Annotated in this window: 107 protein-coding genes, 1 tRNA gene and 2 rRNA genes (1 of these 110 running past the window's edge); 50 read left to right on the forward strand and 60 right to left on the reverse strand. The window is 64.7% G+C overall.

Annotated elements, in window-relative coordinates; genetic code table 11:
* Positions 1-393: 393 nt before the first annotated feature.
* The 10 genes from EJ067_RS22870 (at position 394) to EJ067_RS22915 (ending at position 11,388) form a co-directional block, all read left to right on the forward strand.
* Positions 394-3,217, forward strand: a 23S ribosomal RNA gene (locus EJ067_RS22870).
* Positions 3,218-3,467: 250 nt separating this feature from the next.
* Positions 3,468-3,582 (forward strand): 5S ribosomal RNA (rrf, locus tag EJ067_RS22875).
* A 217-nt stretch (positions 3,583-3,799) separates the two neighbouring features.
* Positions 3,800-3,876, forward strand: a tRNA-Met gene (locus EJ067_RS22880).
* A 252-nt stretch (positions 3,877-4,128) separates the two neighbouring features.
* The gene (locus tag EJ067_RS22885; protein ID WP_126087483.1) at positions 4,129-4,770 is read left to right on the forward strand and encodes a ThuA domain-containing protein; all 642 of its coding nucleotides are present in this window, start codon (positions 4,129-4,131) and stop codon (positions 4,768-4,770) included.
* 195 nt (positions 4,771-4,965) lie between these two features.
* Entirely contained in the window at positions 4,966-5,709 is a 744-nt protein-coding gene (locus tag EJ067_RS22890; RefSeq protein WP_126087484.1) for a FadR/GntR family transcriptional regulator, read from the forward strand.
* A gap of 89 nt (positions 5,710-5,798) precedes the next feature.
* Complete coding sequence (dgoD, locus tag EJ067_RS22895; RefSeq protein WP_245468333.1) at positions 5,799-6,962, forward strand: galactonate dehydratase; 1,164 nt, start codon at positions 5,799-5,801, stop codon at positions 6,960-6,962.
* A 2-nt stretch (positions 6,963-6,964) separates the two neighbouring features.
* Positions 6,965-7,741: an SDR family oxidoreductase gene (locus EJ067_RS22900; RefSeq protein WP_126087486.1), complete on the forward strand. Its 777-nt coding sequence runs from the start codon at positions 6,965-6,967 to the stop codon at positions 7,739-7,741.
* A gap of 83 nt (positions 7,742-7,824) precedes the next feature.
* A complete protein-coding gene (locus EJ067_RS22905) occupies positions 7,825-8,817 on the forward strand; it encodes a substrate-binding domain-containing protein (protein WP_245468023.1) in 993 nt (330 codons plus the stop codon).
* Between the two features lie 64 nt (positions 8,818-8,881).
* The gene (locus tag EJ067_RS22910; RefSeq protein ID WP_126087487.1) at positions 8,882-10,402 is read left to right on the forward strand and encodes a sugar ABC transporter ATP-binding protein; all 1,521 of its coding nucleotides are present in this window, start codon (positions 8,882-8,884) and stop codon (positions 10,400-10,402) included.
* A complete protein-coding gene (locus tag EJ067_RS22915) occupies positions 10,399-11,388 on the forward strand; it encodes an ABC transporter permease (protein WP_126087488.1) in 990 nt (329 codons plus the stop codon). Before EJ067_RS22910 ends, EJ067_RS22915 begins: the two co-directional genes overlap by 4 nt.
* Positions 11,389-11,399: 11 nt before the next feature.
* Here the strand turns inward: EJ067_RS22915 and EJ067_RS22920 are convergent, their stop codons facing one another.
* The 10 genes from EJ067_RS22920 to EJ067_RS22965 form a co-directional block, all read right to left on the reverse strand.
* The gene (locus EJ067_RS22920; RefSeq protein WP_126087489.1) at positions 11,400-12,755 is read right to left on the reverse strand and encodes a glutamine synthetase family protein; all 1,356 of its coding nucleotides are present in this window, start codon (positions 12,753-12,755) and stop codon (positions 11,400-11,402) included.
* Between the two features lie 282 nt (positions 12,756-13,037).
* A complete protein-coding gene (locus EJ067_RS22925; RefSeq protein WP_126087490.1) occupies positions 13,038-13,736 on the reverse strand; it encodes a GntR family transcriptional regulator in 699 nt (232 codons plus the stop codon).
* A 181-nt stretch (positions 13,737-13,917) separates the two neighbouring features.
* Entirely contained in the window at positions 13,918-15,750 is a 1,833-nt protein-coding gene (gene atzF, locus EJ067_RS22930) for an allophanate hydrolase (protein ID WP_126087491.1), read from the reverse strand.
* Positions 15,747-16,097 carry a cupin domain-containing protein gene (locus EJ067_RS22935; protein ID WP_126087492.1) on the reverse strand — a complete coding sequence of 117 codons (351 nt, stop codon included), beginning with the start codon at positions 16,095-16,097 and terminating at the stop codon, positions 15,747-15,749. Before EJ067_RS22935 ends, atzF begins: the two co-directional genes overlap by 4 nt.
* Entirely contained in the window at positions 16,090-16,758 is a 669-nt protein-coding gene (locus EJ067_RS22940; protein ID WP_126087493.1) for an isochorismatase family cysteine hydrolase, read from the reverse strand. Before EJ067_RS22940 ends, EJ067_RS22935 begins: the two co-directional genes overlap by 8 nt.
* Positions 16,758-18,290: an ABC transporter ATP-binding protein gene (locus EJ067_RS22945; RefSeq protein ID WP_126087494.1), complete on the reverse strand. Its 1,533-nt coding sequence runs from the start codon at positions 18,288-18,290 to the stop codon at positions 16,758-16,760. Before EJ067_RS22945 ends, EJ067_RS22940 begins: the two co-directional genes overlap by 1 nt.
* Positions 18,291-18,300: 10 nt before the next feature.
* The gene (locus EJ067_RS22950; RefSeq protein ID WP_126087495.1) at positions 18,301-19,002 is read right to left on the reverse strand and encodes an isochorismatase family cysteine hydrolase; all 702 of its coding nucleotides are present in this window, start codon (positions 19,000-19,002) and stop codon (positions 18,301-18,303) included.
* Between the two features lie 40 nt (positions 19,003-19,042).
* Positions 19,043-19,969, reverse strand: coding sequence for an ABC transporter permease (locus EJ067_RS22955; protein ID WP_126087496.1), 927 nt, complete (start codon positions 19,967-19,969; stop codon positions 19,043-19,045).
* Positions 19,969-21,111 (reverse strand): ABC transporter permease, encoded by a 1,143-nt coding sequence (locus tag EJ067_RS22960; RefSeq protein ID WP_126087497.1) that lies wholly within the window; start codon positions 21,109-21,111, stop codon positions 19,969-19,971. The genes EJ067_RS22955 and EJ067_RS22960 overlap by 1 nt, the downstream gene beginning before the upstream one ends.
* Positions 21,112-21,139: 28 nt before the next feature.
* Positions 21,140-22,264: a BMP family ABC transporter substrate-binding protein gene (locus EJ067_RS22965; RefSeq protein ID WP_126087498.1), complete on the reverse strand. Its 1,125-nt coding sequence runs from the start codon at positions 22,262-22,264 to the stop codon at positions 21,140-21,142.
* Between the two features lie 337 nt (positions 22,265-22,601).
* Here EJ067_RS22965 and EJ067_RS22970 point away from each other — a divergent pair, with 337 nt between their 5' ends.
* Positions 22,602-23,255 (forward strand): GntR family transcriptional regulator, encoded by a 654-nt coding sequence (locus tag EJ067_RS22970; RefSeq protein WP_168247487.1) that lies wholly within the window; start codon positions 22,602-22,604, stop codon positions 23,253-23,255.
* Here the strand turns inward: EJ067_RS22970 and EJ067_RS22975 are convergent.
* A complete protein-coding gene (locus EJ067_RS22975) occupies positions 23,233-24,042 on the reverse strand; it encodes a LuxR C-terminal-related transcriptional regulator (protein ID WP_126087500.1) in 810 nt (269 codons plus the stop codon). The two genes, EJ067_RS22970 and EJ067_RS22975, sit on opposite strands and share 23 nt — an antisense overlap.
* Before the next feature lie 118 nt (positions 24,043-24,160).
* Between EJ067_RS22975 and EJ067_RS22980 the strand changes: the two genes are divergently transcribed.
* The 8 genes from EJ067_RS22980 (at position 24,161) to EJ067_RS23015 (ending at position 32,932) form a co-directional block, all read left to right on the forward strand.
* Positions 24,161-25,297: an ABC transporter ATP-binding protein gene (locus EJ067_RS22980; protein WP_126087501.1), complete on the forward strand. Its 1,137-nt coding sequence runs from the start codon at positions 24,161-24,163 to the stop codon at positions 25,295-25,297.
* The gene (locus EJ067_RS22985; RefSeq protein ID WP_126087502.1) at positions 25,278-26,441 is read left to right on the forward strand and encodes a spermidine/putrescine ABC transporter substrate-binding protein; all 1,164 of its coding nucleotides are present in this window, start codon (positions 25,278-25,280) and stop codon (positions 26,439-26,441) included. Before EJ067_RS22980 ends, EJ067_RS22985 begins: the two co-directional genes overlap by 20 nt.
* Before the next feature lie 77 nt (positions 26,442-26,518).
* Positions 26,519-27,382, forward strand: coding sequence for an ABC transporter permease (locus EJ067_RS22990; RefSeq protein WP_126087503.1), 864 nt, complete (start codon positions 26,519-26,521; stop codon positions 27,380-27,382).
* Complete coding sequence (locus tag EJ067_RS22995; RefSeq protein WP_126087504.1) at positions 27,382-28,194, forward strand: ABC transporter permease; 813 nt, start codon at positions 27,382-27,384, stop codon at positions 28,192-28,194. Before EJ067_RS22990 ends, EJ067_RS22995 begins: the two co-directional genes overlap by 1 nt.
* A gap of 11 nt (positions 28,195-28,205) precedes the next feature.
* On the forward strand, positions 28,206-28,967 hold the full coding sequence (locus EJ067_RS23000) for a glucose 1-dehydrogenase (RefSeq protein ID WP_126087505.1): 762 nt from the start codon (positions 28,206-28,208) through the stop codon (positions 28,965-28,967).
* 387 nt (positions 28,968-29,354) lie between these two features.
* Complete coding sequence (locus tag EJ067_RS23005) at positions 29,355-30,725, forward strand: glutamine synthetase family protein (protein WP_126087506.1); 1,371 nt, start codon at positions 29,355-29,357, stop codon at positions 30,723-30,725.
* A 2-nt stretch (positions 30,726-30,727) separates the two neighbouring features.
* Positions 30,728-32,020 (forward strand): FAD-binding oxidoreductase, encoded by a 1,293-nt coding sequence (locus EJ067_RS23010; protein ID WP_189510079.1) that lies wholly within the window; start codon positions 30,728-30,730, stop codon positions 32,018-32,020.
* Between the two features lie 123 nt (positions 32,021-32,143).
* Positions 32,144-32,932: a DeoR/GlpR family DNA-binding transcription regulator gene (locus EJ067_RS23015; RefSeq protein ID WP_245468024.1), complete on the forward strand. Its 789-nt coding sequence runs from the start codon at positions 32,144-32,146 to the stop codon at positions 32,930-32,932.
* A 24-nt stretch (positions 32,933-32,956) separates the two neighbouring features.
* Here the strand turns inward: EJ067_RS23015 and EJ067_RS23020 are convergent, their stop codons facing one another.
* The 8 genes from EJ067_RS23020 to EJ067_RS23055 all read right to left on the reverse strand — a co-directional run bounded on the left by EJ067_RS23020 (position 32,957) and on the right by EJ067_RS23055 (position 41,730).
* Entirely contained in the window at positions 32,957-34,036 is a 1,080-nt protein-coding gene (locus tag EJ067_RS23020; RefSeq protein WP_126087508.1) for an ABC transporter ATP-binding protein, read from the reverse strand.
* Positions 34,033-34,833: an ABC transporter permease gene (locus EJ067_RS23025; RefSeq protein ID WP_126087509.1), complete on the reverse strand. Its 801-nt coding sequence runs from the start codon at positions 34,831-34,833 to the stop codon at positions 34,033-34,035. The genes EJ067_RS23020 and EJ067_RS23025 overlap by 4 nt, the downstream gene beginning before the upstream one ends.
* 1 nt (position 34,834) lies before the next feature.
* Complete coding sequence (locus EJ067_RS23030; protein WP_126087510.1) at positions 34,835-35,695, reverse strand: ABC transporter permease; 861 nt, start codon at positions 35,693-35,695, stop codon at positions 34,835-34,837.
* A 58-nt stretch (positions 35,696-35,753) separates the two neighbouring features.
* Positions 35,754-36,758, reverse strand: a complete 1,005-nt coding sequence (locus EJ067_RS23035; protein ID WP_126087511.1) for an ABC transporter substrate-binding protein — start codon at positions 36,756-36,758, stop codon at positions 35,754-35,756.
* A 66-nt stretch (positions 36,759-36,824) separates the two neighbouring features.
* Complete coding sequence (locus tag EJ067_RS23040) at positions 36,825-38,300, reverse strand: aldehyde dehydrogenase (RefSeq protein WP_126087512.1); 1,476 nt, start codon at positions 38,298-38,300, stop codon at positions 36,825-36,827.
* Positions 38,301-38,310: 10 nt separating this feature from the next.
* Positions 38,311-39,348, reverse strand: a complete 1,038-nt coding sequence (locus EJ067_RS23045) for an LLM class flavin-dependent oxidoreductase (RefSeq protein WP_126087513.1) — start codon at positions 39,346-39,348, stop codon at positions 38,311-38,313.
* Complete coding sequence (locus EJ067_RS23050) at positions 39,345-41,150, reverse strand: alpha/beta fold hydrolase (RefSeq protein ID WP_126087514.1); 1,806 nt, start codon at positions 41,148-41,150, stop codon at positions 39,345-39,347. Before EJ067_RS23050 ends, EJ067_RS23045 begins: the two co-directional genes overlap by 4 nt.
* Positions 41,143-41,730: an amino acid synthesis family protein gene (locus EJ067_RS23055; protein WP_126087515.1), complete on the reverse strand. Its 588-nt coding sequence runs from the start codon at positions 41,728-41,730 to the stop codon at positions 41,143-41,145. The genes EJ067_RS23050 and EJ067_RS23055 overlap by 8 nt, the downstream gene beginning before the upstream one ends.
* 136 nt (positions 41,731-41,866) lie before the next feature.
* Here EJ067_RS23055 and EJ067_RS23060 point away from each other — a divergent pair, with 136 nt between their 5' ends.
* The gene (locus EJ067_RS23060; protein ID WP_126087516.1) at positions 41,867-42,541 is read left to right on the forward strand and encodes a GntR family transcriptional regulator; all 675 of its coding nucleotides are present in this window, start codon (positions 41,867-41,869) and stop codon (positions 42,539-42,541) included.
* Here EJ067_RS23060 and EJ067_RS23065 read toward each other — a convergent pair.
* The 6 genes from EJ067_RS23065 to EJ067_RS23090 form a co-directional block, all read right to left on the reverse strand.
* Entirely contained in the window at positions 42,538-43,044 is a 507-nt protein-coding gene (locus EJ067_RS23065) for an L-2-amino-thiazoline-4-carboxylic acid hydrolase (protein ID WP_126087517.1), read from the reverse strand. The genes EJ067_RS23060 and EJ067_RS23065 overlap by 4 nt on opposite strands.
* A complete protein-coding gene (locus EJ067_RS23070; RefSeq protein ID WP_126087518.1) occupies positions 43,041-43,820 on the reverse strand; it encodes an ATP-binding cassette domain-containing protein in 780 nt (259 codons plus the stop codon). The genes EJ067_RS23065 and EJ067_RS23070 overlap by 4 nt, the downstream gene beginning before the upstream one ends.
* A complete protein-coding gene (locus EJ067_RS23075) occupies positions 43,817-44,821 on the reverse strand; it encodes an ABC transporter ATP-binding protein (protein ID WP_189510081.1) in 1,005 nt (334 codons plus the stop codon). Before EJ067_RS23075 ends, EJ067_RS23070 begins: the two co-directional genes overlap by 4 nt.
* Complete coding sequence (locus EJ067_RS23080) at positions 44,818-45,648, reverse strand: ABC transporter permease (protein ID WP_126087519.1); 831 nt, start codon at positions 45,646-45,648, stop codon at positions 44,818-44,820. The genes EJ067_RS23075 and EJ067_RS23080 overlap by 4 nt, the downstream gene beginning before the upstream one ends.
* Entirely contained in the window at positions 45,645-46,631 is a 987-nt protein-coding gene (locus EJ067_RS23085) for an ABC transporter permease (RefSeq protein WP_126087520.1), read from the reverse strand. The genes EJ067_RS23080 and EJ067_RS23085 overlap by 4 nt, the downstream gene beginning before the upstream one ends.
* Positions 46,632-46,781: 150 nt before the next feature.
* Complete coding sequence (locus EJ067_RS23090; RefSeq protein WP_126087521.1) at positions 46,782-48,392, reverse strand: ABC transporter substrate-binding protein; 1,611 nt, start codon at positions 48,390-48,392, stop codon at positions 46,782-46,784.
* A 342-nt stretch (positions 48,393-48,734) separates the two neighbouring features.
* On the opposite strand from EJ067_RS23090, the gene EJ067_RS23095 reads away from it, so the two are divergent.
* A complete protein-coding gene (locus tag EJ067_RS23095; protein ID WP_126087522.1) occupies positions 48,735-49,922 on the forward strand; it encodes a Xaa-Pro peptidase family protein in 1,188 nt (395 codons plus the stop codon).
* Between the two features lie 147 nt (positions 49,923-50,069).
* Here the strand turns inward: EJ067_RS23095 and EJ067_RS23100 are convergent, their stop codons facing one another.
* From EJ067_RS23100 to EJ067_RS23110, 3 genes are read right to left on the reverse strand one after another with little or no spacing between them, the layout of a single operon-like run.
* Positions 50,070-50,486, reverse strand: coding sequence for a cupin domain-containing protein (locus EJ067_RS23100; RefSeq protein ID WP_126087523.1), 417 nt, complete (start codon positions 50,484-50,486; stop codon positions 50,070-50,072).
* Between the two features lie 4 nt (positions 50,487-50,490).
* Entirely contained in the window at positions 50,491-51,330 is an 840-nt protein-coding gene (locus EJ067_RS23105; protein ID WP_126087524.1) for a phosphoenolpyruvate hydrolase family protein, read from the reverse strand.
* Between the two features lie 12 nt (positions 51,331-51,342).
* Entirely contained in the window at positions 51,343-52,539 is a 1,197-nt protein-coding gene (locus EJ067_RS23110; RefSeq protein ID WP_126087525.1) for a Tm-1-like ATP-binding domain-containing protein, read from the reverse strand.
* A 126-nt stretch (positions 52,540-52,665) separates the two neighbouring features.
* Between EJ067_RS23110 and EJ067_RS23115 the strand changes: the two genes are divergently transcribed.
* From EJ067_RS23115 to EJ067_RS23145, 7 genes are all read left to right on the forward strand, one after another.
* A complete protein-coding gene (locus EJ067_RS23115) occupies positions 52,666-53,361 on the forward strand; it encodes a TetR/AcrR family transcriptional regulator (RefSeq protein ID WP_126087526.1) in 696 nt (231 codons plus the stop codon).
* A gap of 353 nt (positions 53,362-53,714) precedes the next feature.
* Positions 53,715-55,031 (forward strand): extracellular solute-binding protein, encoded by a 1,317-nt coding sequence (locus EJ067_RS23120; RefSeq protein ID WP_126087527.1) that lies wholly within the window; start codon positions 53,715-53,717, stop codon positions 55,029-55,031.
* Positions 55,032-55,097: 66 nt separating this feature from the next.
* Positions 55,098-56,003 carry a sugar ABC transporter permease gene (locus tag EJ067_RS23125; RefSeq protein WP_126087528.1) on the forward strand — a complete coding sequence of 302 codons (906 nt, stop codon included), beginning with the start codon at positions 55,098-55,100 and terminating at the stop codon, positions 56,001-56,003.
* Position 56,004: 1 nt separating this feature from the next.
* Positions 56,005-56,961, forward strand: coding sequence for a carbohydrate ABC transporter permease (locus tag EJ067_RS23130; RefSeq protein WP_126087529.1), 957 nt, complete (start codon positions 56,005-56,007; stop codon positions 56,959-56,961).
* Positions 56,958-57,179: a hypothetical protein gene (locus tag EJ067_RS23135; protein ID WP_126087530.1), complete on the forward strand. Its 222-nt coding sequence runs from the start codon at positions 56,958-56,960 to the stop codon at positions 57,177-57,179. Before EJ067_RS23130 ends, EJ067_RS23135 begins: the two co-directional genes overlap by 4 nt.
* Positions 57,176-58,279: an ABC transporter ATP-binding protein gene (locus tag EJ067_RS23140; protein WP_126087531.1), complete on the forward strand. Its 1,104-nt coding sequence runs from the start codon at positions 57,176-57,178 to the stop codon at positions 58,277-58,279. The genes EJ067_RS23135 and EJ067_RS23140 overlap by 4 nt, the downstream gene beginning before the upstream one ends.
* Entirely contained in the window at positions 58,279-59,382 is a 1,104-nt protein-coding gene (locus tag EJ067_RS23145; protein WP_126087532.1) for an ABC transporter ATP-binding protein, read from the forward strand. The genes EJ067_RS23140 and EJ067_RS23145 overlap by 1 nt, the downstream gene beginning before the upstream one ends.
* 42 nt (positions 59,383-59,424) lie before the next feature.
* Here EJ067_RS23145 and EJ067_RS23150 read toward each other — a convergent pair whose 3' ends face one another.
* Positions 59,425-59,856: a DUF4437 domain-containing protein gene (locus EJ067_RS23150; RefSeq protein WP_126087533.1), complete on the reverse strand. Its 432-nt coding sequence runs from the start codon at positions 59,854-59,856 to the stop codon at positions 59,425-59,427.
* Positions 59,857-59,955: 99 nt separating this feature from the next.
* A complete protein-coding gene (locus EJ067_RS23155; protein WP_126087534.1) occupies positions 59,956-60,921 on the reverse strand; it encodes an AraC family transcriptional regulator in 966 nt (321 codons plus the stop codon).
* Between the two features lie 90 nt (positions 60,922-61,011).
* Here EJ067_RS23155 and EJ067_RS23160 point away from each other — a divergent pair, with 90 nt between their 5' ends.
* Positions 61,012-62,226 (forward strand): MFS transporter, encoded by a 1,215-nt coding sequence (locus EJ067_RS23160; RefSeq protein ID WP_126087535.1) that lies wholly within the window; start codon positions 61,012-61,014, stop codon positions 62,224-62,226.
* A 61-nt stretch (positions 62,227-62,287) separates the two neighbouring features.
* Here the strand turns inward: EJ067_RS23160 and EJ067_RS23165 are convergent, their stop codons facing one another.
* Positions 62,288-62,629: a GFA family protein gene (locus EJ067_RS23165; protein WP_126087536.1), complete on the reverse strand. Its 342-nt coding sequence runs from the start codon at positions 62,627-62,629 to the stop codon at positions 62,288-62,290.
* Positions 62,630-62,842: 213 nt separating this feature from the next.
* On the opposite strand from EJ067_RS23165, the gene EJ067_RS23170 reads away from it, so the two are divergent.
* The gene (locus EJ067_RS23170; protein ID WP_126087537.1) at positions 62,843-64,138 is read left to right on the forward strand and encodes an amidase; all 1,296 of its coding nucleotides are present in this window, start codon (positions 62,843-62,845) and stop codon (positions 64,136-64,138) included.
* 19 nt (positions 64,139-64,157) lie between these two features.
* Here EJ067_RS23170 and EJ067_RS23175 read toward each other — a convergent pair whose 3' ends face one another.
* The 5 genes from EJ067_RS23175 to EJ067_RS23200 all read right to left on the reverse strand — a co-directional run bounded on the left by EJ067_RS23175 (position 64,158) and on the right by EJ067_RS23200 (position 68,564).
* Complete coding sequence (locus tag EJ067_RS23175) at positions 64,158-64,544, reverse strand: hypothetical protein (protein WP_245468025.1); 387 nt, start codon at positions 64,542-64,544, stop codon at positions 64,158-64,160.
* 51 nt (positions 64,545-64,595) lie between these two features.
* Positions 64,596-65,573, reverse strand: coding sequence for a hydroxyacid dehydrogenase (locus EJ067_RS23180; RefSeq protein WP_126087538.1), 978 nt, complete (start codon positions 65,571-65,573; stop codon positions 64,596-64,598).
* 159 nt (positions 65,574-65,732) lie between these two features.
* Positions 65,733-66,449: a FadR/GntR family transcriptional regulator gene (locus EJ067_RS23190; protein ID WP_126087539.1), complete on the reverse strand. Its 717-nt coding sequence runs from the start codon at positions 66,447-66,449 to the stop codon at positions 65,733-65,735.
* A 2-nt stretch (positions 66,450-66,451) separates the two neighbouring features.
* Positions 66,452-67,621: a mandelate racemase/muconate lactonizing enzyme family protein gene (locus EJ067_RS23195; RefSeq protein ID WP_126087540.1), complete on the reverse strand. Its 1,170-nt coding sequence runs from the start codon at positions 67,619-67,621 to the stop codon at positions 66,452-66,454.
* Between the two features lie 55 nt (positions 67,622-67,676).
* Positions 67,677-68,564 carry a sugar phosphate isomerase/epimerase gene (locus EJ067_RS23200; RefSeq protein WP_126087541.1) on the reverse strand — a complete coding sequence of 296 codons (888 nt, stop codon included), beginning with the start codon at positions 68,562-68,564 and terminating at the stop codon, positions 67,677-67,679.
* A 402-nt stretch (positions 68,565-68,966) separates the two neighbouring features.
* On the opposite strand from EJ067_RS23200, the gene EJ067_RS23205 reads away from it, so the two are divergent.
* The 3 genes from EJ067_RS23205 (at position 68,967) to EJ067_RS23215 (ending at position 72,381) form a co-directional block, all read left to right on the forward strand.
* On the forward strand, positions 68,967-70,022 hold the full coding sequence (locus EJ067_RS23205; protein WP_126087542.1) for a sugar phosphate isomerase/epimerase: 1,056 nt from the start codon (positions 68,967-68,969) through the stop codon (positions 70,020-70,022).
* Between the two features lie 151 nt (positions 70,023-70,173).
* Entirely contained in the window at positions 70,174-71,361 is a 1,188-nt protein-coding gene (locus EJ067_RS23210) for a Gfo/Idh/MocA family oxidoreductase (RefSeq protein WP_126087543.1), read from the forward strand.
* Between the two features lie 168 nt (positions 71,362-71,529).
* Entirely contained in the window at positions 71,530-72,381 is an 852-nt protein-coding gene (locus EJ067_RS23215; RefSeq protein WP_126087544.1) for a sugar phosphate isomerase/epimerase, read from the forward strand.
* A 201-nt stretch (positions 72,382-72,582) separates the two neighbouring features.
* Here the strand turns inward: EJ067_RS23215 and phnE (EJ067_RS23220) are convergent, their stop codons facing one another.
* The 14 genes from phnE (EJ067_RS23220) to phnG form a co-directional block, all read right to left on the reverse strand.
* Positions 72,583-73,950: a phosphonate ABC transporter, permease protein PhnE gene (phnE, locus tag EJ067_RS23220; protein ID WP_126087545.1), complete on the reverse strand. Its 1,368-nt coding sequence runs from the start codon at positions 73,948-73,950 to the stop codon at positions 72,583-72,585.
* A gap of 1 nt (position 73,951) precedes the next feature.
* On the reverse strand, positions 73,952-74,908 hold the full coding sequence (gene phnE, locus EJ067_RS23225) for a phosphonate ABC transporter, permease protein PhnE (protein WP_126087546.1): 957 nt from the start codon (positions 74,906-74,908) through the stop codon (positions 73,952-73,954).
* A gap of 58 nt (positions 74,909-74,966) precedes the next feature.
* A complete protein-coding gene (phnD, locus tag EJ067_RS23230) occupies positions 74,967-75,875 on the reverse strand; it encodes a phosphonate ABC transporter substrate-binding protein (RefSeq protein ID WP_126087547.1) in 909 nt (302 codons plus the stop codon).
* A 141-nt stretch (positions 75,876-76,016) separates the two neighbouring features.
* Positions 76,017-76,874, reverse strand: a complete 858-nt coding sequence (gene phnC / locus EJ067_RS23235) for a phosphonate ABC transporter ATP-binding protein (protein WP_126087548.1) — start codon at positions 76,872-76,874, stop codon at positions 76,017-76,019.
* 172 nt (positions 76,875-77,046) lie between these two features.
* On the reverse strand, positions 77,047-77,757 hold the full coding sequence (locus EJ067_RS23240) for a DUF1868 domain-containing protein (RefSeq protein WP_126087549.1): 711 nt from the start codon (positions 77,755-77,757) through the stop codon (positions 77,047-77,049).
* A gap of 150 nt (positions 77,758-77,907) precedes the next feature.
* Positions 77,908-78,525 (reverse strand): DapH/DapD/GlmU-related protein, encoded by a 618-nt coding sequence (locus EJ067_RS23245; RefSeq protein WP_126087550.1) that lies wholly within the window; start codon positions 78,523-78,525, stop codon positions 77,908-77,910.
* The gene (gene phnL / locus EJ067_RS23250) at positions 78,522-79,229 is read right to left on the reverse strand and encodes a phosphonate C-P lyase system protein PhnL (RefSeq protein WP_126087551.1); all 708 of its coding nucleotides are present in this window, start codon (positions 79,227-79,229) and stop codon (positions 78,522-78,524) included. Before phnL ends, EJ067_RS23245 begins: the two co-directional genes overlap by 4 nt.
* 2 nt (positions 79,230-79,231) lie before the next feature.
* Positions 79,232-80,008: a phosphonate C-P lyase system protein PhnK gene (phnK, locus tag EJ067_RS23255; RefSeq protein ID WP_042640728.1), complete on the reverse strand. Its 777-nt coding sequence runs from the start codon at positions 80,006-80,008 to the stop codon at positions 79,232-79,234.
* The gene (locus tag EJ067_RS23260) at positions 80,005-80,904 is read right to left on the reverse strand and encodes an alpha-D-ribose 1-methylphosphonate 5-phosphate C-P-lyase PhnJ (RefSeq protein ID WP_126087552.1); all 900 of its coding nucleotides are present in this window, start codon (positions 80,902-80,904) and stop codon (positions 80,005-80,007) included. Before EJ067_RS23260 ends, phnK begins: the two co-directional genes overlap by 4 nt.
* A gap of 2 nt (positions 80,905-80,906) precedes the next feature.
* Complete coding sequence (locus EJ067_RS23265) at positions 80,907-81,182, reverse strand: hypothetical protein (protein WP_126087553.1); 276 nt, start codon at positions 81,180-81,182, stop codon at positions 80,907-80,909.
* Complete coding sequence (fosX, locus tag EJ067_RS23270) at positions 81,179-81,598, reverse strand: FosX/FosE/FosI family fosfomycin resistance hydrolase (RefSeq protein ID WP_126087554.1); 420 nt, start codon at positions 81,596-81,598, stop codon at positions 81,179-81,181. Before fosX ends, EJ067_RS23265 begins: the two co-directional genes overlap by 4 nt.
* Positions 81,595-82,707: a carbon-phosphorus lyase complex subunit PhnI gene (locus EJ067_RS23275; protein ID WP_126087555.1), complete on the reverse strand. Its 1,113-nt coding sequence runs from the start codon at positions 82,705-82,707 to the stop codon at positions 81,595-81,597. Before EJ067_RS23275 ends, fosX begins: the two co-directional genes overlap by 4 nt.
* Position 82,708: 1 nt before the next feature.
* Positions 82,709-83,320 (reverse strand): phosphonate C-P lyase system protein PhnH, encoded by a 612-nt coding sequence (gene phnH / locus EJ067_RS23280; protein WP_126087556.1) that lies wholly within the window; start codon positions 83,318-83,320, stop codon positions 82,709-82,711.
* The gene (gene phnG, locus EJ067_RS23285; protein ID WP_126087557.1) at positions 83,320-83,781 is read right to left on the reverse strand and encodes a phosphonate C-P lyase system protein PhnG; all 462 of its coding nucleotides are present in this window, start codon (positions 83,779-83,781) and stop codon (positions 83,320-83,322) included. Before phnG ends, phnH begins: the two co-directional genes overlap by 1 nt.
* Positions 83,782-83,920: 139 nt before the next feature.
* On the opposite strand from phnG, the gene phnF reads away from it, so the two are divergent.
* Positions 83,921-84,667, forward strand: a complete 747-nt coding sequence (gene phnF / locus EJ067_RS23290) for a phosphonate metabolism transcriptional regulator PhnF (RefSeq protein WP_126087558.1) — start codon at positions 83,921-83,923, stop codon at positions 84,665-84,667.
* 5 nt (positions 84,668-84,672) lie between these two features.
* On the opposite strand, the gene EJ067_RS23295 is transcribed toward phnF, so the two are convergent.
* The 6 genes from EJ067_RS23295 to EJ067_RS23320 form a co-directional block, all read right to left on the reverse strand.
* A complete protein-coding gene (locus EJ067_RS23295) occupies positions 84,673-85,689 on the reverse strand; it encodes a zinc-binding alcohol dehydrogenase family protein (RefSeq protein ID WP_126087559.1) in 1,017 nt (338 codons plus the stop codon).
* A 69-nt stretch (positions 85,690-85,758) separates the two neighbouring features.
* The gene (locus EJ067_RS23300) at positions 85,759-86,724 is read right to left on the reverse strand and encodes an ABC transporter permease (RefSeq protein ID WP_126087560.1); all 966 of its coding nucleotides are present in this window, start codon (positions 86,722-86,724) and stop codon (positions 85,759-85,761) included.
* Positions 86,721-88,274, reverse strand: a complete 1,554-nt coding sequence (locus tag EJ067_RS23305; protein ID WP_126087561.1) for a sugar ABC transporter ATP-binding protein — start codon at positions 88,272-88,274, stop codon at positions 86,721-86,723. The genes EJ067_RS23300 and EJ067_RS23305 overlap by 4 nt, the downstream gene beginning before the upstream one ends.
* Positions 88,275-88,433: 159 nt before the next feature.
* The gene (locus EJ067_RS23310) at positions 88,434-89,429 is read right to left on the reverse strand and encodes an ABC transporter substrate-binding protein (RefSeq protein ID WP_126087562.1); all 996 of its coding nucleotides are present in this window, start codon (positions 89,427-89,429) and stop codon (positions 88,434-88,436) included.
* A 181-nt stretch (positions 89,430-89,610) separates the two neighbouring features.
* Complete coding sequence (locus tag EJ067_RS23315; protein ID WP_126087563.1) at positions 89,611-90,609, reverse strand: aldo/keto reductase; 999 nt, start codon at positions 90,607-90,609, stop codon at positions 89,611-89,613.
* A gap of 58 nt (positions 90,610-90,667) precedes the next feature.
* Positions 90,668-92,173 carry an altronate dehydratase family protein gene (locus EJ067_RS23320; protein WP_126087564.1) on the reverse strand — a complete coding sequence of 502 codons (1,506 nt, stop codon included), beginning with the start codon at positions 92,171-92,173 and terminating at the stop codon, positions 90,668-90,670.
* Positions 92,174-92,425: 252 nt separating this feature from the next.
* Here EJ067_RS23320 and EJ067_RS23325 point away from each other — a divergent pair, with 252 nt between their 5' ends.
* The 7 genes from EJ067_RS23325 (at position 92,426) to gndA (ending at position 99,218) form a co-directional block, all read left to right on the forward strand.
* The gene (locus EJ067_RS23325) at positions 92,426-93,328 is read left to right on the forward strand and encodes a GntR family transcriptional regulator (RefSeq protein WP_126087565.1); all 903 of its coding nucleotides are present in this window, start codon (positions 92,426-92,428) and stop codon (positions 93,326-93,328) included.
* A 127-nt stretch (positions 93,329-93,455) separates the two neighbouring features.
* A complete protein-coding gene (locus EJ067_RS23330; RefSeq protein ID WP_126087566.1) occupies positions 93,456-93,803 on the forward strand; it encodes a hypothetical protein in 348 nt (115 codons plus the stop codon).
* A gap of 92 nt (positions 93,804-93,895) precedes the next feature.
* A complete protein-coding gene (locus EJ067_RS23335; protein WP_126087567.1) occupies positions 93,896-94,426 on the forward strand; it encodes a copper chaperone PCu(A)C in 531 nt (176 codons plus the stop codon).
* Between the two features lie 37 nt (positions 94,427-94,463).
* On the forward strand, positions 94,464-94,982 hold the full coding sequence (locus EJ067_RS23340) for a YcnI family protein (RefSeq protein WP_126087568.1): 519 nt from the start codon (positions 94,464-94,466) through the stop codon (positions 94,980-94,982).
* A gap of 136 nt (positions 94,983-95,118) precedes the next feature.
* Positions 95,119-96,675 (forward strand): CopD family protein, encoded by a 1,557-nt coding sequence (locus EJ067_RS23345; RefSeq protein ID WP_245468334.1) that lies wholly within the window; start codon positions 95,119-95,121, stop codon positions 96,673-96,675.
* A 48-nt stretch (positions 96,676-96,723) separates the two neighbouring features.
* On the forward strand, positions 96,724-97,476 hold the full coding sequence (locus tag EJ067_RS23350; protein WP_145965175.1) for a hypothetical protein: 753 nt from the start codon (positions 96,724-96,726) through the stop codon (positions 97,474-97,476).
* Positions 97,477-97,790: 314 nt separating this feature from the next.
* Positions 97,791-99,218, forward strand: coding sequence for an NADP-dependent phosphogluconate dehydrogenase (gene gndA, locus EJ067_RS23355; protein WP_126087571.1), 1,428 nt, complete (start codon positions 97,791-97,793; stop codon positions 99,216-99,218).
* Positions 99,219-99,235: 17 nt separating this feature from the next.
* Here the strand turns inward: gndA and EJ067_RS23360 are convergent, their stop codons facing one another.
* Positions 99,236-99,796 (reverse strand): TetR/AcrR family transcriptional regulator, encoded by a 561-nt coding sequence (locus EJ067_RS23360; RefSeq protein ID WP_245468026.1) that lies wholly within the window; start codon positions 99,794-99,796, stop codon positions 99,236-99,238.
* Between the two features lie 151 nt (positions 99,797-99,947).
* Between EJ067_RS23360 and EJ067_RS23365 the strand changes: the two genes are divergently transcribed.
* Positions 99,948-100,403: a DUF2269 family protein gene (locus tag EJ067_RS23365; protein WP_126087572.1), complete on the forward strand. Its 456-nt coding sequence runs from the start codon at positions 99,948-99,950 to the stop codon at positions 100,401-100,403.
* 27 nt (positions 100,404-100,430) lie between these two features.
* Here EJ067_RS23365 and EJ067_RS23370 read toward each other — a convergent pair whose 3' ends face one another.
* On the reverse strand, positions 100,431-101,486 hold the full coding sequence (locus tag EJ067_RS23370) for a LacI family transcriptional regulator (RefSeq protein WP_126087573.1): 1,056 nt from the start codon (positions 101,484-101,486) through the stop codon (positions 100,431-100,433).
* Positions 101,487-101,871: 385 nt separating this feature from the next.
* On the opposite strand from EJ067_RS23370, the gene EJ067_RS23375 reads away from it, so the two are divergent.
* The 8 genes from EJ067_RS23375 to EJ067_RS23410 all read left to right on the forward strand — a co-directional run bounded on the left by EJ067_RS23375 (position 101,872) and on the right by EJ067_RS23410 (position 109,757).
* On the forward strand, positions 101,872-103,110 hold the full coding sequence (locus tag EJ067_RS23375; protein WP_126087574.1) for an ABC transporter substrate-binding protein: 1,239 nt from the start codon (positions 101,872-101,874) through the stop codon (positions 103,108-103,110).
* Between the two features lie 87 nt (positions 103,111-103,197).
* Entirely contained in the window at positions 103,198-104,091 is an 894-nt protein-coding gene (locus tag EJ067_RS23380) for a sugar ABC transporter permease (protein WP_126087575.1), read from the forward strand.
* A complete protein-coding gene (locus EJ067_RS23385; protein ID WP_126087576.1) occupies positions 104,084-105,016 on the forward strand; it encodes a carbohydrate ABC transporter permease in 933 nt (310 codons plus the stop codon). Before EJ067_RS23380 ends, EJ067_RS23385 begins: the two co-directional genes overlap by 8 nt.
* Positions 105,016-106,125: an ABC transporter ATP-binding protein gene (locus EJ067_RS23390; RefSeq protein WP_189510796.1), complete on the forward strand. Its 1,110-nt coding sequence runs from the start codon at positions 105,016-105,018 to the stop codon at positions 106,123-106,125. Before EJ067_RS23385 ends, EJ067_RS23390 begins: the two co-directional genes overlap by 1 nt.
* Positions 106,126-106,165: 40 nt before the next feature.
* Positions 106,166-106,912 carry a sugar phosphate isomerase/epimerase gene (locus EJ067_RS23395; RefSeq protein ID WP_126087577.1) on the forward strand — a complete coding sequence of 249 codons (747 nt, stop codon included), beginning with the start codon at positions 106,166-106,168 and terminating at the stop codon, positions 106,910-106,912.
* A gap of 11 nt (positions 106,913-106,923) precedes the next feature.
* Positions 106,924-108,066 carry a Gfo/Idh/MocA family oxidoreductase gene (locus EJ067_RS23400; RefSeq protein WP_126087578.1) on the forward strand — a complete coding sequence of 381 codons (1,143 nt, stop codon included), beginning with the start codon at positions 106,924-106,926 and terminating at the stop codon, positions 108,064-108,066.
* A gap of 113 nt (positions 108,067-108,179) precedes the next feature.
* Positions 108,180-109,226 carry an L-glyceraldehyde 3-phosphate reductase gene (gene mgrA / locus EJ067_RS23405; RefSeq protein WP_126087579.1) on the forward strand — a complete coding sequence of 349 codons (1,047 nt, stop codon included), beginning with the start codon at positions 108,180-108,182 and terminating at the stop codon, positions 109,224-109,226.
* A gap of 126 nt (positions 109,227-109,352) precedes the next feature.
* Positions 109,353-109,757, forward strand: coding sequence for a Fur family transcriptional regulator (locus EJ067_RS23410; protein WP_126087580.1), 405 nt, complete (start codon positions 109,353-109,355; stop codon positions 109,755-109,757).
* Positions 109,758-109,927: 170 nt separating this feature from the next.
* Here EJ067_RS23410 and EJ067_RS23415 read toward each other — a convergent pair whose 3' ends face one another.
* The gene (locus EJ067_RS23415; protein WP_126087581.1) at positions 109,928-110,548 is read right to left on the reverse strand and encodes a LysE family translocator; all 621 of its coding nucleotides are present in this window, start codon (positions 110,546-110,548) and stop codon (positions 109,928-109,930) included.
* Positions 110,549-110,554: 6 nt separating this feature from the next.
* Positions 110,555-112,445, reverse strand: partial view of a DNA polymerase I gene (gene polA, locus EJ067_RS23420; protein WP_189510082.1) — the 3' portion only. The gene runs 1,076 nt beyond the window's last position; only the last 1,891 of its 2,967 coding nucleotides appear in the window; its start codon lies off the right edge, out of view; the stop codon is at positions 110,555-110,557.

Here is a 112,445-nt window from a genome sequence, read left to right on the forward strand (position 1 = left end):
TTGGTGTCGAGTAGAGATGGTGAGAAAAAAGTCATTCGTAAAAAAGTTTGCGGCGAGCCAAAGCTCTCCGCCTGTTCTGTTTGACATCGTAAAGAGAAGATTTGTTCGAACTTCATGATCCCGAAAGGCTCATGATTTGTCGCAAGGGACGCTCAATCCCTTGCATATGATGGGTTTGCCTAACCGCGCCCTCGAACCGATCTCGAGAAGCTGGTCTTTTTGTGCCAATTCCATTGAAGCGCAATCCCGCAAGGGATGTCGCTCAAGTGCGACGATCTCTGCGAGATCGCGCTTAGCTAATCTCGTAAGGGAGAGGCTGAAGCGACGATTTCTTCGAAATCGCGCGAATGACGATCCCTGCGGGATCGCGCGATGGGTATTGGCAATGAGAACGATCAAGTGTCTTAAGGGCAATTGGTGGATGCCTTGGCATGCACAGGCGATGAAGGACGTGATACGCTGCGATAAGCTACGGGGAGGTGCGAATACCCTTTGATCCGTAGATCTCCGAATGGGGAAACCCACCTAAGGTACTTGGAAAATCAGAGCTGCAGAGATGCGACAATCTCTTCGAGATTGCGCTGCTGCGGCTGTGGTTTCCAAGTATCGCTAATAGGTAACTTATCCTGAATACATAGGGATAAAGTGGCGAACGCGGGGAACTGAAACATCTAAGTACCCGTAGGAAAGGACATCAACCGAGACTCCGGAAGTAGTGGCGAGCGAACCCGGACCAGGCCAGCGGCGATTGAGAGACAAGCGGAACCTTCTGGAAAGCAGGGCCATAGCGGGTGACAGCCCCGTACGCGTAATGCGATCAATCGTCCTCGAGTAAGGCGGGACACGTGAAATCCTGTCTGAAATTGGGAGGACCACCTTCCAAGCCTAAGTACTCGTGCATGACCGATAGCGAACTAGTACCGTGAGGGAAAGGTGAAAAGCACCCCGACAAGGGGAGTGAAAGAGTACCTGAAACCGATTGCCTACAAACAGTGGGAGCCCGCAAGGGTGACCACGTACCTTTTGTATAATGGGTCAGCGACTTAGTGTGACGAGCAAGCTTAAACCGGTAGGTGTAGGCGCAGCGAAAGCGAGTCTGAACAGGGCGTTCAGTTCGTCGCATTAGACCCGAAACCGAGTGATCTAGCCATGAGCAGGCTGAAGGTAAGGTAACACTTACTGGAGGGCCGAACCCATAACTGTTGCAATAGTTCGGGATGACTTGTGGCTAGGGGTGAAAGGCCAATCAAACTCGGAAATAGCTGGTTCTCCGCGAAATCTATTTAGGTAGAGCGTCGACCGAATACCCCAGGGGGTAGAGCACTGGATGGGCTAGGGGTCCTCACCGGATTACCAAACCTAACCAAACTCCGAATACCTGGGAGTACTAGTCGGCAGACACACGGCGGGTGCTAACGTCCGTCGTGAAAAGGGAAACAACCCTGACCTACAGCTAAGGTCCCCAAGTTATGGCTAAGTGGGAAAGGATGTGAGGATCCCAAAACAACCAGGATGTTGGCTTAGAAGCAGCCATCATTTAAAGAAAGCGTAACAGCTCACTGGTCTAAATAAGGGTCTTTGCGCCGAAAATGTAACGGGGCTAAAGCCATACACCGAAGCTTAGGGTTCGTGAGCAATCACGAGCGGTAGCGGAGCGTTCTGTAAGCTGATGAAGCCGTACCCGTGAGGGGCGGTGGAGGTATCAGAAGTGCGAATGCTGACATGAGTAACGTAAGGGGAGTGAGAGACTCCCCCGCCGAAAGACCAAGGGTTCCTGCTTAAAGTTAATCTGAGCAGGGTTAGCCGGCCCCTAAGACGAGGCGGAAACGCGTAGTCGATGGGAACCACGTTAATATTCGTGGGCCTGGAGGTAGTGACGGATCACACAAGTTGTCCAATCTTATCGGATTGAAAGGGCAGCGGAGTGGTTCCAGGAAATAGCTCCTCCTTATAGACCGTACCCGAAACCGACACTGGTGGTCTGGTAGAGTATACCAAGGCGCTTGAGAGAACTATGCTGAAGGAACTCGGCAAATTGCACGCGTAACTTCGGAAGAAGCGTGACCCTTTTCTGCGCAAGCAGAGGAGGGTGGCACAGACCAGGGGGTAGCGACTGTTTATCAAAAACACAGGGCTCTGCGAAGCCGCAAGGCGACGTATAGGGTCTGACGCCTGCCCGGTGCTGGAAGGTTAAGAGGAGGGGTGCAAGCTCTGAATCGAAGCCCCAGTAAACGGCGGCCGTAACTATAACGGTCCTAAGGTAGCGAAATTCCTTGTCGGGTAAGTTCCGACCTGCACGAATGGCGTAACGACTTCCCCGCTGTCTCCAGCATAGACTCAGTGAAATTGAATTCCCCGTGAAGATGCGGGGTTCCTGCGGTTAGACGGAAAGACCCCGTGCACCTTTACTATAGCTTTACATTGGCATTCGTAGTGGCATGTGTAGGATAGGTGGTAGGCTTTGAAGCCTGGGCGCCAGCTCAGGTGGAGCCACCCTTGAAATACCACCCTTATTACTATGGATGTCTAACCGCGGCCCGTTATCCGGGTCCGGGACAATGTATGGTGGGTAGTTTGACTGGGGCGGTCGCCTCCTAAAGAGTAACGGAGGCGCGCGATGGTGGGCTCAGAACGGTCGGAAATCGTTCGCTGAGTGCAATGGCATAAGCCTGCCTGACTGCGAGACTGACAAGTCGAGCAGAGACGAAAGTCGGTCATAGTGATCCGGTGGTCCCGCGTGGAAGGGCCATCGCTCAACGGATAAAAGGTACGCCGGGGATAACAGGCTGATGACCCCCAAGAGTCCATATCGACGGGGTTGTTTGGCACCTCGATGTCGACTCATCGCATCCTGGGGCTGGAGCAGGTCCCAAGGGTATGGCTGTTCGCCATTTAAAGCGGTACGTGAGTTGGGTTCAGAACGTCGTGAGACAGTTCGGTCCCTATCTGCCGTGGGTGTAGGAATATTGAAAGGATCTGTCCCTAGTACGAGAGGACCGGGATGGACGGATCTCTGGTGGACCTGTTGTGGCGCCAGCCGCATTGCAGGGTAGCTATATCCGGACGGGATAACCGCTGAAGGCATCTAAGCGGGAAACCCACCTTGAAACGAGTATTCCCTGAGAACCGTGGAAGACGACCACGTTGATAGGCCGGGTGTGGAAGAGCGGCAACGCTTGAAGCTTACCGGTACTAATAGTTCGATCGGCTTGATCGTTCTCATTCCTAATATCCATCCGACAAAGTCGGATGGTCTGCCAGCGCTCACGCATGAGCGGCCCTTACGGGCCAAAGCTTAAGCGAGGGCGCCGGACGACCGGCGACGCGCAGTCGCGCTTGCGGGCTTCGCCCGTAGGCAAAACGCAGACGTCGCCTTGGCACAAAAACGACGATCCTTTGGATCGCGCTGCGACGATCCTTTGGATCGCGCTTGAACAGCTTCTCGATTTGAACGTGCGTTTTGCCGACCTGGTGGTTATGGCGGAGCGGCTGCACCCGATCCCATTCCGAACTCGGCCGTGAAACGCTCCAGCGCTGATGGTACTTCGTCTCAAGACGCGGGAGAGTAGGTCGCTGCCAGGTCTGCCAAGCGCACGTTCATCTCACATCCGGATCAAACAGATCCGGATGGAAATCTTCTCCTTACGACTGTTGTGATGCATGTCGTTGTCCCAAAACCGCCAGGCACTTTTGGGCGACATGCAGAAGGCCCGCCAAACGGGATCATGGGCCGCGCAAGCGGCCCTTTCATTTGGCGGTCTCTTGAATTCGGTAAGCTCACGCTTACCTCTATCGTTGACGCGGGGTGGAGCAGCCCGGTAGCTCGTCAGGCTCATAACCTGAAGGTCACAGGTTCAAATCCTGTCCCCGCAACCAGATACCAAAAACGGCCCGCATCCCGCGGGCCGTTTTCGTTTGGCGCCCGACGTTCTTTCAAGCTCGACTCGGCAGCACTTTGCAGCGATGGTCGCTCAACGCCGCGCTGCCGCAGGTCTGGCCGCTCGGCTAGAGCGCTTCAGCGATTCATAGAATCGCCGAACCGCCCTAAGTATTTGTTTTTACGCAATTCCTGACGGAAAACCGTTACACACTTTTCCTGGAATTGCTCTAACGCATAAGGAGCACAGAATGCGGCAGGCGCTGATCGTATGGGGTGGCTGGGAAGGACATGAACCCGAGGCCGGGGCGCGTGTCGTCAAGGCAATGCTCGAGGAGGAGGGCTTTGCCGTGCGTGTGGAGAACACGACCGCGGCGTTCGCCGATCCGGCGATCGCCGAGCTCAGCCTGATCGTGCCGATCTACACCATGTCCAAGCTCGCCAAGGCCGAAGAAGCCAACCTGACCAAGGCGGTCGAAAGCGGCGTCGGCCTCGGCGGCTACCATGGCGGCATGGGCGACGCGTTCCGCGAATCGACGGACTACCAGTTCATGTGCGGCGGGCAGTGGGTCGCGCATCCCGGCAACATCATCGACTATCGGGTCAACATCGTGCGGCGCGACGATCCGATCGTGCAGGGCATCGACGACTTCGCCTACCGCTCCGAGCAGTATTACATGCATGTCGATCCCTCGAACGAAGTGCTGGCGACCACCACCTTCTCGGGCGAACACGCTCCGTGGATCGACGGCGTGGTCATGCCGGTGGTCTGGACGCGCCGGCACGGGAAGGGACGAGTGTTCTATTCCTCGCTCGGCCATGTGGCCAAGGAATTCGAGGTGCCGCAAATGCGCACGATCCTGCGTCGCGGATTGGTGTGGGCGGCGCGCTGATCTCGTCGCCCCAGGCCGATCGCCGCGCGCCGATGCCAGCCGCGCCTACGGCCGGTCGCGGAACAAGAATGCCGGAAGGCATGCATCGTCCCACATTTTGGCGATCATAACAGATCATATCAATGAGAGATTTACATAAGACCTGGCCTTTCATACAACAGCCGATAGCAACGTGCTCTATCGGGAGAGGATTGCGTGGAAACCATCGTTCCTTCGGACGCAATCGGCTGGATGCCTTCGATCGACCAGGGCGGGGCAAGCGTGCACAACGCCGTCGTCAGCGTGCTGGGCAGCCGCATCTTGGGGGGCCACTATGCTCCCGGCGCCGCCCTGCCGCGCGAGGACGAACTGTGCGCCATGCTGGGCGTCAGCCGCACTTCGGTCCGGGAAGCGGTCAAGGTGCTGTCGGCGAAAGGCCTTGTCGAGGCCAGGCGGCGCGCCGGCGTGCGCGTGCTGCCGCGCGACAGCTGGCGGCTGCTCGACCCGGTTGTGCTCGGCTGGCACCCCTCCATCCAGGATGACGAGGAGCTCGTTTCCGGCCTGCTGGAAGCGCGCCGAATTTTCGAGCCCGCGGCGGCCGAACTTGCGGCCAGGCGCGCCAGCGCCGCCGACCTCGCCGAGATCGAACGCGCCGTGGTCGGCATGCGCGAAAACATCCCGGGCGACCTCAACGCCGTCTGCCAGGCGGATCTTGCCTTCCACAAGGGCGTCATCGCCGCCAGTCACAATGTCGTGCTCAAGGGACTGGTCGGCATGCTGGAGGCGGCCCTGCGCGCCACGTTCCTCGTCACCAACCCGCTGATGGAAGCGCAGTCGCGCGCGCTTTCCGCGCATGCCGCGGTGCTGGAGGCGATCCGAATCCGCGATACCGCCGGCGCCCGTGGCGCGATGAACAGGCTGCTCGACATCGCCGCCGACGATCTTCACGCCAAGGTCTGACGTTTCCGCCTTGACGCCATTTTTGATCGTATGATATTCGCATTTCATATGATCTAAATGCCGCTTGGGAGGAGTTGCGCTTGAGGATCGTGGCCATCACCACGCGCGTCGTGAACGCGGATATGCGCAACTGGGTATTCGTGCGCGTCGAGACCGACCAGCCGGGCCTCTACGGCTGGGGCGAGGCGACGCTGGAGTGGAAGACCCAAGCCGTCGTCGGCGCCATCAACGACCTGGCGCCGCTTCTGATCGGCCGCGATCCGCGCGATATCGAACAGGCGGTGCGCATCCTCAAGAAGCATTCGTTCTGGCGGCTCGGCGTCATCGGCATGTCGGCTGTTTCCGGCATCGAGCTGGCGCTCTGGGACATTTTCGGCAAATGGCTCGATCAGCCGGTCTGGCGGCTCACCGGCGGCAAGGTGCGCGACCGGGTCAAGGTCTATACCCATCTCGGCCTCGGCGACATGCGCGCTGTCTACGAAACCCTGGACGCCGAGCCGCTGGTGCAGCGCGCCTCCGAGGTGGTGGCGAGGGGCTATCGCGCGCTGAAGGCCGTCTTCATTCCCTACAGCCACTATCACGCGCCGCTCGTCGAGGTCGACAAGGTCGGCCGCCTCATGGAGGCGCTGCGCAAGACGGTCGGGCCGGAGGTCGAGATCATGGTCGACTTCCACGGTCGTCCCGCCTCGGCCTCAACCGCGCTCGCTTATATCGACGCGCTGGCGCCCTATCGGCCGATGTTCGTCGAGGAACCGCTGCCGCCGGGCGAAACCGGCGCACTGGCGCAGCTCGTCGCCAAGTCGCGCGTGCCGATCGCTACCGGCGAGCGGCTGATCGACCGTCCCGAGTTCGACGAGCTTTTCCGGGCAAGGGCGGTCGACATCGTTCAGCCCGACATCTGCCACTGCGGCGGCCTGCTCGAGGCCAAGAAGATCGCCGCGATGGCCGAGGCGGTCTCCGTCGGCGTCGCGCCGCACAATCCGCTCGGCCCGATCGCGGGCGCCGCCGCCCTGCATTTCGCCGTCTCCACGCCCAACCACCTGATCCAGGAGGAGATGGTCGGCGCCGTGCCCTGGTATTTCGAAGTGGTGAAGGGGCCGATCCGCATGGTCGACGGCTGCTGGCAGGTGCCGGACGCGCCGGGACTCGGCGTCGAGGTCGACGAGGCGCTCGCCGCCCGGCATCCGTACAAGCCCGAAGTCATGCACACCACCAACGCCGTGCTTGCCGACGGCACCATCGTGGACTGGTGACGATGGCCGGTCGTCTCAAGGAAAAGGTGGTCGTCATCACCGGTGCCGGGCGCGGCATCGGCGAGGCGACGGCGCGCGCGATGGCGGCGGAGGGTGCTGCGATCGTCGTGGCGGAAAAGGACGCGGCGACTGGAAGAAGCGTCGCCGCGTCCCTCGCCGAAAGCGGCGCGCGGTCGCTGTTCGTCGAGACCGACGTCGCGGACAGCAAGTCCTGTGAAGCGATGGCCGAGCAGGCGCTTGCCGCCTTCGGCCGGATCGACGTGCTCGTCGCCAATGCCGGCATCAACGTGTTCCACGAGCCGCTGGAAACCAGCGAGGAGGAATGGCGGCGCTGCTTTGCCGTCGATCTCGACGGTGTGTGGTATTCGGCGCGCGCGGTGCTGCCGGCGATGCGGGCCCGGAAGCAGGGCTCGATCGTCGCCATCGCCTCCTGCCATTCCTTCGCGATCATCCCGTCGACCTTTCCCTATCCTGTCGCCAAGCACGGCCTGCTCGGCCTGGTGCGCTCTCTCGGCATCCAGTACGCGCCCGAAGGCATTCGCGTGAACGCCATCGCGCCGGGCTACATCGAGACGCAGATCGCGGTCGACTACTGGAACACGTTTCCGGACCCGCAGGCAGAGCGCCAGCGCACCTACGACCTGCACCCGCCGCGCCGGATCGGCCGGCCGGAGGAGGTGGCGATGACCGCCGTCTTCCTCGGCTCCGACGAGGCGCCGTTCATCAACGCGGCCTGCATCGTCATCGATGGCGGGCGCTCGGTTCTCTATCACGAATGAGGTTTCGCGCCGGCGGCCGGTCGCCGGCAGATGTTTTCAAGCAGGTCAGGTCCCGCCGGCCGGGATCGATTGGGAGGAAGCCAATGAAAAGCATGATCAAGGTGTGCCTTGCGGTTGCGGCGACCGCCGCCGTCGCGTTGACGGTCCACGGCGCCGGCGCGCAGGACAAGATGAAGTTCGGCTACATCAACAAGATGGGCGACCATCCCTGGTTCGTGCGCGAGGTGAAGGGCGCCAAGGACAAGGCCGCCGAGCTCGGCGTCGACCTGCTTGTCCAGGACGTCCAGTTCGACGCCAACCTCGCCGTCACCACCTTCGACACCTATGTCGGCGACGGCGTCAAGGGCATCGCCGTGGTGGTGCCGGACCGCTCGCTCGGCCCGGTCGTCGCCGACAAGGCGAAGGCCGCCAAGATCGGCCTGATCGCGGTCGACGACGACATCGCTTTCGCCGACGGCACGCCGGTCGCCTATGTCGGCATGAACGCGCTCAACATCGGCAAGCAGGTTGGCACCGAGATCGCCCGGATCGCCAAGACCGAAGGCTGGGACAAGGACCTCTCCAAGGTGCGCGTCGGCTCGATCGAGGACCAGAAGGCCGACACCTGCATGCGACGCAACAAGGGCGCGGAGGAAGCGCTGGTGGCGGCGATTCCGGAGATCAAGTCGCGCATTGTCTCGATCCCCTACGACAACACGATGGTCAATTCGATCGACGTTGTCTCGACGACGCTGACCGCCAATCCCGACGCCGAGAAGTGGATCTTCTTCTCCTGCAACGACGACGGCGTGCTCGGCGGAGTGCGCGCCACCGAGAATGCCGGCATGAAGCCGGAGAACGTCATCGGCATCGGCATCGACGGCTCGCGCTCCTGCGAGGCTTTCGGCGCCGGCAAGCCTTCCGGCTTCCGCGGCACGATGTGGCTGGACAGCGCCAAGCACGGCGCGGCCGCCATCCAGGCGCTCTACGACCAGGCCACCGGCAAGGAGATGCAGAAGGACTATTTCCAGGACGCCACGCTGATCAGCGGCGAGAACTTCGCCAAGTTCAAGGACACGCTCGGTTGCAAGTCCTAGGCCTTCTTTCTGCCTCATGGTCGGCGGCCCGATGGCGCGCGGCTTCACACGGAGCCGCGCGCCAATGACCGCGCCCATCGTTTCCGTCGAAGGCGTCAGCAAGCGCTTCGGCGCCGTGCAGGCTTTGCGCGACGTGTCGGTCGCCTTCAACGCCGGCGAGATTACGGCGCTCATCGGCGAGAACGGCGCCGGCAAGTCGACGCTGATGCGGGTGCTGGAGGGCGAGCATCGCCCGGATGGCGGCCGGGTGCTGGTCGACGGCCAGCCGGTGCAGCTCAGCTCGCCGCGCGTCGCGCATAGTTCGGGCATCCGGGTCATCCACCAGGAGCCGGAAATCATCCCGGAACTGACGGTGGCGGAAAACATCTTCATCGGCGACATCAAGGCGCGTAGCGGGCTGTTCCTCGACCGCGCCGATCTGAAGCGGCGCAGCCTCGAGCTGCTCGGCACTTTCGGGGTGGTCGACGTGCTGTCGCCAGGGCAGCGCTGCCATGGCCTCAGTCCGGCGCTCAGGCAGCTCATCGAGATCATGCGGGCGCTGCGGCCGGGTGCGCGGCTGCTCGCCTTCGACGAACCGACCTCGTCGCTCACGGAGGACGAGGCGCAGCGGCTGTTCCGCGTCATCCGGCGGCTCAAGGCCGACGGCGTCGCGGTGATCTACATCTCGCACCGGCTGCGCGAGATCATCGAGCTTGCCGACCGCTGCGTGGTGATGCGCGACGGCAGCCGCGTCGCCGACGAGCCGATCGCCGCACTCGACGAGCAGCGCATGGTGCGGCTGATGGTCGGCCGGCCGGCGAGCGACCTGTTCAACCGAAAGGAACGCGCGCTGGGGCCGGTCCGGCTGGCGCTCGATGGCGTCACCACGCGCCGCGTCGAAGAGATCAGCTTCGAGGTGCGGGCGGGCGAGATCGTCGGGCTTGGCGGCCTGGTCGGCGCCGGGCGCACGGAAGTGGCCCGCGCCATCGTCGGCCTCGATCCGTTGCTGTCGGGACAGATGACCGTCGGCGGCCGGCCTTACAGGCCGCGCGAGCCAGCCGACGCGGTGGGCGCGGGCTTCGGCCTGGTGCCGGAGGACCGCAAGCAGGAAGCGCTGCTTCTCATGCAGGCGGTGCGCGACAATGTCAGCCTCGTGGTGCCCGACAAGGTGTCGCGCTACGGCTTCTTCAGCCGCAGGCGCGAACGCGCGCTGGTCGACCGTCATGTCACCGAGCTCAGGGTCAAGACGCCATCGATCGAGCAGGCGGTCGGCAAGCTTTCCGGCGGCAACCAGCAGAAGGTCGTCTTCGCGCGCTGGCAGGCGCGCGGGCCGGCGGTGCTCATCCTCGACGAGCCGACGCGCGGCATCGATGTCGGCGCCAAGGCGGAGATCTACAGGCTCATCGAAAGCCTCGCCGACCAGGGTCTCGCCATCCTGCTCATCTCCTCGGAGATGCCGGAGCTGCTCGGCCTCGCGGATCGCGTCCTGGTGATGCAGAGCGGACGCATCAGCGGCGAGCTGCCGTGGCGGGAGGCGAGCGAAGAGGCCGTGCTGGCGCTGGCGATGCGTTCGGGCAGAGAGACAATCGAAAGGAGGGTATCGTGACCGATACCGCGACCGCCGGCCGCGAGCGCGCGCCGGCAAGTCTGTTCGGCCGCATCGGCGCGCAGAACATCAGCCTGCTGATCGCGCTGGTCGTGCTGCTGGCGATCTTCGGCGCGCTGAGGCCCGACGTCTTCTTTACGCCGCGCAACCTCATCAATATCGGGCTCGCGGTCACCATCCTCGGCATCCTGGCGATGGCGCAGACCGTCGTCATCGTGTCGGGCGGGCTCGACATCTCGGTGGGGTCGATCGTGGGCCTGAGCACCATGGTGCTCGCTGTCGCCGCCCAGGAGACCGGCTCGATCCCGGCCGGCATCCTCGCCGGCCTGCTCGCCGGACTTGTCGCCGGCGCCGTCAACGGGCTGATCATCGTCTACGGGCCGGTCAACGCGGTGATCGCGACGCTTGGAACCATGTCCGCCTTCCGCGGCCTCGCCTATCTGATGAACAACGGCAACTCCATTCCAATCACCGGCGACAGCCTGCGCGCGCTCGGCATCGGCACGCTCTTCGGCCTGCCCTTCGCCATCTGGCTGCTGATCGCCGCGATGGCGGCCTTCATCGTCTTCACCCGCGAGACCGTCGTCGGCCGCAACATCTATGCGCTCGGCGGCAATCCGACCGTGGCGCGGCTCGCCGGCATCCCGATCCGTCGCTATCAGATTTCGATCTATGCGATGAGCGGCTTCGCCGCGGCGGTGGCCGGCCTCGTGCTCGCCAGCCGCACCATGTCCGGGCAACCGGCATCCGGCAGCCAGGGGCTGGAGCTCGAGGCCATCACCGCCGCGATCCTCGGCGGCTGCGCGCTGCAGGGCGGCAAGGGCACGATCGTGGGCGCCATGTTAGGGGTGCTGATCATTGGCGTCCTCAACAACGGCATGATCCTGACCAGCGTGCCGACCTTCTACCAGTTGCTCGCCAAGGGCGCGCTGCTGATCCTGGCGGTCATCGTCCAGGAGCGGCAGCGCGCAAGATCGGGCGAATAGCCGCAAACCAGCTAAACGCTTTCGAGATAGGTCTCGATCTCGAAGTCGCTGACGTTGAGCGCGAAGGTGTTGAGCTCCTGGCGCTTGCAGGCGATGAAGGCGTCGCGCAGCACGGCCGGGAAGATTTCGGCGACGCGCTCGCCGGTCTCGAAGGCGGCGATGGCCGAGGCCCAGTCGGGCGGCAGCTTGGCGAGTGTCAGTCCCTGTCCCTCGCCGCCGGTCGGCTCGCCGGGCGACAGCTTGTTCTCGATGCCGATCAGGGCCGCGCCGAGGATCGCCGCCAGCACCAGATAGGGGTTGGCGTCGGCGCCGGAGACGCGATGCTCGATGCGGCGCGCGGCCGACGGTCCGCCCGGAATGCGGATCGCCACCATACGGTTCTCATAGCCCCAGGCGACAGCGGTCGGCGCATAGGAGCGCGGCCGCAGCCGCCGGTAGGAATTGAAATGCGGCGCGAACACCAGCGTGCTTTCGGCCATGGCGGCAAGCAAGCCGCCGACCGCGTGGCGCATGGTGTCCGAGCCCTGGTCGCTGCCGTCATCGAAGATGTTGCGGCCTTCCTTGTCGACGACGCTGAAATGGACATGAAAACCGTTGCCGGCACGCTCGCCGTAGGGCTTGGCCATGAAGCAGGCGGCAAAGCCGTGCTTGCGGGCAATGCCTTTGACCGTGCGCTTGAAGAGCACGGCGTCGTCCGCGGCGCGCAAGGCATCCGGAACATGGTTGAGGTTGATCTCGAACTGGCCGACGCCGTTCTCGGCGATCGCCGTGTCGACGGGAATGCCCTGCATGCGGCAGGCTTCATAGACGTCGTGGATGAAGGCCTCGAAATCGTCGATCTCGTCGATCGACAGCGCTGCGTCGGAATCGAGGCGCCGGCCGGTGATCGGCGAGACGGGGCCGACGGGCCGATGCGACGTCGGGTCGACGAGGTAGAATTCGAGTTCGGTGGCGGTGACAGGCGTCAGGCCGAGCGCCGCGTAGCGGTCGAGGATGCGGGCCAGCGCGCGGCGCGGATCGCCGAGATAGGGCGCGCCGCTGTCATCCGCCAGCCAGACCGGCAGCAGCGCCGTCGGATGCGCCGTCCAGTCGACGGGCAGGATGCCGCGTCCCGTCCACTGGCAAAGTCCGTCGGCATCGCCGGTCGAGAACACCTGCGCGTTGCCTTCGATGTCCTCGCCCCAGATGTCGAGCCCGATAGCCGAATAGGGCATGCGCAGCTTGCCTTCGAGCGCCTTGCGCGCCTGCTCGACCGGGATGCGCTTGCCGCGCATGATGCCGTTGAGGTCGCACACCGCGGCCCGCAGGCTCTGGATATCGCTCCTGCTTTCAAGCCAGCTCAAAACGTCCGCAACTGCATCGCCCAATTTCCAGCCCCTGTTTTTTCGGTAGCCATTTCGGCTACGCTATCCGTTTTTCAGCTTGTGAGTTCGTGAAGGCCGCCCTGGAGATTTACGGGCTTGTTTCCTTCATTTTTTCAATTCACTAGCTGGGATATCGGGCGGCATTTCAGGTCCAAATTGTGCGATCTGCGATCGCAACATAGCGACAAGCATCACGAAAGCCAAGCGCATTCGATGCGCCTTCTTCTGAGCCACCCACGATGGCACGGGTGCGCCGGTAGCAGCGGCCCGCCGACTTGAATTGCTCTAATGCCGCAGTTCCGGGAATTTCACCTGGCCGAGGATGTGCCTCGCACCCTCGTCGATGTCGCGCACGATGGCGGCCCGGGCCCGCTCGCCGTCCTGGGCCTCGATCGCGGCCACGACCTCCTCGTGATAGTCGATTTCGAGAATGCCGGCGAGGTCGTCCTCGAAGCCGATGCGCAGATTCCTGAGGAAGGGACCTACCTGCATCCACACCGTCTCGATCAGGAAGATCATCTGCTCGTTGCCGCAATGGCGGTAGATCGAGAACTTGAAGTCGTGGTTCTTGCGCAGATAGTCGTCGATGTCGCCGCTGCGGGCGGCCCGGGTGAGCTCGGCGCAATGACGCCGGATGGCGCGCAGATTGTTGCCGTTGATGAGTCTTGTCGCGAGCTCGGTGGCCGAGCCTTCCAGGACCGTGCGCACATCGGTCAGCTGCTGGAAACGATCCGCCGAGATCATGGGCACCTCGACGCTGCCGTTCGGCATCGGGCTCAGCGCTCTCAGCGCCTGCAGCCGCATGAAGGCGCTGCGCACCGGCATGTCGCTGGTGCCGAGCTCCTTGGCGAGCTTGCGCGAGGTCAGCTTCTGGCCCGGCCGGAGCTGACCCGACATCAGCGCCCGCACCAGTTCCAGATAGACTTTCTCATGCAGGGGTACTGTGTCGAGGGCAGTCAGTCCGAATTGTGTTTTGTCGGCCATTGGCTATGCGCTGCTTCGTCCATCCCTGAGATCCGTTCCGTCACGCAATCTGCCGCAGGGATACTTGTCCGGCGATTTCGAGCCGCACGATAGACGGTTAACGCGCCGCCGCAAGGGCGGCCAGGGTTGCATCCCGGCCGGCAAGGCGCGCCGCGGCCTCCAAATCGGAGGGCTTTGTCGTTCAGCTGGACGAAAGGCTTCCCAGCTGTCGTTGCGCTTCGCGGGTGCTGGCGATGAAACTGCGCCAGCCGCCATAGGCCGAGATGTCCGTCGCCGCCGACAGGCCGGCGCTCTCGGCCAGGAAACCCTTCGCCGACGTGCCGTCGTCGAGTTCGATGGTGCCGATGCCGAGGGGCGGCGGGATGGCTGCGACGAAACGGCCGAAGGCGTCGGCGCAAAGGCGCCACACCTCGATCTCGATGGCCGTGCCGTCATTGCCGACCCGCACAAGACCCGGTTTGGGCGGGGTCTGGCCGGCGAGCTCATAGAGCTTGTAGCAAGGGGCCGTCCGCGCCGACCTGCAGAAGCGTGCGCCGGCCTCCTTCAATTGGCCGTTCAGCGGCATGCCCGAAAGATGCGCGCCGACCACCACCAGTTCGATCGTGCCATCCTCGGCCGGTGCGCCGACAGGCCGCGCGTTCGACTGCCGCCATCCGGTCGCCCCGAGGGTGAGGCCGCTCGCGGCATGGAGATCGCGCGCGAGGGACGCGACAAGGCCATCCCTGCCGGCGGGCGCGAGCAGGGTCACACTCATCGGCAGACCATCGTTGCGCGCACCGGCCGGCACGGCGATGCCGCACATGTCGAGCAGATTGACGAAATTGGTGTAGGTGCCCAGGCGGCTGTTGGTCACGATCGGATCGGCGAGCACGGCATCGACGCTGTAGTGGGTCGGCGCGGTCGGCACGCAGAAGAGATCGACGGAAGCGATAACCGGGGCGAGCCGCGCCTTGCAGGCCTGCAAGGCATAGAGCCCGCGGAAGGCGTCGGCGGCCGACAGGTTCCTGGCGCCGCCGATGATCTTGCGCGTCACCGGATGGAGGGCTGCTTCATTCGCCTCGAAGAAATCGCGGATCGCCGCATAGCGCTCCGCCACCCAGGCGCCTTCGTAGAGAAGATCGGCCGTGGCGTAGAAGTCGCCGAACGGGATCTCGACGAGCCTGGCGCCGAGCGCCTGCAGGGCGACAAGAGCGGCCTCGAAGCCGGCCTGCATCGAGGCGTCGCCGAAGAATTTCAGGTCGGCCTTTGCCGGGATGCCGACATTCAGCACCGGCGGGCGCGGCGCGAGCGGCTGGACGGCGATGTCGCGCGAATAGGGATCGGCCGCGTCGCGCGCGGCTGCCGCCGAGAACACCGCATAGGCATCGTCGACCGTCAGCGCGAAGACCGAGACGCAGTCGAGCGTGCGGCAGGCCGGCACCACGCCTGTCGCGGACAGCGCGCCGACGGTCGGCTTCAGTCCGACGATGTTGTTGAGGCCGGCCGGGATGCGTCCGGAGCCGGCGGTGTCGGTGCCGAGCGCGAAGGAGACGACGCCGCGCGCCGTCGCCACCGCCGAGCCGGAAGAGGAGCCGCCCGGCACCATTTTCGGATCGATCGCATTGCGCGGGATCGGCCAGGGCGTGCGCACGCCGACGAGGCCGGTGGCGAACTGGTCGAGATTGGTCTTGCCGACGACCAGGGCTCCCGCGGCCTTCAAGCGCGCCACGACCGTGGCGTCCTTGTCCGGCGTGTAGGCGTATTCGGCGCAGGCGGCCGTGGTCGGCATGCCGGCGACGTCGATATTGTCCTTGACGGCGAAGGGGATGCCCCACAGCGGTTTCGCATCCGGGTCGAACCGGCCGAGCGCCTCGGCCTCGGCCAGCATCTCGGCTCGCGCCGCAAGGTGGATGAAGATGCCGGGATCGCCAGCCGCCGCGATGCGGGCAAACACCGTATCGACCACCTCGGCAACGCCTGCGCCAGCCCGGTAGGCCGCGTGCAGGCTGCCGATGTCGAAATGGATGTCGCTCATTTCGTCTCTCCCAGGATGATCACCGGCAGGTCCCACTGGATCAGTACGACGCAGCCCTCCTTGGCCCATACCGAGTGCTCCGTGCCGACCGGATTGAGGATCACGCTGCCCGCCGGATAGTCGCCGTTCTCGTCGCTCTGGGTGCCTTCCAGCACGACGATGGTCTCCAGTCCGGCATGGCGGTGGCGCGGCACGCCGGCGCCGGGCTGATAGCGAAGCACCGCGACGGACGGTTCGGCCGGCCCGCCCTTGAGCAGCCAATGCGCCGCGACGCCGTCGCGGAAAGGTTCGAACGCCAGCTCGCGCCAGCCGCCGCCGATGAGGCCGGCAAAGGCAAGATTAGGCATTTGCAATTCCCTCGAGGACCTGATCGGTGGTCGCCGTCCAGCCGACAATTGCGCCCTGCGCCCTGATCATGGCGAGCGCGGCCGCCTTGAATTCGGGAAAATAGCTTTCCGTCGCATCTTCAGCGACCAGGCATTCAAAGCCGCGGTCGTTGGCCTCGCGCACCGTCGTCTGCACGCAGACTTCGGTCGTCACGCCGGCAAAGACCAGTTGCCTTGCGCCGAGCCGCTTCAGGTCGTCGCCGAGGCCGGTCGCGTAGAAGGCGCCCTTGCCGGGCTTTTCGATGACGATCTCGCCAGGCAAGGGCGCAAGGTCCTCGAGGATCGCGGTGCCGGGTTCGCCGGCGATCAGCACGCGTCCCATCGGGCCGACATCGCCGATGCGGATCGAGGGATTGCCGCGGTCGCGCTTGGTGGGCGGCAGGTCCGAAAAGTCGGGCCGGTGGCACTCCATGGTATGGATCACCGGCAGGCCTGCAGCGCGAAAACCTTCGATCAGCCGCCTCACCGTCGGCACGATCGCCGTGACCCGGCTGACATCGTTGCCGAGGCTGGCGCCGAAGCCGCCGGGCTCGGCGAAGTCGCGTTGCATGTCGATAACGATGAGCGCCGTCGTCTCGGGCCGGAAGGCAAAGGCGAAGGGCCGCGCTTCGATTTCGGCCATCAGTGATGTCCCGCCATGTGCTCGCCGATGGTCTGCACGCTCGCCTGCGCGATCGGCGTCTCGTAAACCAGCGCTCCGTCGGACATGACGAGGATGCGGTCGGAGAGCTCGAGGAGCTCGTCGAGGTCTTCGGACATCAGGAGCACCGCGGCCCCGGCATTGCGCGCCTTCATGATGCGGGCGCGGATCTCGGCGACGGCGGAGAAGTCGAGGCCGAAGCAGGGGTTCGACACGATGAGCAGGTCGACCTCGCCGGTGAGCTCGCGGGCGAGCACGGCGCGTTGCACGTTGCCGCCCGACAGCGAAGCGATCGGCGAGGAGAGCGATGCGGTCTTGACCTTGAACTGCTCGACCAGCCGGGCGCTGAAGGCCTTGATGGCGGCGGCGCTGATCCAGCTCACCGGCCTGCCGTTGCCGTCGATGTCGAAGGTGCGGAAGGCGATGTTCTCCGCGACCGTCATTCTCGGCGCGCAGGCATTCTTCAGCGGCTCCTCCGGGATCAGGCGGACATTGAGCGCGCGCGCCTCGGTGCGCGTTGCCGCATAGGCGGTGCCGCGAACCATGATTTCACCCCGGTCACGGGCGCGCTGGCCGGCCAGCACCTCCAGGAATTCCTTCTGGCCGTTGCCGGAGATGCCGGCGATGCCGACGATCTCGCCGGAGCGCACGCCGAGATCGGCGATGTCGATCGATTTGAGGCCCGTGCGATCCGGCGCCTTGAGCGCCTTCACCTTGAGCACGATCTCGGCGTCCGGCTTCGGTTCGGTGCGGCTGTCCAGTGCCGCGATCGGCTGGTCGCCGATCATCATCGCGGCCATGGCTTTGTGAGAGAGGTCCGAGACCTTCCCGGTTCCGGTGAGCCTGCCCTTGCGCAGCACCGTGATGTCGTCGGCGAATGCGGTGACCTCGTGGAACTTGTGCGAGATCATCAGCACAGTGAGGTCGCCGGCCTTCGTCATGCCGCGCACCAGGCCGAGCACTTCCTGCGCCTCGCCAGGGGTGAGCACGGATGTCGGCTCGTCCAGCACCAGGAAATTGCGGCCGAGATAAAGCTGCTTGATGATCTCCAGCTTCTGCTTCTCGCCGGCGGCGAGCTCGGCAACCTTGACGTCGAGCGGCACCTTGAACGGCATGCCGCTCATGAAGGCGGCCAGCGCGCGGCGCTCCTTGCGCCAGTCGATGACGCCCGGCACCTTCCCGCGCGAAATCACCAGGTTCTCGGCGCCGGTGAGCGAAGGCACGAGCGTGAAATGCTGATAGACCATGCCGAGGCCGAGCGCCGAGGCATCCCTGGGGCTGGCGATCGCGACCTCGCGGCCGTCGACCAGCATGTCGCCGGAGGTCGGGTGGTAGAATCCCATCATGCATTTGACCAGCGTCGACTTGCCGGCGCCGTTCTCGCCGAGCAGGGCATGAAACGAGCCTGCCGGCACCTTGATGGAGACGTCATCAAGCGCCGTGAAGGCGCCGAAGCGCATGGTCATGCCGATGGTCTCGACGCCGATCGCCCTGCCGTGGGGAGTTCCGCTCATCGCCGGTTCCTCACGGCAGCTGGGCGACGAGCGCGGCGGAGCTCGACACCGCGCCGAAAACGCCGCCCTGCATCTTGATCATCTTGATCGCCGCCAGATGGTTGCCGTAGTCGGTCGCTCCGCAGCAATCCTCCAGCATCACGCATTCGAAGCCGCGATCGTTGGCCTCGCGCATGGTGGTGTGCACGCAGACGTCGGTGGTGATGCCGGTGAGCACGATGTTTTCGATGCCGCGCTGGTTGAGGATCAGCTCGAGATCGGTGGCGCAGAACGAACCCTTGCCGGGCTTGTCGATGATCGGTTCGCCCTCGGCCGGGTAAAGGTCTGGGATGATGTCCCAGCCCGGCTCGCCGCGCACCAGGATGCGCCCGCAGGGGCCGGGATCGCCAATGCCTGCATTGATGCGGCGCGAGCGCCAGCGCTTGTTGGCCGGCAGGTCGGCGAGATCGGGGCGATGGCCCTCGCGCGTGTGGATGATGGTGTAGCCCTTGGCCCGCATGGCCGAGAGCACCGACTTGATCGGCTCGATCGGCGCCCTGACCAAAGACAGGTCGTAGCCCATATGGTCGACATAGCCGCCCGGCCCGCAGAAATCCGTCTGCATGTCGATGATGATCAACGCGGTGTTGTCCGGCCTCAGATCGCCATTGTAGGGCCAGGGATAGGGATCGGCTTCGATGTAGCGCTGGGTGATCTCGGCTCTGGCGTTCATGGCAAAAACTCCGGTCTCGCGAGCGGTTCGTGGTGCGCGGTCACTTGGTGATCGATAGTTCGCCGGGCGCGCCGGCGAGCGTGCGGCTCGGCGACGAGGTGGCGATCATGATGATGAGGGTGAGGATGTAGGGCGCGGCGTAGAAGAGGTAATAGCCCTGGGTGACGCCGACCGACTGCAGCGCCGGGCCAAGGGCGCCGGCCCCGCCGAACAAAAGCGCTGCGGCAAAGCAGCCGAGCGGGTTCCAGCGCGCGAAGATGACCAGCGCCACCGCCATCAGCCCCTGGCCCGACGAGATGCGCTCGGTCCAGCTGCCCGGATAGTAGAGCGACAGGTAGGCACCGCCGATGCCGGCGAGCGCGCCGCCGACTCCGGTGGCCATAAGCCGCACCGTGTTGGGATTGAGGCCCATGGCGCGCGCGGCATCGGCGCTGTCGCCGACGACGCGCACGATCAGGCCGATGCGGGTGTTGCGGAAGGCCCACCAGAGGAAGACAGCGAGCGCCGCGCCGATCAGGAACAGCACGTTGACGTTGAGCGCCGCCTGCACCTGCGGGACGTCGGACCAGGCGCCGAAGGAGATCGCCGGCAGGTCGGGCGCCGAGGGCTGGATGAAGGGCTTGCCGAAGAAGAAGGCGAGGCCGGTGCCGAACAGCATCAGGGCGATGCCGATGGCGATGTCGTTGACCTTCGGGAATTTGCAGATCCAGCCGTGGAAGAGGCCGAAGCAGAGGCCGGCGACCGCTGCAGCCAAAAGGCCGAGCCAGGGCGAGCCGGTCATCACCGCCACCGCGTAGGCGCTCATGGCGCCGAACACCAGCGTGCCTTCGAGGCCGAGATTGATGCGGCCGGAACGCTCGGTGATGGCTTCGCCGAGCGACACGAAGATGAAGGGGGTCGAGACGCGGATGGCGCCGCCAAGCATGGCGAGCGGAACACCCCAGAGGCCGATGTCGGTCGCCTCCATCAGACATTTCCCTTCAAGAAATCGGGCCTCTGCCAGAGATCGGGGTTGAAGAGCTTGAAGCGGCCGTAGAAGGTTTCGCTGAACAGGATGACGATGAAGAGCATGCCCTGCAGCACCAGAACGGTTGCGTCCGGCAGGTCCATGCGGCGCTGGATCAGGCCGCCGGACGCGTCGATGCCGCCAAGCAGAATGGCGACGGGGATGATGGCGAGCGGATTGTGGCGGGCGAGGAAGGCGACGAGGATGCCGGTGTAGCCGTAGCCCGCGGCAAGCGAGCCGTTGGCGCTGCCCTGCACGGCCGCGACTTCCAGCATGCCGGCAAGGCCGGCGAATCCGCCAGCAAGCGCGGTGAAGCCGACGATCAGCGGACCGACGGCCAACCCCTGCACCTGCGCGGCCCTGACATTGCCGCCGGCGATGCGGGCAGCAAAACCCCAGCGGGTCTTTTCGATCAGCAGCCAGGAGAGAACGCAGGCGAGCGTGCCGACGATGAGGCCCCAATGCACCTCCATGCCCGGTATGTTGCCGATGCGGTAGATGTCGGCCAGCGGCTGGGTCGAGGGCTTGTTGAGCGAGGCGGGATCGCGCAGCGGCCCTTCCACCAGATGGTTCATCAGCGCGATGGCGATGTAGGCCATCAGCAGGCTGGAGATGGTTTCGTTGACGGCGCGGTAATGGCGGAGCGCGCCGACGGCACCAATCCAGATGCCGCCGGCGGCTACGCCCCCCACGCCCATGAGAAGGATGACGAGAAAAGACGGCGCGCCGTTCAGCGCCACGCCGATGGCGGCCGCGGCGACGCCTCCCAGCACGATGGCGCCCTCGCCGCCGATGACCACCAGGCCAAGGCGTGCCGGCAGCGCCACGCAGAGCGCCGCAAGCAAGAGCGGCGCGCCGCGCGACAACGAATTCTGGATCGAGAACCAGGAGCCGAAACCACCCCGCCACATCGTCTCGTAGAGCTGGACCGGCGATTTGCCGACAGCCAGGATGAACAGGCTGAACAGCACCATGCCGACAACCAGCGCCGCGATCGGAATGACGAAGGCTTCCGCCCGCCTGGCGATCCATTCGAGCGCCGCCCGATATCCCCCGGCATCGAGGATGGTGCGCACGTCCGGGCCGCTCACGGTGTCCGCCATGTCCCGTCTCCCTCGGCTTGCGACTGACTCAAGCGGTCGAGCCGACGACGCCCTCGACGAGATAGTCCATGCTTTCGAGCTCGATGGCGGTCTCGACGAAGGCCTGGCCTTCGGTCGCGACGACGGCGCCCTTGTTGCTCTTCAGCGGTCCCTTGATGACCGAAAAGCCACCCTTCATCATTTCGGCCAGCGTGGCGTCGAACTGCTTGCGCGCGGGTTCGCCGACGGCGGGGCCGAGCGGGCTCATCTTGACGAAGCCGTCGGCCAGTCCGCCGCGCGTGAAATTGGGCAGCGGCTTGCCGGCGATGAGGTCGTCGACGAACATCTTGTAGACCTTGGCCCAGTTCCACTCCGCGCCGGTCAGGTATTTTTCCGGGGCCAGCGGGCTCTGGTTGGCGTGGTAGCCGCAGACGAAGGCGCCGCGGCCGGCGGCTGTTTCGACCACCACCTTGGGGCTGTCGACATGGCAGGTGACGACGTCGGCGCCCTGGTCGACCAGCGCGTTGGTGGCCTCGGCCTCCTTGACCGCCAGCGACCATTCGCCGGTGAAGATCACCTGGCAGGTGATCGCCGGATCGACCGAGCGCGCACCGAGCAGGAAGGAATTGATGTTGAGCAAAACCTGCGGGATCGGTTTGGCGGCGACGAAGCCGAGCTTCTTCGACTTGGTGGTGTGGCCGGCGACGACGCCGTTCAGATACTGGCCCATGCCGATATAGCCGAAATAGGAGCCGGCGTTCATCGGGTGCTTGTCCTTGTTCCACATGCCGCCGCAGTGGCGGAACTGCACGTCAGGGAACATGGCGCACATGGCGAGCATATGCGGGTCGAAATAGCCGAAGGAGGTCGGGAAGATCAGCGAGGCGCCGTCGAGATTGATCATCGATTCCATCGTCTTCTGGACGTCGACAGTCTCGGGAACGTTCTCTTCCTCGACGATGGAAATGCCCTCGACGCCCTTCAGCGACGCAGCGCCTTCGGCATGCGCCTGGTTGTAGCCATAGTCGTCCTTCGGGCCGACATAGATGAAGCCGACGGTCGCGGCCGCGGCGCGCGCCGCGCGGATCGGAAACGCCGCCGAGGCCAGACCGAGCGCCGCCCCGGCGGAGGACTTGAGCAGGTCGCGGCGGCTAAGCATGAATTTGTCGGTCATATCGAATGCTCCCCTTTCTTGGACCCTGACGGGGTCTGTTGTCGTGCTGTCGAGAAAGTGCATGCAATCGCTGTGCCAGTTCCTTGGCGCGATTTTCCGTAATAAAATCAATTGGCGACTTTACACGATCTGCATAAACCGGAGGCAAGTGCATGCACTTTTTGCCTGAAAAGCGACCAGTTTGACATTGAGGTCAAAATCTAGGCATACAGGGATGCGGCCTTGAGTCGAAACAGCCCGTGGGCCGTCCACCTTGCGGGCCGGCCGCAATAACTGGACGGGAGGAGACGTGCCGGGAAAGCGCAGCTTGGTCAGGTCGGGAACGACCGTGGATCAGATGGTGAGGGCGATCGCGGACCGCATCGTCACCGGCTATCTGCGTCCCGGCGAAAGGCTCGACGAGGTCTCGCTCGCCGCCCGCTTCGACGTTTCGCGCACGCCGGTCCGGGAGGCGCTCGGCCAGTTGAGCGCCATCGGCCTGGTCGAGAGGCGGCCCAACCGGGGCGCGATCGTTGCCGTGGTCACGCAGGAGCATCTCGCCTCGATGTTCGAGAGCATGGCCGAGCTGGAAGCGATCTGTGCCCGCTTTTCCGCCGAGCGCATGACCGGCGCCGAGCGCCGCGCGCTGGAGATGGAGCATCAGGCATCGGCGCGCCTCGTGCAGCTCGGCGCCGAGGAGGACTACGAGTATTTCAACACCGAGTTCCACAGCAGGCTCTATCGAGGCGCCCATAACACGCATATCCATGATTTGACCGTGGCGACCCGCAGCCGGCTGGCGCCGTTCCGGCGCGCGCAGTTCATGCTGCCGGGCCGGCTGGCCAAATCCTGGCAGGAACACGACCTGATCGTCACCGCCATCATGCGCGGTAACGCGGCTGCGGCGGGCAAGGCGGCCCGGGATCATGTTTCGATCGTCAGCGAGGCGAGCGCGGTGTTTGCGGCCGTCGACCCGGTGGAGCCGGAGCTCAGCCGGTCCGCGCGTCGATAATCTCGACGAAACGCGCGAAGAGGCCGGCCTGCGACTTGATCTTGAGCTTGCGATAGATGTTGCGGCGATGGACCTTCACGGTCCCGGGCACGATCCTGAGCGCCCTGGCGATCGATTCCGTCGAGTGCCCCTGGAGCACGAGGTCGACCACCTGTTTCTCGCGCGAGGTCAGCGACAGGCTCTTCCAGATATGCGCGCGATCCAATTCGTTGGCCGTTGCGACGGCCTCGCCCGGGGGCGGGGCCGCAACCTCTTCGGCGGGCAGAGCCCGCCAGCGCAGCCGGCAGAAGCCGACCACCGCCGGCGCCATGTCGCGCAGCAGCCTGGCATCGGCGGTTCCGAACGGCCCTGAAGCGCGCAGCCGCATCAGCGACAGCACCAGCGCATCCTTGCCGGCCAGCGGGACGAAGAAGCCGACCTCCTCGGCGAGCCGGGTCTGGCTGTAATAGGAGCGGTAGTATTCGCTGGCATAGAAGCGGTCGGGCGCAAGCTCGCGCATCCGCCAGAAACCCTCCTTGCGTTCGACCGCGGCGTGATGAAAGGGGTCGAGCAGGTAGGGGCCTTCCTGATAGAGCGCGACGAAGATGTGGCTCTCCGCCGGCGAAAAGGTCTCGAACAAGAGCGGTGGCCGCGCAGCGCCCCGATAGCCGAAGATCACGCAGTGATCGAAGCGGACATGTGCGCGCAGCCAGCCGACGATTGCCCTGCCGAAATGATCGCCGCCGGTCTCGCGTGTCGCGGCGATCACGGCGGCCAAGGCATTGTAGTCGTCACTGCGGGAGGCCAATTCATACCCCTCTAAACGATAAAATCAGCTAAATATACCACCCGCGAGGTATATACTAGCTGCTATTGGCTCTGCTAGCGTCACGACATTGCCTCACGCTGTCACTGGAGCCCGTGGCTTGACCGCAGTGCCCGATATCGAGTTTCGCGCGGTCACCAAGCGCTACGGCGCCGTCACGGCGGTCAGCGGCATCGACCTTGCCATCCCGCCCTCCGCCTTCGTCGCGCTGCTCGGACCGTCCGGCTGCGGCAAGACGACGTGCCTGCGCATGATCGGCGGCTTCGAGCAGCCGAGCGAAGGCCAGGTGCTGATCCGCGGCCGCGACATGGCCGGCACGCCGCCCTACCGGCGCCCGGTCAACATGGTCTTCCAGCAATATGCGCTCTTTCCGCATCTCGATGTCGAGGAGAACATCTCCTACGGGCTGCGCCAGGCGAGGCCGCGCCTGTCGTCGCGCGAGATCGCCTCACGGGCCGGCGAGGCGCTGGCGATGGTGCAGCTCGCCGGCTACGGACGCCGCAAGATCCACGAGCTTTCGGGCGGCCAGCAGCAGCGCGTGGCGCTCGCCCGCGCGCTGGTCAACAAGCCGGCGGTGCTGCTTCTCGACGAACCGCTGGCGGCGCTGGACAAGAAGCTGCGCACCGACATGCAGATCGAGTTGCAGAACCTGCAACGCGAGATCGGCATCACCTTCGTGCTGGTCACCCACGACCAGGAGGAAGCGCTGTCGATGAGCGACTTCGTCTGCGTCATGAATGGCGGCCGTGTCGTCCAGCTTGGACAGCCGAGCGAAATCTATGACGAGCCGGCGGACCTGTTCGTTGCCGACTTCGTCGGCAAGACCAATCTCTTGAGTGGCGAGGTCGCGGGCTTGTCAGGTGACCTGGTCGAGGTCGCGCTTGCCGACGGCACTGTCATCGCTGCACGCAAGCGGGTACCACTCAGCAGGGGCGAGGCGGTATCCGTCAGCCTGCGACCGGAATCGCTCAGTCTCTCGGCGCCGGGTGGCGGCAGCCTCAAGGGCATCGTGCGCAACCGGATTTTCCTCGGCTCGACGGCGGAATACGCGATCGAGGTCCAGGGCATCGGATCACTGCTCGCCAAGGCCGACCACCTGATCGGCCAGGGCAATCTTTTCAAGCCCGGCGAACCCGTCGCCATCGGCTTTGCCGCCGGAGCGCCGCTGGCGTTCCCGCACCCCAAGAACAACGGGACCAACCAGAGGGAAGACCAACATGCCGAAATCCTATCGTGACGGACTGCCGATAAGCCCCGAAAAATTCGTCGACCAGCTGATGCGCCTCAAGCGTGGCTCGATCAGCCGGCGCGACTTCCTCGGCATCACCGGCCTTGGTGTCGCTACGGCGGTCATGGCGCGCGAGCTCGGCATCATGCCGACGCCGGCGTTCGCCGCCGAGAGCCTCGGCGACCGCATGTCGATCGCCACCTGGCCGAACTACCACGACCCGCAGACCTTCGAGAATTTCAAGGCCGAGACGGGTGTGGCCGTCGAGGTCAACGTCTTCGGATCGAACGAGGAGATGCTTGCCAAGCTGCAGGCCGGCGGCTCGGGCTGGAGCCTGTTCGTGCCGACCAACTACACCATCTCGACCTACAAGAAGCTCGGCATCATCGAGGCGCTCGACATGGCCAAGCTCGACAATTTCGATGGCTCACAGGAAGATGCCCGTTTCACGGCGGAAGGCACGATCGACGGGACGATCTATGCCGTGCCGAAAAACTGGGGCACGACCGGTATTGCGATCAACACCAAGAAGCTCGCCAAGCCGATGACGAGCTGGAAGGAATTCTGGGACACGGCCATGGCGGAAGGTGACGGCCGCACCATGGTGCATGACTATCAGCTGACCACGATCGGCAATGCGCTGAAATATTACGGCTATTCCTTCAACTCGCTGAAGCAGGACGAGCTCGCCAAGGCCGAGGAGCTGCTGCTCAAGGTCAAGCCGCATCTGTTTGCGGTGTCGAGCGACTACCAGCCGGGAATGCGCGCCGGCGATGCGTGGATGACGATGTGCTGGACCAATGACGGCGCGCAGCTCTACCGCGACATCCCGGAGATCGCCTATGTGCTGGGCAAGGAGGGCGGCGAGATCTGGACCGACTTCTACGCCATCCCGAAGGATGCGCCGAACAAGCCGGCCGGCTACGCGCTGCTCAACTACCTGATGAACCCGAAGGTCGCAGTGAAGGAGCATCTTGCCAATGGCGCGCCCTCGACCGACGCGCGTGTCAACGCGCTGCTGCCGAAGGAGGTGCTGGACAATCCGATCCTCTATCCGGCCGCCGATCTTCTGAAGCCGCTCGAGTTCGGCGCCGCCGCGACGCTGACCGATCCGGGCCGCGCCGAATTGATGGCGCGCTTCAAGTCGGCTTGAACGGCGCCGGCCACAAACCCGATCCAGACAATGCGGCCGGCGGACGACTGTCCGCCGGCACTGAAGCGGCTTTCTCGATGCGCGGCAGTCTCGTTCACAAAAATCTCCTGACCGCGCTGCTGCTTGCCCCGGCGACGCTGTGGCTGGTCGTCTTCCTGGTTTTGCCCTTTGTCGCGATCGCCATCTTCAGCGTTGGCGAGCGGGCGCCCGAGGGCGGCTATCAGGCCGCGCTCACCTTCGCGCAATATGCCAACCTGCCGGCGCGCGCGACCGCATTCTGGAACACCATGGTGCTGGCGCCGATCGGGGCGCTCGCCTGCCTGCTCGTCGCCTATCCGGTTGCCTACTACCTTGCTTTGCGCGCCCCGCAGCGCTGGCGGCTGATCCTGCTCGCGCTGATCGTCATCCCGTTCTGGACCAGCCTTTTGATGCGCACCTATGCGTGGATGTATATCCTCGGCGGGCGCGGCATTCCGGCGCTGCTCGCCTATGTCGGCATCGAGGATCTCAGGCTGATCAACACGCCGGGCGCGGTGCTTCTCGGCATCGTCTACGGCTACCTGCCGCTGATGATCCTGCCGATCTATGTCAGCCTCGAGCGGCTCGACCGCCGGCTGCTGGAGGCGTCCGCCGATCTGGGTGCCGCTCCGCTGTCGACCTTCATCGGCGTGACGCTCAGGCTGTCGCTGCCCGGCGTGATGACCGGCTTCTCGCTGGTGATGATCCTGTTGCTCGGCGAATATCTGATCCCGACGCTGCTCGGCGGCGGCAAGGTGTTCTTCATCGGCAACGCGCTGGTCGACCTCTTCCTGCAGTCGCGCAACTGGCCGTTCGGATCGGCCATCGCCATCACGCTGGTGCTGGTCTCGGTGGTGGTGCTGATCGCGGCCAATCGCATCTCGACCCGGCTTTCCGGCGCACGCCGGGTGGACCTGATCTGATGCGCGCCTTCGTCGTTGCCGTCTTTGCCTTCCTTTATCTGCCGATCGCGCTGGTCGTGCTGTTCTCCTTCAATGCCGGCCACCATGCCAGCGAGTTCACCGGCTTTTCCGTGCAGTGGTACGGCAAGGCGCTGTCGAACCCGTTCCTGGTCGAGGCGCTCAAGAACAGCCTGTTCATCGCCACCACCAGCGCGCTGCTCGCGGCCTTCTGCGGCACGGCCGCGGCGCTCGGGCTGCAGCGCGTCGGCGTACGCACGCGGGCGCTCTTCGACGCGCTGCTGGGCGCCGCGATCGTGGTGCCTGGCGTGGTCATCGGCATCTCGACGCTGGTGGCGCTGGTGCAGCTTTTCGCCGTCGTCAATCCGTTCCTCGCCTCGCTGTGGCCGACCGACCAGCCGCCGCGGCTTGCGCTCGGCTATGGCTCGATCATCGCCGCGCACGGCCTGTTCTCGATGGCATTGGTGACGATGATCGTCGGCACGCGGCTCAGCAGCCTCGACCGCAACCTGGTCGAGGCTTCGAGCGATCTCTACGCCACGCCGCTGACGACGTTCCGCTCGATCGTGCTGCCGCAGATCATGCCGGCGGTGATCGCCGGCTTCCTGCTCGCCTTCACCTTCTCCTTCGACGATTTCATCATCGCCTTCTTCGTCGCCGGGGCGCAGACGACGTTGCCGATCTATGTCTTTGCCTCGATCCGGCGCGGCGTGACGCCGGAGATCAACGCCATCGCGACGATCGTGCTCGCCGCCTCGGTCCTGCTCGTCCTGCTCGCGCAATGGCAGCTCGGCCGACGAAAACCATCGCCTTGAAAGACAGATCCATGATTTTGAAAGATCGCATCGCCGTGGTGACGGGCGCCGGATCGGGCATCGGGCGCGCCGGCGCCATGATCATGGCGCGGGAAGGGGCTTTCGTGGTGATCGCCGACCGCGACCCGGCGGCAGGCGAGGCCACCGCGTCCGGCATCCGCGACGCCGGCGGCCGCGCCGAAGCGGTCGCCACCGATGTCGGCGACGACACGGCTGTCAAGGGCTTGATCGTGGGAACGCTCGGCAGGCATGGCCGAATCGACATCCTGCATAGCCATGCCGGCATCCAGATCGGCGGCACGCTGACCGAAGTCGGCGCGGACGGCATGGACGCCTCGTGGCGGATCAATGTGCGGGCCCAATTCCTCGCGGCGAAGACCGTCATGCCTACGATGATCGCGCAGGGCGGCGGCGTCATCCTCAACACCGCATCCAATTCCGGCGTCTTCTACGACCGCGAGATGATCGCCTATGCCACGTCCAAGCACGCCGTGGTGGCGATGACCAGGCAGATGTCGCTCGACTACGCAAAGCACAATGTGCGCATCAACGCGCTCTGTCCGGGCTGGGTGGACACGCCGTTCAACGAGCCGTTCATCGCCCAGATGGGCGGACGCGACGCAATCGAGAACTATGTCCGCACCAAGATCCCGATGGGGCGCTGGGCGAGCGCGCAGGAGATCGCCGAGGCGATTCTGTTCCTCGTCTCCGACCGCTCATCCTTCATAACCGGCCAGGCGCTGGTGATTGACGGCGGCGAGAGCATAGGCTGAGCTGTCCCAACGGAGCGGGCTTGCGCCGGCAGCCAGGATCGGTCAAACCATAGGCTCCACCTTGATGAGACCCGTCATGCAGGCTGCAAAACAGCGATACCGCGCGAGGCATTCGTTTGTTGCCGGCGGTACTTCGTTCGCGCGGGCCGGGCGCCACTGATCATGCGCTGCTGCCGCCACGAGAACCTGCAGCGCGCGGAGGAGACGAAGGTCGGCTCGCATGTCGTTCGCGACGGCTGGACCGAGGGGGTATGCGGCGCGCTCGATCCGGCCTCTGGGCCGGCCACCAGGCGGGCGTCCGTCATTCAGACAATTTAGCTTATTCAACGCTCAAACCGAAACGGACTTGCCCGCCGAAGCGATCTCTCCTTCGTACGGACATGACCGATGCCTGACAAACAAGACACTTCCCTTTCCGGCAACGCAGACACGCAAAGCTGGTTCAAAACGCATGGAATAAATGAGGTCGAGTGCCTCGTGCCCGACGTCAACGGTGTGCTGCGCGGCAAGGCCCTGCCGGCGGCGAAATTCCTCAAGTCGCTCGAAGACCGGGCGCTTTACCTGCCGAGCAGCGCCTTCCTGGTCGCCATCGACGGCCGCTATTCCGGCTCCATCGATGAGGGGTTCGCCTACCAGGACCCTGACATGCGCATGGTGCCCGACCTTTTGACGCTCAGCCTCGCGCCCGCCGCCGGCAGGGCCTATGTCTTCGCCGACGCCTTCCATATGGACGACCGGCCGTGGATGGCCTCGCCGCGCCATGTGCTGAGGACCGTGCTCGACCTCTATCGCCGGCGCGGCTGGCGCGCGGTGATGGCGCCGGAGATCGAATTCTATCTGACAGCGCCCAATCCCGACCCGGACCGGCCCGTGACCGCGCCTGTCGGGCGCAACGGCCGGCCGGAAAGCGTGCAGCATCCCTACGACATGCAGGCGCTGGAGGAGTTCGAAGAGGTGACGCGACGCCTCTACGACCACGCCGCGGCCGCCGGCCTGCCGCTCGACACGCTGATCCATGAATCCGGCACCGCGCAGCTCGAGATCAACTTCCTGCATGGCGATCCGCTGGCGGTGGCCGACAAGGTGCTTTTGTTCAAGCGCCTGGCGCGGCAAGGGGCACAGGCGAGCGGCATGCACGCCACCTTCATGGCCAAGCCGATCACCGCCCAGGCCGGCAGCTCGATGCACCTGCACATGTCGATCGTCGACGAGAGCGGCGACCCCCTGTTTGCCGGGAGCGACGGCGACGATACGCAGATGTTCAGCCAGTTCATCGGCGGCCTGCAGAAATATATTCCCGAGGTGATGCCGCTGTTCGCGCCCAACGTGAATTCATATCGCCGCATCCGGCCGGGCCACAGTGCGCCGGCCAATGTCGAGTGGTCGCACGACAACCGCTCCTGCGGCCTGCGCGTGCCGATCGGCGGGCGCGCGGCCCGGCGGGTGGAGAACCGGCTGCCCGGCGCAGACGCCAATCCGTATCTCGCCATGGCCGGCTCGCTGATCGCCGGCTATCTCGGCATCGAGGAGAAGCTTGCCCGCTCCGCCGAAGCCTTCGGCAACGCCTATCGCAGCAAGAGCACTCTGCCGAAAACCATGGAGGAAGCGCTCGACCGCTTCGCCGCCTGCGAACCGGTGCGGGCGCTGCTCGGCGAGGATTTCTTTCAGACCTATCTGCGGGTGAAGAGCGTCGAGCTCGACCTGTTCCAGACCGTGGTGACGTCGTGGGAACGCGACCATCTGCTGCTCAAGGTGTGACCATGACTTCCACGGGTTTCAATTCCGGTCTCGATATCGGCAAGTCCTACTATGTCGCCACCGCCAATCCGGCGCCGGACCATCCGGGGCTCATCGGCGATGTCGAGGCCGACCTTGTCGTCGTCGGCGGAGGCTGCACCGGCCTGTCGGCGGCGCTTCATGCCGCCGAGCGCGGCCTGAAGGTGGTGCTGCTCGAAGGCGGCAGGATCGGCTGGGGCGCATCCGGGCGCAATGGCGGCCAGATGATCCCCGGCCTGCGCAAGGGCGCCAGGGGACTGGTCAAGGCGTTCGGTCCGGAACGGGCGAAGGCGCTGTTCGACCTCGCCTTCGAGGCGCGCGGACTGGTGCTCGACATCATCGAGCGCCACGGCATCGAGTGCGATCTGCGGCTGACCGGCCATCTGGTCGGCGCAGTCAACGGCTCGGACATCCGCGACTTCGAGGAAGAGGCAGAATGCCTCGCCAATGTGATGAATTTTACGGATATCGAGATCCTCTCGGCGGCGCAGGCGCGGCAGAAGGTGGACACGCCTTACCAAGGAGCGGTCTTCGAGAGGCTCGGCGGCCATATGCATCCGCTGAACTACACGCTGGGGCTCGCGCGCGCCGCGTCCGCCGCCGGCGTCACCATTCACGAGAACTCGGTTGCGGTGCGTCTCGAACGCCAGCCGTCCATCCGCGTCTTCACCGACAAGGGCTCGGTCCGCGCCCGGCATTTGGTGCTGGCCGGCGATGCGCTGCTGACAGGGCTCGAGCCGCGCGTCAACAGCCGCATCATGCCGATCGGCAACTACATCGTCGCCACCGAGCCTTTGGGCGAGCGCAACGTCATCCCGTCCAATGTCGCGGTTTCGGACACGCTTTTCGTGGTCAACTACTACCGCATGTCGGCGGACGGCCGCCTGCTGTTCGGCGGCGGCGAACGCTACACGCCGTCGCCACCGGCCGACATCGCCGGCTTCGTGCGGCCGCATATGGAAAAGACCTTTCCGCAGCTCAGGGGCTGCCGCATCGATCACGCCTGGGGCGGGCTGGTGTCGGTGACGACGTCGCGCCTGCCGCATGTCGGGCACTACGGCGAGGTCTATTTCGCGCATGGCTATTCCGGCAAGGGCGTCATCCTGTCGACGCTGTCGGGCAAACTGCTGGCGGAAGCGATCACGGGCGATGCATCGCGGCTCGACCTGTTCTCGACGCTGACGCCGCTGCCGTTCCCCGGCGGCACGGCGCTGCGCGGGCCGCTCTATGTGCTCGGCATGCTGTGGTACGCGATGCGCGATCGCCTCAGGCATTAGGGTCTGTCGATATTCAGGCGAGGCCGGCCTGACCTGATTCTCAGCAGACCCTGGGCTGGCTTTCCCGGCCTCGGCGTGGCTAATGTCCTCACGCCGGGGACGCGATCCTGGTAGGGAAGAGCGATGAACATCGAGCCCGGACGGCTGACGAAGAAGGAGCGACATGAGCTGATCCTGTCGGAGGTCCGGCGCTCGGCATCGATCCGCATTTCGAAGCTCGCCAGCCGCATCGGCGTCGCCGGCGAGACCATCCGCCGCGATCTGATCGAGCTTGGTGAGGCAGGGCTGATCAACCGCACCTATGGCGGCGCGACGATTGCGCTGATGACGTCGGAACCCGTGATCGCCGAACGCGGCCTGATGCTGACCGAGGAGCGCGCCCGCATCGGACGCGGCGCGGCCGGCCTGATCGAGAACGGCCGCATCGTGATGATCGACGGCGGCTCGACCACCTACGAGGTTGCGCGCAACATCGCCCAATTGAGGCGGGACCTGACTGTCATCACCAACTCGGTCGGGATCGCCTCGGTCGCCGGCGCCAATCGGAGCTTCCGCGTCATCCTTTGCCCCGGCACCTATGACAGCCGCGAGGCCAGCGTGCTCGGCGAGGACACGGTCGAATTCGTGCGCCGCTACAATGCCGACGTCGCCATCATCGGCGCCTCGGCCGTCAATGCCGAGGGGCCGAGCGACATGGTCTCGGGCGCGGCGGCGGTGAAGCGCGCGATGATGGCGCGGTCGCTGTCGACGATGCTGGTCGTCACCAACGACAAGTTCGGCCGCAACAGCCTCGAACGCATCTGTGAATTGAGCGAGATTTCCGACGTCGTCACCGACAGCGAACCGGCGGTCGAAATGCGCGCCGCGATCGACGAGGCGGCCGCGGAATTGCACGTCTTCGCCGGCGACTGACGGAACTGCCGCCGGCAGGTGGTGTCAGGCCGGAAACAGGAATGCCGAAGCGGGATCGAAGAAGATTTGCCGGCTCGACGCGGCGTTGGCACCGTCTGACCCCGCACTGTCCGATGTCGGCCTGACATCGATCTCGTCCCCTGACGCAGTGCGCGCCACGACGCGCCGCCGGTCGCCAAAGAAGGCGGCATCGACGATCTCGACGGCAAGAGATGCGTTGCCCGGCACGGGCGTCAGGCGCAATGCTTCCGGCCGCACCATCAGCCTGGCCTTCTGGCCGCGATCGAGCTTGTGTGTCGCCTTAACGCCCTTGACGATCGAGCCGTCGGCCAGCCGCACGCTGGCCGTGCCATTCTCGGTTTCGAGATGCTCGGCCGGCAGGAAATTGGAGTTGCCGATGAAGCCGGCGACAAACTCGCTCGCGGGCCGCAAATACAGATCCTCGCCGGTGCCGATCTGCTCGATACGGCCGTCCTTGAACAGAGCGATGCGGTCGGAAAGATGCAGCGCCTCTTCCTGGTCGTGCGTGACATAGAGGATAGTGACGCCTGTCTCGCGGTGGATTCGTCGGATCTCGGCCTGGATTTCCTGGCGCAATTTCTTGTCGAGCGCCGACAGCGGCTCGTCCATCAACAGGATCGGCGGATCGTAGGCGAGCGCGCGGGCAAGCGCCACCCGCTGCTGCTGGCCGCCGGACAGCGCGCCCGGATGGCGGTCGGCGAATTTTTCCAGGCGCACCAGCGCCAGCATGTCGGCGACCTTGCGCTTCACTTCGGTATCCGGCCGGCGACGCACCCGCAGCGGAAAGGCTACGTTCTCGGCGACGCTGAGATGCGGGAACAGCGTGTAGCGCTGGAAGACCATGCCGATGTTGCGCTTGTGCGACGGCACCGAAAGCAGCGACTTGTCTTCCAGGAGCACATCGCCCGATGTCGGGTCCTGGAAGCCGGCGATCGCGTAGAGCGTCGTCGACTTGCCGGAGCCGGACGGTCCGAGAAAGGTCAGGAATTCGCCCTTGGGCATGTCGATGGTGACGTCATGGACGGCGACGAAGGCGCCAAACGCCTTCCTTACCGCGCGGATGGACAGGAATGGCCGGGTCATCTCGATAGTTTTCTGCGAAGGAGTGCGGTCACGATCATCAGGACGAGCGTCAGGCCGACGAGCAGGCTGGAGGCGGCGGCGACGACAGGGCTCAAATCAGCGCGCAGGCTGCCCCAGATCTTAACCGGCAAGGTCTGCAGGGTCGGGCTCGCCATGAAGATCGCCACCACCACCTCGTCCCAGGAGGCGAGGAAGGAAAAGATCGCCGCCGAGAAGATGCCGATGCGGATCGAGGGCAGGGTGATCCTGAGCCTTGCCTGCAGCGGGCTTGCCCCGCAGACGATCGCTGCGTCCTCGATGGATTTGTCGAAGCCTTCGAGCGCGGTGGCGATCGGAATGATGGCGAAGGGCAACGCCAGGATGGTGTGGGCGATGACGAAGCCGATCGTGGTGCCGGCGAGCCCGATGCGCAGGAAGAGGGCGTAGATGGCGATTGCGAAAACCACCACCGGCAGCACCATCGGGGTGAGCAGGAGGCCGCGCAGCAAATGCCGTCCGCGAAATTCACCCCTGACCAGGCTGAAGGAGGCGAGCAAGCCGATCAGCACCGACAGGATGGCGGCCATCGCCGCGATGCGGGCGCTCGTCAATGCCGCATCGATCCAGGCCGGATCGGCAAGCAATTCCCGATACCATTTCAACGTCCAGCCAGGTGGCGGAAAGGCGAGCCAACGCGACGAGCCGAACGACAGCAGGATGATGAAAATCACCGGCAGCAGGAGGAAGGCGGCGACCGATGCAGTGAAGCCGGCCAGTGCCGCGCGAAGCCAACCGAGCCGGTCGTAATCGAGAAGCATCTCAGAGCCCTCCGGCCGGACGCCTGGCGCCGACAATGCGAAGCTGGATCGCATAGAGCGCCATGGTGACGACAAGCAGCACGAAGGCGGCCGCGCTTCCGAGTCCCCAGTTGAGCAGTGACTGCACCGTCTGTGCGATCATTTCGGCGAGCATCATGTTGGAGGTGCCGCCAAGCAGGGCAGGCGTGACGAAATAGCCGAGCGACATGACGAAGACCATCAGCCCGCCGGCGGCGATGCCGGGCAGCGACAGCGGCAGCAGGATGCGGCGGAACGCCTGCAAAGGGCTCGCGCCGCAAAGGGAGGCGGCACGCAGCGTCATCGGGTCGATGGCGCGCAGCGTGCCGACCAGCGGCAGGATCATGAAAGGCAGCATGATGTAGACCATGCCGATGGTGACGCCGGTCAGATTGTTGATGAGCGGCAGCGGCTCGTGGATGATGCCGAGGCCCACCAAGGCCCGGTTGATCACTCCGGTGCGCTGCAGCAGCACCATCCAGGCATAGGTGCGAGTAAGCAGGTTGGTCCACATCGACAGGATGATGATGCCGAAGACGATCGAGCCGAGCGCCGGCGGCATGATCGCCAGCATCCATGCGACCGGAAACGCGACGACGATGGTCACGACGGTGACGACGGCGGCGACCAGGAAGGTGTTGAGGAACACCCGCACATAGGTGCCGCTGCCGAAAAGGGCGGCGTAGTTCTGCAGGCCCGGCTCGGGATCGGTGACGCTGCGCAGCAGCAACGCGACGACCGGCACGATGAAGAACAGGCCGACCAGGGTGAGCGCTGGCAGGGCGCCGGCGCTGCCGGCCGGCAAGCCGGCAAGAGACCGGCGTCTGAAAGCAGTTCCCGTCATGGAACGTCCCGTCCTTCAAACGGGGCGCGGTTGGCGCGCCCCGCTCCTGTCGTGGCGGCTATTTGGTCTGCCAGGCGTACCAGCGCGTGGCGATCTCGTCGCGATGCTCGGCCCAGTAGTGCATGTCGAGGTTGATCTGGCCGTCGACATGCGCGTCCGGCAGGCCCTTGACCACGTCCGCGGGCATCTCGGCCTTGGCCTTGGTGTTGATCGGCGCGTAGCCGCTTGCCTCGGCGAATTTCGCCTGGCCCGTCGGGCTGGTCGCGGCAGCGAGGAACTTCATCGCGCCGTCCTTGTTCTTGGCGCCCTTCGGCACGACGAGAACGTCGGCGGCGGTGAGGTTCTGGTTCCACGAGACGCCGACATCGGCGCCGTCCTTCTCCAGCGCGAAGACGCGGCCGTTCCAGAGCTGGCCGAAGGCGGCTTCGCCAGAGGCGATCAGCTGCTGCGATTCCGCGCCGCCGCCCCACCAGACGATGTCCGACTTGATCGTGTCGAGCTTCTTGAAGGCGCGCTCGAGGTCGAGCGGATAGAGCTTGTCGGCCGGCACGCCGTCAGCCAACAGGGCGATCTCGATCACGCCCGGCGCCGACCATTTGTAGAAGGTTCGTTTGCCGGGAAACTTCTTGGTGTCGAACATGTCGGCCCAGCTTGTCGGTTCGCCCGAAACGGCGCCTTTGTTCCAGGCAAGCACGAAGGAATAGTAAAAGCTGCCGACCGCATGTTCGTTGCTGAAGCGCGGGTCGAGGGCGTCCTTGGGCACGACGGCGAAGTCGATCGGCTCGAGCAGCCCGTCCTTGGCCGCCTTGATGGCGAAGTCCATCTCCACGTCGACGACATCCCAGGTGACGTTCTTGGCGTCGACCATGGCCTTCAGCTTGCCGTAATCGGTCGGGCCGTCCTGCAGCACCTTGATGCCGGAGCTCGCCGTGAATGGCTCCGCCCAGGACTTGGTCTGCGCTTCCTGCGTGGTGCCGCCCCAACTGGTGAACACCATTTCATCGGCCTTGGCGGCGGTCGCCGCCAGCAGCCCGGCGAGGACGCCGGCTAAGATCAGTTTCATGTCATTCTCCTCTGATTTCTCTGTTCCGTTTCTTGTTTTTGTCAGTGCACCCTCGTCATGGCGTTCTCAGCGCATGACGAAGGGATCGGGGATCGGCTCGTCCGAGGTCTTGATCCAGACGGATTTCGAGCGCGTGTAGTCTCTGATGGCGTCGAGCCCGCCCTCGCGGCCGAGGCCCGACAGGCCGTAGCCACCGAAGGGAACGAGCGGCGACACGGCACGGTAGGTGTTGACCCAGACGACGCCGGCATGGATGTCGCGCGCCATGCGGTGCGCCTTGCCGAGATTTGAGGTGAAGACGCCGGAGGCGAGGCCAAAGGGCGTGTCGTTGGCAAGCGCCAGCGCCTCGGCCTCGGTGTCGAAGGAAAGCACGCTCAGCACCGGGCCAAACAGTTCCTCGCGCACGCAGGGCAGGTCGGTGTTGCCGGCATCGATGATGGTCGGCGCGTAATAGAAGCCGGCGCCGCCGATGCCCGGCCGCGTCCCGCCGGTGACCAGCGTGCCGCCTGCAGCAAGGCTCTCGGCCACCACCTTCTCGATCCAGTCGCGCTGGCGCGGCGTGGCCAAAGGCCCCATTTCGGTGGCCGGATCCTGCGGGTCGCCGATGCGGATCGCTTCGGCCTTGCCCTTCAGGCGGCCAAGAAAATCATCCTTCACCGAACGCTCGATCAGCAGCCGCGAACCGGCGACGCAGCTCTGTCCCGTCGCAGCGAAGATGCCGGCGACGACGGCATTGGCGGCGCTGTCGAGATCGGCATCGGCGAAGACAACGACGGGGCTCTTTCCGCCCAGTTCAAGGGTTGTGTAGGCGAGGTTCTCCGACGTGTTCCTGACGATCGCGCGGGCCGTCGACGGGCCGCCGGTGAAGGCGACGCGCGAGACAAGCGGGTGGCTGGTCAGGCGCCGGCCGCAGTCCTGGCCGAAGCCGGTGAGGATGTTGACAGCGCCGGCTGGAAAGCCGGCTTCGCTGACCAGCTCGGCGAAGGCGAGCAGCGGCGCCGGACCGTCCTCGGAGGCCTTGAGCACCACCGTGCAGCCCGCCGCAAGCGCCGGGCCGAGCTTGACGGCCGATAGGAAGAGCTGCGAGTTCCATGGCACCACCGCGGTGACGACGCCGATCGGCTCGCGGCGGATGGTGACGTCGAGGTCTGCCTTGTCGATCGGCACATGCGCGCCTTCGTGCTTGTCGGCAAGGCCGCCATAGTAGCGGTAGTAGTCGCCGACATAGGCGATCTGGGCGCGGGTCTCGCGGATGATCTTGCCGGTGTCGCGCGTCTCCAGCTCGGCCAGGCGCCCGGCATTGGCGGCGACGAGGTCGCCGAGTTTCACCAGCAGCTTTCCGCGCGCGGTTGCCGTCATCGTCCGCCACGGACCCGAGCGCAACGCGCGGTGCGCCGCCTCAACGGCGCGGTCGACATCGGCTTCGGACGCCGCCGGCATCTTCGCCCATGGCGCGCCGGTCGACGGGTCGATGCTGTCGAAGGTCGCGGACGGCTCGTCGAAGCGGCCGTCGATGAAGTTCCTGAAGAGAGCGTCGGTCATGGGCTCGCGATCAGAGGAAGGCCGGCTTCACCCGGTCGATGAACAGTTGCAGCGATTTCTTCTTGCGTTCGTGCGAAAGGCCGCTGTCGATCCAGATCGAATACTGGTCGTAGCCGAGCGCTTCATAGGCTTTCAGCCGCGCGATCACTTCGTCCGCTTCGCCGATCACCAGGTTCTGGCGCATCTTGTCCGCCGCATATTGCGGCATGGCGGCAATCTCGTCGGCGGTCAGCGGCTCCAACACGCCCTGATGCACCGGCTTCTTGTTCTGGAACCAGGCGCCGAACTGGCAGTAGAAGCTCGACAGATCCTGGCTGAGGCGATCGGCATCGGCCGCGTCCTCGGCGACGAATGTGTGCATCAAAAGCATGATTTCCGGGCGCTGGATCTCCGGATGGGCGGCGCAAGCGGCGTTGAAGCGCTGCATGAGGCTGGTCACCTCGTCGTCGCCGGACGCCAGTGGCGTCACCTGAACCTTGCATCTGTTGGCGACCGCAAAGTCGTGCGAGTTCGGGTCGCGCGCCGCCACCCAGATCGGCGGGTAGGGTTTCTGCAGCGGCTTCGGCGACGATGTTGTCGAGGGAAACTGCCAGAACTCGCCCGAGAATTCTAAGTCGCCGTCCCAGAGGCCGCGGATCGCCGGAATGATCTCGCGCATGCGCTGGCCGGCGCCCCAGGCGTCGAGCCCTGGAAAGACGCGCTGATATTCGTAGCTGTAGGCGCCGCGCGCGATGCCGACATCCAGCCGGCCGCCGGTGATGATGTCGGTCATCGCCGCCTCGCCGGCAAGCTTGATCGGGTGCCAGAAGGGCGCGATGATTGTTCCGGTGCCGAGGCGGATGCGGGTCGTCTTTGCCGCCAGATAGGCGATGTTGATGAATGGATTGGGCGAGATGGTGAACTCCATCCCGTGATGCTCGCCGATCCACGCCGTCTCGAAGCCTGCCTCCTCGGCGAGCAGCACCAGCTCTCCCAGCTCGTCCAGAAGCTGCGACTGCGGCTTGTCGAGATCCGACCGTTCCATGTGCACGAAAAGCGAGAACTTCATCCCTGGTCACCTGTACGGAGCGAACCGGCATCGGATCGAGCGAGCGGCCGCACCTCGCCTTCGACCTCGTTGCCGACATAGACGCCGAACGCGTCCTCGGTGCATTCGCGCACGTAACGGGCGAGCATCGAGCGGATGGCCGGATCGGCGATCTTCAAGCCGTCGATCGTGTCGATGTCGATCAGCCGGATGCCGCGATCGCTGGAGGCCGGCACGTCGAACGTGCCGCGATAGTAGACATGCGTGCGCGATTGATTTCCAGCATCGTCCCAGACGGCGTAAAGGAAGCCGAGTTGCGCTTCGATGGCCTTTGCGGCCAGAAGCCCGTTGAGGCTCTTGCCGTCGCTTGCCGAGCCCAATCCCCGGCCGCGCGGCAGTTCGAGGAAGCCGTCCGGCGTTTCCAGGAACAGGATGCGCCCCCCGTTTTCGAGAATGGCGCCGACATCGGTGCCGGGTTGGACGGCGGCCAGCGCCTCCTGGCTCAGGCCGGGCGTGACGTAGGCGCCGCGGCAATAGCCGAGGGGTTGCGCGGAGTTTTGCTGGAAGGCGCGAACGCGGCCGATGAGGATCGAATGGTCGCCTGCCTCGACCAGCCGCTCCAAGTCGCAGTCGAAGAAGGCGACGGAGCCGTCGAGAACCGGACTGCCGGTCTGCCCCGGTTGCCACACGACGGAAGCGAACTTATCCGCCGCCTTCGATGCGAAGATGCCGGAGGCTGCCTTCTGGTCTTCGCTGAGCACATTGATGGCGAAGCTTTTCGATGTCGCGAACACCGGGTGGCCGAGCGCCTTGTGGGCGACGCAGACGAGCACCAGCGGCGGGTCGAGCGATACCGAGGTGAAGGAATTGGCGGTGAAGCCGCGCGGCTCGCCTTCCGGACCGATGGTGGTGACGATGGTGACGCCGGTCAGGAAGGAGCCCAGCGCGCGGCGGAACTCGCCGCTGTCGAAGCTGCCGTCTGCTGCCGGTTCATCGCTTTGACCCATGCTTTCACCTTCGCTGAGGAAGTCGACGATGTGGCGCGTGGTAAGATCGGGTGCTGCCACCGCCATCATGTGCCTTTGGCTGGAGAGGACGGTGCAGCGCCCTTGCGGCGCGAGTCTGGCCATGGCGGCCGACATTGCCGGCGAGGAGTTCCTGTCCTGCGAACCGGTCATGAACAAGGCGGGCACGGCCAGCGTGCGCAGGCGGTCGGCGTGGTCGCTGTCGGCGCGGGCAAACAGGCGGTAGGTGCGGGCATAGCCTTCGGGGTCGACCTCGCTCAAGGCAGCCGCCGTCTTCCCGGCCGCCACCATGAGCTCAGCCGGAACCGGATCGCCGAACCAGCGCGCGATGGTCTGCGCGGCACCTGCCGCGTCGCCGCGACCGGTGAGCGCCGCGGCGCGCTCGCGAACGGCTTCGGCGAGCTCAGGCGGGCGGCGAAACACGGCGTTGAGCGAGACGATGCGGCCGACGCGCTGCGGCGCAAGCAGCGCAAGCTCCTGCGCGACAAGCGCGCCCATCGAGTGGCCGACGACCGACACGCTTTCGAGACCGAGATGATCGAGCAGCCGGACCGCCTGCCAGGCATAGTCGGCCAACTCCGGAGCCTGCGGCGGCAGCGGCGACCCGCCGTGGCCAAGCATATCGATGGCGATAACATCGAAGCGGCCAACCATGCGCTCGAACTGCGGCTGCCAGATCGCCGCGTTCATGCCGACACCGTGAATGAAAAGCACCGGCGCGCCCGATCCGGCGCGAAGGAAGCTGGTGCCGTCGGGCGCGGTGGCCCGGATCCATTCTGGGGCGACGGTGTCAGCCATGCAGGTCCCCGAGCTCCTTGAGGTCCTGGTAGCGGTCGCCGATGCGGTGATGCGGGCGGCCGCCGATGGACGCGCCAAGCGCCACGACCAGCTCATCCGGCGCGGGCGCATCGCCTATCTGGAAATGCACGGTCAGGTAATGCGAGCGCCGCCCCTCGTCGTTCTTGTCCATCAGCGGGATCATGATCGGCGTGTTCGGCCCGCCGCGCAGGTTGGTGAAGGCAAGATAGGTCTTGGCGCCGACGGCGCGACGGTAGTGGTTGCCGAAATGCAGCGTGTGGATGAGGGCCGAGGCGTGCTCGATCTCGCCCGAGGTGCCGCAGATGGCGGCTTTGCCGTAACCTTCGATCGCCTCGCCCGAGCCGGCGGCTGCGATGATCTCGCGCGTCAGGGTCTCTCCGAGCACCGGCGCACAAGCGCGGATCTCGGGCGAAAGATCCTCGGTGAAACCCCGTCCCGCCCAAGGGTTCGCCAGCACGGCGGCGGCACCGATCAGGCGCAGCGGCCTTGGCGCTGCCTTGCCACCCTCGATTAGCGTGTTCTCGGTGTAGGTGACGATCTTGCGAATGGCCGGCTGCATGAAAACCTCTGTCGGGCGGCGCCTTGCGAGAAGCACCTTTCCTGCGTCGTCTTATGGTATACCATACTATGGAGCACCAAACACCTTGTCAATCGGCTATCGAATCTGTTTTCGTGGCGGCGCAGGGAGCAATGACATGCAGGACGATACGCTTCGCATCGATCGCAGCGCCAAGACCTTGAGAACATTGGCTCTCGAACGCATGCGCGAAGCCATCATGGATTTTCATTTCCAGCCCGGCGAAAGGCTGGTCGAGCGGCCGCTGTGCGATCAGCTCGGCGTCAGCCGCTCGGTTGTACGTGAGGTTTTGCGGCAGCTGGAGGCTGAGGGTCTCGTTCAGATGATCCCCGGTCACGGGCCGGCGGTGGCACGGCCGGATCCTGGCCGCACCGACGAGATCTATGAACTGAGGGCGCTACTCGAAGGGATCGCGGCCCGCGCTTGCGCGCTATCGGCAACCAATGGGCAGCTGGCGATACTGGAGCGTGCGCTCGGCGAGCTCTTCGAAGCCTGGGCCTCGGGCGAGCCGCCGGCGGTGATGCGCGCCACGACGAAGTTCTACGAAGCGCTGTTCGAGGCCGCCGACAAGCGTGTCGCTTGGGAGATCGTCAGCGGGCTCAACGTGCGCATCAACCAGTTGCGTTCGATGACAATCGCCTCGGCGAACCGGCGTGAGCCGGCGATCGCCGAGATGAACGCGATCATGGATGCGATCCGGGCGCGCAAGCCCGAAGAGGCGGAAGCGGCGGCGCGGCGGCATGTCGAATCCGCCTGGAAGATCGCCCGCACAGCCCTGCAGCCGCATGGTTAGGTCGCGTCTCTGTTGGTCAGCGCGATGTGGCAGCAGCCGGAGCCGTGACCGGGCGTCCAGGTGACGTTGGCGAAGCGCACGCCGGTCGCCTCGAACAGGCCGCGATCGAAGGCGCCGGCAATGCGGCAGAGCGTGGCGAGCTTTTCGTCACCGACGCCGGCCTCGATCCAGGCATCCTTCAACGGGCAGCGTTTCACCTTGAAAGCGATGCGGTCCGGTCCGCGCTCGACATGGGTCGGGTACATGCGGCCGTCGTCCGGGCTGACGGCGAGGAAGGCCTCGCCGATCGCCGGCGCATCATTGGGGCCGAAATCGGTGAAAGCTGCCGCCGCGACCTCCCGGCCGCGCTTTTCGATGGTGCGGATCATAACCGCTTCGGCCTTTTCGGCGCCCATCTCGGCGGTCAGCTCGTCGAGCAAGAGACGGTAGAGATCGGCCCGGTTGCGGAAGGCGGAGTCGAGCTCGCGCGACAGTTTTTCGGCTCGGGCTGTCGGATCGGTCATGGTGTTGTGTTCCTGGTCAATCTGGGCGTCGCTGCCACCAGCGCATTGCCAATCGCCGATTGCGGGTTGGCGATGACGGCGCGGGCATCGCCGCTTTCGGCGATCCGGCCGGCGTCGATGATGACGATGCGGTGCGCGACGGCGCGGATGACGCCGAGATCATGCGAAATGAAAAGATAGGCGATCCGTTCCTGTCTTTGCAGGTCGAGCAGCAATTCCAGGATCTGCCCGCGCACCGAGACGTCGAGCGCCGAGACGGCTTCGTCGAGCACGATCAGCGAGGGTTTCGTGGCGACGGCGCGGGCGATTGCCACGCGCTGGCGCTGACCGCCGGAAATCTCGTGGATGGCGCGCCCGGCAATGCCGGCATCGAGGCCGACACGCTCCAGCAGCGCCGCGATACGCCGTGGTCGCTCGGTGCGCGAGGCAAGCCCATGGATGCGCAACGGATCGTCCAGGATGCGCGCCACGGTGGCGCGCGGATTGAAGGCGGCGAGCGGATCCTGGAACACCATCTGGAGGCGGGCGCGGCGCGCGCGCAGCGCGGCGCCCGACAGCGCGAGGAAATCCGCGCCTTCGAATTCGATGTGGCCGGCGTCGGGCGCGATCAGCCGCAGCACCAGCCGCGCGATCGTCGACTTGCCGCTGCCCGACGGGCCGGCCAACGCCAGCGTCTCGGCCGGCCCGATCTCGAATGAGACATCGTCGACAGCGGGAAAAGGCTTGCCGCCGCGGCGGTAGCGCTTGGCGAGGCTGGAGACCGCGAGCAGGCTCATGCCGGGGCGCCTTGCTTATCGAGCAGCGGTTCAGCATCGAGGCCGAGATGGGCATCGAGGAGGGCGCGCGTATAGGCGTGGCGCGGCTCGTTGATGGTTTCTTCTGTCTCGCCAAGTTCGACCAGCTCGCCATGGCGCAGCACGGCGATGCGCTCGGCAAGCGTGGCGGCGAGCGCGATGTCGTGGCTGATGAACAGCAGCGTCATGCCGTCCTCGGCAACCAGCCGGCGGATCAGGGCGACGATCTCGGCCTGCACGATGGTGTCGAGCGCGCTGGTCGCTTCGTCGGCGATCAACAGCCTCGGCCCGGCGGCGATTGCCGCGGCGATCGCGACGCGTTGCTTCTGACCGCCGGAAAGCTGGTGCGGATAGGCATGCAGGGCGGCCTCCGGCAGGCGGACGCGGTCGAGCAGGGTCTTGGTCCTGGCGTAGGCTTGCGGCCAGGTCAGGCCGAGATGCGTGCGGGCGACCTCGGCGATCTGCTTGCCGACCGGCATGACCGGGTCAAGGCTGGAGGAGGGGTCCTGGAAGACGAAGCCGATGTCGCGGCCAAGGAGGGGAGCTTTCTCACGAACGAGGAGAGGTTGGCGCTCTACGGCGCCCCCCTCTGTCCTGCCGGACATCTCCCCCACTTGGGGGGAGATTGGCAGTGTCGCCGACGGCTCTCCTTCTCCAGGCTTGGAGATTGGCGAAAGCGGATATGAGGGCCTGATCTCCCCCCTTGTGGGGGAGATGTCCGGCAGGACAGAGGGGGGCGCGAAGGAATGAGACGGTCCAAATTCCGGCGTTTGCCACTCGATCTCTCCGTCAATCCTGGCAGTCACCGGCAGTAGTCCTGCAATGGCCAGCGCCAGCGTGCTCTTGCCGGAGCCGCTTTCGCCGATGATCGCGAGACGCTCGCCCGCCTCGATGTCCAGGCTGATGCCTTTCAGCGCCGCCACCTGCACGCCGTCGGAGCGATAGCGCACCGAAAGATCGCGGATCGAGAGCAGCGTCGTCACGACAGGCTCCTGCGCACTGCGGTGCTTTCGACCACGCCTTCGCCGGCGAGGTAGACGCCGAGCACGGTCAGCACCAGCGCGATGCCGGGAACAATCGACAGATATGGCGCTGTGCGCAGCACGGCGCGGCCTTCGGCGATCATGCCGCCCCAGGTGACGCGGTTGGGGTCGCCGAGGCCAAGGAAGGAAAGTGCCGCCTCGCTGAGGATCGCCGCCGCGACGATCACCGAGGACAGCGCCAGCACCGGCGGCAGAGCGTTTGGCAGCACCTCTCGGAAGGCAATTTCCAGCGGATGCATGCCGATGACGCGGGCGCCGGCGACATAATCGCGCTCGCGGATCGACAGCACTTCCGCGCGAGCAACGCGCGCAGGACCGGTCCATGCGCCCAGCGCTATTGCTCCGACGACGACGCCGAGCGAGGGGCCGACGATGCTGACGAAGGCCAGCGCCAGAAGGAAACTCGGCACGGTCTGGAAGGCATCGGTGATGCGCATCAGCACCTCGTCGATCAGGCCTCCCGCGAAGCCGGCCAGCGTGCCGACAACCGCGCCGATCAGAAGCGCCGCGGCCGCCACCGCCAGACCGACGGCCAGCGAGGTGCGGGCGCCATGGAAGAGCTCGGCCAGCACGTCGCGGCCGAGCCGGTCGGTGCCGAGCGGCAGCGACCATTCCTGGAATGGCGGCAGCAGCGCTGGGCCGGCAATCGCCTGCGGATCGCCCGGAAAAAGCAACGGCGCCGCCAGCGCCATGGCGATGAGCAAGGCGAGGATGAGCGCGCCGGCGATCGCCTCCGGCGTGCGGAAGAAACGAAGCAGCCGGTTCATGCGCCAGCCTCGCCTGCGCCGAGGCGCGGATCGAGGAAGGCGTAGGTGAGGTCGACCACGAGATTGATGACGATGACCAGAACCGCGCTCACCAGGATTATGCCGAGCAGCAGCGGCGTGTCGCGTCCGGCGACGGCTTCCTGCGCCAGCCGGCCGAGGCCTGGTACGGCAAAGACGCTTTCGATGACGACGCTGCCGCCGAGCATCTGCGCAGATTGCAGGCCGAGCATGGTGACCAGAGGCAGAAGCGCGTTGCGGGCAACATGCGCAAGCACGATGCGGCGGCGCGGCAGACCCCTGGCGCGGGCGGCAAGGATAAAATCCTGTCGCCAGGCCTCGGCCATGCCGGCGCGCATCATGCGCAGGTAAAGCGCCAGATAGATGAAGCCGAGTGCTGCGACAGGCAGCACGAGATGGCTGGCGATGTCGGCGGCCCGCGCCAGCCCGGTTTTGCCGGAAGCGATGGTCTCGATGCCGCCGATCGGCAGCCAGCGCAGGTCGACGGCAAAGACGACGATCAGCACGAGGCCAAGCCAGAAGCCGGGCACCGCGTAGAGCGCCAGCGAACCGATCGACAGCAAGCGATCACGAAAACTGCCGGGCGCAGCGCCTGCATAGATGCCGAGCGCCGAGCCGAGACCGAAGGACAGCGCTGTGGCGCTCCCCATCAGGATGAGCGTGGTCGGCAGGCGCTCCAGGATGACGTCGCGGATCGGCCGCGAGAAGGTGACGGACCGGCCGAGATCGAGATGCAACAGCGCCCAAAGGTAGTTGGCGAGCCGCGTCAGTTCGGATTGGTCGAGGCCCCAGTGGTGACGCAGCAGTTCGATCATGCCGGCATCGCCGCCGGTCGAGACGATGTAGGCGTCTACCGCGTCGCCGGGAGCGGCTTCAAGCAGCAGGAAGCTGCCGATGACGACGATGAGGAGCACGAAGACACTGCCGACGAGACGCCGGCGGAGGATAGTGAGGGTGCGGGTCATGGCGCCCTCGAAGGCTTGGCGATATTCTGGTTAGGACTGCGCCCAGGCACCCCCCTCTGTCCTGCCGGACAGAGGGGGGTATCGTAGAGCTCGACGTCTGCTCGTGCATCCACGATGATTTCGCCGCGAATTCTCATCCGCGTGAGTGTGTCACGATTGCAAATAGGTGTCCGCCCAGTTGGACACAGCCCAGCGCGGATTGTTGGCGATGTTGCCGACGGTGTCGCGAGCGACGGAAATGAAGCTCCATTCGGCGACGTTGATCAGCGGCAGATCCGCCGCCACCTTCTTCTGGAATTCCTTGTAAAGCTCGGTGCGGGCTGATGTGTCGAGCGTCTCCGATGCCTTGACGATCAGCGCGTCGAGGTCGGCATTCTTGTAGCCGCCCTGGTTGGAGAAGGGCACGCCGTCGGGAATGCCGCTCTGCACCAGGATGGTGGTCGAGATCGCGGGGTCGCCGCGGAACACCGGCGGGCCGACGGCGAGGTCGAAGGCATGGTCGGTGTAGACGGCCTTGATATGGGCGGCGGAATCGTTGTTGACGATCTCGGCGTCGATGCCGACAGCGGCCAGCGCCTGACGAAGATAATCGCCGAACTGTTTCGTCTCGTTGAAATAGGGCGCCGGCAAGAGTTTCAGCGCAAACCGCTTGCCGTCGTCGGCCCGCCTGTAGCCGGCCTCGTCGAGCAGGTCGTTGGCCTTGGCGACGTCGAACGGATAGGTCGGGACATCGGCGGTGTAGAATTGCGGATCGTTCTTCGGCACCGGGCCGGTCGCGGTCGCGGCGTAGCCGAGGAAGACCGTCTTGACGACGAAGTCCTTGTCGATGGCATGCGCGATCGCCTGGCGCACTTTCAGGTCGGCCAGTTCCTTGCGGCGGTGGTTGATCTCGACGACGAGCTGATAGGTCAGCCCCTCATAGCCCTTGGTGACGATCTTCAGGCCAGGCACCTTTGAGATGCGATCGAGGTCGGCGAGCGGCACGGCGGAGAAGGCGGCAAGCTGGATCTCTTCCGCTTCGAGCGCGGCCGCTGCCGAGGTGCGATCGGGGAGCACCTGGTAGACGATCTCGTCGAGATAGGGTTCGTCCTTGCCCCAATAGTCTGCGTTCCTCGCGAGCCGGTAGTACTGGCCGGCCTTGTATTCGACAAATTTGAACGGACCGGTGCCGACCGGCGCATTGTTGGCCGGGTTGTCCTCGATCTTGCCGCTCTCATAAACATGTTTCGGCACGACGCTCGACAGCGCGGGCATCGCGTTGCGGATCAGCTGGAACGGCGTCGGCTTGGCGAATTTGAAGACGGCGGTGAACTCGTCCGGCGTCTCGACCGTGCTGAGGTCCTTGAACACGGTGCGACCGAGATTCTGCAGCGGCTTCCAGACCTCAAGCGCCGAAAAGGCGACGTCGGCGGAGGTGAAGGGCTTGCCGTCATGCCACTTCACGCCGTCGCGCAGCTTGAAGGTCACCGACAATCCGTCGGCCGCACCTTCCCAGGAAAGCGCGAGGCGCGGCTGAAGCCCATCCCTGCCGTCGAAGGAGGCTTCGGCCAGCGTCTCGACGACCTTGCTGGAAATGAAGAAGACGCCGTTGGAGGCTACGATTGCCGGGTTGAGATTGCGAGGTTCGGAGTCGGCGGCGACGATCAATCGCCCGCCCTTCTTCGGCGCCTGCGCCCGGCCGATGGTCGGCAACGCCGTCGATGCCAAGAGCAACGCCGAGCCGGCCAGCAGGCCGCGGCGTGAAATCGTCAGTTCGGACATCGCTCAAACTCCCCTCTTCACCCGTGCCGGGCACGGGCAGCCTCGAATGGGCGGGATTATGGCCCTTGGCAAAGGTTTCGCCAGAGACGGTTTTGGCGCAGGATGGCTTGGCTTTGAAATTTTCGTCCGCTGGACCGGTTATGTTCGGGCTAACGTTACCACAATCTGGTAGGACCAGATAGGAGCTTAAGGCCACCAAGAGCCGCCATGGTGGGCGCTATCTGGCGGACGCTCTGGATTCTGGCTGGACCAGAGCAGGCAAAATGGTGCAGATTTGGCCGACAGCCAAAAAGTTCAAGAAGATCGGCCGCTTGAGCGGCCGGGAAAATCAGGGAGAGTTCGATGAACGTCGCTCCGGGCAAAACCGAGATCGGCAGCATTCCGTTCGACCAGACGCGGGTGGACCGGCTGATGGAGGAGGCCGGGATCGACGTGCTCTTCGCCACCTCCAAGCACAACACGCAATACCTGCTCGGCGGCTACAAGTTCATCTTCTTTTCCGCGATGGATGCGATCGGCCACAGCCGCTACCTGCCGATCGTGCTTTATGAGAAGGGCGGGCCGGAGCACGCGGCCTATATCGGCAACAAGATGGAAGGCGGCGAGCATCAGAACCATCCGTTCTGGACGCCGACCTTGCATGCCGCCTGCTGGGGCACGCTCGACGCCGCCAATCTTGCGGTCGAGCATCTGCAGAAGATCGGCAAGGGCGCGGCCCGTATCGGCATCGAGCCGGGCTTCCTGCCGTCGGATGCCTATACGCTGATCCGCAAGGCGCTGCCGGACGCCAAGCTGGTCGACGCGACCGGCATGCTGGAGACCATGCGCGCGATCAAGACCGAGGCCGAGCTCGAACAGTTGCGCATCGCCTCCGAGCTCATCACCGATTCCATGCTGGCGACGATCGCCTGGGCGCGCGAGGGCACGAGCAAGACCGACATCATCGAGCAGCTGCGGCGCGAAGAGACCAATCGCGGCGCGCATTTCGAATATTGCCTGCTGACGCTGGGATCGAGCCACAACCGCGCCGCTTCGAGCCAGGCGTGGAAGAAGGGCGAGGTGCTGTCGATCGATTCCGGCGGCAACTATCACGGCTATATCGGCGACCTCTGCCGCATGGGTGTGCTCGGCGAGCCGGATGCCGAGCTGGAGGATCTTTTGGCCGAAGTGGAAACGGTGCAGCAGGCGGCCTTTTCCAAAGTCAGGGCAGGCACGCTCGGCGGCGATGTGATCGCGCATGCCGGGGGCGTGCTGAAAGCCTCGAAGGTAGCGCCCTATACGGATTTCTTCGCCCACGGCATGGGGCTGATCACGCATGAGGCGCCGTTCCTGATGACCAACCACCCGGTCGCCTATGAAGGCACCTATGCGGCAAAGCCGCTGGAAAAGAACATGGTGCTTTCGGTCGAGACCACCATGCTCCACCCGACGCGCGGTTTCATCAAGCTGGAAGATACGGTCGCGGTGACCGACACGGGCTACGTCATGTTCGGCGATCGCGGGCGGGGGTGGAACAGAGGCGGCGCGTAAGCCCCGATGTCTCGGCGCCTAGTGCGTTTCACCGTTTCACGGAAACGGCGAAACGCCCTATCTCCTTGTTTTTACGCAATTCCGGACGGAAAGCCGCTCACACTTTTCCTGGAGTTGCTTTAGCGCCGAGACAGTACTTCGACAACCTCACTTGCCCGCCGGCAGCAGCCTGAAATCCGGCAGGTCGCGCAGCGCCAGTTCCGGTCCCGCCGGCGAATAGACGACGAAGAGCTGCATCGGCTGGTCGCCGGTGTTGAGCGTCGAATGGTAGCGGCTTTCCGGCACGTAGATGGTGCAGCCGGGACCGACTTTCGCCACCACCGGATTGCCCTTCTCGTCCTCGACCATCTGCTCGCCATTGCCGGAGATGACGAAGATGATCTCCTCGGCGCCGGGATGGTTGTGGCGGGTGTGGCCCTGGCCCGGCGGCAGGTCGACGACGCCGCCGGAAAAGCGTTCGGCTCCATTCACTTCCGGCGCGACGGTGAGCGACAGCTTGCCCCAGTCGAAGCGGAAGGCGCTGACATCCTTGGGGTAGACGAACACCTTGCTCCTGTCGGCCATTGCCTCATCCCTTCGTTTTCGCGGTTGCCTTGAAATCCGCAGTCTGCCTGGCGATCGCCGCTTCGGCCGGCAGCCGTTCCATCGAGCTTGCGCCGTAGAAGCCGTGCAGCTCCTTGCAGCGCTCAAGGATGTAGCGCGCGTCGTCTGGCATCGATATCGGCCCGCCATGGCAGAGCAGGATGACGTCCTTGCGCACCGAGCGCGCGGCGTCGGCGATGGCGTCGATCTCCTTCACGCAGGCGTCGAGCGACTTCGCAGACGTGGCGCCGATCGAGCCGCCGGTCGTCACACCCATATGGGCGACAATTATGTCGGCGCCGGCTCGTGCCATGGCGCGCGCCTCGTCGGGGTTGAAGACGTAAGGCGTGGTCAGCAGGTCGAGCTTGTGCGCCTCCGCGATCATATCGACCTCGAGGCCGAAACCCATGCCGGTCTCTTCAAAACTCTGGCGCATGGTGCCGTCGAACAGGCCGACGGTCGGAAAATTCTGCACGCCGGAAAAACCCATCGTCTTCAGCTCGGCGAGCAGCAGCGGCATGATGACGAAGGGGTCGGTGCCGTTGACGCCGGCCAGAACCGGCGTCTTCTTCACCACCGGCAGCACCTCATAGGCCATCTCCTTGACGATCTCATTGGCGTTACCATAGGCGAGCAGGCCGGCGGCCGAGCCGCGCCCGGCCATGCGGTAGCGGCCGGAGTTGTAGATGATGATGAGGTCGATGCCGCCGGCTTCCTCTGCCTTGGCCGACAGGCCGGTGCCGGCGCCGCCGCCGACGATCGGCACGCCGTCGGCGATCATCTTGCGGAATCTTTTCAGTATCGTTTTGCGCGGGATGGCGGCCATGCTTGTCAGGTCTCACTTCTTGGCAATGTCGAGGAAAGCCTCGGCTGCGGCCTTGGCGAATGTGGGATCGTTGATGTGCAGCGGCAGGCGCGTCACGGCGCGGTGCTTCGTCGGCTTGATCGTGCGCTCGATGGCCTCGAACAGGACAGCATCGGCTTCCGAGTCGAAGAAAGCGCCGCCCTCGATGTCGAGCGCCGAGACGCCCTTTTCCGGGATGAGGAAGCGGATCGGGCCTTCGCACGCGGCGAGGCGTGTGCCGATCCATTCGCCGATCCTGCGGCATTCATCGGTCGTTGTGCGCATCAGCGTGACGTTCGGATTGTGCTCGTAGAACAGGCGTCCCCGGTATTTTTCGGGAATGGTCGGCGGCGCCCAGAAGTTGACCATGTCGAGCGCGCCGACCGAGCCGACATAGGGCAGCTTCGTGCGGGCAATGGCGCCGAAGCGGTCCTCAGTCGCCGGTAGCACGCCGCCGAACAAAAGATCGCAGACTTCCGTTGTGGTGATGTCGAGGACGCCGGCGAGCAGGCCTGAATCGGCGAGCTTCTCCATCGATCGGCCGCCTGTGCCGGTGGCATGGAAGGCCATGCAGTCATAGTCGGCGCGCAGCCGTTCGACGATGGCCGTGACGCATGGCGTGGTGACGCCGAACATGGTCAAGCCCAGCGCCGGCTTGCCTGCGGCGGAGGGCGCCGGCTTCGCCGCCATGCCGGCGACCGCCTGGGCGGCATTGTGCAGCACGACGCGCGACAGGCGGTTGAGTCCGGCCATGTCGGTCACCGACGGCATCATGATGATGTCGGAGACGTCGACATAGGGCGCGGTGTCGCCGGAAGCGAGCGTCGAGACCATGATCTTCGGCAGGCCGAGCGGCAGCGCGCGCATGCCGGCGGTGACGATCGAGGTGCCGCCGCCGCCGCCGATGCCGATCACGCCGGCGACGTCGTCGCGAGCCTGGATGAAGCGGGCAAACGCGACGCCCATGCCGGCGACGGCCGTGCCGCGATCGTCGATGCCGAGCACCGCGCCGGCTCCGTCCGGATGATGCGCGGCGACCTCGCCTGCCTCGATGTCGACCGGCACGGTCGCGCCGCGCGTACCGATATCGACGCGGACGGCCATTCCGCCGGCGGCGGCCACGGCATCGGCCAAGAAGGCGAGCTCTTCACCCTTGGTGTCGGCGGTGCCGACCACATAGATGCGCTTCATCCGCGTTTCCCCGTCGTCTCTATCGTTGTCTTGCGCGCCTGGCGTTGCCGCTTGTCGCTTCTTGCCTGGCCCGGTCGCCAAGGCGTGGGCCATTGCAATTTTTTGAGACGCGCGTATCGTATTGATATGGATGTCTCACGTCAACAAGCTGCCGCCAACGACGACGCCGAGCAGACGCCGGCAGCCGAGAAGGGGCCGCGCGCCCGCACGAGGCGGCTGATGCTGGAGACGGCGACGCGGCTGATGCAGTCCGGCGTGACGCCTTCGGTCAGCGAAGTTGCGGAGGCTGCGGAGGTGTCGCGCGCGACCGCCTATCGCTATTTCCCGAGCCAGGCGGCGCTGGTGCAGGCGGTCGTCGATGAGGGGCTTGGCCCGATCCTGACGTGGAAATCCGCCTCGAACGATCCGGAGCGACGGGTGGCCGACCTGTTCGCCAGCGCCATGCCGCGCATCGAGGCTTTCGAGGCGACGTTCAAGGCGGCGCTCAAGCTTTCGCTCGACCAATGGGCGCGGCGGCAGGCGGGCACGCTGGGGACCGAGCCGGCTTTCACGCGCGGCCACCGCATCGATCTCCTGAAAGATGCGATCGCGCCGCTCAAGGGTCAGCTCAAGCCGCGTCAATTCAAGCGTCTTGCCCAGGCGCTGTCGCTGATGTTCGGCGTCGAAGTGCTGATCGTGCTGAAGGATATATGGGGCCTGGACAGCCGTGACATGATGTCGGTCGCCGAGTGGGCGGCGGCGGCACTGGTGCGCGCGGCGATGGCGGAATCGGAGGCGAAAGCGGGTGGGGTTTCAGCATCGCCCGGAATAGGGATGTCCTAGAATCTGGTTCGACCAGATTGAGGGGCCAGCTACCAGTAATAATTGTGATGCATCGCCGGAAACAAGGCCACCATGTATCAAGGAGTAGGAAAAATAAGGGAAAACAGACAGATACCGTCCCGATCCGCTTGCGGGGTCGCTTTTGAGCGTCCAAGAAAGAGCTTGACGGCCCTCTTGAATTGGTAATACCAGATCAGTACGCATAAAGCGGATCGAAAGTGAGGGCTGCGATCCATCTTTCCGGCAGGGCGAGAGGCTCGAAACCGGAACGTGCCATCACCGGAGGAACTACCAGGGCCGACCAAGCTGGCGGCTCGCATGACAAGGTAGAATGCGCACAAGGGAGGAAAACTATGCGCAAGATAGTGACCAGCGTGGTCGCTGGTATCGGCTTGGCGCTTGCCTGCGGAACATCCGTCCGCGCGCAAGACAAGGAACTCACCATCTTCTGGGCGGAATGGGATCCGGCGAACTATCTGCAGGAACTCGTCAACGACTACACGGCCGAGACCGGCGTGAAGGTCACGGTGCAGACCACGCCGTGGCCTGACTTCCAGACCAAGGCCTTCACCGAGTTCAACGCGCATGGCGACGCCTACGACATGGTGGTCGGCGACTCGCAATGGCTGGGCGCCGGTTCGACGCAGGGCCACTATGTCGACCTGACCGACTTCTTCAACCAGCACAAGCTCGGCGACGTGATGGCGCCCGCGACCATCAAGTACTACGCCGAATACCCCGGCGGGTCCGGCAAATACTGGGCGATCCCGCTGGAAGGCGACGCGATTGGCTGGTCCTACCGCAAGGACTGGTTCGAGGACCCGAAGGAGAAGGAAGCCTTCAAGGCGAAGTACGGCTACGACCTCGCCGTGCCGACGACCTATGCGCAGCTGCGCGACATCGCCGAGTTCTTCCACCGTCCGGACCAGAAGCGCTACGGCGTCGCCATCTATACCGACAATTCCTATGACGCGATGGCGATGGGCGTCGAAAGCGCCATCTTCAGCTACGGCGGCGACCTCGGCGACTATGCAACCTACAAGGTCGACGGCATCACCAATTCGAAAGAGGCCGCAGCCGGCCTCGACATGTACAAGGAGCTCTACAAGTTCACGCCTCCCGGCTGGGGCAAGACCTTCTTCGTGGAGGACAACCAGGCGATCACCGGCGGCCTCGCCGCGATGAGCATGAACTTCTTCGCCTTCTTCCCGCCGCTGGTGAACAAGGCCACCAACCCCTATGCCGACGCCACCGGCTTCTTCGCCAATCCGGCCGGCCCGGACGGCAAGCGCTTCGCCGCTCTCGGCGGCCAGGGAATTTCGATTGTCTCGTATTCGAAGAACAAGGACGAGGCGATGAAGTTCCTGGAGTGGTTCATCAAGGACGAGACCCAGAAGAAGTGGGCCGACCTCGGCGGCTACACCTGCAGCCAGGCCGTGCTGAAGTCGGAAGCCTTCCAGAACGCCACGCCCTACAACAAGGCGTTCTACGACACGATGTTCATGGTCAAGGACTTCTGGGCGACGCCTGAATATGCCGAGGTGCTCGATCAGCTGAACCAGAACATCTATCCGTTCGTGGTCGGCGGCAAGGGCACCGCCCAGGAAGCGCTCGACAAGACCGCCGCCGACTGGAAGGCGACGTTCACCAAGTACAATCGCTACAAGTAAGTATCACAGTCAGAATGCCGGAGGAGGGTTTCCCCTCCGGCATTCCTGTTTTCAGGGAGACATTCGTTGGCTTCGGTAGCCCTTGCCCATCTCGATCCTGCCTCAAGGGCCGCCGCGCGCGGCTGGTCGGATCTGACCATCCGCAACATGTTCATCGTCCCGACGCTGGTTTTCCTGATCGTCTTCAACATTTTCCCGCTGATCTATTCGCTGGGCTATTCCTTCACCAATTTCGCCGCGAACCGCAGCGAGCCCTGGCAGTTCGTCGGCTTGCAGAACTATCGCGAGCTGCTCAGCGACGACCACATCTGGTCGAATTTCATCATCACGGCGAAATACGTCATCGTATCGGTGGCCGGACAGATGATCGTCGGCTTCGGCCTCGCCCTGCTGCTCAACCGCAGCTTCCCGATGAAGGGCCTGATTACCACGCTGCTCCTGTTGCCGATGATGATGTCGGCGGCGGTGGTCGGCCTGTTCTGGCAGTTGCTCTACAGCCCGTCCTGGGGGCCGATCAACTACGTCTTCGGCCTGGGCGACTTCGCCTGGCTTTCCAATCCCGACAGCGCGCTCTACGCCGTCGCGATCACCGACGTCTGGATGTGGTCGCCATTCGTAATGCTGCTGTCGCTCGCCGGCCTGTCGGCCGTGCCGCAGCACCTCTACGAGGCCGCCGCGATCGACCGTGCGAGCTGGTGGTACACCTTCACCCGCATCACCTTGCCGCTGGTCTCGCCGATCCTTTTGATCGCGCTGATCTTCCGCACCATGGAAGCCTTCAAGACCTTCGACATCGCCTACACGATGACGACCCAGCCGACCGCCGAACTGATAGCGATCCGGCTCTACAAGCAGGCGTTCCAGCAGTGGGATACCGGCAAGTCCTGCGCGCTGGCCTACATCGTGCTGATCATGGTGCTGGCCATCACCAACCTCTACGTGAAGTACCTCAACAAGGTGAAGGAGCGCTGAGATGGCCGCCGTCCGCACTTCTTCCGAGGTCGCCCTCAACCGCGCGGCAATCGTCGCGGTGCTGGTCGCGACGCTGATCTTCCTCGCGCCGATCTACTGGATCGCCTCCACCGCGTTCAAGCCGAAGGAACTGGCGGTCAGCGTGCCGCCCACCGTCCTTTTCCAGCCGGAAGTCACGCCCTTCATCCGTCTGTTCACCAAGCGCGTGCAGATGCAGAAGCCGGTCGACCCGCAAGTCTACGAAGCCGCGCCCTGGTGGGAAAAGCGCATCTATGACGGCGGCGAGCGGGTGCTGAAGGTCGGCAAGGACGTGCAGCTGTCGCAATATCCCGACCGCTTCATGAACAGCCTGATCGTGGCGGTCATCAGCACGGTGCTTGCGGTGGGCATGGGGACCTTCACCGCCTACGGCTTCTCGCGCTTCAAGGTCGCGGGCGAGGCTGACCTTCTCTTCTTCATCCTGTCGACGCGCATGCTGCCGCCGGTCGTCGTGGCGATCCCGATGTTCCTGATGTACCGGATGGTCGGCCTCAACGATTCGCATATCGGCCTGATCATCCTCTACGTCGCCTTCAACCTGTCCTTCTCGGTCTGGCTGATGAAGGGCTTCATGGACGAGATCCCGAAGGAGTACGAGGAGGCTGCGCTGGTCGACGGCTACACACGCATGCAGGCGTTCTTCAAGATCGTGCTGCCGGAAGCGGCGACCGGCATTGCCGCCACCGCCGTGTTCTGCTTCATCACCGCCTGGAACGAGTACGCCTTCGCGCTGATCATGACCAACCGGCGCGCCCAGACCGCGCCGCCCTTCATTCCCAGCCAGATCGGTTCCGGCCTGCCGGACTGGACGACGATCGCGGCGGGCACCTTCCTGTTCCTGCTGCCGGTCGCGATCTTCACCTTCCTGCTGCGCAACCACCTGCTTCGCGGCGTGACCTTCGGAGCGATCCGCAAATGAGCTTTCGCGCAGTCAACGAGAAGTACCTTTTGCCGGCCTCGCAGATCCTCATGGTGCTGGGCATCATCGCGCTCTGCCAGCCATGGAGCCTCCGCCTGCATTCCTATGGCGTGACGATCATCCTGATCGGGCTGATCGGCTTCAACATCACGTCGAAGATAGCGCCGGAGCGCCCGGAGGAAACCGGCGCCGCGATGCACGAGGGGGCACGGCAGTGACGCAGATCGAACTTCGCGGCATCGAGAAATTCTTCGGTGCCGTTCAGGTCATCCACAATCTCAACCTCGCCATCGCCGACAACGAGTTCATCGTGCTGCTTGGCCAGTCGGGCTGCGGCAAGACGACGACGCTGCGCGCGATTGCGGGGCTGGAGACGATCGATCAGGGCGACATCCTGATCGACGGCAAGGCCGTGCAGCACCTCAAGGCCGCCGACCGCGATATCGCCATGGTGTTCCAGTCCTTCTCGCTCTACCCGCACATGACGGTGTTCGAGAACATCGCCTTTCCGCTCCGCGCAACACGCATGAGCAGCGGCGAGGTCGACAAGGCCGTGCGCGAGGTCGCCCGGGTCCTGCGCATCACCGACCTGCTCGCCAAGAAGCCGTCGGCGCTGTCCGGCGGCGACATGCAGCGCGTGGCGATCGGCCGGGCGCTGGTGCGGCGTCCGAAGGCGATGCTGATGGACGAGCCGATCGGCGCGCTGGACGCCAAGCTGCGCGAGGAGATGCGGGCCGAGATCAAACGGCTGCACATCAAGCAGGGTTCGACCACGATCTATGTCACCCACGACCAGATCGAGGCGATGAGTCTCGCCGACCGTATCGTCATCATGCATGAGGGCTTCATCCAGCAGGTCGGCACGCCGGACGACGTCTATTCGCACCCGGCCAACCTTTTCGTTGCCCAGTTCGTCGGCAGCCCGGTGATGAACATCGCGGAGGCCGGCGTCTCCGAGGAGGCCAGCGCCGCGCGCGTCACGATTGGCGAGGCGCAGACCGGTTTCGAGTTCCCGCGCGAGCTGCTGTCCAAGCTCAACGGGCATTCCAACGGCGGCTTGACGCTGGGCATCCGTCCGGAGGGTGTGCTGGTGCGGCACGATGCCTCGCCCGGTTACATACCGGTGGAGGCGCAGATCATCGAGCCGCTCGGTTCCTTCGATATCATCGATCTCAAGGTCGGCTCAAAGATGCTGCGCGCCCGCACCAAGGCCGGATATGTTTCGGGGCCGGGCGAGAAGGTCCATGCCCGCATCGATCCCGAGCAGGCGCATTTCTTCGACACGGCAAGCGGCAAGTCGCTAGGAGTAAGGCTGTAATGGCCCACATCGAACTCAAGAACATCACCAAGAAGTTCGGTGGCCACACCGCGCTGACGGGCCTCAACCTGGACATCGCCGACGGCGAATTCTTCGTGCTGCTCGGCGAGACCGGCGCCGGCAAGACGACGACACTGCGGCTGATCGCCGGGCTCGAGAAGCCGACCGAGGGCCAAGTCTTCATCGACGGCGTCGACGTTGCCGGATGGGGCGCCGCCGAGCGCGACGTGGCGCTGGTGCTGCAGCAATACTCGCTCTACCCGCGCTACACCGTGCGGCAGAATCTGGAGTTTCCGCTGAAGCCGAAAATCCGTCGCCTGCCCGATGCCGAGATCAAGGACCGCGTAGCGCGTGCCGCCCGCACGCTGCGCATCGAGCATCTGCTCGACCGCAAGACGGACCGGCTTTCGGGCGGCGAAATGCAGCGCGTCTCGATCGGCCGGGCGATCGTGCGCAAGCCGCGCGTGTTCCTGATGGACGAGCCGCTGTCGGCGCTCGACGCGAAGCTGCGCGAGGCGCTGCGGACGGAGCTGAAGAACCTGCAGATGCAGCTCGGCGCCACCTTCCTGTTCGTCACCCACGACCAGATCGAGGCGATGTCGATGGGCGACAAGGTCGGCGTGCTCAACCATGGTCGCATCGTCCAGACCGGCACGCCGCAGGATATCTACAACAATCCGCGCGACACCTATGTCGCAAGCTTCGTCGGTTCGCCGCCGATGAACCTCATCGACGGCAAACTGGTGGAAAACCGCGCGGTGATGGCGCCGATGAATTTCGAATTGCCGCTTTCAGGGGGAGCCAGGACTTTTCTGGGGGAGAAGGCGGGCGGTGCGGCCGACGGTCGCCCGCTCGTCTTCGGCATCCGTCCGGAGGATGTCTATCTGGAGAGCGGCGCCCCGGTCGAGGCACGCGTCCACGACGTCGAGAACCACGGCGTCGAGAAGATCGTGACGCTGAGGGTCGGCGACGCGATGCTGAGGGCCACAGTGCCGGCAAGGACCGCCGTCGAGATCGAGCAGCCCGTCCGCTTTGCCTGGAATCCGGACAAGGTGGTGATGTTCGACAAGGGCAGCGGGGTGAGCCTGCGGCACGCCGGCTGACGAGCCTGCCGTTCGCCCGGCGGGACTTTGGCCGGCGCTGTGCTATTGCGGCAGATAGGTCTCGTAGGGCGTGTCGTTGATCAGCAGGATCACGCATTCGGTGTCGGACAGGCAGGCATCGTCATGCATCTCGTCGGCCTTTTGCGTCCAGTAGGAGCCCGGCGGCAATTCGACCTTGGTCGCTTCGCCGCCTTGCATCTGCCAATGCGCCCACAGTCCCTTTATGACCACGGCGCGATAGTCGGCGGTGTGGGCATGGACCGGCGCGCGCCAGTTGCCGGGAACCTTGAGCAGCGTGCCGGCCGGACCCTTGGCCCTCGAGCCCCATAGCGGGCCGAGGCGCTGCGGCTGGTCGGGCGCTTCGACGACATAAGGGATCTTGTCGGCGGGCAGGTAGCTGTCTTCGAGCGCCAATGCCCGTCCCGGAAGGACGGCCAGCGCGGCAAGCGCAAGCGGTGCAAGGTGTTTGGCCATGGCGGTTTCCTCCGCCGGTCAGCTTATGCCGCCGCTATGGGAGAGGAATAGCGCTCCGTCCAAAAGACCTCGCAATTCCTCCAGCTTGACCGCCGGGTGTCAGGGTTGCTCGCCTGGGCCATTTCGCAGATGGCTCGGCGCGATGCCCATGACCCGCTTGAAGGCGCGGCTGAAGGACGCTTCCGAATCGTAGCCGAGCTTCGCGGCCGCCACCGACACCCGCATGCCGTCGCGGGCGAGCCATTGCCGTGCCTGGTGCATGCGCACGCGCAGCACATATTTGGCCGGCGTCTCGCCGACCACGGAGGCGAAGCGCTGCGCGAAGGCGGAGCGTGACGCTCCCATCATTCGCGCCAGGGATTCGACCGTCCAGTCGCGATCGGGCTGCAGATGAATGGCGGCGAGCACCTTGCCGACGTCCGGGTTGCGGACTGCGGCGATCCATCCGGTGGCGTCGCCGCAACCATTCTCCACCCAAGAGCGAATGATGGTGGCGGCGAGCACGTCAGCCAGACGCGCCAGAATGCCGCCGGAGCCGACCCGGTCCATCGTCACCTCGCCGGCCATGGCGTCGAGCAGATGCTGGATGCCCGGCGCGTTCGCCATCAGCTTATGCGCCTGCATCAGGTCGGGCATCATGTCGAGCAGCGGATGCGAGCCGTCGAGATTGAAATGCATGCTGCCGCAAAACAGCAGGGTCTTGCAGCCGTCGCAGCCGTTGGAGACGTCGAAGACGTTCTCGCAGACCGGCTCGATGGTGTAGCGGCCGATCGGCACCGGCGGCACGCCCGGCGCGCTGGCCAGCACATGCTCGTCGCCGCGCGGGATCAGAAGCGCGTCGCCCACCGACAGCTCGACCCATTCCCTGGCCGGCGAGAACAGCCAGCAGCCCTGCTGTCCGATGAAATGGAAGCGCGCCGCCTTCTGCGCGGGGAAGGAAACGGCCCACGGCTCGCCCAGCACGCAGCGGCCATAGTCGACGCCGTCGAGTCGCAGGCCGCGCAGCATGTCGGTCAGCGGGTCGCCGGATGCCAGCGGTGTCGTTTTGGACGAATTGTAATTCATTTCGGCGTTTCTAGCATGGAAACTCCAGCCAGTCACTCCCTATGTTGCACTGCAGCCAAATGTTGCGTTGCAACTTTCCGGAGATTTGCCATGACCGAACCCGCCACGGGCGTCATCGACGCCGCCGTTCTCGACAGGACCGAACCAGAGGAACGAACCGAGCCCGTATGGGGCGCGGTGGTGTCGCTAGCGCTCGGCGTGTTCGGCCTGGTGACCGCCGAATTCCTGCCCGCCAGCCTGCTGACGCGACTGGCGCAGGACCTCGGCGTCAGCGAAGGTTCCGCCGGCCAGGCGGTCACGGCGACAGCCGTCGTCGGCGCGATCGCAGCACCCACGATGGCCATCGTCACCAAGCGGCTCGACCGCAGGCTGGTGATGTGGATGCTCACCGTGCTTCTGATCGTCTCCAATCTGCTTGCCGCCTTCGCCTCCTCGCTCACGATGCTGCTTCTGGCTCGCGTGGTCCTGGGTGTCGCGCTCGGCGGCTTCTGGTCGATGTCGGCCGCCATGGCGATGCGTCTGGTGCCGATGCGATTGATGCCGCGCGCCATGTCGATCATCCTGACCGGCGTCTCGGTCGCCACTGTCACCGCGGCGCCTGTCGGCGCCTATGTCGGCGACATCTGGGGCTGGCGCACGGCCTTCATGATCGCAGCCGTCGTCGGTGCGCTGACCCTGCTGGTTCAGCTTGCAACCATTCCCAGCCTGCCGCCGACGGCCGTGGCAAGCTTCCGCACCCTGATCGAGGTGCTGAAAAGGCCGACGATCCGCGCGGCTCTCATGGTGGTGCTGCTCGTCGCCTCGGGACAGTTTGCCGGCTTCACTTATGTGCGGCCATTCCTGGAGACGGTGCCGGTGATGCCGATCGAGACCATCTCGCTGGTGCTGCTCGCCTATGGCGTCGGCGGCTTCTTCGGCAACTTCGCCGGCGCCTTCCTGGCCGAGCGCAACCTGAAGCTCGCGGTCGGGCTGGCCCCGCTGCTGATCGCGCTGTCGGCGCTGGCGCTGCTTACGCTTGGTGCCTCGCCGGTAACGGCAGCCGTCGCCGTCACGAGCTGGGGTTTTGCCTTCGGCGCCGTGCCGGTCGGGCTGCAGACCTGGCTGGTGCGTGCCGCTCCCGACCAGGCCGAGAGCGCCGGCGGGCTGATGGTCGCAACGTTCCAGGTGGCGATCGCGCTGGGCGCGGTCTTCGGCGGCCTGCTGGTCGACCATGCCGGCGTGGCGAGCGCCTTCGCCTACGGCGCCGTGGCGACGCTGCTCGCGGCGCTGGTGACTTTCGCCATCGGGCCCAAACAGGCCGAATAGTCCCGGATGCCGACAAGCCGGCCGATATGGCCGGCTTGTCGGCTGAGCGATGCGGTCCGGTCTAGGCAGAGCGGCCGTCGAATTCGAAGACCTGCACTGCGGTGAGGTCGACGTCCTCGAGGCAGTTGATGTTGATGTAGGCGCTGCGTTCGCTGCCCTGGCTGGCGTCGAAGGGATGGATGCCGCAGGTCCGGCAGAAGCGATGCGCAATGGCGCTCCTGCCAAAAGTGTATTTGCCGAGGTCGTTGCCGCAGGCGACCAGCCGCATGCTGCCATGCGGTACGGCCCAAAGCAGCGCGCCCTTGCGCGCGCAGATCGAGCAATTGCAGCGCACCGCGCCGCCGATCTCGCCTTCGACCTCGAAAGCCACCTTGCCGCAATGGCAGCTGCCTTTGTACAGCATCAGTCTGTTCCTATCGCTGGCAGGGTGCAAAGGCACGCTTGCCGGGTTATCCCTTTCGCCGGCCTTCCCAGCCGGCATTATTGCGGTTCAGCTTTCACAGAATCGCTGATCCGCTCCAAGCATTTGTTTTTGCGCAATTCCGGACCGAAGACCGCGACGCACGTGCTGGAATTGCTTTAAAGTCGTTGCATCCTTGCGGAGTCCGACGCCGACATGCAATCCGTCCGAGACCGTCTCGAAATCATCCTGTCACGTCTTGCCAGTCGCGCCGCCAGCGAGAAGGTCTATACGAGGCTCTACGCCGAGGCGGCGCGAGCCGCCGCCGACGCGTCCGATGCCCGCCGGAAGGCCGGCGTGAGCCTCGGGGCGCTCGACGGCGCGATCGTCTCGATCAAGGATCTGTTCGACGTCGCCGGCGAGCCGACCCGGGCGGGCTCGCTTATGCTCGCCAGCGCCCAGCCTGCCGCGCAGGACGCGGCGATCGTGCGCCGGCTGCGCCAGGCGGGCGCGCTCATCCTCGGCAAGACCAACATGACCGAATTCGCCTTCACCGCGATCGGCGACAATCTGCATTACGGCACGCCGGGCAATGCGGCCGATGCGAGCCTTATTCCGGGCGGCTCCTCATCCGGCGCCGGCGTCGCGGTGGGCGAGGGTACGAGCACGATCTCGATCGGCTCGGATACCGGCGGCTCGGTGCGCATCCCGGCCTCGCTCAACGGTGCCGCCGGTTTCAAACCGACGGCAAGGCGCGTGCCTCTGGCCGGCGCCTTTCCCTTGTCGGCGACGCTGGATTCGATCGGGCCGCTCGCCCGCAGCATTGCCGACTGCGCGGCGACCGACGCGATCATGGCCGGCGAGGAGCCGGTTGCGCTTCAGCCCGTCTCGCTAGCCGGGTTGCGCATCGGCATCCCCCGCGGCGTGCTCTTTGGCGAGACGCAGCCTGAGGTTCTCGATGCTTTCGACCGAAGTCTTCTGGGGATGGAGCAGGCGGGCGCGCGCATTGCCGACTTTCCGATCGACGACCTCATTGCCGAGATGCGCGCAGCGACCAAGCGCGCCTCGATCGCGTCGATGGAGGGTGCGGAGGTGCATGCCGAGTGGCTGGCAGCCGGCGCCTCCGTGCCGGTCGATCCGCATATCACGGGCCCGATGTCGCGTGCGCTGACGGTTCCCGCTTCCGCCTATATCAGGACGATCCGCCGCCGTGGGGAATTGGTCGCGGCCATGGAGGAGCGGCTGCAGGGGGTTGACGTGCTCGCGCTGCCGACCGTGCCGATGGTTGCGCCGTCGATCGCCGCCATGGCCGGCGATGAGGCGCTGCGCGACCGGACGGAAGGCCTGCTGCTGCGCAACACCCAGGTCGCCAACCAGTTCGACCTCTGCGCGGTCTCGCTGCCGATGCCCGGGATGAGGCTGCCGGCCGGGCTGATGCTGGTGGGGAGACACGGGCATGACCGGCATCTGCTTGCCGTTGCGGCGGCAGTGGAGGTTTTGCTGAAAGATTGAAGGCCGGAATTTGGGCGGCTTAGCGGGATGAGCAGTGGCTGCGTTCGCTGTCCTTTGCCGCGCGCTCGATTCCGGTGGCGACCAGCGTCGGCAGGCTGTAACGCTTGCCGTTGAAAATAAGCGGCCGGTTCTCGATCGTGCCGGCGACGACGAGCTTGCCGGCATAGAGCTTGTCGGCGAGGTCGAGCGCCTTGTCCTGTTGCGGCAGGCCGTCGATGTCGACCAAGATGCCCTTGACGATCTTGCCGGAGGCAAGGTCGAGCGCGCTGTTCGAAGGGCAGGGCGCCATCACGCAGCGCAGGCCGTTGTCGCAGGGCACGTAGCTGCCCTGCCCGGCGGCGCGAACCTCGGCCGCGGACAGGCAGAAACCGGCGATCAGAAGGGCACGCGCGACACTTTTGGTCATCGCAGGAAGGTCGTCGTCAAATCCGGGAAAATTGAGGCGGGCGGGGAAGCGTCAGTCCGCCGGGAAGCGCCGCCGGTAGTGGTCGATCACATCCGGATTGCGCAGATTGACCGGCAGCTTGTCGGCAAGCACCAGCAAGGCCTCGCCGGCCGCGCCCACACCCATGCGCATCATGGATTCCTCGGTGATGCCGGCCATATGCGGGGTGACGATGACGTTGTCGAAGCCGAAATAGGGATGGTTCGGCGGCAGCGGCTGGGTCGCGAAGACGTCGAGCGCCGCACCCCCGATGCGGCCCTTTCGCAGGGCTTCGATCAGCGCCTCGTCGTCGACCACAGGCCCACGCGAGACATTGATCAAAAGCGCATGGGGCTTCATGCGGGCGATGCGCTCGCGGCTGATCAGGCCGCGCGTCTCCTCGGTCAGCGGGCAGCAGAGCACGATGATGTCGCTCTGCTCGACCAGCGCGTCGATCGACAGGAAGCCGACACGCTCGGGCGCCGGGCGCAGGCTGCGCGTGGTCGCAACGACGTTGAGGTCAAAACCATGCGCCGCGATATGGCCGACCGCCTGGCCGACCGCGCCGAGGCCGACGATGCCGATGGTCTTGCCGGCAAGCTCGCTGCTCGAATTGGCGTGCTCGCGCCCGGCAAGCCAGCCCTTGGCCCGCAAGTCCCGGTCGACCACGCGAAATCGCCGAAGCAGGGCGAGCGTCACGAACATCACATGCTCGGCGACCGAGCGGGCGTTGACCGCCGGCACATTCGCCACCAGCACGCCGGCGGCGGTGGCCGCTTCGAGCGGGATCATGTCCAGCCCCGCGCCGTGGCGGATCGCGGCGCGCAGACTCTTGGCGCCGGCAAAGAGCTCCGGCGGCAGCGGCGCGCGCACGATGACGATGTCGGCATCACTGGCTTCGGCGATCAGCGTCCGGGCGTCGAGGGCGGGGGCGATCGCAAGCCTGCCGGCGCCCGCCAGCATGGCCGTGGCGCGTGGGTGCAGCGGGTGCGTCGACAGAATCTTGCGCATCGGGGTCCTGGTTGTTTCAGCCGCATTTCTGCGAAGCCAAGCAATAACGCAGCAAAATGCTCCAAAGCGGGTCGCGCTGAAAAGGGCTCAAGCGGCCGGGTTTGGTTCTTTTTTGTGCATGTCGCTTTCCGACCGCTGCGCGCTTTTGGGCGACTTGCGCTAGGCCTTTTCGAGCGTCGCGCTTTTCGGCTCCACCCAGCGACCTTCGATGATCCCCTTCCAGTAGCTCTCGGCGCCCTGCAGGTGCGCGCTCATCAGCGCCTGGGCCAAATTGCCGTCGCGACGCAGCAGCGCCTCGTAGATCTGGATGTGCTCGGCATGCGAGCGCACGCTGCGCTCGGGATCGTTGAAATAGATCGGCAGGCGCTGCTCGCCCATCAGGTAGTAGACACTGCAGATGTTGTGGAAGACGCCGTTCTTGGTCGCCCGCACGATCTCGAGGTGGAACTCGCGGTCCTCCTTGGCGAGGCCTTCGCCTGCGGCGATGCGTTCCTCGGAGGCTTTGAGGATCTCGCGCAGCCGCTCGAAATTCTCCTCGGTGGCGCGCGAGCAGGCAAGCTCGGCCGCCTTGATCTCATGGATCTTGCGCAGTTCGACCGTCTCGTAGATCTGCACCGGATCGAGCGGCAGGCCCGCGCGGGCGAAGAGCGCCAGCGCTTCCACGCTCGCCTGCTTGGTGTCGATATAGATGCCGGATTTGGCGCGGCGCTCGACGATGCGCATGGCTTCGAGGATCGCCAGCGCCTCGCGGATCTGGCCGCGGCTGACGCCGAAATGTTCCGCCAGCTCGCGCTCCGACGGCGTGCGGCCCGACTCCTTGTCCGAGTTGGAGAACAGATAGGCGGCGAGTTCCGCGAGAAGGTTCTTTTCTTTCATCGTCAAATGCGTTGCGCGTGCGCCTCCAGGAATCGCTCCGAAACGGTGAATCCCAATCCAGGCTTTTCAGGGATCGCTATCATACCGTCCTTTGCTTCGACAGTCTCCTCGACGAGGTCGTGGATCATCGGATTGGCGCCCAGCGAGTATTCGACGGTGAAGCTCGCGGGCGAGGCCGCGCAGACATGCAAGCCGGCGAAGAAGCAGGGCGCGCCGGCCCACAGATGCGGCGCGAAGCGCAAGTTGAAGGCGCTGGCGATGGTGCCGATCTTCATCGCCTCGCTGATGCCGCCGCAGAAGGCGGGATCGGGCTGGAAGATGTCGGCCGATTTCAACACCGCGAGATCGCGGAAGGCATAGCGCGTCGCCTCGCTCTCGCCGGTGGCGATCGGTGTTGAGCCCGAGGCGCGCACCTCGGCCATGCCTTGCTTGTCGTCGGCGATCACCGGTTCCTCGAACCAGGCGAGGTCGAGATCGGCGGTGAGGCCGATGAAGCGCTTGGCTTCGGCCACGGTGTAGGTGCCGTGCGCGTCGACCATCAGATCGATGCCGGGGCCGATCGCTTCCCTGGCGGCGCGCACGCGCGCGGCCGAGATATGCGGCGCGCCGTCCATCGCGCCGACGCGCATCTTCAGCGCCTTGAAGCCGCCTTTGTCGATGTAGGATTTGAGCTGCTCGCCGATGGCATCGGCCGAAGCCCAGCCGCCGGAGGCATAGGCCTGCATGCGCTCGACCTTGCGGCCGCCGAGCAGCCGCCAGACCGGCTGCCCCAGCGACTTGCCGAGGATGTCCCAGAGCGCGATGTCGACGGCACTGATCGCCGCCACGCTCATGCCGCGCCGCGCCAGTTGCGGCATGGCATGCCCGGCATGGGCTGCCGTGTTGTGGCGCACGCCGTTGTAGAGCATCTCCCAGATGATGCCGATATCGGCCGGGTCGCGGCCGATGAGCTGCGGCGCAATCTCGTGATTCAGCATGTGGACAAGCGCGCCGTAGCTGCCGGCGCTGCCGGCGGCATTCTTGCCCTCGCCCCAGCCGACCAGGCCGTCATCGGTTTCGATGCGCAAAATCGCGGCGTCGAACGTCGTCACCTGGCCGAAGTCGCTGCGATGCTGCTTCGCGACTTCGATCGGTATGCGGACCCACCAGGCCTGGACGCTTTTGATACGCATCTTCATCCCCGGCCCTGCCGCCCGGCGAGGGCGGAAGGGCTAAGCTTCGATCGAACTACTTGATCAGCGGCAGCAGCGTTTCGGCGGTGATGCGCATCTGGTCGGTGTAGAACTTCTCGGTGAGCAGGCTGGAGCCGTGGTCCTGGATGAATTTGAGCTGCTCGGGCGAGATGTCGACCGGGTTGCGCTCCACCATCTCCGGATAGGGCGCGGCCGGCGTGCGGTCGACGGGCGCGACGAACTCGTTGGTCAGCGCGCCGTCATAGCCGATCTCCTTCAGCGTGCCGACGATCTTCGGCCAGTCGATCTGGCCGAGGCCGGCGGCGAAGCGGTTGTTGTCGGCGACATGGAAGTCGAAAAGACGTTTTCCCACCTGACGGATGGCGTCGTAGACGTTAAATTCCTCCATGTGGATGTGGTAGGCGTCGAGGCAGACGCCGCATTCCGGGCTCACCGCATCGGCAAGCGCGAGCGCCTGGGCGCCGCGGTTGAACAGATAGGTCTCGAAGCGGTTGAGCGGCTCGACGGCGATCTTGACGCCGACCTTCTTGGCATGGGCGAAGCATTCGCGCGTGGCGTCCACCACCCAGCCCCACTCTTCCGCTTCGGTGCCGTCGGGCACCACCTTGCCGACGGTGGCCGGAACGAGCGTGATGATCTCGCCGTCGAGCTCGCTCACCATGGTGAGCACGTCCTTGACGTATTGCACCGAGCGCTCGCGCTGGCCCTGGTTCTTGGCGGCAAGGTTGCGTTCGCCCAGCATCAGCGTCACCGAGCCCCAGCAGCGGATGCCGTGTTCCTTCAAGAGCGCGCGCGTCTCCCTGGTCTTGTACTGCTCGGGCTCGCCGGAAATCTCGATCGACTCATAGCCGAGCTTCTTGATGCGCTTGAGCGTCACCTCCAGCGGCTCCGCCCGCATCCAGTTGTGCGTCGAAAGATGCATGGTCTATCCTTCCCAGAATTCGCCTGTCACGTTTTTTTGGCGGCGTTCTCCAACGAGCCCGCCGCATGATCTCCTCCCCACGGCGTTCCAGCGGTTTTTCTCGAAACTGGTTCGACCAATTGGGCCTGACAAGACCTCTACAGCAAATTCACATGAACGGCAAGGAGACCCGGAGACGGGCTCGGAGTGCCAAGTAATTAATTGATTTTTATCGACTAAATTCTTCAGGCGCGACCCTGCCGGGCGCTTTTGGCGCGTTTCCGGCCGCTTGACCAAACGGCCATATTTGGTAATACCAGAATGGCGCCGCGCTCTGGCGTCGATATCAAATGACCGAACAGGCTGGCCCTCACTTCAATCGGCGCTATGCTTGGTCGCGAAAATCAGAGAGGGAGGATGCCGATGCCGACGACGATGAAGGGTCCCGGCCTGTTTCTGGCGCAGTTCGCGGGCGACGCCGCTCCATTCAATTCGCTGGCCTCGATCACCAAATGGGCGGCCGGCCTCGGCTATAAAGGCGTGCAGATCCCGACCTGGGACGGCCGCCTGTTCGACCTTAAGAAGGCGGCCTCGTCGAAAGCCTATTGCGACGAGGTGAAGGGGATATGCGCCGACGCGGGCGTCGAGATCACCGAGCTGTCGACTCACCTGCAGGGTCAGCTGGTCGCAGTGCATCCGGCCTATGACGCGCAGTTCGACGGTTTCGCGCCGGCGGCGGTGCACAACAATCCGAAAGCCAGGCAGAAATGGGCCGTCGAGCAGATGGAGTTCGGCGCCAAGGCGTCGAAGAATCTCGGCCTCAAGGCGTCGGTTTCCTTCAGCGGCGCGCTCGCCTTCCCGTACCTCTATCCGTGGCCGCAGCGGCCGCCGGGGCTGATCGAGGAGGCATTCGCCGAGCTCGGCAAGCGCTGGAAGCCGATCCTCGACGTCTATGACGAGAACGGCGTCGATGTCGGCTACGAGATCCACCCGGGCGAGGACGTATTCGACGGCGCGACCTTCGAGATGTTCCTCGACGCGGTCGGCGGCCACAAGCGCTGCAACATCAACTACGATCCGTCGCACTTCCTGTTGCAGCAGCTCGACTATCTCGAATTCATCGACATCTACCACGAGCGGATCAAGGCCTTCCACGTCAAGGATGCCGAGTTCAACCCGACGGGGCGTCAGGGCGTCTATTCGGGCTATCAGGGCTGGGTCAACCGCGCGGGACGCTTCCGCTCGCTCGGCGACGGCCAGGTGGATTTCAGCGGCATCTTCTCAAAGCTCACCCAGTACAATTACGATTCCTGGGCGGTGCTGGAATGGGAATGCTGCCTGAAGCATCCGGAAGACGGCGCTGCCGAAGGCGCGCCCTTCATCCAGCACCACATCATCCGGGTCACGGAGAGGGCCTTCGACGATTTCGCCGGCGGCACCAGCGACAAGAAGCTCTTGCGCGCGATGATGGGGATCTAGCACCGCTTTCCCTCCCCCTTCAGGGAGGGTCGATCCGCAAAGTGGGTCGGGTGGGGTCGCCGGGCGTGGAGCCCGGCATGAACCCACCCTTCCCGGCCTTTCGGGCCACCCTCTCCTCGATGGAGGGTATTTCAGACAAGGGAGACAAAAAATGGTCGGCGCATCGAAGTCGGAAACGGGAGGCGGCCCGATCCGCTACGGCATGGTCGGCGGCGGGCAGGGCGCCTTTATCGGCGCGGTGCACCGGATCGCGGCGCGCATGGACAACGACTTCGTGCTGGTGGCCGGAGCGCTGTCGTCGAATCCGGAACGGGCAAAGGCTTCGGCCGACGAACTCGGGCTCGATCCGGCGCGCAGTTACGGCTCCTACGCCGAGATGGCCAAGGCCGAGGCGAAGCGTCCGGACGGCATCGAGGCGGTGGCGATCGTCACGCCCAACAATGTCCATGTGCCGGCGGCCAAGGCCTTTCTCGAGGCCGGCATCCATGTCATCTGCGACAAACCGCTGGCGACCACGCTGGCCGAGGCGAAGAAGCTTGCGGCCCTGGTCGAGAAGACCGGCAAGGTGTTCGTGCTCACGCACAACTACACCGCCTATCCGATGATCCGGCAGGCGCGCGATATGGTGGCCAAGGGCATGCTCGGCGACATCCGCATCGTGCAGTCGGAATATCCGCAGGACTGGCTGACCGAGGATCTTGCCGCCACCGGGCAGAAGCAGGCGTCGTGGCGCTCCGATCCCAAGCAGGCCGGCGCCGGCGGCGCGCTCGGCGACATCGGCACGCATGCCTACAACCTCGCCCGCTTCGTCTCCGGGCTCGAGCTCGATACGCTCTCGGCCGATCTCGACGCCTTCGTGCCGGGCCGCCAGCTCGACGACAACGTCAACGTCATGCTGCGCTTCAAGCCGGTCGGCAAGGCGCACCCGGCCAAGGGCATGATCTGGGCGAGCCAGGTGGCGCCCGGCCACGAGAACGGGCTGAAGCTGCGCATCTACGGCTCGAAGGGCGGGCTCGAATGGGTGCAGGCCGACCCGAACTATCTCTGGTATACGCCCTTCGGCCAGCCGAAGCAGTTGCTGACCCGCGCCGGCGCCGGCGCGATGCCGGTGGCTGGGCGCGTGACACGCGTGCCGTCCGGCCATCCGGAAGGCTATCTCGAAGGTTTCGCCAACATCTACCAGGAGGCGGCTCGCGCCATCCGCGCGGCGCGCAAGAGGGGCGGCAAGCTCGCCAAGGATGTCGTCTTCCCGACGATCGCGGACGGCGTCGAGGGCATGGCCTTCATCGAGGCCTGCGTGAAGTCGTCGAAGAAGAATGGGGCGTGGACGAAACTGTAGGGGCGACGATATTCAGGTGATGCCGGCCTGCAAACGGCGGCTTCCTGCGCTTCCGGTGCTCACGTACTTTAAGCACGCTCCGCTCCGGTTCTCGGAACCCACCGTTTTCGACTCGGCGTGACCTGAATCTCATCACCCCTTGGTCGAAGGTGATGGGGAGGAATGTCGATGAAAATCGGCATGTGCATGTTCTTGTGGACGACGAGCGTCTCGAAGAAGCACGAGGCGCTGCTCAAAGACATCAAGGCGACAGGCTTCGACGGCGTCGAGATCCCGGTCTTCGCGGGGCAACCGGACGACTACAGGAAGCTCGGCGAGATGCTCGACCGTATCGGCCTGGAGCGCACGGCAGTCTCGGCCATGGGCGATCCGGCGATGAACCTGATCTCGCCGGATGCCGGCACGCGCAGGGCCGGCATTGACTACATGAAATGGGCGATCGACTGCAGCTCCGCCCTTGGCGCCGACAGGCTGAGCGGGCCGCTGCATTCGACGCTCGGCGCCTTTTCCGGCAGCGGACCGACGGCGGCGGAGAAGAAGCGTTCGGTCGCCTCGCAGCGCGCCATCGGCGACCATGCCGGCAAGAAGGGCGTCACCATCGGGCTCGAAGCGCTGAACCGCTTCGAATGCTATCTGCTGAACACAATGGACGACCTGGCCGAGCATATCGATGCGATCGACCGGCCGCACATCAGGGCGATGTATGACACCTTCCATGCCAATATCGAGGAGGCCGACCCGATCGGCGCCTATACGCGCAACTGCAAGAATGTCGTCCATATCCATATTTCGGAGAACGACCGCGGCGTGCCGGGGCGCGGCAACATCCCGTGGAGGGAGACGTTTTCCGCCATCCGCAAGAGCGGCTATGACGACTGGCTGACCATCGAGTCCTTCGGCCGCTCGCTCAAGGACCTGGCGGCGGCGACCAAGGTGTGGCGGGATTTCGCGGAGAGTCCGGAGGCGGTGTATCGCGAGGGGTACAAGCATATCAGGGAGGGGTGGAAGGCTGCCGCGTAAGCCTCTCCCTTCGTCATCCACGGGCGGAGCGGCCGCGAAGCGGACGCGGAGACCCGAGGATCCATTCCGTGACGTCGACGCCCCGCAACGAAGCAGAATTCTGCACCGCTGCATGCTACGACCAAGGTAACGGAATGGATCCTCGGGTCTGCGCCGCGTCGCTTCGCTCCTTGCTCCGCCCTTGGATGACGAAGGCGTGAGCTACCCCTGCGCAGCCTGTAGCCTATTATAATCATGCAGCGTGCGGCTCAGCCTGCGGCGCAGGAAGTTCGAGATGTTGTCGAAGACGAAGACGACGAACAGCGTCAACAGCACCATGTAGAAGACGTTGGCCCAGTTCGAATTGGTGCGCATCGCTTCCCACAGCTTCAGGCCGATGCCGCCGGCGCCGACAGCGCCGATGATGGTCGCGCCGCGGGTGTTCGATTCCCACTGGTAGAGCGTCTGGCTGATGAAGATCGGCACCACTTCCGGCAGCACGCCGTAACGCTGCACGAGCAGGCCGTTGGCGCCGGTCGACAGCACGCCTTCGCGCGGCTTGTCGTCGATGTTCTCCAGCGCTTCGGAATAGGTTTTGCCGAGCGTGCCGATCTCCGTGAAGAAGATCGCGGCACTGCCGGCCAGCGGGCCGGGGCCGAAGGCGCGGGTGAAGAACAGCGCCCAGATCAGCATGTCGACCGAGCGCATGAAGTCGAAGAAGCGCTTCAGCACCTGGCTGAGCAGACCGCTCGGCGTGATGTTGCGGGCGGCGAAGAAGGCCAGCGGGAAGGCGACGATGCCGCCGAGCAGCGTGCCGAGGAAGGCCATGACGATGGTCTGCAAGAGCTTCGTCCAGACGTCGCCATGCTGCCACTGCGCGTTGTTCCAGATGTTGTCGGCGGCCAAGGCGAGGTTCGACGTGCCGGGCTGCAGCTCAGGGCCGGAGACGATCAGCGAGAACACTTCACGCGCCGACTTGCCGAAGAAGGGCGAGCGGGTGTCGAAGACGAAATTCGCCCAGCCGAGGAAGCGCTTGCGCACCTTGACGCGGTCGACGGTGACGCGCACTTCGCCGACGAAGCCCATCCTGGCGACGACCTCGTCGTCATGCACTGTCACCCAGTCCGGCACCGGCCCTTCCACCAGCGGTTTGCCGCCGGTGAGCGACACCGGCACCGTCTGGCCGTTGGCGACGATCGTCGCCCTTGTCTTGTCGAAGGTGACGGACTTTGCCTCGCCGTCGATCCGCACGGTGAAGCTGCCGTCCGGATTCCTGATCACCCAGTCCGGATTGGGGTTTTCGCCGAGCGCGGAGAAGCGCGGATATTTCGGCGTGATCTGAGGCTGGTCGAGGCGGAATTCCGGCTGCAGGTCGTAGCTGATCCATTGCGACAGGAAGAGCGGCAGGCGCTCCCAATGCGACTCCTTAAGCACCTGCGGCAGGCTGAAGAACCACAGGGCATAGGCGAGATAAAGCAGCGTGCCCGCGATCAGGAAAAGCGGCCAGAAGCGCTTGTAGGCGGGCCGGTGGAATATCTGCGGGTGCCGTTCCTCGATCGCACTGATTTCGTTGACAGTAAGGGCTGCCATATCAAGCGCTCATCAGAAATGCCTGCTCGCCAACGAGCTTGCGGCGCAGCCAGGCGGAGAACTGGTCGACGAGGAAGATGGTGACGAAGAGAAGCAGCACCAGCGCCAGCGTCTTGGCGCCGAAACCGCGCGAAATTGCAAGCTTCAGCTCCTCACCGATGCCGCCGCCGCCGACCGCGCCCATGATGGTCGAGATGCGCACATTGATCTCGATCCGAAGCAGCGTGTAGGACATGAAGTTGGGCAGCACCTGCGGCAGGTCGGCGAAGCGCACGCGCTCGAGCCAGTTGGCGCCGACCGCGCGCAGCCCCTCCTCGGGCCGCATGTCGATGTTCTCGTTGATCTCGTAGAACAGCTTGCCCAGCGCGCCGATCGAATGCAGGCCGATCGCAATGATGGCGGCGACCGGACCGATCGAGACGATGGCCGCGAACAGGCCGGCGATGACGATCTCCGGAAAGGCGCGCAGCAGTTCCATGAAGCGCTTGACGACGAGCCGCAGGATCGGGCTCGGCGTCAGGTTGCGTGCGGCGATGAAGGAGAAAGGCACGGCAAAGACGAAGCCGATGAAGGTCGAGACCAGCGCCACGTTGACGGTGGTCAGCATCAGCTCGAAATATTCGGGGATGTAGAAGCCGCCCCAGACATGGACGCGGCCGAGCGGGAAATTGAATTCCTGCGTGCCCTTGTCGTGCGGCGAGGCGATGTCGAACAGAGCCCGCCAGACGTCGTTCCAGTCCTTCGGGATCAGCCAGCTCAGGAAATCGAGAATATGCGGCAGCCGGTCGAAGAAGTGGCCGGCATTGGCCTCGTCGGCGAACCACATGGTCGCAAGCATGGCAACCAGCAGCAGACCGACCCCGAACGCCGTGTAGAAGCGGCGCAGCGATGTCTGACGCCGCCAGGCATCGGCCTGCTGCCTTGTCGCATCGGAATGGATCGTCGCTGAGGCTGTCATGATCGGAACATGCAAAAAGGGCGGCGCTTTGGAGTCGCCGCCCTTTTTCCTGATGCCGTCAGCCGCCGATCGCGGCTTTGCGGGCTTCGACGATGACGCTGTAGAAGTCCGGCTTCACCGGCACGTAGCCAGTGAAATCGCCGCCCTCGACGCCCTCGAAGCAGGCTTTGTCCTTGACCGGCAGGGCGGTGAAGAAATCGGTGAGCTTGGCGGTCATCTCAGCGCCGAGCGCGGTGCGCACGACCAGCGGACCGTTCGGGATCAGGCCCGAGCGCCACACTTCGACGAAGTCGTTCGGGTCGACGGCGCCCTTGGCGACTTCCTTGTGGAAGGTGCCGGAGGTGTAGCCGTTCTTGAAGTCGCCGATGCCGGAGGAATCGTCCACCGCCACGTCGACCTTGCCGTCGCGGACGGCAAGCACGTTGTTCTCATGGCCGCCGTTGAACTGCGTCGAGGCGAAGTAAGTCTCGTTGGAGGCGCCGGTGTCCTTCGGAATCTGGGTCAGCGGGATCAGGTAGCCCGAGGTCGAATCCGGGTCGGCATAGCCGAGCTTCTTGCCCTTGGCCGACTTGATGTCGGTGATGCCGGAGGTCTTCAGCGCCAGGCCGATCGAATAGTAGCCGGTCGAGCCGTCGGTCTGCTTGGTGGTGAGGATCGGGGTGACGGCCTTCGGGTCCTTGAGGTAGACGCTGGCGTAGCCGGACGCGCCGAGCTCGGCGAAGTCGAGCGTGCCACCGAGCAGGCCCTGGATGACGCCGTCATAGTCGGCGGCCGGGAACAGCGACACCTTCTCGAAGCCGAATTCGGCCTTCAGGTGGTCGGCAAGGCACTGGTAGTTGCGCAGGCGGTCGGTTTCGTTCTCGCCGCCGAGGATGCCGACGCGGAACTCCTTGACGTCTGCGGCGTGGGCAGCGCTTGCCGCCATGGCCAGTATCGATACGGCACTGAAAACCATTTTCCTGAACATTTTGACCTCTCTCCTGTTTTGCCGGCTTCGCGCCGGCAGCGTCCGAATTCTTGAATTCAGCCTTTGACGCGGGCGGGCGATCCGGGTTGCTCTTGTCGAAATCCACGATTTGCCCGGAACCGTTTCGGCTCCGGGGTGGACTCAGTAGCCAGGGAAGGCCGGTTCGAGCGGTCCGGCGGATGCGGTGATCTTCGGCTTGATGCTCACGCTGGTCGACGTGATGGCCTCGGAGATCTCGACGCCGTTGGCGTCGGCGCCATAGACCGTGCGCACGGCGTCGCGGTCGAGATCCTCGGGCGCGCCGTCGAACACGACCTTGCCGGCGGCCATGCCGATGATGCGGTTGCAATAGGCGCGGGCGGTGTCCAGCGTGTGCAGGTTGGTGACGACGGTGATGCCTTCGCGCAGATTGATGTCGCGCAGCGAGTCCATCACCACCTTGGCGTTGAGCGGGTCGAGCGAGGCGATCGGCTCGTCGGCCAGCAGCACCTTCGGCTGCTGCATCATGGCGCGCGCGATCGCCACGCGCTGCTGCTGGCCGCCGGACAGCGTGCCGGCCGGCTGCAGCGCGGTGCGGGCGATGTCGAGGCGCTCGAGCGCGGCCACCGCCTCGGCGCATTCGGTGCGCGAGAACATGCCGAGCAGATTGGAAATCGTGGAGCGATGATTGAGGCGGCCAAGCAGGACGTTGGTCAGCACGTCGAGGCGCGGCACAAGGTTGAACTGTTGGAAGATCATGGCGCAGTCGCGCTGCCAGCGGCGCAGCGGCGAGCCTTGCAGGCTGGAAACCTCGGCGCCGTCAAAAAAAATCGACCCCTGGCTGGGATCGATAAGACGGTTGATCATACGCAGCAACGTCGACTTACCGGCGCCGGAGCGGCCGATGATGCCGACCATCTGCCCCTGCGGGATCGAGATGTTGATGTCGCTGACAGCGGTGTTCTTGCCAAATCGTCGGGTTACGCCGCGGATTTCCAGCGTGGCCGATAGTGCTGACATGGCAGGGCTCCGGTACGTCGCGGTTTTGAAGGTCCGTTAACCTTCGCTAGCGCAGCCCGATGAAGCTGGGGTGTCGGATTGATGTCAGTTTTGTTACGTCCCACAGGCCATTCTTGTTTATGCATGTCGTCGTCCCAAAACCGCTGCGCAGTTTTGGGCGAAGTCCATGGGGTCAGCCGAGAACCAGCAATTCCTCGAAATGCTTCATATCCTTGAAGCTGCAGAAGGCCGGCGGGCGCAATTCGATCACCGGAGCCTCGCGGTCGAGGAACGACAGGCAATCGTCGAACAGGTCCTGCCAGGCGGACGCCCGCTCGTCGGCGAGGCGGCGGATCTGGTAGGCAAAAGTGATGTGGAAAACATAGGCGTCGTGATCAGGATGGCGATAGCCGAACGGCACCGACAGCGCATCGCGCCAGGCCTTGAGGACAAGCCGGTCCTCGTCCGTGGCGCCGGCTACCGTCAGGCCGTTCGGCGTGACGCCGATGGTCTTTATCCTGAAAGCGCCGTTGCCTTCGAACCCCTGGAGGCGCTCGAGATAGAGACGCGTCATGTCGTCGATGCTGGTGTCGAGCGGTATGTCGGCCGGCCAGTAGGGAAGGCGGCGGCGGTATTCGATGATGCCCTGGAAGAGCGTCATGTGCAGGCTGGAGATCGGCGTGAAGGCGAGGCGATCGGCGTCGGCCATGGCGCGCAGGCGCTCGCGCACTGCGATGACCGCGGCTTCTGAAGAAGAGCCGCGGACGAGGTGGCTGACCACTGTGTTGCCCTGTTCGAGGAGGAAGTTGCCCGATATGTCGTAGCGGGTGCCGAGATGCACCGGCGCCGCCGGGTTGCTGCCTTCGAAGAAGGCGGCGAGCAAAGGTCCGACTGTTGCGAGCATGGGCGATCTCCCTGCGGAGATGGCCTCGTGACCGACTCGTGTGTCAAGGATGTGAATGGTGAATGGTGAATGGTGAATGGTGAATGGTGAATGGTGAATGGTGAATGGTAATAAGAGGGCTCACTCCGTGCGGCCGACCATTCACCACATTCAGCCGCCGTGCTTCTCCAGGAAGGCCTCAGCCGAGAGTTCGCGAAAATCGTCGAGTGCTGCGCGCAGCCGGGCATGGTCCCAGTCCCACCAGGCGAGCGCCTGGTAGCGCTCGGCGGTGCGGCGGTCGAAGCGCTCGCGGATCGGTTTTGCCGGCACGCCGGCGACGATGGTGTAGGGCGCAACATCCTTGGATACTACTGCGCCCGCGCCGACCGCCGCGCCGTCGCCGACGGTCACGCCCGGCAGGATGGTCGAGCCATGGCCGAGCCAGGTGTCGTGGCCGATGGTAACGCGTTTGGCGCGACGCTGGGCGAAGAACTCGCTCTCATGCTCGGCGTCGTCCCAATAGTCGGAGGCGCGGTAGGTGAAGTGGTGCAGCGTCGGCCGCCAGGTCGGATGATTGGTGGCGTTGATGCGCACGCTTGCCGCGATGTTGGAGAATTTTCGAATGGTCGCGCACCAGACGGCGCAGTCCTGCATCATGTAGGAATAGTCGCCGAGCTCGCTTTCCGAGACGCGGCTGCGCTCGGCAATCTCGGTCCAGCGGCCGAGCTTGGAGTTTTCGACCTCGGCCGTTTCGTGCACCAGCGGCGCCTCGGAAAGCTTCCTCGTCATGCAGCGATCCTGCCTGCAGCGAAGGCGGTGACGTCGATGACGCGGTCGGCCACCCCGTCTCGCACATCCTGGTCGTGGAAGATGCCGAGGAGCGCAACGCCTGCCGCCTTCTTGGCGGCGATAAGCTCGACCACGAGATCGCGGTTCCTGGCGTCGAGCGAAGCGGTGGGCTCGTCGAGCAAAAGGATCGGATGTTCGGTGATGAAGCCGCGGGCGATGTTGACGCGCTGCTGCTCGCCGCCGGAGAAGGTCGCGGGCGGCAGGGTCCAGAGCTTTTCCGGCAGGTTGAGCTTAGCCAATAGCGAACGCGCCTTCGCCCGTGCCGCCTCTCTGTCCTCGCCGCGCTCGACAAGCGGCTCGGCGACCACGTCGAGCGCGGAGACGCGCGGCACGGTGCGCAGGAACTGGCTAACATAACCGATCGTATGGCGGCGCACGGAGAGCACGGTGCGCGGGCTGGCGGAGGCGAGGTCGATCAACGCGCCACCATGCTGGACGATGATCTGTCCCGCGTCGACGGCGTAATTGCCGTAGAGCATTTTGAGGATCGAGCTTTTTCCCGCGCCGGACGGGCCGCCGAGCACCGCGCATTCGCCGGAGCGGATCGAGAAGGAGACGCCCGTCACCACCGGCAGCGTGACACCGTCGCGCAGATGCATGGTGAAGCTTTTCGCGACCTCGGAAACGACAAGTGGAGTAGCCATGATCACACCTGCAGGATGGAAGAAACAAGCAACTGAGTGTAAGGCGCCCGCGGGTCGTCGAGGACGCGGTCAGTGAGGCCGCTTTCGACGACGCGGCCGTCCTTCATCACCATCATGCGCTGCGAGAGCAGCCGCGCCACGGCGAGGTCGTGGGTGACGACGATCGCGGCAAGGCCAAGATCGGTGACCAGGCCGCGCAAGAGGTCGAGCAGGCGCGCCTGCACCGAGACGTCGAGGCCGCCGGTCGGCTCGTCCATGAACACCAGGCGCGGGCCGGTCACCAGGTTGCGGGCGATCTGCAGGCGCTGGCGCATGCCGCCGGAAAAGGCGCGCGGCTCGTCGTCGATGCGATCCTCGTCGATCTCGACCCGCGACAGCCAGTCGACCGCGGTGGCGCGAATCCTGCCGTAGTGGCGGTCGCCGACCGCCATCAGCCGCTCACCGACATTGGCGCCGGCCGACACCGTCATGCGCAGGCCGTCGGCTGGGTTCTGGTGGACAAAACCCCAGTCGGTGCGCATCAGGAAGCGGCGCTCGGCCTCGCTCATGCGGTAAAGCTCGCGCCATTGGCCGTCGCGCATGCGGTAGCTGGCGGTGCCGGAGGAAGGCAGCAGCCGGGTCGACAGGCAGTTGAGCAGCGTCGTCTTGCCGGAGCCGGACTCACCGACCACCGCCAGCACCTCGCCCGGCCAGAGGTCGAAGGTGACGTTCTCGCAGCCGACGCGCGAGCCGTAGAATTTCGACAGCGCGGAGACGCGCAGCAGCGGTTCGTCGGTCATTGCGCCGGCTCCGTCTTTTCCAGGGCGGGATGGGTTTCAGGCGCAAGGTGGCCGCGATGGCCATCGGCGCGGCGCTTTTCGCAGTGGTCGGTGTCCGAGCAGACGAACATGTGGCCGCCATGGTCGTCGAGGATGACCTCGTCGAGATAGACATTCTCGGCAGCGCAGAGCGCGCATGGCTGGTCGAAGGTCTGCACCTCGAAGGGATGGTCCTCGAAATCGAGGCTGACGACGTCGGTGAAGGGCGGCACCGCATAGATGCGCTTCTCGCGGCCGGCGCCGAACAGCTGCAAAGCCGGCGAACGATGCATCTTCGGATTGTCGAATTTCGGCGTCGGCGAGGGATCCATCACATAGCGGCCCTCGACCTTGACCGGATAGGCGTAAGTGGTGGCGATGCGGCCGTGCCTGGCGATGTCCTCATAGAGCTTGACATGCATGAGGCCGTATTCCTCGAGCGCATGCATCTTGCGCGTTTCGGTCTCGCGCGGCTCGAGGAAGCGCAGCGGCTCGGGGATCGGCACCTGATAGACCAGAATTTGGCCGGCGGTGAGCGGATGCTCGGGGATGCGGTGGCGGGTCTGGACGATCGAGGCCTTGGCCGTCTCGGTGGTGACGGCGGCCTTGGCGACCTTCTTGAAGAAGGCGCGGATCGAGACGGCATTGGTGGTGTCGTCGGCGCCCTGGTCGATGACCTTCAGCACGTCATCGGGGCCGATGATCGAGGCGGTGACCTGGACGCCGCCGGTGCCCCAGCCATAGGGCATCGGCATCTCGCGCGAGGCGAAGGGCACCTGGTAGCCGGGGATGGCGATGCCCTTCAGGATGGCGCGGCGGATCATCCGCTTGGTCTGCTCGTCGAGATAGGCGAAGTTGTAGGTCGCGATGTCGCTCATGGCTATTCCATCCGCTCCGTGCTACCGAATTGACTTGCAAGGCGTGGAAACCGGACCGGATCGAAATGAACTCTGCCGGATGGATGCACCTCGGGATCGTGTTGCTGGCGTTCGCCGGCGCGGTCGTCTTTTTTCTTCGGCGCACGATTTTTCCGGCGCCAAGGGAAGGTTCCAGCAATTCCGAAAGTTGGTACGGCGGCGGCGGTGGCTACGAGGGCCACAGTGGACACGATGGCGGTGGGCACGCCGGCCACGGTGGCGGTGACAGCTGAGCTCATTGCACAATCTCCAAGTCCCTGGCGTAGCGCGTCAGCCGCTCGGCCAGCGTGCCGGTGTGCAGCTCGAACAGATGGTTGTCGTGGTCGTGGAAATAGATCGAGCGGCCTTCGCCCTCGACACGCGGGCGCGGCGGGCGCATGTCGAGCCCGAGCTTTCTGACACGGTCGACGTAGCGGTCGAAATGGCTCTCGTCGATCTTGAAGGCGACGTGGTTGTAGCTCCGATCGATGAGTGGCTCGCCTTGCATGATGGCGATCCAGAGATCGCCGATCAGGAAGAATTTCTCGCGCGATAGCGAGAACTGCCGGGCGCCGCTGTCATAGACCTCGCGCGCGCCGAAGACGCCGGCCAGGATCTCGCCCATGCGGTCGAGGTCGCGCACGACGAAGGTCATGTGGGAGAGGCCCTCGATCATTCGGCGGCCTCGCGCTTCTCCTCGCCAGTGCGGTGATTTTCACGCGCGTCGTATTCGGCACGCATGCGACGGACCAGGTCGAGCTCGGCCTGGAAGTCGACATAGTGCGGCAGCTTCAGATGCTCGACGAAGCCGGTCGCCTGCACATTGTCGGAATGCGAGATGACGAACTCCTCGTCCTGCGCCGCGGCGACGATATCCTCGCCGAGCTCGCTCGCGCGCAGCGCCCGGTCGCACAGCGCCACGGCCATCGCCTTGCGCTCGCTCTGGCCGAAGACCAGGCCGTAGCCGCGGGTGAATTGCGGCGCCGCCTTGGCCGAACCCTTGAACTGGTTGACCATCTGGCATTCGGTGACTCGGATGGATCCCAAAGGCGCGGCGAAGGGTAGCTCCGTCACATCCAGCTCAAGCTCGACCTCGCCGATGCGGATTTCACCAACAAAGGGGTGGTTGCGGGCGTAGCCGCGCTGGGTGGAATAGCCGAGCGCGAGCAGAAAACCCTCATCGCCGCGCGACAGCGCCTGCAGGCGGATGTCGCGCGCCATCGGGAACTGCAGCGGCTCGCGGGTGATGTCGCCGGGCACATGGTCAAGCGGCATGTCGTCGTCGGCCTCGATCAACCCTTCATGGGCGAGGATCGAGGAGACGCGCGGCATGGCCTCGGCTTCGGCCGGACGCTGCGCGGGCGCCTCGACATCTGTGCCGGCCGCAAGTTCGGGGTCGAGCAGGCGGTGGGTGTAGTCGAAGGTCGGGCCGAGCAGCTGGCCGCCGGGCAGGTCCTTGTAGGTCGCCGACACCCGCCGCTCGACCTGCATGGCGCCAGTGTCGACGGGTGAAGTGTAGCCGAAGCGCGGCAGGGTGGTGCGATAGGCGCGCAGCAGGAAGATCGCCTCGATCATGTCGCCGCGCGCCTGGACGACGGCCAAGGCGGCAAGCTCGCGATCGTAGAGAGAGCCTTCGCTCATCACCCGATCGACGCCGAGCGCCAATTGTTCGACGATCTGATCGAGGCGCAGCGCCGGCACCGAGCGGTCGCCGCGCCGGCGATCGGCAAGCAGGCGGTGCGCATTGGCGATTGCGGCTTCGCCGCCTTTCACCGCGACATACATGTCATGCCTCCATCGTATTGATGCGGGTGGTGCGCGGCAGGCAGGCGAGGCTGCCGGGCGCCGCCAGGACGATGTCGACGCCGCGCGGGAAACGCTGGTTATTCTGCTTCCACTGCTCGACGAAATGGCGCGGCATGCCTGACGGCGCGATCATCGCGGTCTTCTCGATGCCGGGGCCTTCGAGCAGCAGCGACTGACCGGAGGCGAGATCGTCGACCAAAAGGATCAGCGTCGTCGAGCGATCCGGGTATTCCTGCGTGCCTTGCGAAAAGCCGTCGAGCGCCGCCATTTCCGCAGGGTTGGCGATCAAGGCAAAATGCGCATCGGCCGGCGTGTTGGCCAAAGGCGCACCAGCGTGGAAGCCGAGCCACGCCTTTACGGAGGCTTCTGCCTGCAGCCGCAGGTCGAGCCAGATCGGCGTGTCGTTGTCGCAGAGGGCCAGCGCCACGGCGCCGGCGGTCGCCGACAGCGGCGCCGGCGGATGGGTAAGCGACGGCAGGGCCTGGACGCTGCCGGGGCGGGCCATCGCGTCCATGACGGCGCGGAACACGGCCTGGGCGTTGAAGACCGGATCGGCGAAGCCGCCTTCGATCGATTGCGTGGCGATATCCATCAGTCCTCTCCGCGCACCATGGTGAAGAAATCGACTTTCGTGGCCGCCGTCTCGACGCGGCGTTTGTCGCGCGATGCATCGAGCGCTGCCCGCAGCGGCGCGACGAGCTTGGTCTCGACCGCTTCGCGATGGGCCGGGTCCTGCCAGAGTGCGTCGGCGATCGCCGCGAGCTTTGCCTTGGCCTTGTCGCGGCCGAGCGCATAGGAATGGCCGACCTGTCCTGAGGGCAGCCGGACAGTGGCGCGGGTGACGGTCGCCTCGCCGACATTGAACGGCGCGCCGCCGCCGCCGATCCGTCCGCGCACCGTCACCAGTCCGGTTTCGGGGCCGCGCAGCAGTTCGGCTTCCGAGGGCAGGCCGGAGCCGTTCCAAAGACGCGCGATCTCATGGGGCGCCGCGTGCGCGAGCGTCGCCATCACGGCCTTCCGCTCGGCCTGCTCGCGCGCTTCCTGTCCTCGCATCGCTTTCACTCCTCGCATGGGATAATTTGTCTATTGATATAGACAACTATACAAATTATATTCATCTCGTAGCAAGAGTCCATGACGGGTGGATGACAAGAGGCGCAAAAGTTAGGGCGAAGACGTTGGGGGCGGAGAAATGACGGGGCTGGCAAGCAGCATCGAAAGGCGCAGCGGTGTCTCGCTGTGGCGGCAGATCGCCGACAAGATATTGCAGGGCATCGCGAGCGGCGATTTCGTCGAGAATGCGGCGCTGCCGCCCGAGGTCGTTCTGGCTGAGCGCTACGGTGTCAACCGTCACACGGTGCGCAGCGCCATTGCCGCGCTGGTGCAAGAAGGCGTGCTGAGGGCCGAGCAAGGACGCGGCACCTTCGTCCTGTCGCGCAAGCGGCTGTCCTATCCGATCGGCGCCCGCACGCGCTTCTCGACCGGGCTGCAGGGGCAGACGAGCGAGCGCCACATCGCGTTGCTGTCGTCATCGACCGAGCCGGCCAACCGGCGCATCGCCGAGGCGCTCGGCATCGCCAGGGGGGTAGCGGTTATCCGCCTGGAAACGCGCGGCGAGGCCGATGGGCATCCGGTGTCGCGGGCGACGACATGGTTCGACGCACAACGTTTTGCCGGCATCGAGGCGGCGATGGCGGAGACCGGATCGATCACTGCTTCGCTCAAGCGCTTCGGCATCAATGATTACCTGCGGCAATCAACCGTGCTCTCGGCGCGCCACGCCGACGCCGACGACCTCGCCGATCTCGACCTGCAGCCGGGCGCCATCGTGCTGGTCACGGTCGCCGTCAACGTCACGCTGGACGGCCGGCCGATCCAGTTCGCCGAATCGCGGTTTCCGGCGGAGCGGGTGGAACTCAGGCTTTCGGCCAACGACTAGTTGGTCTACCCAACTTCGATGACGGCCTTGATCAGGCCTGATTTCTCGTGCGCCCAGCGTGCGAGATCGCGCGGCGTGCCGGCAAGCGTCGTGCGGTGGGTGACGAGTTTGGCCAGCGGCACGGCGCCGTCGCGGATCGAGGCGGCGACGTGGTCGAAATCGGCTTTGAGCGCATTGCGGCTGCCGACCAGCGTCATCTCGCGCTTGTGGAACTCGGGATCGGAGAAGGTGATGTCGTCCTTGACGACGCTGACCAGCACCAGTGTGCCGCCATGCGCTACATGGGCGAAGGCCGACTGCACCGACTGGGTGTTGCCGGTGGCGTCGAAGACGAGGTCGAAGCCTTCCTCATCCGTTGCTTGCCTGACCAGTTCGGCCGCCGGGGCTTGCGAGGCGTCGAGCGCCGCAAAGCCGAGCGCGCCTTCAGCGAAGCCGAGCCGTTCGGTGCTCATGTCGAGCAGGCTGACGTCGAGCCCGGCAATGCGTGCAAACAGGGCGGTGCCGAGGCCGATCGGGCCGGCGCCGATGACCAGCGTGCGCTGGCCGGGCGCACCAAGCGAGCGCCGCACCGCGTGCGCGCCGATCGCCAGGAATTCGACCGCGGCCGCATCGGCCAGCGACAGGCCGTTTGCCGGGTAAAGGTTTTGCGCCGGCACGAGGACCTCGTCGCACATGGCGCCGTCGCGATGCACGCCGAGCACCTCGATCCGGACGCAGCAGTTCGGTTTGCCGTGCCGGCAGGCGATGCATTTGCCGCAAGCGAGATAGGGGTTGATGATCACCGGTTCGCCGATGGCGAGGTCGACGCCGTCACCTCTCTCCACGACCGTGCCCGAGACCTCGTGGCCCATGATGCGCGGATAGGCGAGGAACGGGTGCTTGCCTTCGAAGATATGATAGTCGGTGCCGCAGATGCCGACATGGCTGACCGCGACCCGCGCCCAACCGGGGGGCGGCGCGGCGGGCTCAGGGCGGTCTTCGAGGACAAGTTCGCCGGGCGAGCGGCAGACGACGGCTTTCATGCGCTGATCCAGTATTTTCGAGAACGCCGGCCTCGGTCGATCGAGGTCGGCGTTCTGGTTCAGGAACGACTATTTGCCGCGACGGCGCAGGCCGTCGAAGTAGACGATGACGATGATAAGGACGCCGGTGATGACGCGCTGCCAGAAGGTGTTGACGTTGAGCAGGTTGGCGCCGTTGTTGATCGTCGAAAGGATGAAGGAGCCGATCAGCGGTCCATGCACCGAGCCGATGGCGCCGAACAGCGAGGTGCCGCCGATCACCGAGGAGGCGATCGCCTGCAGCTCGTAGGTGTCGCCCTGCGTCGGGTTGCCGATGCCGATGCGCGATGCCAGCAGCACGCCGACGAAAGCGGCGAGCAGGCCGGACAGGATATAGGCCATGAAGATGGTGCGCGGCACGTTCACGCCCGACAGGCGAGCGGCCTCCGCGTTGGAGCCGACCGAGAACAGATAGCGGCCCCAGCGCGTGTGATGCAGGAAGACATAGGACGGTATGGCGACCAGGATCACCATCCAGAACAGATAGGGGATGCCGAGCAGCGAGCCACGCGAGAAAGCCTGGAACGGATCGCTGTTGATCGAGATCGAGTTGCCGTTGGTCATCAGCAAGCCGATGCCGCGCAGCGAGGTCATGGTGGCCAGCGTGATGATGAAGGGCGGCAGGCCCATCTTGACGATGCCGAAGCCATGGAACAGGCCGATGGCGACGCCGGTCAGTAAGGTGATCAGCACCGCCGCCCAGATCGGCCAGCCGGCATTGATCAGAAGCGCGACGATCACGGTGGTGAAGCCGACGACGGCGCCGACCGAAAGGTCGATGCCGCCGGTGATGATGACGAAGGTCTGGCCGACCGCCAGGATGGCGATCAGCGAGCCCTGGCGCAAAAGGTTGGTGATGTTGAGTGCCGTGGCGAAGGACGGCGTGGCGAGGGCCAGCACGATCCACATCAGGAGCAGCAGGCCAAGCAGCGTCAGCCCGAACAGGGCATTGAAATTGCGCTTGGATTTTTCGGCGGGGATCGCCTCGGTGCTCATTTTTGTCCTCCCGACTTTTCTTGTTTCTCGGCCAGTGCCTGACCCAAAATGTCCTCGTGGCTGGCGGTGCGGAAACCATGCGTGGCGACCAGCTTGCCGCGCCGGAACACGTGCAGCGTGTCGGCGAGCTCGTAGACTTCCGGCAGATAGGACGAGATCAGGATGATGCCGGCGCCCTTCGACAGCAGCGTCGAGAACAGGCGGTAGATCTCGGCCTTGGTGCCGACATCGACGCCGACCGTCGGCTCGTCGAAGATGAACAGCTTGGCGCCATGCGCCAGCCATTTGCCGATGACGATCTTCTGCTGGTTGCCGCCCGACAGGCTGGAGGCAAGCGCGTGGCGTGTCGGCGTCTTGATCCTGAGATCCGCAATCTGGCGGTCGGCCTCGGCCTTCTCGCGCGAGCCGGAGATCAGAAGGTTGTTCGAGATGCGCTTGTAGATCGGCAGGTTCAGGTTCGTGCCGACCGGCAGGTTGAGGCAAAGGCCCTGGTCGCGGCGGCTTTCCGGCGCCAGCGCCATTCCGAGCCTTATCGCGTCATGCTCGGAATTGACCTGCACCTCCTTGCCTTGCCAAAAAACCTGGCCGGCCGACTTCCGGTGACGACCGTAGAGCGTGGTGACGAACTCGCTGCGGCCGGCGCCGATCAGGCCGTAGAGGCCGACAATCTCGCCGGCGCGGACGGTCACCGAGACGTTCTCGAAACCCTTGCCGGAAAGGTTCCGGGTTTCGGCGATAGCAGCGCCCGGCGTGAAATGCTCCTTGTGGTAGATCTGCTCGATCGAGCGGTTGATCATCAGCTTGACCAGCTCCGGCTCGTTTGTCTCGGCGATGTCGCGGGTGCCGACGAGGGTGCCGTCGCGCAGCACCGAGACGCGGTCGGCGAGCTCGAACACTTCCTCCATGCGATGGCTGATATAGATGATGGTGACGCCTTCGCCCTTCAGCCGGCGGATCAGCTTGAAAAGCTGGTCGGCTTCCTTGCGGGTGAGATAGGCGGTCGGCTCGTCGAAGATCAGGAATTTCGTGCCGCGCACGGTGGCGCGGGCGGCGGCGATCAGCTGCTGCTGGCCGATGGTGAGGTCGCCGAGAACGACATGCGCCGGCAGGTCGAAGCCAAGGCCGTCGATGATCTTCTGCGCTTCCTTGACCATGGCGCGCTGCTGCAACAGGCCGAAGCGGGAATTCTCCTCGCCGAGGAACATGTTGGCGGCGACGGTGAGGTGGCGGCAGAGCACCACTTCCTGGTGGACGGCATTGATGCCGAGCGCCATCGCCTCATGCGGCGTGGCGAGCGCCTCGGGCTTGCCTTCCCAGACGACCTCGCCGGAGGTGCGCGGCATGACGCCGGTGAGCAACTTGATGAGCGTCGATTTGCCGGCGCCGTTCTCGCCGACGATGGCGTGGATCTCGGCCGCCTTGAAGGCAAGGTTCACCGGCTTCAGCGCATGCGTGCCGGGGTAGCGCTTTTCGAGCCCCCGCAGTTCGAGGATCGTCCTGCCGGGCTCCAGCGTGGGTGCGGGGTGCAGTTCCTGCGCCGTCGACGTCATGACAATCCTCCCAGATTGATCCTAACTGTAGGATACGCAGCGATGCGTCTAGCGCGCATCCAGAAGGCGCAGCGTAAACCAAGCGGGCAAATTGCCAAGCCGCCGCTAACGGATGTTTCCGGGGCGCCGAGGCCCCGGAAACGATTTGTCGCGAAGATCTCAGTTCAGCTTCGGGTTGAGCAGCGCGTCGATCTTCGGTTCCTTCATGTTGTCCTTGGTGACGAGGTTGGCGCCGGTGTCGACATTGGCCTCGACCTTCTCGCCCTTCGAGGCGGCTAAAGCGGTCTTGATGCCGTCGTAACCCATCCGGTACGGATCCTGGACGACGAGGCCGGAGATGACGCCGTCGTTCAAGAACTTTATCAGCTTCTCGTCGCTGTCGAAGCCGATCAGCGCCACCTTGCCGGCAAGGTTGTTCTCGGCGATCGCCTGGCCGACGCCCTGCGCCATGATCAGGTTCGAGGCGAAGATGCCCTTGAGGTCCGGATTGGCGGTGATCAGGTCGGTCGCGATGTTGAGGCCGGTCGTGGCCTGGCCGTCGGCGTACTTGTCGGCGACGAGCTCGAGGCCGGGATATTTCGCCTTGAGCTGCTCCTTGAAGCCCTGAGCGCGCTGCTCGAGCGAGCCAGCGCCGGGCAGAGCGGTGATCAGCGCCACCTTGCCTTCGACCTTGCCGCCATTGGCCGCGCCGATCGCCGCCGCCAGACCGTCAGCCGCGACGCGGCCGCCCTGGACGTTGTCGGTGGTCAGGAAGGAGGTGAAGGCCTTGGATTCGGCGCTGGAGTCGATGCCGATGACCTTGACCTTGGAAGCTGCCTCATCGATCGGCTTGCCGAGCGCCTTGGCCTCGGTCGGCGCGATCACGACCGCGGCGGGATTGCCGGCGACGGCGTTCTCGAGGATCGAGATCTGGCCGTTGACGTCGGTCTCGGCCTGGGCGCCGAGCTCCGGCACGTTGACGCCGAGATCCTTGCCGGCCTTGCGGGCGCCGGCCAGCACGATCTGCCAGTAGAAGGAAGTGGTGTCCTTGACGATGATCGGAATGGTTACGTCTGCGGCCGAAGCCGGCGCTGAATGCAGCGCGCCAGCGAGCATCGAGGCGGCAGCAAGCGCCACGAAAGCGCGGCGGTTGAGAAGGCTGGTCACGAATTTCATTTAGGATCCTCCCTAGGTCGCCTGGTTAGGGTTGCAGATGCTCCGTCTGGATAGGCGCGGCCCAAACAGAACTTTATCAATAAAAAACATTTGCTATATTTTGATAGTGCAAAGGTCGGGCCGATGCAAGCGCTGTTTGGTGCCGTTTGCGTGATGGCGGGCGGGAGCGCGGCACCGGATCTCAGCCGAGCTGCTGCACGATCGTATAGGGATCGTATTTGGCGAACTCCGCCGCCGGCACCTCGACGTCGAGCAGTTCGAGGTTGCGCGTCAGATTGGCGGGCTTGGCTGTGCCGGTGAGCACCGAGGCGACGACCGGCTCGTGCAGCGGGAACTGGAACGCTGCGGCGGCCAGCGGGTAGCCGCCTTCTCCCGCGATCCTTTCCATAGCGCCGACCCGGTCGAGTATATCCTTGCTCGCCGGCAGGTAATCGAAATGCGCGCCGTGCACCGGGCCCGTCGCCAATATGCCCGAGTTGAAGACACCGCCGATGATCAGCGAGGTCTTGCGCTCGCGGCAGAGCGGCAGCAGCTCGGCTTCGGCGCTGCGGTCGAGCAGCGAATAGCGGCTGGCAAGCAGGATGCAGTCGAGCGGCGCGCGCCGAAGCACGTCGAGGCAGATCCGGACCTCGTTGACACCGAGGCCGTAGGCCGAGATCGTACCGGACGATTTCAGCTCCTCCAGCGCCTTCAGCCCGCCTTCCATCAGCTGGCGGAAATGGATTTTCGTCGCCTCGACGCCATGCGTGTAGGTGCCGATGTCGTGGACGAACAGGATGTCTATTCTGTTGAGGCCGAGCCGCGCGTAGGAAAAATCCACCGAGCGCATGATGCCGTCGTAGGAATAGTCGTAGTCGAGCGCGAACGGCAGCGGATCGACATAGGAGTGATCGGGAACCTGATCCTGCGGCACCGGCCGCAACAGGCGCCCGACCTTGGTCGAAAGCACGTAGGAGGAGCGCGGCTTCTCACGCAGGAAATCGCCGGTCCGGCGCTCCGACAGGCCGAAGCCGTAGAAGGGCGCGGTGTCGAAGTAGCGCAGGCCGCCATCCCAGGCCGTCTGCAGCGTTTCCATGGCGGGCTCGCGCGGACAGGCGCGATAGAGCCCGCCGATGGCAGCGCCGCCGAAGCTGATCTCGGTAACTTCGAGCGCGGTCTCGCCGATCCGGCGTTTGTTCATCAAAGCCTCCCCTTTGCCGACTGCGTTCCTCAGCCAGCGATCTTTTGCTGCAGGCGATCTAGAGCGTCGCGCCGAGATGCCAGGGCACGAACTCGTTGTCGCCGTAGCCGAACGCTTCGCTCTTGGTCTTGCGGCCGGATGCCGTCTCGATGATCAGCTCGAAGATCTCGCGGCCCATGCCGGCGATGGTCTTCTCGCCCGAGGCGATGACACCGCAATTGACGTCCATGTCCTCTTCCATCTGGTGGTACATGGTCGAGTTGGTGGCGACCTTGATCGACGGCGTCGGCCGGCAGCCGAAGCAGGAGCCGCGGCCGGTGGTGAAGACGATGACGTTGGCGCCGCCGGCGACCTGACCGGTGGCCGAGACCGGGTCGTAGCCGGGCGTGTCCATGAACACCAGCCCGTTGCCGCTGACCTTCTCGGCGTAGCCGAAGACGCCGTTGAGCGGCGTCTGGCCGCCCTTGGCGACGGCGCCCAGCGACTTCTCGAGGATGGTGGTCAGGCCGCCGCGCTTGTTGCCGGGCGAGGGGTTGTTGTCGATCGAAGCGCCATGCTTGGCGGTGTGGTCCTCCCACCACTTGACATAGCTGTCGAGCTTGGCGGCGATCTCGGGCGAGGCGGCGCGGTAGGCAAGCAGATGCTCGGCGCCGTAGATCTCGGTGGTCTCAGACAGGATGCCGATGCCGCCGCAGCCGGCGAGGATATCGACCGCCGCTCCCAGCGCCGGGTTGGCGGTGATGCCGGACATGCCGTCGGAGCCGCCGCATTGCAGGCCGACGACGATCTCCGAGACCGGGATCGGTTCGCGCTGCAGCTGGCCGACCTCCTCGGCGATCTCGGCCAGCACGCCCATCGCGCGCTCGACGGATTTGCGCGAGCCGCCGGCTTCCTGGATGTTGAAGTGGCGTTTTCCGGCCGCGACGCCCTTCTGGCCGTAGAGGGTGAGCTGGTTGACTTCGCAGCCCAATCCCACCATCAGCACGCCGCCGAAATTCGGATGGCGGGCGTAGCCGGCCAGCGTGCGGTGCAGGACCATCATGCCGTCGCCGGTGGCGCTCATGCCGCAACCCTGGCCATGGACGATCGGCACGAAGCCGTCGATGCCGGGATATTTCGGCAAAAGCGTGCGGTTGGCCTCGTCGGCGATCGCATGGCAGACGGTGGACGAGCAGTTGACGCTGGCGATGATGCCGATGAAGTTGCGCGTTCCGGCGCGACCGTCGGCGCGTCGGTAACCCATGAAGGTGCGCCTGCGGTCGGCCTCGGTGGCATGCTCGGCCTCGCTTGGCGGCACCACCGGCAGGCGCCCGCTCTCGAAGACCAGATTGTGCGAGTGGACGTGCTCGCCCGGCGCGATGTCCTGAGTAGCGCGGCCGATGGCCTGCGCATATTTCACCACTGCCTCGCCAGCCGCGATCGGCTTGACGGCCACCTTGTGCCCGGGGTCGATCGCGGCAATCGCGACCGCGCCGCCGGGCAATGCAGCGCCGATCTCGATGCGGCCATTGGCGACCGCGACATTGTCGGCGGGGGAAAGCAGGATGGTGTTTGCGGCGTTCACGAGCAGCTGTCCTGGGTAAACCTGGGAGTGGGGGCGGATTGACATCCGCCCGTTTGGGGATAATGTCTTTTATCGTGAAAAAACATTTTTGCGTCAATTGTTTTTTCATTGTGCACGCCGCGCGCCCTGGGCGCAGGGCTGCCCGTTGGCAAGCCGGCGAAATTCGATTTACGCGTTTCGCAGCCTTGCGCTAGGAACACCGATCATATCGCGCTTCCGGCCGGTGTCCGCAAGCGTTGGGGGATACGGGGCATGTCGAAGAGCAACAACGTCTACAAGGACGCCTTCAACCGCGGACTGCGGCTGCTCGACGAGACCAAGAGCCTGCCGTCGGAGCCCGAGCTCGGCACGCTGCTCGGCGTCAGCCGCACCACGGTGCGCAGCATCCTTTCGCGCATGGAGGAGACCGGGCTGATCGCCTGGAACAAGCGCAACAAGACGGTGCTGAGGTCGCCGCGGCCGGAAGATTTCTTCCCCGAGGAAGAGACCGATTCGCTGGCCGAGATCATCGAGCGCTCGTTCATGCGCCGGCTGCTCGCCGAGGGCGCCGAGGCGGGCATGCAGATCAACGAGCTCGAGCTGGCGCGCGAGATCGGCGTCGGCACCACCAGCGTGCGCGAATTCCTGATCCGCTTCTCGCGCTTCGGGCTGATCGAGAAGCGGCGCAACAGCCATTGGGTGCTGAAAGGCTTCACACGGGCCTTCGCGCTGGAGCTTACCGAAATCCGGGAGATGTTCGAGCTGCGATCGGCCGCCGCCTTCGTTGCGCTGCCGGAGGATAGCGCGGTCTGGGCCGATCTCGACCGGCTGGAGGTCGAACATCGTCGACTGGCCAGCGAGATCGCCACGCGCTTCAACGAATTCTCCGAGCTCGACGAGCGCTTCCACCGGCTGATCCACCGCGCGTCGCACAACCGCTTCATCGTCGATTTCTACGATGTGATCGCGATGATCTTCCACTATCACTATCAGTGGAACAAGGCGCAGGAGCGCGAGCGCAACGAGGTCGCGGTGCAGGAGCATCTGGCCTATATCGCGGCGTTGAAATCGCGCGATCCTGGCAAGGTGGACGCCGCGTGCCGAAAACATCTGAAGTCGGCGCGCCAGACGCTGCTCAGCTCGATTCCCGAAGGGCGGCAGCTGCAGCCCGCCTGACGAGGCGCATCGCGCCGCGTTGCCGCAGCCCGGTTTTGCCGATTTTCCGGCCGCCGGCCCCATGCTAGGGTCGGCCAAGTTGCTGGAGAGAGGCAGTCTGTTGAATATCCGGCTGAGACGATGGAGCATGCCGGCCGCGTTCGCCGCGGCGCTGCTGCTGTTGTTCCAGTCGGCGCTCGGCGCCTTCGCCTTCGGCGCATCTTCACAGCTCGATGCCTTCGGCAACGTCATCTGCACGCATGACGGCGCGGCCAAGCTTCCGGGCGGCGGCCCGCACCAGCAGCACATGCCGGCCTGCTGCTCGCTTGGCTGCAGCATGGTTTGGACCGCGCATCTGCCGCCGCCGGACAGCGGCGCGCTTGCCAGAACCTCGGCGTTCGAAGCGGTTGCCTTCCCATCCCTGGCTTTCCGGCATCTCGATTTCGCCCGCGACCGCTCTCCCGCCAATCCGCGGGCGCCACCGGCAACGGTCTGACGAGCACCCGCAAAACCTTCGCGGGCGCATCCATCCAAGATCAGACTGCTCGCGACCGGATGACGGCGCGATCTCATACCCATGGAGCAACCATGTCCAATCTTCTTCCTGCAGCGCGCGCGCAAGCTCGTCCGCGCGGTTTCGAACAGCTTAGCCTTGCAGTGTTCGTCCTCCTTCTCCTGTTGGCCTGCGTTTCCGGCGCCCCGGCGCATGAATTCAAGGCCGGTGACCTCGAAATCGGACACCCGTGGTCGCGCGCCACGCCGCCCGGCGCCAAGGTGGCCGGCGGCTATTTCACAGTCACCAACAAAGGCAGCTCGCCCGACCGGCTGCTGTCGATTTCCTCCGAGATCTCCGACAAGGCCGAACTGCACGAGATGGGCGTCAAGGACGGCGTCATGACCATGCGGCCGGTGAGCGGCGGGCTCGAAATCCCGGCCGGCGGCAAGGTCGAGCTGAAGCCCGGCGCCTATCACCTGATGTTCGTCGGCCTCAAGCGGCAGCCCAAGCAGGGCGAGAAATTCGCGGCCACGCTCACCTTCGAGAAGGCCGGCAGCGTCAGCGTCGAGTTCGCCGTCGAAGGCATGGGCGAGATGGGCGGCATGGACGATCACGCCGAGTGATCCGTCATCCGCCAATTCGAAATCAGAGGGACAATCCATGAAGACATATCTTTTGGCGGCGGGCGCGCTTTTCGCGCTCGGGACCAATGCCGCGCTTGCGCACATCACGCTCGAAACCCAGGAAGCGGCCGTCGGCTCGACCTACAAGGCTGTCCTGCGCGTGCCGCATGGCTGCGAGGGCAAGCCGACGACCGCGCTTCGCGTGCAGATCCCGGAAGGCGTCATTTCGGTCAAGCCGATGCCGAAGCCCGGCTGGACGCTGCAGACCAAGAAAGGCCGATACGAGAAGTCGTATCAGCTCTATGGCGAGACGCTCACGACCGGCGTCAAGGAAATCGACTGGAGCGGCGGCAATTTGCCCGACGACTTCTATGACGAGTTCGTCTTCCGCGCTTCGCTGGCGGCCGATCTGCCGGCGGGGCAGATGCTCTATTTCCCGGTGGTGCAGGAATGCGGCGACGCCGCGGATCGCTGGATCGAGATTCCAGCGGCGGGACAGGACGAGGATACGCTGGAAAATCCGGCGCCCGGCATCAAATTGCTGCCGAAGAAATGATCTCTTGATGGCGCGTCCGGTTCGGGCGCGCCGTCGCTTCTTGAAAGACCGCATGAACGCAGCAACTTTCCCAATCCGCCCGGGCGGCATCCGCATCCGGCCAGCCACCAGCCGCCTGGTTGCGGCTCTGGTGTTGATGGCGCTGCTGGCGGTGCTGCTGCCCGGCCGCGCCTTCGCGCATGCGGCGCTGGTCGCGGCCGATCCGGCCGACGGCACGGTGCTGGTGCAGGGTCCGGCGCATTTCTCGCTGACCTTCAGCGAGCCGGTCTCGCCGCTGGTGCTCACTTTGGTGCGGCCGGACGGCACGCGGCTTGCGCTGACGTCCTTTCGCCTGAACGACCGGACCATCGAGATCGACAATCCCGAGACGCTCAAATCCGGCACCCATGTGCTGAGCTGGCGGGTGATCTCGGAGGACGGCCATCCGGTCGGCGGCTCGGCGCTGTTTTCCGTCGGCGCGCCAAGCGCGGCGCCAGCGGCGGGCGAAGCCGTCGATCGGTCGCTGCGCGCGGCGATCTGGGCGGCCAAGCTCCTCCTCTATGCCGGCCTCTTTCTTGGTATCGGCGGCGCCTTCTCGCTTGCCTGGCTCGCCGAACACCGGCGGTGCGGCCGGCGTTTCGTCATCGGCGCGCTGCTCTGCGGACTGGCCGCCGCTCCGGTTTCGCTCGGCTTGCAGGGGCTGGACGCGCTTGCCGCGCCGCTCCCCCGGTTCGCGGCGCCGGCCGTCTGGCGGACAGCGCTCGAGACGAGCTTCGGCTGGACGGTGCTTGTCGCCCTGATCTCGCTTGGACTTGCGCTGCTCTCCCTCGCCGGACCGCGCGCTCCTCGCAAGCTGCTTGCGCTTGCCGGACTCATCGGCGTCGGCGCAGCGCTTGCGGCAAGCGGCCACGCCAGCGCCGCCGAGCCGCAATGGCTGACGCGGCCCCTGGTGTTCCTGCACGGTGCGGCCATCGCATTTTGGACGGGCGCGCTGGCGCCGCTCGGCCTTGCCTTGCGGTTCCAGCCGGCGGAGGCGAAGGTTTTCCTGCGGCGGTTCTCGCGCGCCATCCTGCCCGTCGTTGCCGTGCTCGCCGCAAGCGGCATCGTGCTGGCGATCATCCAGGTGCAGACGCCAGCTGCATTGATCAACACCGCCTATGGCCGCCTGCTGCTGTTGAAACTGGCCTTGCTGCTGTTCCTGTTCACGCTCGCTTCGGTCAACCGATGGACGCTGACCGCGCCGGCCGAGGCGGGCGACACGGAGGTGCAGCGGCGGCTGGTGCGCTCGATCGGCATCGAGACGCTGATCGTGCTCGCCATCTTCGGCGTCGCCGCCGGCTGGCGCTTCACGCCGCCGCCGCGCGCGCTGGCGATCGCCGCCGCGCAGCCGGTGTCGATCCACATCCACACGCTGCAGGCGATGGCCGACCTCAGCATCACGCCCGGTCATGCGGGGCAGGTGGCGGCTTCGATGGTCGTCATGACCGGCGATTTCGGTCCGCTCGACGCCAAGGCGGTGATGCTGGTGCTGTCCAAGCCCGATTCCGGCATCGAGCCGATCAAGCGGCCGGCGACGAAGCCGGGCGACGGCACTTGGCGGGTCGACAATCTGATCATCCCGGTTCCCGGCCGCTGGACGGCGCGGCTCGACATCCTCGTCTCGGACTTCGAGATGGTGAAGATAGAGGCGCCGATCGACATCCGCGGTGAGTGATATACCAGATGGCTATGCTCTCGTTTCCACTTAAGCGGCGGTGCGCCTATGCGGTTCACCGGTTTTTACCAATGCGTTGAGGTGTTCGGGATCGGAGTGATGCTGTTGACGGAGCGCTTTTCTTGGCAAAAAGCAATTGAATCAGTGGTAATGTCGACCCGGTTTATTGCGAAAGTATGTTGCGGTCTTCTGGTCTTTTTTCTTGTTTGCGGATGCGATCTCACAGGTAAAACAAGCTTGATGCAGCCGAGTTTGACCCGTGAGGAGCGTCTGAAGTTTGCCGCAGGCTCCTACTTCAAAAACCAATGTAAAAGGCAGTGGGCGCTGCTCTGGCCCATGGCGCGAGAAGGCGATGGCGAAGCCCTTTCAGAGCTCGCCTTTGAGCTCGGGGGAAGGCTCGAAATCCCTGTCTCAGATTCGGATATGGAAGTTGATCCGGGAGATAAGTCATTTGCTACTGTGCTTGTCATGACGATCTACGGCGCGACAGCGTCAAAGCATCCTGACAAGCGCAATCTTCACTACATCTTTGACCCTGCTAGATGGAGGAAGGGCGATGTAACGGTCGTATCCATTCGCTCCGGCCGGATCAATTATAACTCAATCAAGGCTCCCCCGCCGGTTTCAATAACAAAGTTGGAAAACTGCCTTTCTCAGGCAAATTCCTCGGCTGCTGGCGACAAATGTGTCGCTCAGGCCATCGAATCGGGGCTCATTCCAGGCTTTTCCGAATACAGCAAAGCCATGGACGCAGTCCTGGGCACGTACCGCCCGGAGAGCTGCATTCCTCGTCCCTGGTAAGAGGATAGTACCCGACGTCGGAACATAACTTGACTCCCGAGCTAGTCGCGCTGGGCCGCTCCGTCTACGGAGATGCCATCGATTACGACAAAGTGCCTGCCACAGGTCAAATGTGGCGGCCCCCCAAGGCTCCCTTTGGAGCCTTAGGCGACAAAGATCGTCCCCAAGGGACACTTCCTGACTCGGCCTGACCTGAATCCCACACACAAGGCGGACGCAACACAATTCGGCGAGGCGGTTGACGTGACACGAAAGGCCCGTCAATCATCCCGGCAAAACGCGGCTCAACAAAATCCGGAAGCAGGGAAGAAACGATGGAAAAAGCCGAAATCGGCCTGATCGGCCTTGGCACGATGGGCTCCAACCTGGCGCTCAACATCGCCGAGCACGGGCACCGCATCGCCGTCTTCAACCGTACGCCGTCGCGCACCGATGCCTTCGTCGAGAGCGCCGGCGCGCTGAAGGACATGGTGGTTCCCTGCTACAGCCTGGAGGAACTTGCCGCCGCGATCCGGCCGCCCAGGCCGATCATCATCATGGTGCTGGCCGGCAAGCCGGTCGACGAGCAGATCGCAGCGCTTCGCGGCGTGCTGTCCGACAACGACATCGTCATCGACGCCGGCAACGCCAATTTCCGCGACACGATGCGGCGCTTCGCCGAACTCAACGGCTCAGGCCTCACCTTCATCGGCATGGGCGTTTCCGGCGGCGAGGAGGGCGCGCGCCACGGGCCGTCGATCATGGTCGGCGGCACGGAAGAGTCCTGGAAGCGCGTCGAGAAGGTGCTGACGGCGATTTCGGCCAAGTTCAAGGACGAGCCGTGCGCCGCCTGGCTCGGCACCGATGGCGCCGGCCATTTCGTCAAGACCGTCCACAACGGCATCGAATATGCCGACATGCAGATGATCGCCGAGATCTACGGCATCCTGCGTGACGGGCTCGGCATGGGACCGAAGGAGATCGGCAAGGTCTTCGCCGAGTGGAACAAGGGCCGGCTCAACTCCTACCTGATCGAGATCACGGCCAAGGTGCTGGCCGCGGACGATCCGAAGACCGGCAAGCCGGTGGTCGACATCATCCTCGACCGCGCCGGCCAGAAGGGCACCGGCAAATGGTCGGTCATCGAGGCGCAGCAGCTCGGCATCCCGGCGACGGCCATCGAGGCGGCGGTCGCGGCGCGCGTGCTGTCCTCGATCAAGGACGAGCGACAGGCGGCGGAAAAGGCCTATGGCACTATCGGCGTCGAAAAGATTTCCGGCGACAAGGCAACCCTTTTGAAGGATCTCGAACTGGCGCTGTTCGCCGGCAAGATCGCTGCCTATGCGCAAGGCTTTGCGGTGATGAGCGGCGCCTCGAAGGAATTCAACTGGAACCTGCCGATGCCGACCATCGCCAAGATCTGGCGCGCCGGCTGCATCATCCGCTCGCAGATGCTGGACACGATGGCCGAAGCCTTCGGGTCGGGCGGCGCGTCAACCAATCTGCTGATGGCGCCGGCCTTCATCGCCATGATGAAGGAGGCCCATCCTTCGCTCAGGCGCATCGTGGCCAAGGCCTCCGAGGCAGGCTCGCCGGTGCCGGCGCTGTCCTCGGCGCTCGCCTATTTCGACAGCTACCGCCAGGGCCGCGGCACCTCGAACCTCATCCAGGCGCAGCGCGATTTCTTCGGCGCGCATGGCTTCGAGCGCATCGGCGAGCAGGGGGCGTTCCATGGACCGTGGGGCAGCGGGGCGAGCGGGTAAGACGAACCGCCGAGCGTCTATTTCAGATACCCGACCACGAGCCGAGTGGCCTCGTCGATGAGCGTTTCGGCCGCTTCATTCGATAGCTTCTCGGAGCTGTGCAACACCGCGGTATGGGCGAGCGCTTCGATCGAAGTCACGCACACGAAAGCGGCAAGTCCAAGATCGGCCACGCGTAGCTCGTCGCTGTGGCTTTCGAGATAGCTCTTGAAGAGAGCGTGGGCTTCGCGATTGAAGGCTTCCACGTTTTCGAGGCGTCCCGTGCGCGGAATCTGCTCGGCAAGGACACGATGCAGCTTGGGGTCGATGCGATGCGCCTCGATCGCGACGGCAACAAGCATGCGCGCTGCCCTCTCGACCGGCTGCGAGGCGACCTCCGCAAAAACCCTCCGCACGACCTGCATGATGTCCTGGTTGTGACGATCGATGACGGCGGCAACGAGCGCTTCCTTGCTCGGGTAATACTGGTAAAGCGAGCCGATGCTCACACCGGCCTCTTCGGCGATCCGGTTGGTGCTGGCCTTGTCGAAACCGTCCCTGACCAAAATGCGAGCGGTCGCCTCGACGAGCGCGTCCACCGTCGCGCGCGACCTGTCCTGGGAGGCGTTCTTCCTTGGATTCGTGAGCAACTTAGGCGCCATATTCCTGCCGGTCCCAATGCGAGTAGACAATTGTGAGCTATCGCTCGCATTATGTCCACCGATGCTCAAGCGATGCGGATGGTGACAGATGCTCTATAAAATTGTTTTGGGAATCCATGCGTACGCCATGTGCGCCGCTTTGCTGTTGTTCGTGGCGAACGAACTTCTGCTAATTCCTGCCCGAAGAGGGCAGCCAGGGCCTGCCAGAATGGCCTTCTTCGCCAGCCGCTTTGCGGGGCTTCTGGTGGGCGCCGGTGTGCTTGCCGGCATCGCCCTTGTCTTTCTTGGCGGCTGGTCCCTGCTGACGCCTTGGCTGATGGTGTCGCTTGCACTTGTCGCCGCCTTGATAGCGGTCGAGAACAAGCTCGTGCGCCCGTGGGCAACGCAGGCTCAAGCAGCACTTCGCGGTGCCGTCTCAGCCGTCGAGGTCAAAGCCTTTGCTGGCAACAAACGCGCCCTGGTTGGACGCCTGACCATGATCACGCTCTTTGCACTCATTGTCGCGTTGATGACCACGAAGCCCGAGCTGAACCCCTTTGCATGATGATCGCCGTCGCGAAAGGCGCAGAGGTCACTGATCTTGCGAATGCCGATAGGGCAGAACCTCGCCCGGCGTGCTGAGCGACTGCAGTGAGCCGGGTTCCTTGCCGCCGATCCAGCCGAGCACCGCGCGGGCGAGCTCGGAGCCGGCGAGCCGGAAATTCTCGTTGACCACCAGCAGTTCGCGCCGGAACAGATGCAGCAGTTCCGACGACTGCTTCGACACCACGTCGACGTCGCGGCCGAGCTTCAGTCCGGCATCCTCGATGCCGGCGACGACGGCGAGCGTCGCCGCGGCGGCGCTGCTGACGAAGCCGTCCGGCCGGTCCCGGCGCTGCATCAGCTGCGCCGTCCGCATCCTGATCTGCTCGATCGACTGGTCGATGGACACGGTGTTGAACGGCACCTCGCTGGCGCCGACTTCACTCAGCGCATCGGCAAAGCCGTTCAGCGTATGGCCATAGTAGGTGAGGCCGACCGGTGGCGTCACAAGCGCGAGCCGGCTGCGGCCCATGCCGGCGAGATAGCGCACCGCCTCGCCTGCGAAGGCGTAGTTGTCGAAATCATGATAGGGGTGCACGAGCCCCATGTCGGTGCGGCCGTGCGTGGCAAAGGGAATGCCGCGCTCCAGCATGTAGCGGGCGCGCGGATCGTCCGGCTGGGTGCGCGAAATGATGATACCGTCAGCCGAGCCCGTCTCGACCAGATAGCGTATCGGATCCAGCGGATCCTGCGAGCGCGAATAGGGCGTGACGATCAGGTGATAGGGCGTGTCGGCGATCACCTCCGAGACACCGTAGATGATGTCCGAAACAAAGCTCATGATCTCGCGCTCGGTGTTGAGCACGAGGCTGATGACATTGGTCTTGCCGGTCCTGAGGCGCACGCCGGCGCGGTTCGGCCGGTAGCCTATCTGCCTGGCGACGAGTTGCACGCGCCGCCTGGTCTCGGCGCCGATCTCGGGCGCGTCCTTCAGCGCGCGTGACACCGTCGTGACGCCGAGCCCGGTCATGAAGGCGAGCGTCTTCAGCGTCGGCCGTTCCTTGGCCGACGTCTCGTCGTCCTTCTCGGTAGCTCGTCTATCCATTCGTCCCGCCCATCAGGCGCATAGCAGCCGCGTGGCCGACCGGCAATCGTGCGCATCGACATTTGCGCGGCGCTCAGCCCGTGACACGGGGTCAATATACTGAAACGTTACAGATTGCCAACGCCTGAGACCTGCGAGCGGGTCGCGATCGTTGCGGCCGGTTATGAGGGAGCGGGCTGAAAGCCACTGGAATCACATAGAAATCTCAATTTCTCATGGCTTTCGGCATCAATTGGTTGGGCTGGACGCTGTCGGATTGCCTTTGAAGATGGATTTTTTTCTCGCTCCGAAAAAATCTCATGTCGTTTCGATTCGAGGGGTTGCCTATGCCAGTCATTTGCCGTATCGAAAATCTGTAACGTTTCAGATTCTGGGAGGAACCGAAATGCGATACAAATTCCTGACTGCCGCGTTCGCCGCGACGGTCGCGCTGAACTTCGCCGGAGCGGCGGGCGCGACCGACCTCGAAGTCACCCATTGGTGGACTTCAGGCGGCGAGGCGGCGGCGGTGGCTGAACTTGCCAAGGCATTCGACGCGACTGGCAATCACTGGGTCGACGGCGCCATCGCCGGCTCGGGCGGCACGGCGCGGCCGATCATGATCAGCCGCATCACCGGCGGCGATCCGATGGGCGCCACCCAGTTCAACCACGGCCGCCAGGCGGAAGAGCTCGTCCAGGCCGGGCTGATGCGCGACCTCACCGACATCGCCACCAAGGACAAGTGGACGGAAATCGTGCGGCCGAAGAGCCTGCTCGACTCGTGCACCATCGACGGCAAGATCTATTGCGTGCCGGTCAACATCCATTCCTGGCAATGGCTGTGGCTGTCGAACGCGGCCTTCGAAAAGGCTGGCGTGCCAGTGCCGAAGAACTGGAATGAGTATGTAGCGGCCGCCCCTGCGCTGGAGAAGGCAGGCATCATCCCGCTCGCCGTCGGTGGGCAGCCCTGGCAGGCATCCGGCGCCTTCGACGTGCTGCTCGCGGCTGTTGGCGGCACCGATACCTTCCTCAAGGTCTACAAGGACAAGGATGCGAAATTCGCCGCCGGGCCCGAGGTCGCCAAGGTGTTCAAGGCCGCGGACGATGCCCGCAAGATGGCGAAGAACACCAATGTGCAGGACTGGAACCAGGCAACCAATCTCGTCATCACCGGCAAGGCTGGTGGCCAGATCATGGGCGACTGGGCGCAGGGCGAATTCCAGGTCGCCGGCCAGACCGCCGGCAAGGACTATACCTGCCTTCCGGGCCTCGGGCTGAACGAGGTGATTGCCACCGGCGGCGATGCTTTCTACTTCCCGCTGCTGAAGGACGCCGACAAGGCCAAGGCGCAGGAAGTCCTGGCCGAAACGCTGCTCGATCCCAAGACGCAGGTTGCCTTCAACCTCAAGAAGGGTTCGCTGCCGGTGCGCGGCGACGTCGACCTGCAAGCGGCGAATGACTGCATGAAGAAGGGCCTCGACATCCTGGCCAAGGGCAGCGTCATGCCTTGGACCGACCAGTTGATGTCGCAGGACAGCCAGAAGCAGAAGGAGGATCTCTTCTCCGAATTCTTCGCCAAGCCCGACATGACGCTCGAAGAGGCGCAGAAGCGCTTCGCCGACATCATCGCCTCGGCCGACTGACCAACGGCGCCCCCCCGCCAGCTCCCGGCCCCCGCCTATCCGGGGTCGGGAGCATGATGTCCTCATTGTCCCAGCCCGGCTGCCGAGATGAGCAACAGCGAACGCCCCAACCAGCTTTTCCGCAATCTCAATGCCAAGGTCGCGTCGATCCCGATGATCCTGACCGCGCTGGTGGTCTTTGTCGGCGGCACGGCCTGGACGGTGCTCTATTCCTTCACCAACTCGAAGCTTTTGCCGCGGCTGAGTTTCGTCGGGCTCGACCAGTACTACCGGCTGTGGGCGACGCCGCGCTGGCTGGTGTCGATCGAGAACCTTCTGATCTACGGCATCATCTCGCTGGTGTTCTCGCTGGTGGTCGGCTTCATCCTCGCGGCCCTGCTCGACCAGAAGATCCGCTTCGAGGACACCTTCCGCACCATCTTCCTCTATCCCTTCGCGCTGTCCTTCATCGTCACCGGCCTGGTCTGGCAGTGGCTGCTCAACCCGGATTTCGGCGTCCAGCGCGTGGTGCGGGACCTCGGCTGGACGAGCTTCAGCTTCGATCCGCTCTACAATTCCAGCATCGTCATCTACGGCATTTCGATCGCCGCGCTCTGGCAAGGCACGGGGCTGATCATGTGCCTGATGCTCGCCGGCCTGCGCGGTATCGACGAGGACATCTGGAAGGCCGCTAGGGTCGACGGCATACCGATGTGGAAGACCTATCTCTTCATCGTCATCCCGATGATGCGGCCGGTCTTCATCACCACGCTGGTCATCATCGCCGCCGGCATCGTCAAGGTCTACGACCTCGTCGTCGCCCAGACCAGCGGCGGCCCGGGCATCGCCTCCGAAGTGCCGGCAAAATATGTCTACGACTACATGTTCTTCGCCCAGAACCTCGGCCAGGGCTTTGCCGCCTCGACCATGATGCTGCTCTCGGTGGTGATCGTCATCGTGCCATGGGCCTATCTCGAATTCGGAGGCAAGAAGCATGGCTGAGATTGCTGCCTCCGTTCCCCACGCAGGCGCCCTTCAACGCGATGCAGCGGGTCCGAGCGGAACAAAGCCGCGGCATGTGCTCTCGCGCCGCAACATCTTTCTCTACGGCACGCTGATCGTCGTGGCGCTCTATTATCTGCTGCCGCTTTACGTGATGGTCGTCACGTCGCTGAAGGGGATGCCAGAAATCCGCCTCGGCAACATCTTCTCGCCGCCGCTGGAGATCACCTTCGAGCCTTGGGTGAAGGCGTGGGCGACCGCCTGCACCGGTCTCAATTGCGACGGGCTCTCGCGCGGCTTCTGGAATTCCGTGCGCATCACCGTGCCGTCGGTGCTCTTGTCGATCGCGATCGCTTCGGTGAACGGCTACGCCTTGGCCAACTGGCGCTTCAAGGGCGCCGACAGCTTCTTCATCATCCTGATCGTCGGCGCCTTCATCCCCTATCAGGTGATGATCTATCCGATCGTCATCATCCTGCGCGAGATCGGCATCTACGGCACGCTGACCGGCCTGGTGATCGTGCACTCGATCTTCGGCATGCCGATCCTGACGCTTCTGTTTCGCAACTATTTCACGTCGATGCCGGAGGAGCTGTTCAGGGCGGCGCGCGTCGACGGCGCCGGCTTCTGGGGCATCTATCTGCGCATCATGCTGCCGATGTCGCTGCCGATCTTCGTCGTCGCCGTCATCCTGCAGGTGACCGGCATCTGGAACGACTTCCTGTTCGGCGTCGTCTACACCCGCCCCGACACCTATCCGATGACGGTCCAGCTCAACAACATCGTCAACTCGGTGCAGGGCGTGAAGGAGTACAACGTCAACATGGCCGCAACCATCCTGACCGGCCTCGTGCCGCTCATCGTCTACTTCGTTTCCGGCAAGCTCTTCGTGCGCGGCATCGCGGCCGGCGCGGTGAAAGGATGATGATGGCAGCAGCGATCGCCAATCCCAGCGTCTCGATCCAGGACCTGTCGCTCAATTTCGGCGTCATGTCGGTGCTGAAGACCCTCAATCTCGACGTCGCCGAGGGCGAGTTCATCGTGCTGCTCGGACCCTCCGGCTGCGGCAAGTCGACCCTGCTCAACTGCATCGCCGGCCTGCTCGACATTTCCGAAGGCCGCATCTTCATCAAGGGCAAGAACGTCACTTGGGAGGAGCCGAAGGACCGCGGCATCGGCATGGTGTTCCAGTCCTACGCGCTCTACCCGCAGATGACGGTGGAGAAGAACCTGTCCTTCGGCCTGCGCGTCGCCGGCGTGCCGAAGGACGAGATCGCCAAACGCATCGCGCGCGCGGCCGAAATCCTGCAGATCGAGCCGCTGTTGCAGCGCAAGCCCTCGGCGCTTTCGGGCGGCCAGCGCCAGCGCGTGGCGATCGGGCGCGCGCTGGTGCGCGACGTCGACGTCTTCCTGTTCGACGAGCCGCTCTCCAACCTCGACGCCAAGCTGCGCTCGGAACTGCGCGTCGAGATCAAGCTCCTGCACCGCAGGCTGCAGAACACGATGATCTACGTCACCCACGACCAGATCGAGGCGATGACGCTGGCCGACCGCATCGCGGTGATGAAGGGCGGCGTGATCCAGCAGCTCGACGCGCCGCAAACGATCTACAACCGCCCGGTCAACCGCTTCGTCGCCGGCTTCCTCGGCTCTCCGGCGATGAATTTCCTCAAAGGGGAGTTGGAAGCGGGCGACGCTCCCGTGTTCAGGGCCGACGGTATCTCGGTGCCGCTTGGCCGTTACGCATTCGATGGCGACAACGGCCGCGCCGCGAGGCCTTGCATCTTCGGCATCAGGCCTGAGCATATTGCCTTGGGTGACGCCGCCAAGGCGATGCCGTTCACCGCCGAGTCGACCGTCGAGATCGTCGATCCGATGGGCTCCGACACGCTGGTGTGGACGAAGCTCGGGGGCCAGATCGTCTCCTTCCGCGTCGAGGCGGACAAGACGCTGAGCAACGGCGATGCGATCCGCATCGGCTTCGATCCGGCGCGCGCTTCGCTGTTCGACGCTCAAACCGACAGCCGCCTCTAATTCTGAAAAATCATCCCCCCAAGCAGAACGGACAGGACAGATGAACTGGTCATTCCAACTCTACAGCGCTCGAAATTTCCAACCGTGGGACGGCGTGCTGAAAATGCTCGGCGAGCTGGGCTACAAGGAAGTTGAGGGCTTCGGCGGCGTCTATGACGACCCCAAGGCTTTTCGCGCCGAGCTCGACAAGAACGGGCTTGCCATGCCGACCGGCCATTTCTCGATCGATGCGCTGGAGAAAGATTTCGACGGCGTGCGCAAAATCGCCGATGCGCTCGGCGTCACGCTGCTGATCTGCCCCTACCTGATGCCCGTTGCGCGGCCGGGCGATGCCGCCGGCTGGCGCAGCTTCGGCGAGCGGCTGGCCAAGGTTGGCGAGGCCGCGAAGAAGGCCGGCTACGGCTTTGCCTGGCACAACCACGATTTCGAGTTCAAGGCGCTTGGCGACGGTTCGGTGCCGCAGAACCATATCCTGTCCTCAGCACCCGATATCGGCTGGGAGATGGACCTGGCCTGGGTGGTGCGCGGCGGCGCCGATCCGCTGCCCTGGATCGAAAAGCACGGCAAGCGCATCGTCGCCGTCCACGTCAAGGACATGGCGAAAGCGGGCGAGGGGCTCGATGAGGACGGTTGGTCGGATGTCGGCCACGGCACAATCGACTGGCCCGGTCTGATCAAGACGTTGCGGACCAAGAGCGCTGCCAAGTATTTCGTCATGGAACAGGACAATCCCAACGACATCGAGCGTTTCGCCCGGCGCTCGATCGCAGCAGCCAAGAGCTGGTAGGAGCATTCACAATGGCAAACAAACTTGGCGTAGGCGTCATCGGCTGCGGCAACATCTCGAAGGCGTATTTCTCTCTGGCGCCGCTGTTCCGCGGCATCAAGATGCGCGCCTGCGCGGACATCAACATGGATGCGGCGAAGATGCGGGCGAAGGAGTTCAAGCTCCGCGCCGAGACGGTCAACGACCTGCTGAAGGACGACGAGATCGACATCATCGTCAACCTCACCATCCCGGCCGTGCACTACGAAATCTCAAAGGCGGTGCTCGACGCCGGCAAGCACGTCTATTCGGAAAAACCCTTCGTGCTGTCGATCAAGGAAGGGCTCGACCTGAAAAGCCGGGCCGAAAAAAAGGGGCTGCGCATCGGCTCGGCGCCGGACACGTTCTTCGGCGGCGCGCATCAGCTGGCGCGCGAGCTGATCGACAGCGGCAAGCTCGGCAGGATCACCAGCGGCACCTGCCATGTCATGGGCCACGGCATGGAGCACTGGCACCCCAATCCCGACTTCTTCTTCCAGCCGGGCGCCGGGCCGGTGCTCGACATCGGCCCGTACTACGTCACCAACCTGATCCAGCTGATCGGGCCGGTGAAGCAGGTGGCGGCTTTCGCGGCGACGCCGGCCAAGGAGCGCACCATCAGCTCCAAGCCGCGGGCGGGCGAAAAGATCCCGGTCAACACGCCGACCACCATCCATGCGCTGCTCGAATTCGAGAACGGCGCCGTGGTGACGCTCAACACCTCGTGGGACGTCTGGAGCCACGGCCACGCGCCGATGGAGCTTTATGGCGAGGCGGGCACCGTCTTCGTGCCGGACCCGAATTTCTTCGGCGGCGAGCTGCGCTTCACCGACGCCACCAAGCCGGTGAAGAAGCTGCCGAAATGGGATCATCCGTTCGGCGTGCCCAACGAGATGCACAGCCAAGGCATGATGGCGAACTACCGCACCGCCGGCCTTGCCGACATGGCGATCGCGATCTCGGAAGGGCGGCCGCACCGCTGCTCGATGGAGCTGGCGCTGCACGCCGTCGACGTCATGACCGGCATCCTGCGTTCCGGCGAAAGCGGCAAGTTCGTCGCCATGCAGACGACCTGCGAGCGGCCGGCAGCACTCGGCATCAAGGAAGCGAAGGCGCTGCTGGCGAAGAAAAAGTAGGTGGCAACTACCCTCTCCCCGTTTCGGCGGGGAGAGGGTATGGATGGGGGACAAGCATCGATTCAAATCCGTCGCGGGGCTCGCCGCGCCGCTTCGATCCCGAGGATTACCCCATGCCCTATATCGCCGCCGAGAACCGCTACGAGAAGATGATCTACAACCGCTGCGGACGCTCCGGCCTCAAGCTGCCGGCGATCTCGCTCGGCCTGTGGCACAATTTCGGCAGCGACACGCCGCACCGGACCAAGCAGGCGATCGTGCGCAAGGCCTTCGACCTCGGCATCACGCATTTCGACCTCGCCAACAATTACGGCCCGCCGCCCGGCTCGGCCGAGACCGCCTTCGGTGAGATCCTGCGCGCCGACTTCGCCGCCTATCGCGACGAGCTGATCATCTCGACCAAGGCAGGCTATGAGATGTGGGCCGGTCCCTATGGTGAATGGGGCAGCCGCAAATATGTGCTGGCGAGCCTCGACCGGAGCCTCAAGCGCATGGGGCTCGACTATGTCGACATCTTCTATTCGCATCGCTTCGATCCGGAGACGCCGCTGGAAGAAACCATGGGCGCGCTCGACCACGCGGTGCGCTCGGGCAAGGCGCTCTATGCCGGCATCTCCTCCTACAATTCGCAGCGCACGCGCGAGGCGGCCGACATATTGAAGCGGCTCGGCACGCCCTGCCTGATCCACCAGCCGAGCTATTCTATGCTCAACCGCTGGGTCGAGGAGGACGGGCTGCTGGACACGCTGGAGGGGCTCGGCATCGGCTCGATCGTGTTCTCGCCGCTGGCGCAAGGCATGCTGACCGACAAATATCTCGGCGGCATACCGGAAGGCAGCCGCGCATCCCAAGGCAAGTCGCTGCGCCCGGCCTTCATCAACGACAGGTCGATCGCCAACATCAAGGCGCTCAACGCCATCGCCGGCCGGCGCGGCCAAACGCTGGCGCAGATGGCGCTGGCCTGGGTGCTGCGCAAGGGGCGCGTGACCACGGCGCTGATCGGCGCCAGCCGGCCGGAACAGGTCGAGGATTGCGTCGGCGCGCTCAAGGTGCTCGAGTTCAGCGATGCCGAGCTGGCCGAGATCGATACCTACGCACGCGAGGCCGACATCAACCTTTGGGCGGCATCCGCCGAGCGCAAGGGACCGCCGCGCAAGTAGCGGCGGCGCCGCTCGGCCAACCGCGGAAACAGTGGCAAAACTACGCGTTCGTCGCTATCTCATGGACCAGAGATTGTTTGCGTGCACAATCGGCACGCGAAACGACGCGACGAGCGGACGGAAAATATGACGGCAAGGGATGCGCTGACCAAGAACCAGCTGTGCGTGCTCGAGAAGCTCGAAGCCGCCAGCGGGCCGCTCAGCGCCTATATGCTGCTCGACCAGCTGCGCGAGCGCGGCTTCCGGGCGCCGCTGCAGGTCTATCGGGCTTTAGACACGCTGGTGAAATCGGGCTTCGTGCATAGGCTCGAAAGCCTCAATTCTTTCGTCGCCTGCGCCGAGCCGCACGACCACAGCCATTCGATGACCGCCTTCGCGATCTGCGACAGTTGCGGCCAGGTGACCGAGATGTCCGACCACGATGTCGACCACCGGCTGGGCGAATGGGTACGCTCGACCGGCTTCGCCGCGAAGAAGGCGGTGATCGAATTTCGGGGCGTGTGCGCCAAGTGCCGGGCCGAGGCCGCCTGACTATCTGCGGAACGCCACGGCGAAGTCGCCGAGCCTGACCGCTACGCACATTTCCTGGAATTGCTTTGGCTAGAGCGGTTCAGCTTTTCACAGAATCGCTGACCCGCTCTAAGCGTTTGTTTTTGCGCAATTCCGGGCGGAAAACCGCTACGCACTTTCCTGGAATTGCTCTAACGCGCCGTCGACCAGGCGAACCATATCGCCACCAGCGCCAGCATGGCGGAAAGCACCCTGCGAGCGACGCGCTCGCGTTGGGGATCGTTGAGGAACGGCTCCAGCGTTCCCGCCAGCACGACGATCGTTGCATGGATGGCCGTCGCGATGGCCACATAGACTGTGGTGAGCAGCACAGTCTGGGCCAGCGCCGGCCGATCGGCCTCGACGAAGGTGGGCAACACGGCGATGTAGAAGACCGCCGCCTTCGGATTCAGCAGGTTGGTGACGAGTCCGCGAGCGAAATACTTGCCATCCGGCGCCTCGGTCGCTGAAACCACGTCCGTGCCAGCCGTCCAGCCCTCCCAGGCCAGATAGAGGAGAAACAGCGTGCCCGCCCAGCGAAGCCCCTCGTAGAGCGGCGTGGACGCCTGGATCAATTCGGCGACGCCGAAGGCAGCGATGCCACCGATGACGGCGAGGCCCAGCGCAATGCCGGCGACTGTGGCAATGCCGGCGCGACGGCCGTCATTGGCCGAGACCAGCGCCAGATAGGTCATGTTCGGCCCCGGCGTCAGCTCGATCAGCAGGGCAGCGAGCGCAAAGGAGAGCAGCGTGGCCGTCGGGAGCGGCAGCATTTCACCTCAATGCGCCTCGTCCCAGTTGTCGGCGGCGCGCGCGTCGACATGCAGCGGCACCGACATCGAGACCGCCGGCATCGGCGCGTTCTCCATGACGCGGCGCACGACCGGAATGGTCGCCTCGACTTCCGCTTCCACCGTCTCGAAGATCAGCTCGTCATGCACCTGTAAGAGCATGCGGGCCGAGAGCTTCGCCTTGTCCAGCGCCTCTTCCATATGCACCATGGCGCGGCGGATGATGTCGGCGGCGGTGCCCTGGAGCCTGGCGTTGATCGAGGCGCGCTCGTTGAAGGCGCGGACCGACGGGTTGGACGACCTTATCTCCGGATAATGGATGCGGCGGCCGAAGATGGTCTCGACGAAGCCGTTCTCCCGCGCGTAGGCCTTGGTTTCCTCGATATAGTCGCGGATGCCCGGGAAGCGCTCGAAGTAGCGCTTGATGTAGGCGCTCGCCTCCTCGCGCGGGATCGACAGCTGGTTGGCGAGGCCGAAGGCCGAGATGCCGTAAATGATGCCGAAATTGATCGCCTTGGCGCGACGGCGCACTTCCGAAGGCATGCCTTCGACCGGCACGTTGAACATTTCGGACGCCGTGATGGCATGGATGTCCGCGCCGTCGGCGAAGGCCTGCGTGAGCTGAGGGATCTCGGCGACATGGGCAAGCACGCGCAACTCGATCTGGCTGTAGTCGGCCGAAACCAGCTTGTGGCCTTTATCGGCGATGAAGGCGGTCCTGATCTTGCGGCCTTCCGCGGTGCGCACCGGAATGTTCTGCAGGTTGGGATCGGAAGACGACAGGCGGCCAGTCGTGGTCGCGGCAAGCGCGTAGGAGGTGTGGACGCGATTGGTGCCGGGATTGATGAAGCCGGGCAGCGCGTCGGTGTAGGTCGATTTCAGCTTGGTGAGCTGGCGCCAGTCGACGATCTTGCGCGGCAGCTCGTGGCCTTCGGCGGCAAGGTCTTCCAGAAGCTGCGCCGAGGTCGACCACTGGCCGGTCTTGGTCTTGGAGCCGCCCGGCAAGCCCATCCGGCCGAACAAGATGTCGCCGAGCTGTTTCGGCGAGCCGATGTTGATGCGCTCGCCGACGATGCCGTAGATCTCTTCTTCAACACGGGCGGCGCCTTGCGCCAGCTCGCCCGACAGCCTGGACAGGATCTGGCGGTCGACCGAGATGCCGCGCTGCTCCATGCGGGCAAGCACAGGTACCAGCGGCCGCTCCAGCCGTTCGTAGACGGAAACCAGGCCCTTGGCGGCGAGCCTTGGCTTCAGCACCTGCCAGAGTATCAGCGTCAGATCGGCCTGCTCGCTGGCATAGGCGGTCGCCCGCTCGATATCGACCTGATCGAAGCCCACGGCGTTCTTTCCGGATCCCGCAAGCTCCTTCTTCGAGGCCGGCGCGTGGCCGAGCCACTTCTCCGACAGCGAGGCGAGGTCGTGGCCGCCCGACGTGCCGGCGTCGAGCACGTAGGAGACCAGCATCGTGTCGTCGAAGGGCCCGACCTCGACGCCGTGCCGGCCCATCACGACGATGTCGTATTTCATGTCCTGGACGATCTTGAGAACCGACCTGTCCTCGAGCAGGGGCTTGAGCAGCGCCAGCGCCTCGCGGACCGGGATCTGGTCCGCCAGCAGGCCGCCGCCAAGCAGGTCACCGTTGCCGCTGGTATGGGCGAGCGGCACGTAGACGGCTCGGCCTGGCGCGATTGCCATGGAAAGGCCGATCAAGTCGGCCTGCATCGGGTCGGACGAGGTGGTCTCGGCATCGAAGGCAAGGATGCCGGCTTCCCTGGCCTTGGCGATCCAGGCTTTCAGCGTGGCCGCGTCGCGAATGGCCGCATAGGCCGAAGTGTCGATCTTGCGCGCCGTCGCCTGTTCCAGCCGCAACGCTGAGAGC

Origin of the sequence: Mesorhizobium sp. M1D.F.Ca.ET.043.01.1.1, from assembly GCF_003952385.1 — a bacterium.
GTDB lineage: Bacteria > Pseudomonadota > Alphaproteobacteria > Rhizobiales > Rhizobiaceae > Mesorhizobium.

Excerpts from the sequence above, each read along its gene's own strand:
- EJ067_RS23380 (WP_126087575.1), top strand. The coding sequence starts at position 103,198 with ATGAGCAACAGCGAACGCCCCAACCAGCTTTTCCGCAATCTCAATGCC.
- EJ067_RS23060 (WP_126087516.1), top strand. The coding sequence starts at position 41,867 with ATGCAGGACGATACGCTTCGCATCGATCGCAGCGCCAAGACCTTGAGA.
- EJ067_RS23095 (WP_126087522.1), top strand. The coding sequence starts at position 48,735 with ATGAACGTCGCTCCGGGCAAAACCGAGATCGGCAGCATTCCGTTCGAC.
- EJ067_RS23050 (WP_126087514.1), bottom strand. The coding sequence starts at position 41,150 with ATGGCTGACACCGTCGCCCCAGAATGGATCCGGGCCACCGCGCCCGAC.
- EJ067_RS23070 (WP_126087518.1), bottom strand. The coding sequence starts at position 43,820 with ATGAGCCTGCTCGCGGTCTCCAGCCTCGCCAAGCGCTACCGCCGCGGC.
- phnE (WP_126087546.1), bottom strand. The coding sequence starts at position 74,908 with ATGACAGCCTCAGCGACGATCCATTCCGATGCGACAAGGCAGCAGGCC.
- EJ067_RS23205 (WP_126087542.1), top strand. The coding sequence starts at position 68,967 with ATGCCGACGACGATGAAGGGTCCCGGCCTGTTTCTGGCGCAGTTCGCG.
- EJ067_RS23005 (WP_126087506.1), top strand. The coding sequence starts at position 29,355 with ATGCCTGACAAACAAGACACTTCCCTTTCCGGCAACGCAGACACGCAA.
- EJ067_RS22985 (WP_126087502.1), top strand. The coding sequence starts at position 25,278 with ATGCCGAAATCCTATCGTGACGGACTGCCGATAAGCCCCGAAAAATTC.
- EJ067_RS22970 (WP_168247487.1), top strand. The coding sequence starts at position 22,602 with ATGGTGAGGGCGATCGCGGACCGCATCGTCACCGGCTATCTGCGTCCC.
- mgrA (WP_126087579.1), top strand. The coding sequence starts at position 108,180 with ATGCCCTATATCGCCGCCGAGAACCGCTACGAGAAGATGATCTACAAC.
- EJ067_RS23390 (WP_189510796.1), top strand. The coding sequence starts at position 105,016 with ATGATGGCAGCAGCGATCGCCAATCCCAGCGTCTCGATCCAGGACCTG.
- EJ067_RS23045 (WP_126087513.1), bottom strand. The coding sequence starts at position 39,348 with ATGAAGTTCTCGCTTTTCGTGCACATGGAACGGTCGGATCTCGACAAG.
- EJ067_RS23090 (WP_126087521.1), bottom strand. The coding sequence starts at position 48,392 with ATGTCCGAACTGACGATTTCACGCCGCGGCCTGCTGGCCGGCTCGGCG.
- EJ067_RS23370 (WP_126087573.1), bottom strand. The coding sequence starts at position 101,486 with ATGGATAGACGAGCTACCGAGAAGGACGACGAGACGTCGGCCAAGGAA.
- EJ067_RS23170 (WP_126087537.1), top strand. The coding sequence starts at position 62,843 with ATGCAATCCGTCCGAGACCGTCTCGAAATCATCCTGTCACGTCTTGCC.
- EJ067_RS23025 (WP_126087509.1), bottom strand. The coding sequence starts at position 34,833 with ATGCTTCTCGATTACGACCGGCTCGGTTGGCTTCGCGCGGCACTGGCC.
- EJ067_RS23195 (WP_126087540.1), bottom strand. The coding sequence starts at position 67,621 with ATGCGTATCAAAAGCGTCCAGGCCTGGTGGGTCCGCATACCGATCGAA.
- EJ067_RS23120 (WP_126087527.1), top strand. The coding sequence starts at position 53,715 with ATGCGCAAGATAGTGACCAGCGTGGTCGCTGGTATCGGCTTGGCGCTT.
- EJ067_RS23115 (WP_126087526.1), top strand. The coding sequence starts at position 52,666 with ATGGATGTCTCACGTCAACAAGCTGCCGCCAACGACGACGCCGAGCAG.
- EJ067_RS23135 (WP_126087530.1), top strand. The coding sequence starts at position 56,958 with ATGAGCTTTCGCGCAGTCAACGAGAAGTACCTTTTGCCGGCCTCGCAG.
- phnL (WP_126087551.1), bottom strand. The coding sequence starts at position 79,229 with ATGGCTACTCCACTTGTCGTTTCCGAGGTCGCGAAAAGCTTCACCATG.
- EJ067_RS23310 (WP_126087562.1), bottom strand. The coding sequence starts at position 89,429 with ATGAAATTCGTGACCAGCCTTCTCAACCGCCGCGCTTTCGTGGCGCTT.
- EJ067_RS23165 (WP_126087536.1), bottom strand. The coding sequence starts at position 62,629 with ATGCTGTACAAAGGCAGCTGCCATTGCGGCAAGGTGGCTTTCGAGGTC.
- EJ067_RS23335 (WP_126087567.1), top strand. The coding sequence starts at position 93,896 with ATGTCCAATCTTCTTCCTGCAGCGCGCGCGCAAGCTCGTCCGCGCGGT.
- EJ067_RS23105 (WP_126087524.1), bottom strand. The coding sequence starts at position 51,330 with ATGGCCGCCATCCCGCGCAAAACGATACTGAAAAGATTCCGCAAGATG.
- EJ067_RS22990 (WP_126087503.1), top strand. The coding sequence starts at position 26,519 with ATGCGCGGCAGTCTCGTTCACAAAAATCTCCTGACCGCGCTGCTGCTT.
- EJ067_RS22900 (WP_126087486.1), top strand. The coding sequence starts at position 6,965 with ATGGCCGGTCGTCTCAAGGAAAAGGTGGTCGTCATCACCGGTGCCGGG.
- EJ067_RS23315 (WP_126087563.1), bottom strand. The coding sequence starts at position 90,609 with ATGAACAAACGCCGGATCGGCGAGACCGCGCTCGAAGTTACCGAGATC.
- EJ067_RS23145 (WP_126087532.1), top strand. The coding sequence starts at position 58,279 with ATGGCCCACATCGAACTCAAGAACATCACCAAGAAGTTCGGTGGCCAC.
- EJ067_RS23245 (WP_126087550.1), bottom strand. The coding sequence starts at position 78,525 with ATGACGAGGAAGCTTTCCGAGGCGCCGCTGGTGCACGAAACGGCCGAG.
- EJ067_RS23000 (WP_126087505.1), top strand. The coding sequence starts at position 28,206 with ATGATTTTGAAAGATCGCATCGCCGTGGTGACGGGCGCCGGATCGGGC.
- EJ067_RS23325 (WP_126087565.1), top strand. The coding sequence starts at position 92,426 with ATGTCGAAGAGCAACAACGTCTACAAGGACGCCTTCAACCGCGGACTG.
- EJ067_RS22960 (WP_126087497.1), bottom strand. The coding sequence starts at position 21,111 with ATGGCGGACACCGTGAGCGGCCCGGACGTGCGCACCATCCTCGATGCC.
- EJ067_RS22885 (WP_126087483.1), top strand. The coding sequence starts at position 4,129 with ATGCGGCAGGCGCTGATCGTATGGGGTGGCTGGGAAGGACATGAACCC.
- phnF (WP_126087558.1), top strand. The coding sequence starts at position 83,921 with ATGACGGGGCTGGCAAGCAGCATCGAAAGGCGCAGCGGTGTCTCGCTG.
- EJ067_RS23160 (WP_126087535.1), top strand. The coding sequence starts at position 61,012 with ATGACCGAACCCGCCACGGGCGTCATCGACGCCGCCGTTCTCGACAGG.
- EJ067_RS23020 (WP_126087508.1), bottom strand. The coding sequence starts at position 34,036 with ATGACCCGGCCATTCCTGTCCATCCGCGCGGTAAGGAAGGCGTTTGGC.
- EJ067_RS23395 (WP_126087577.1), top strand. The coding sequence starts at position 106,166 with ATGAACTGGTCATTCCAACTCTACAGCGCTCGAAATTTCCAACCGTGG.
- EJ067_RS23240 (WP_126087549.1), bottom strand. The coding sequence starts at position 77,757 with ATGCTCGCAACAGTCGGACCTTTGCTCGCCGCCTTCTTCGAAGGCAGC.
- EJ067_RS22910 (WP_126087487.1), top strand. The coding sequence starts at position 8,882 with ATGACCGCGCCCATCGTTTCCGTCGAAGGCGTCAGCAAGCGCTTCGGC.
- EJ067_RS22965 (WP_126087498.1), bottom strand. The coding sequence starts at position 22,264 with ATGACCGACAAATTCATGCTTAGCCGCCGCGACCTGCTCAAGTCCTCC.
- EJ067_RS23260 (WP_126087552.1), bottom strand. The coding sequence starts at position 80,904 with ATGAGCGACATCGCGACCTACAACTTCGCCTATCTCGACGAGCAGACC.
- EJ067_RS23350 (WP_145965175.1), top strand. The coding sequence starts at position 96,724 with ATGCGGTTCACCGGTTTTTACCAATGCGTTGAGGTGTTCGGGATCGGA.
- phnD (WP_126087547.1), bottom strand. The coding sequence starts at position 75,875 with ATGTTCAGGAAAATGGTTTTCAGTGCCGTATCGATACTGGCCATGGCG.
- EJ067_RS23375 (WP_126087574.1), top strand. The coding sequence starts at position 101,872 with ATGCGATACAAATTCCTGACTGCCGCGTTCGCCGCGACGGTCGCGCTG.
- EJ067_RS23385 (WP_126087576.1), top strand. The coding sequence starts at position 104,084 with ATGGCTGAGATTGCTGCCTCCGTTCCCCACGCAGGCGCCCTTCAACGC.
- EJ067_RS22935 (WP_126087492.1), bottom strand. The coding sequence starts at position 16,097 with ATGCCTAATCTTGCCTTTGCCGGCCTCATCGGCGGCGGCTGGCGCGAG.
- EJ067_RS22945 (WP_126087494.1), bottom strand. The coding sequence starts at position 18,290 with ATGAGCGGAACTCCCCACGGCAGGGCGATCGGCGTCGAGACCATCGGC.
- EJ067_RS23410 (WP_126087580.1), top strand. The coding sequence starts at position 109,353 with ATGACGGCAAGGGATGCGCTGACCAAGAACCAGCTGTGCGTGCTCGAG.
- EJ067_RS23130 (WP_126087529.1), top strand. The coding sequence starts at position 56,005 with ATGGCCGCCGTCCGCACTTCTTCCGAGGTCGCCCTCAACCGCGCGGCA.
- EJ067_RS23085 (WP_126087520.1), bottom strand. The coding sequence starts at position 46,631 with ATGACCCGCACCCTCACTATCCTCCGCCGGCGTCTCGTCGGCAGTGTC.
- EJ067_RS22955 (WP_126087496.1), bottom strand. The coding sequence starts at position 19,969 with ATGGAGGCGACCGACATCGGCCTCTGGGGTGTTCCGCTCGCCATGCTT.
- atzF (WP_126087491.1), bottom strand. The coding sequence starts at position 15,750 with ATGAGCGACATCCATTTCGACATCGGCAGCCTGCACGCGGCCTACCGG.
- phnC (WP_126087548.1), bottom strand. The coding sequence starts at position 76,874 with ATGTCAGCACTATCGGCCACGCTGGAAATCCGCGGCGTAACCCGACGA.
- EJ067_RS23015 (WP_245468024.1), top strand. The coding sequence starts at position 32,144 with ATGAACATCGAGCCCGGACGGCTGACGAAGAAGGAGCGACATGAGCTG.
- EJ067_RS23150 (WP_126087533.1), bottom strand. The coding sequence starts at position 59,856 with ATGGCCAAACACCTTGCACCGCTTGCGCTTGCCGCGCTGGCCGTCCTT.
- EJ067_RS23330 (WP_126087566.1), top strand. The coding sequence starts at position 93,456 with ATGCCGGCCGCGTTCGCCGCGGCGCTGCTGCTGTTGTTCCAGTCGGCG.
- EJ067_RS23175 (WP_245468025.1), bottom strand. The coding sequence starts at position 64,544 with ATGACCAAAAGTGTCGCGCGTGCCCTTCTGATCGCCGGTTTCTGCCTG.
- EJ067_RS22950 (WP_126087495.1), bottom strand. The coding sequence starts at position 19,002 with ATGAACGCCAGAGCCGAGATCACCCAGCGCTACATCGAAGCCGATCCC.
- EJ067_RS23295 (WP_126087559.1), bottom strand. The coding sequence starts at position 85,689 with ATGAAAGCCGTCGTCTGCCGCTCGCCCGGCGAACTTGTCCTCGAAGAC.
- phnK (WP_042640728.1), bottom strand. The coding sequence starts at position 80,008 with ATGACCGACGAACCGCTGCTGCGCGTCTCCGCGCTGTCGAAATTCTAC.
- EJ067_RS23180 (WP_126087538.1), bottom strand. The coding sequence starts at position 65,573 with ATGCGCAAGATTCTGTCGACGCACCCGCTGCACCCACGCGCCACGGCC.
- EJ067_RS23100 (WP_126087523.1), bottom strand. The coding sequence starts at position 50,486 with ATGGCCGACAGGAGCAAGGTGTTCGTCTACCCCAAGGATGTCAGCGCC.
- EJ067_RS23030 (WP_126087510.1), bottom strand. The coding sequence starts at position 35,695 with ATGACGGGAACTGCTTTCAGACGCCGGTCTCTTGCCGGCTTGCCGGCC.
- EJ067_RS23010 (WP_189510079.1), top strand. The coding sequence starts at position 30,728 with ATGACTTCCACGGGTTTCAATTCCGGTCTCGATATCGGCAAGTCCTAC.
- EJ067_RS23305 (WP_126087561.1), bottom strand. The coding sequence starts at position 88,274 with ATGACGTCGACGGCGCAGGAACTGCACCCCGCACCCACGCTGGAGCCC.
- fosX (WP_126087554.1), bottom strand. The coding sequence starts at position 81,598 with ATGATCGAGGGCCTCTCCCACATGACCTTCGTCGTGCGCGACCTCGAC.
- gndA (WP_126087571.1), top strand. The coding sequence starts at position 97,791 with ATGGAAAAAGCCGAAATCGGCCTGATCGGCCTTGGCACGATGGGCTCC.
- EJ067_RS23400 (WP_126087578.1), top strand. The coding sequence starts at position 106,924 with ATGGCAAACAAACTTGGCGTAGGCGTCATCGGCTGCGGCAACATCTCG.
- EJ067_RS23340 (WP_126087568.1), top strand. The coding sequence starts at position 94,464 with ATGAAGACATATCTTTTGGCGGCGGGCGCGCTTTTCGCGCTCGGGACC.
- EJ067_RS23110 (WP_126087525.1), bottom strand. The coding sequence starts at position 52,539 with ATGAAGCGCATCTATGTGGTCGGCACCGCCGACACCAAGGGTGAAGAG.
- phnE (WP_126087545.1), bottom strand. The coding sequence starts at position 73,950 with ATGGCAGCCCTTACTGTCAACGAAATCAGTGCGATCGAGGAACGGCAC.
- EJ067_RS23365 (WP_126087572.1), top strand. The coding sequence starts at position 99,948 with ATGCTCTATAAAATTGTTTTGGGAATCCATGCGTACGCCATGTGCGCC.
- EJ067_RS23210 (WP_126087543.1), top strand. The coding sequence starts at position 70,174 with ATGGTCGGCGCATCGAAGTCGGAAACGGGAGGCGGCCCGATCCGCTAC.
- EJ067_RS23415 (WP_126087581.1), bottom strand. The coding sequence starts at position 110,548 with ATGCTGCCGCTCCCGACGGCCACGCTGCTCTCCTTTGCGCTCGCTGCC.
- EJ067_RS23055 (WP_126087515.1), bottom strand. The coding sequence starts at position 41,730 with ATGCAGCCGGCCATTCGCAAGATCGTCACCTACACCGAGAACACGCTA.
- EJ067_RS22940 (WP_126087493.1), bottom strand. The coding sequence starts at position 16,758 with ATGGCCGAAATCGAAGCGCGGCCCTTCGCCTTTGCCTTCCGGCCCGAG.
- EJ067_RS23155 (WP_126087534.1), bottom strand. The coding sequence starts at position 60,921 with ATGAATTACAATTCGTCCAAAACGACACCGCTGGCATCCGGCGACCCG.
- EJ067_RS23040 (WP_126087512.1), bottom strand. The coding sequence starts at position 38,300 with ATGACCGACGCTCTCTTCAGGAACTTCATCGACGGCCGCTTCGACGAG.
- phnG (WP_126087557.1), bottom strand. The coding sequence starts at position 83,781 with ATGCGAGGACAGGAAGCGCGCGAGCAGGCCGAGCGGAAGGCCGTGATG.
- EJ067_RS23080 (WP_126087519.1), bottom strand. The coding sequence starts at position 45,648 with ATGAACCGGCTGCTTCGTTTCTTCCGCACGCCGGAGGCGATCGCCGGC.
- EJ067_RS22925 (WP_126087490.1), bottom strand. The coding sequence starts at position 13,736 with ATGGCCGACAAAACACAATTCGGACTGACTGCCCTCGACACAGTACCC.
- EJ067_RS22995 (WP_126087504.1), top strand. The coding sequence starts at position 27,382 with ATGCGCGCCTTCGTCGTTGCCGTCTTTGCCTTCCTTTATCTGCCGATC.
- EJ067_RS23345 (WP_245468334.1), top strand. The coding sequence starts at position 95,119 with ATGGCGCTGCTGGCGGTGCTGCTGCCCGGCCGCGCCTTCGCGCATGCG.
- EJ067_RS22905 (WP_245468023.1), top strand. The coding sequence starts at position 7,825 with ATGAAAAGCATGATCAAGGTGTGCCTTGCGGTTGCGGCGACCGCCGCC.
- EJ067_RS23275 (WP_126087555.1), bottom strand. The coding sequence starts at position 82,707 with ATGTATGTCGCGGTGAAAGGCGGCGAAGCCGCAATCGCCAATGCGCAC.
- EJ067_RS23265 (WP_126087553.1), bottom strand. The coding sequence starts at position 81,182 with ATGAGCTCAGCTGTCACCGCCACCGTGGCCGGCGTGCCCACCGCCATC.
- phnH (WP_126087556.1), bottom strand. The coding sequence starts at position 83,320 with ATGGATATCGCCACGCAATCGATCGAAGGCGGCTTCGCCGATCCGGTC.
- EJ067_RS23300 (WP_126087560.1), bottom strand. The coding sequence starts at position 86,724 with ATGAGCACCGAGGCGATCCCCGCCGAAAAATCCAAGCGCAATTTCAAT.
- EJ067_RS23215 (WP_126087544.1), top strand. The coding sequence starts at position 71,530 with ATGAAAATCGGCATGTGCATGTTCTTGTGGACGACGAGCGTCTCGAAG.
- EJ067_RS23035 (WP_126087511.1), bottom strand. The coding sequence starts at position 36,758 with ATGAAACTGATCTTAGCCGGCGTCCTCGCCGGGCTGCTGGCGGCGACC.
- EJ067_RS23200 (WP_126087541.1), bottom strand. The coding sequence starts at position 68,564 with ATGCATCTTTCGACGCACAACTGGATGCGGGCGGAGCCGCTGGAGGTG.
- EJ067_RS23065 (WP_126087517.1), bottom strand. The coding sequence starts at position 43,044 with ATGACCGATCCGACAGCCCGAGCCGAAAAACTGTCGCGCGAGCTCGAC.
- EJ067_RS23190 (WP_126087539.1), bottom strand. The coding sequence starts at position 66,449 with ATGAAAGAAAAGAACCTTCTCGCGGAACTCGCCGCCTATCTGTTCTCC.